Source organism: Streptomyces echinoruber, assembly GCF_014651135.1.
Taxonomy (GTDB): domain Bacteria; phylum Actinomycetota; class Actinomycetes; order Streptomycetales; family Streptomycetaceae; genus Streptomyces; species Streptomyces echinoruber.
This window is the reverse complement of the sequence record NZ_BMWH01000015.1, coordinates 1-111311: the sequence shown is the minus strand read 5'-3', so window position 1 is coordinate 111311 and position 111311 is coordinate 1. Positions and strand designations below refer to the sequence as shown.

The 111311-nt window shown below is 72.8% G+C and carries 105 protein-coding genes and 6 pseudogenes (1 of these 111 running past the window's edge); 51 read left to right on the top strand and 60 right to left on the bottom strand.

Annotation, left to right across the window (positions count from 1 at the left end):
• A protein-coding gene (locus IE225_RS33785; protein WP_190058664.1) for a sigma factor-like helix-turn-helix DNA-binding protein crosses the window boundary here: on the top strand, positions 1 to 319 show its 3' portion. It extends 836 nt beyond the left edge of the window; the window shows 319 of its 1155 coding nt (coding positions 837–1155); the start codon falls outside the window, past its left edge; its stop codon occupies positions 317 to 319.
• On the top strand, positions 316 to 2103 hold the full coding sequence (locus tag IE225_RS18525; RefSeq protein ID WP_190058663.1) for a transglycosylase domain-containing protein: 1788 nt from the start codon (positions 316 to 318) through the stop codon (positions 2101 to 2103). Before IE225_RS33785 ends, IE225_RS18525 begins: the two co-directional genes overlap by 4 nt.
• Here IE225_RS18525 and IE225_RS18520 read toward each other — a convergent pair.
• Positions 2079 to 2288 (bottom strand): DUF397 domain-containing protein, encoded by a 210-nt coding sequence (locus IE225_RS18520; protein ID WP_190058662.1) that lies wholly within the window; start codon positions 2286 to 2288, stop codon positions 2079 to 2081. The two genes, IE225_RS18525 and IE225_RS18520, sit on opposite strands and share 25 nt — an antisense overlap.
• Positions 2272 to 3111, bottom strand: a complete 840-nt coding sequence (locus tag IE225_RS18515; RefSeq protein ID WP_190058661.1) for a helix-turn-helix domain-containing protein — start codon at positions 3109 to 3111, stop codon at positions 2272 to 2274. Before IE225_RS18515 ends, IE225_RS18520 begins: the two co-directional genes overlap by 17 nt.
• A 114-nt stretch (positions 3112 to 3225) precedes the next feature.
• On the opposite strand from IE225_RS18515, the gene IE225_RS18510 reads away from it, so the two are divergent.
• The gene (locus IE225_RS18510) at positions 3226 to 3645 is read left to right on the top strand and encodes a hypothetical protein (protein ID WP_190058660.1); all 420 of its coding nucleotides are present in this window, start codon (positions 3226 to 3228) and stop codon (positions 3643 to 3645) included.
• A 114-nt stretch (positions 3646 to 3759) separates the two neighbouring features.
• Positions 3760 to 4884: an NADH:flavin oxidoreductase gene (locus IE225_RS18505; protein ID WP_190058659.1), complete on the top strand. Its 1125-nt coding sequence runs from the start codon at positions 3760 to 3762 to the stop codon at positions 4882 to 4884.
• Between the two features lie 56 nt (positions 4885 to 4940).
• Here the strand turns inward: IE225_RS18505 and IE225_RS18500 are convergent, their stop codons facing one another.
• The 3 genes from IE225_RS18500 to IE225_RS18490 all read right to left on the bottom strand — a co-directional run bounded on the left by IE225_RS18500 (position 4941) and on the right by IE225_RS18490 (position 7762).
• The gene (locus IE225_RS18500; RefSeq protein WP_190058658.1) at positions 4941 to 5528 is read right to left on the bottom strand and encodes a hypothetical protein; all 588 of its coding nucleotides are present in this window, start codon (positions 5526 to 5528) and stop codon (positions 4941 to 4943) included.
• 142 nt (positions 5529 to 5670) lie between these two features.
• On the bottom strand, positions 5671 to 6696 hold the full coding sequence (murQ, locus tag IE225_RS18495) for an N-acetylmuramic acid 6-phosphate etherase (RefSeq protein ID WP_190058657.1): 1026 nt from the start codon (positions 6694 to 6696) through the stop codon (positions 5671 to 5673).
• A gap of 148 nt (positions 6697 to 6844) precedes the next feature.
• A complete protein-coding gene (locus IE225_RS18490) occupies positions 6845 to 7762 on the bottom strand; it encodes a MurR/RpiR family transcriptional regulator (RefSeq protein ID WP_190058656.1) in 918 nt (305 codons plus the stop codon).
• A gap of 56 nt (positions 7763 to 7818) precedes the next feature.
• Between IE225_RS18490 and IE225_RS18485 the strand changes: the two genes are divergently transcribed.
• On the top strand, positions 7819 to 8202 hold the full coding sequence (locus tag IE225_RS18485) for a DUF8819 family protein (RefSeq protein ID WP_190058655.1): 384 nt from the start codon (positions 7819 to 7821) through the stop codon (positions 8200 to 8202).
• A gap of 79 nt (positions 8203 to 8281) precedes the next feature.
• Positions 8282 to 8560: a DUF4031 domain-containing protein gene (locus IE225_RS18480; RefSeq protein WP_190058654.1), complete on the top strand. Its 279-nt coding sequence runs from the start codon at positions 8282 to 8284 to the stop codon at positions 8558 to 8560.
• On the opposite strand, the pseudogene IE225_RS18475 reads toward IE225_RS18480, so the two are convergent.
• From IE225_RS18475 to IE225_RS18455, 5 genes and pseudogenes are all read right to left on the bottom strand, one after another.
• Positions 8542 to 9021: pseudogene (locus IE225_RS18475) on the bottom strand (GNAT family N-acetyltransferase); the annotation flags it as partial. The gene IE225_RS18480 and the pseudogene IE225_RS18475 overlap by 19 nt on opposite strands.
• Positions 9022 to 9049: 28 nt before the next feature.
• Positions 9050 to 9328 (bottom strand): hypothetical protein, encoded by a 279-nt coding sequence (locus IE225_RS18470; RefSeq protein ID WP_190058652.1) that lies wholly within the window; start codon positions 9326 to 9328, stop codon positions 9050 to 9052.
• A gap of 17 nt (positions 9329 to 9345) precedes the next feature.
• On the bottom strand, positions 9346 to 9642 hold the full coding sequence (locus IE225_RS18465) for a hypothetical protein (protein ID WP_190058651.1): 297 nt from the start codon (positions 9640 to 9642) through the stop codon (positions 9346 to 9348).
• Between the two features lie 54 nt (positions 9643 to 9696).
• Positions 9697 to 10341, bottom strand: coding sequence for an HD domain-containing protein (locus tag IE225_RS18460; protein ID WP_190058650.1), 645 nt, complete (start codon positions 10339 to 10341; stop codon positions 9697 to 9699).
• A gap of 40 nt (positions 10342 to 10381) precedes the next feature.
• A complete protein-coding gene (locus IE225_RS18455) occupies positions 10382 to 10909 on the bottom strand; it encodes an ATP-binding protein (RefSeq protein WP_190058649.1) in 528 nt (175 codons plus the stop codon).
• A gap of 110 nt (positions 10910 to 11019) precedes the next feature.
• Between IE225_RS18455 and IE225_RS18450 the strand changes: the two genes are divergently transcribed.
• From IE225_RS18450 to IE225_RS18430, 5 genes are all read left to right on the top strand, one after another.
• On the top strand, positions 11020 to 11862 hold the full coding sequence (locus tag IE225_RS18450; RefSeq protein ID WP_190058648.1) for a helix-turn-helix domain-containing protein: 843 nt from the start codon (positions 11020 to 11022) through the stop codon (positions 11860 to 11862).
• Positions 11859 to 12062, top strand: a complete 204-nt coding sequence (locus IE225_RS18445; RefSeq protein WP_190058647.1) for a DUF397 domain-containing protein — start codon at positions 11859 to 11861, stop codon at positions 12060 to 12062. Before IE225_RS18450 ends, IE225_RS18445 begins: the two co-directional genes overlap by 4 nt.
• Before the next feature lie 159 nt (positions 12063 to 12221).
• Positions 12222 to 13124: a DUF3800 domain-containing protein gene (locus IE225_RS18440; RefSeq protein ID WP_190058646.1), complete on the top strand. Its 903-nt coding sequence runs from the start codon at positions 12222 to 12224 to the stop codon at positions 13122 to 13124.
• A 148-nt stretch (positions 13125 to 13272) separates the two neighbouring features.
• Positions 13273 to 13950 (top strand): maleylpyruvate isomerase family mycothiol-dependent enzyme, encoded by a 678-nt coding sequence (locus IE225_RS18435; protein WP_190058645.1) that lies wholly within the window; start codon positions 13273 to 13275, stop codon positions 13948 to 13950.
• A gap of 96 nt (positions 13951 to 14046) precedes the next feature.
• Complete coding sequence (locus IE225_RS18430; RefSeq protein ID WP_190058644.1) at positions 14047 to 14763, top strand: copper homeostasis protein CutC; 717 nt, start codon at positions 14047 to 14049, stop codon at positions 14761 to 14763.
• A gap of 91 nt (positions 14764 to 14854) precedes the next feature.
• Here the strand turns inward: IE225_RS18430 and IE225_RS18425 are convergent, their stop codons facing one another.
• Positions 14855 to 16924 carry a HelD family protein gene (locus IE225_RS18425; RefSeq protein ID WP_506004982.1) on the bottom strand — a complete coding sequence of 690 codons (2070 nt, stop codon included), beginning with the start codon at positions 16922 to 16924 and terminating at the stop codon, positions 14855 to 14857.
• A 492-nt stretch (positions 16925 to 17416) separates the two neighbouring features.
• Here IE225_RS18425 and IE225_RS18420 point away from each other — a divergent pair, with 492 nt between their 5' ends.
• Positions 17417 to 17626 (top strand): hypothetical protein, encoded by a 210-nt coding sequence (locus tag IE225_RS18420; protein ID WP_190058643.1) that lies wholly within the window; start codon positions 17417 to 17419, stop codon positions 17624 to 17626.
• A gap of 252 nt (positions 17627 to 17878) precedes the next feature.
• The gene (locus IE225_RS18415; RefSeq protein ID WP_229879675.1) at positions 17879 to 18277 is read left to right on the top strand and encodes a hypothetical protein; all 399 of its coding nucleotides are present in this window, start codon (positions 17879 to 17881) and stop codon (positions 18275 to 18277) included.
• A gap of 107 nt (positions 18278 to 18384) precedes the next feature.
• On the opposite strand, the gene IE225_RS18410 is transcribed toward IE225_RS18415, so the two are convergent.
• The gene (locus tag IE225_RS18410) at positions 18385 to 20028 is read right to left on the bottom strand and encodes a DNA repair helicase XPB (RefSeq protein WP_190058642.1); all 1644 of its coding nucleotides are present in this window, start codon (positions 20026 to 20028) and stop codon (positions 18385 to 18387) included.
• Between the two features lie 100 nt (positions 20029 to 20128).
• Positions 20129 to 22777, bottom strand: coding sequence for a helicase C-terminal domain-containing protein (locus tag IE225_RS18405; RefSeq protein ID WP_190058641.1), 2649 nt, complete (start codon positions 22775 to 22777; stop codon positions 20129 to 20131).
• A gap of 289 nt (positions 22778 to 23066) precedes the next feature.
• On the opposite strand from IE225_RS18405, the gene IE225_RS18400 reads away from it, so the two are divergent.
• Together IE225_RS18400 and IE225_RS18395 are read left to right on the top strand one after the other, a co-directional pair.
• Positions 23067 to 24107 carry an HAAS signaling domain-containing protein gene (locus tag IE225_RS18400; RefSeq protein WP_190058640.1) on the top strand — a complete coding sequence of 347 codons (1041 nt, stop codon included), beginning with the start codon at positions 23067 to 23069 and terminating at the stop codon, positions 24105 to 24107.
• Between the two features lie 295 nt (positions 24108 to 24402).
• A complete protein-coding gene (locus IE225_RS18395) occupies positions 24403 to 25038 on the top strand; it encodes an HAD family hydrolase (RefSeq protein ID WP_268250004.1) in 636 nt (211 codons plus the stop codon).
• 112 nt (positions 25039 to 25150) lie between these two features.
• On the opposite strand, the gene IE225_RS18390 is transcribed toward IE225_RS18395, so the two are convergent.
• On the bottom strand, positions 25151 to 25414 hold the full coding sequence (locus IE225_RS18390; RefSeq protein WP_190058639.1) for a hypothetical protein: 264 nt from the start codon (positions 25412 to 25414) through the stop codon (positions 25151 to 25153).
• 182 nt (positions 25415 to 25596) lie between these two features.
• Between IE225_RS18390 and IE225_RS33915 the strand changes: the two genes are divergently transcribed.
• Positions 25597 to 25977: a cold-shock protein gene (locus tag IE225_RS33915; RefSeq protein WP_190058638.1), complete on the top strand. Its 381-nt coding sequence runs from the start codon at positions 25597 to 25599 to the stop codon at positions 25975 to 25977.
• 223 nt (positions 25978 to 26200) lie between these two features.
• Here the strand turns inward: IE225_RS33915 and IE225_RS18380 are convergent, their stop codons facing one another.
• From IE225_RS18380 to IE225_RS18365, 4 genes and pseudogenes are all read right to left on the bottom strand, one after another.
• Positions 26201 to 27058 carry a 1,4-dihydroxy-6-naphtoate synthase gene (locus IE225_RS18380; RefSeq protein WP_190058637.1) on the bottom strand — a complete coding sequence of 286 codons (858 nt, stop codon included), beginning with the start codon at positions 27056 to 27058 and terminating at the stop codon, positions 26201 to 26203.
• Positions 27059 to 27225: 167 nt separating this feature from the next.
• Positions 27226 to 27960: pseudogene (locus IE225_RS18375) on the bottom strand (futalosine hydrolase); the annotation flags it as partial.
• A complete protein-coding gene (locus IE225_RS18370; protein ID WP_190058635.1) occupies positions 27957 to 28424 on the bottom strand; it encodes a DUF2771 domain-containing protein in 468 nt (155 codons plus the stop codon). The pseudogene IE225_RS18375 and the gene IE225_RS18370, both read right to left, overlap by 4 nt.
• Positions 28425 to 28643: 219 nt before the next feature.
• On the bottom strand, positions 28644 to 30047 hold the full coding sequence (locus tag IE225_RS18365; protein WP_190058634.1) for an MFS transporter: 1404 nt from the start codon (positions 30045 to 30047) through the stop codon (positions 28644 to 28646).
• Positions 30048 to 30383: 336 nt separating this feature from the next.
• Between IE225_RS18365 and IE225_RS18360 the strand changes: the two genes are divergently transcribed.
• Positions 30384 to 31319, top strand: a complete 936-nt coding sequence (locus tag IE225_RS18360; protein ID WP_190058633.1) for a DUF3027 domain-containing protein — start codon at positions 30384 to 30386, stop codon at positions 31317 to 31319.
• A gap of 21 nt (positions 31320 to 31340) precedes the next feature.
• Here the strand turns inward: IE225_RS18360 and IE225_RS18355 are convergent, their stop codons facing one another.
• The 3 genes from IE225_RS18355 to IE225_RS18345 form a co-directional block, all read right to left on the bottom strand.
• The gene (locus tag IE225_RS18355; protein WP_308432522.1) at positions 31341 to 31661 is read right to left on the bottom strand and encodes an RpnC/YadD family protein; all 321 of its coding nucleotides are present in this window, start codon (positions 31659 to 31661) and stop codon (positions 31341 to 31343) included.
• A 137-nt stretch (positions 31662 to 31798) separates the two neighbouring features.
• A complete protein-coding gene (locus tag IE225_RS18350; protein ID WP_190058632.1) occupies positions 31799 to 32719 on the bottom strand; it encodes an RpnC/YadD family protein in 921 nt (306 codons plus the stop codon).
• Positions 32720 to 33124: 405 nt separating this feature from the next.
• Entirely contained in the window at positions 33125 to 33670 is a 546-nt protein-coding gene (locus IE225_RS18345) for an ATP-binding protein (RefSeq protein ID WP_190058631.1), read from the bottom strand.
• A 155-nt stretch (positions 33671 to 33825) separates the two neighbouring features.
• On the opposite strand from IE225_RS18345, the gene IE225_RS18340 reads away from it, so the two are divergent.
• The 5 genes from IE225_RS18340 to IE225_RS18320 all read left to right on the top strand — a co-directional run bounded on the left by IE225_RS18340 (position 33826) and on the right by IE225_RS18320 (position 39699).
• Positions 33826 to 34725, top strand: a complete 900-nt coding sequence (locus tag IE225_RS18340) for a helix-turn-helix domain-containing protein (RefSeq protein ID WP_190058630.1) — start codon at positions 33826 to 33828, stop codon at positions 34723 to 34725.
• Positions 34722 to 34931 (top strand): DUF397 domain-containing protein, encoded by a 210-nt coding sequence (locus tag IE225_RS18335; protein WP_190058629.1) that lies wholly within the window; start codon positions 34722 to 34724, stop codon positions 34929 to 34931. Before IE225_RS18340 ends, IE225_RS18335 begins: the two co-directional genes overlap by 4 nt.
• An 88-nt stretch (positions 34932 to 35019) precedes the next feature.
• Positions 35020 to 35229, top strand: a complete 210-nt coding sequence (locus IE225_RS18330; protein ID WP_190058628.1) for a DUF397 domain-containing protein — start codon at positions 35020 to 35022, stop codon at positions 35227 to 35229.
• A 30-nt stretch (positions 35230 to 35259) separates the two neighbouring features.
• On the top strand, positions 35260 to 38508 hold the full coding sequence (locus IE225_RS18325) for a sacsin N-terminal ATP-binding-like domain-containing protein (protein WP_229879674.1): 3249 nt from the start codon (positions 35260 to 35262) through the stop codon (positions 38506 to 38508).
• A gap of 264 nt (positions 38509 to 38772) precedes the next feature.
• Positions 38773 to 39699, top strand: coding sequence for a hypothetical protein (locus tag IE225_RS18320; RefSeq protein ID WP_190058626.1), 927 nt, complete (start codon positions 38773 to 38775; stop codon positions 39697 to 39699).
• Between the two features lie 215 nt (positions 39700 to 39914).
• On the opposite strand, the pseudogene IE225_RS18315 reads toward IE225_RS18320, so the two are convergent.
• Positions 39915 to 40124 (bottom strand): annotated as a pseudogene (locus IE225_RS18315) (transposase); the annotation flags it as partial.
• Between the two features lie 179 nt (positions 40125 to 40303).
• Between IE225_RS18315 and IE225_RS18310 the strand changes: the two are divergent.
• Positions 40304 to 40653 (top strand): annotated as a pseudogene (locus tag IE225_RS18310) (helix-turn-helix domain-containing protein); the annotation flags it as partial.
• 78 nt (positions 40654 to 40731) lie between these two features.
• The gene (locus IE225_RS18305; protein ID WP_190058625.1) at positions 40732 to 41466 is read left to right on the top strand and encodes a hypothetical protein; all 735 of its coding nucleotides are present in this window, start codon (positions 40732 to 40734) and stop codon (positions 41464 to 41466) included.
• Between the two features lie 216 nt (positions 41467 to 41682).
• Here the strand turns inward: IE225_RS18305 and IE225_RS18300 are convergent, their stop codons facing one another.
• A complete protein-coding gene (locus IE225_RS18300) occupies positions 41683 to 41943 on the bottom strand; it encodes an integrase core domain-containing protein (protein ID WP_190058624.1) in 261 nt (86 codons plus the stop codon).
• 125 nt (positions 41944 to 42068) lie between these two features.
• On the opposite strand from IE225_RS18300, the gene IE225_RS18295 reads away from it, so the two are divergent.
• Positions 42069 to 42416, top strand: a complete 348-nt coding sequence (locus IE225_RS18295) for a hypothetical protein (protein ID WP_190058623.1) — start codon at positions 42069 to 42071, stop codon at positions 42414 to 42416.
• On the opposite strand, the gene IE225_RS18290 is transcribed toward IE225_RS18295, so the two are convergent.
• Complete coding sequence (locus IE225_RS18290) at positions 42394 to 42906, bottom strand: hypothetical protein (protein ID WP_190058622.1); 513 nt, start codon at positions 42904 to 42906, stop codon at positions 42394 to 42396. The genes IE225_RS18295 and IE225_RS18290 overlap by 23 nt on opposite strands.
• Positions 42907 to 43377: 471 nt before the next feature.
• On the opposite strand from IE225_RS18290, the gene IE225_RS18285 reads away from it, so the two are divergent.
• Positions 43378 to 44199 carry a hypothetical protein gene (locus tag IE225_RS18285; protein ID WP_190058621.1) on the top strand — a complete coding sequence of 274 codons (822 nt, stop codon included), beginning with the start codon at positions 43378 to 43380 and terminating at the stop codon, positions 44197 to 44199.
• On the opposite strand, the gene IE225_RS18280 is transcribed toward IE225_RS18285, so the two are convergent.
• Positions 44165 to 46663: an HAD-IC family P-type ATPase gene (locus tag IE225_RS18280; protein WP_190058620.1), complete on the bottom strand. Its 2499-nt coding sequence runs from the start codon at positions 46661 to 46663 to the stop codon at positions 44165 to 44167. The two genes, IE225_RS18285 and IE225_RS18280, sit on opposite strands and share 35 nt — an antisense overlap.
• 256 nt (positions 46664 to 46919) lie before the next feature.
• A complete protein-coding gene (locus IE225_RS18275; RefSeq protein WP_229879671.1) occupies positions 46920 to 47249 on the bottom strand; it encodes a DUF2530 domain-containing protein in 330 nt (109 codons plus the stop codon).
• A 333-nt stretch (positions 47250 to 47582) separates the two neighbouring features.
• Between IE225_RS18275 and IE225_RS18270 the strand changes: the two genes are divergently transcribed.
• The gene (locus tag IE225_RS18270; protein WP_190058619.1) at positions 47583 to 49034 is read left to right on the top strand and encodes an NCS2 family permease; all 1452 of its coding nucleotides are present in this window, start codon (positions 47583 to 47585) and stop codon (positions 49032 to 49034) included.
• Between the two features lie 4 nt (positions 49035 to 49038).
• Here the strand turns inward: IE225_RS18270 and IE225_RS18265 are convergent, their stop codons facing one another.
• A complete protein-coding gene (locus IE225_RS18265; protein WP_190058618.1) occupies positions 49039 to 49248 on the bottom strand; it encodes a toxin-antitoxin system HicB family antitoxin in 210 nt (69 codons plus the stop codon).
• 227 nt (positions 49249 to 49475) lie between these two features.
• On the opposite strand from IE225_RS18265, the gene IE225_RS18260 reads away from it, so the two are divergent.
• Complete coding sequence (locus tag IE225_RS18260) at positions 49476 to 49913, top strand: MarR family winged helix-turn-helix transcriptional regulator (RefSeq protein WP_190058617.1); 438 nt, start codon at positions 49476 to 49478, stop codon at positions 49911 to 49913.
• Positions 49914 to 49941: 28 nt separating this feature from the next.
• Positions 49942 to 51324, top strand: coding sequence for an MFS transporter (locus IE225_RS18255; protein WP_190058616.1), 1383 nt, complete (start codon positions 49942 to 49944; stop codon positions 51322 to 51324).
• Positions 51325 to 51361: 37 nt separating this feature from the next.
• Here IE225_RS18255 and IE225_RS18250 read toward each other — a convergent pair whose 3' ends face one another.
• The gene (locus tag IE225_RS18250; protein WP_190058615.1) at positions 51362 to 51949 is read right to left on the bottom strand and encodes a Uma2 family endonuclease; all 588 of its coding nucleotides are present in this window, start codon (positions 51947 to 51949) and stop codon (positions 51362 to 51364) included.
• A gap of 102 nt (positions 51950 to 52051) precedes the next feature.
• On the opposite strand from IE225_RS18250, the gene thpR reads away from it, so the two are divergent.
• Positions 52052 to 52624 (top strand): RNA 2',3'-cyclic phosphodiesterase, encoded by a 573-nt coding sequence (thpR, locus tag IE225_RS18245; protein WP_190058614.1) that lies wholly within the window; start codon positions 52052 to 52054, stop codon positions 52622 to 52624.
• 257 nt (positions 52625 to 52881) lie between these two features.
• On the opposite strand, the gene IE225_RS18240 is transcribed toward thpR, so the two are convergent.
• Together IE225_RS18240 and IE225_RS18235 are read right to left on the bottom strand one after the other, a co-directional pair.
• Positions 52882 to 53877 (bottom strand): aldo/keto reductase, encoded by a 996-nt coding sequence (locus IE225_RS18240; protein WP_190058613.1) that lies wholly within the window; start codon positions 53875 to 53877, stop codon positions 52882 to 52884.
• 82 nt (positions 53878 to 53959) lie between these two features.
• Positions 53960 to 54574, bottom strand: a complete 615-nt coding sequence (locus IE225_RS18235) for a LysE/ArgO family amino acid transporter (RefSeq protein WP_190058612.1) — start codon at positions 54572 to 54574, stop codon at positions 53960 to 53962.
• Between the two features lie 102 nt (positions 54575 to 54676).
• Between IE225_RS18235 and IE225_RS18230 the strand changes: the two genes are divergently transcribed.
• Positions 54677 to 55666 (top strand): LysR family transcriptional regulator ArgP, encoded by a 990-nt coding sequence (locus IE225_RS18230; RefSeq protein ID WP_190058611.1) that lies wholly within the window; start codon positions 54677 to 54679, stop codon positions 55664 to 55666.
• Between the two features lie 359 nt (positions 55667 to 56025).
• Here IE225_RS18230 and IE225_RS18225 read toward each other — a convergent pair whose 3' ends face one another.
• A complete protein-coding gene (locus tag IE225_RS18225; RefSeq protein ID WP_190058610.1) occupies positions 56026 to 56700 on the bottom strand; it encodes a GDSL-type esterase/lipase family protein in 675 nt (224 codons plus the stop codon).
• A gap of 88 nt (positions 56701 to 56788) precedes the next feature.
• On the opposite strand from IE225_RS18225, the gene IE225_RS18220 reads away from it, so the two are divergent.
• Entirely contained in the window at positions 56789 to 57784 is a 996-nt protein-coding gene (locus tag IE225_RS18220; protein ID WP_190058609.1) for a WD40 repeat domain-containing protein, read from the top strand.
• A gap of 179 nt (positions 57785 to 57963) precedes the next feature.
• On the opposite strand, the gene IE225_RS18215 is transcribed toward IE225_RS18220, so the two are convergent.
• The gene (locus IE225_RS18215) at positions 57964 to 58368 is read right to left on the bottom strand and encodes a PPOX class F420-dependent oxidoreductase (protein WP_190058608.1); all 405 of its coding nucleotides are present in this window, start codon (positions 58366 to 58368) and stop codon (positions 57964 to 57966) included.
• A gap of 208 nt (positions 58369 to 58576) precedes the next feature.
• Positions 58577 to 59695, bottom strand: a complete 1119-nt coding sequence (gene serC, locus IE225_RS18210) for a phosphoserine transaminase (RefSeq protein WP_190058607.1) — start codon at positions 59693 to 59695, stop codon at positions 58577 to 58579.
• Between the two features lie 247 nt (positions 59696 to 59942).
• Between serC and IE225_RS18205 the strand changes: the two genes are divergently transcribed.
• A complete protein-coding gene (locus tag IE225_RS18205) occupies positions 59943 to 63101 on the top strand; it encodes an FAD-binding and (Fe-S)-binding domain-containing protein (RefSeq protein ID WP_190058606.1) in 3159 nt (1052 codons plus the stop codon).
• Here the strand turns inward: IE225_RS18205 and IE225_RS18200 are convergent.
• On the bottom strand, positions 63049 to 63567 hold the full coding sequence (locus IE225_RS18200) for a hypothetical protein (RefSeq protein ID WP_190058605.1): 519 nt from the start codon (positions 63565 to 63567) through the stop codon (positions 63049 to 63051). The two genes, IE225_RS18205 and IE225_RS18200, sit on opposite strands and share 53 nt — an antisense overlap.
• On the bottom strand, positions 63567 to 64007 hold the full coding sequence (locus IE225_RS18195) for a hypothetical protein (protein ID WP_190058604.1): 441 nt from the start codon (positions 64005 to 64007) through the stop codon (positions 63567 to 63569). Before IE225_RS18195 ends, IE225_RS18200 begins: the two co-directional genes overlap by 1 nt.
• 541 nt (positions 64008 to 64548) lie before the next feature.
• Here IE225_RS18195 and IE225_RS18190 point away from each other — a divergent pair.
• The 10 genes and pseudogenes from IE225_RS18190 to IE225_RS18145 all read left to right on the top strand — a co-directional run bounded on the left by IE225_RS18190 (position 64549) and on the right by IE225_RS18145 (position 76832).
• The gene (locus IE225_RS18190; protein ID WP_190058603.1) at positions 64549 to 64914 is read left to right on the top strand and encodes a hypothetical protein; all 366 of its coding nucleotides are present in this window, start codon (positions 64549 to 64551) and stop codon (positions 64912 to 64914) included.
• A gap of 243 nt (positions 64915 to 65157) precedes the next feature.
• Positions 65158 to 66237, top strand: a complete 1080-nt coding sequence (locus IE225_RS18185) for an EamA family transporter (RefSeq protein WP_190058602.1) — start codon at positions 65158 to 65160, stop codon at positions 66235 to 66237.
• 168 nt (positions 66238 to 66405) lie between these two features.
• Positions 66406 to 67191: pseudogene (locus IE225_RS18180) on the top strand (TIGR03084 family metal-binding protein); the annotation flags it as partial.
• A gap of 194 nt (positions 67192 to 67385) precedes the next feature.
• A complete protein-coding gene (locus IE225_RS18175; protein WP_190058601.1) occupies positions 67386 to 69071 on the top strand; it encodes an acyclic terpene utilization AtuA family protein in 1686 nt (561 codons plus the stop codon).
• A complete protein-coding gene (locus IE225_RS18170) occupies positions 69068 to 70666 on the top strand; it encodes an acyl-CoA carboxylase subunit beta (RefSeq protein ID WP_190058600.1) in 1599 nt (532 codons plus the stop codon). The genes IE225_RS18175 and IE225_RS18170 overlap by 4 nt, the downstream gene beginning before the upstream one ends.
• A gap of 9 nt (positions 70667 to 70675) precedes the next feature.
• Positions 70676 to 72604, top strand: a complete 1929-nt coding sequence (locus IE225_RS18165; RefSeq protein ID WP_190058599.1) for an acetyl/propionyl/methylcrotonyl-CoA carboxylase subunit alpha — start codon at positions 70676 to 70678, stop codon at positions 72602 to 72604.
• Positions 72601 to 73761: an acyl-CoA dehydrogenase family protein gene (locus IE225_RS18160; protein WP_190058598.1), complete on the top strand. Its 1161-nt coding sequence runs from the start codon at positions 72601 to 72603 to the stop codon at positions 73759 to 73761. The genes IE225_RS18165 and IE225_RS18160 overlap by 4 nt, the downstream gene beginning before the upstream one ends.
• 58 nt (positions 73762 to 73819) lie before the next feature.
• Positions 73820 to 75388 carry a 4-coumarate--CoA ligase family protein gene (locus tag IE225_RS18155; protein ID WP_190058597.1) on the top strand — a complete coding sequence of 523 codons (1569 nt, stop codon included), beginning with the start codon at positions 73820 to 73822 and terminating at the stop codon, positions 75386 to 75388.
• A complete protein-coding gene (locus tag IE225_RS18150) occupies positions 75385 to 76131 on the top strand; it encodes an enoyl-CoA hydratase family protein (RefSeq protein ID WP_190058596.1) in 747 nt (248 codons plus the stop codon). The genes IE225_RS18155 and IE225_RS18150 overlap by 4 nt, the downstream gene beginning before the upstream one ends.
• Positions 76119 to 76832: a TetR/AcrR family transcriptional regulator gene (locus IE225_RS18145; RefSeq protein ID WP_190058595.1), complete on the top strand. Its 714-nt coding sequence runs from the start codon at positions 76119 to 76121 to the stop codon at positions 76830 to 76832. The genes IE225_RS18150 and IE225_RS18145 overlap by 13 nt, the downstream gene beginning before the upstream one ends.
• Positions 76833 to 76971: 139 nt before the next feature.
• Here the strand turns inward: IE225_RS18145 and pdxH are convergent, their stop codons facing one another.
• From pdxH to IE225_RS18110, 8 genes and pseudogenes are all read right to left on the bottom strand, one after another.
• Positions 76972 to 77664, bottom strand: a complete 693-nt coding sequence (gene pdxH / locus IE225_RS18140; RefSeq protein WP_229879667.1) for a pyridoxamine 5'-phosphate oxidase — start codon at positions 77662 to 77664, stop codon at positions 76972 to 76974.
• 298 nt (positions 77665 to 77962) lie between these two features.
• A complete protein-coding gene (locus IE225_RS18135) occupies positions 77963 to 78268 on the bottom strand; it encodes a DUF6087 family protein (protein ID WP_190058593.1) in 306 nt (101 codons plus the stop codon).
• 74 nt (positions 78269 to 78342) lie between these two features.
• Positions 78343 to 79509 (bottom strand): ATP-grasp peptide maturase system methyltransferase, encoded by a 1167-nt coding sequence (tgmC, locus tag IE225_RS18130; RefSeq protein WP_190058592.1) that lies wholly within the window; start codon positions 79507 to 79509, stop codon positions 78343 to 78345.
• Between the two features lie 265 nt (positions 79510 to 79774).
• On the bottom strand, positions 79775 to 80944 hold the full coding sequence (locus IE225_RS18125; RefSeq protein WP_229879665.1) for a hypothetical protein: 1170 nt from the start codon (positions 80942 to 80944) through the stop codon (positions 79775 to 79777).
• A gap of 4 nt (positions 80945 to 80948) precedes the next feature.
• A complete protein-coding gene (locus IE225_RS18120; RefSeq protein WP_268250003.1) occupies positions 80949 to 81824 on the bottom strand; it encodes a class I SAM-dependent methyltransferase in 876 nt (291 codons plus the stop codon).
• A gap of 64 nt (positions 81825 to 81888) precedes the next feature.
• Positions 81889 to 82185: pseudogene (locus IE225_RS33775) on the bottom strand (methyltransferase, FxLD system); the annotation flags it as partial.
• A gap of 288 nt (positions 82186 to 82473) precedes the next feature.
• Positions 82474 to 83595: a phosphotransferase gene (locus IE225_RS18115; RefSeq protein ID WP_229879664.1), complete on the bottom strand. Its 1122-nt coding sequence runs from the start codon at positions 83593 to 83595 to the stop codon at positions 82474 to 82476.
• A gap of 46 nt (positions 83596 to 83641) precedes the next feature.
• A complete protein-coding gene (locus IE225_RS18110; protein ID WP_190058591.1) occupies positions 83642 to 84007 on the bottom strand; it encodes a hypothetical protein in 366 nt (121 codons plus the stop codon).
• A gap of 358 nt (positions 84008 to 84365) precedes the next feature.
• On the opposite strand from IE225_RS18110, the gene IE225_RS18105 reads away from it, so the two are divergent.
• Entirely contained in the window at positions 84366 to 84755 is a 390-nt protein-coding gene (locus tag IE225_RS18105) for a hypothetical protein (RefSeq protein ID WP_190058590.1), read from the top strand.
• Between the two features lie 77 nt (positions 84756 to 84832).
• On the opposite strand, the gene IE225_RS18100 is transcribed toward IE225_RS18105, so the two are convergent.
• The 8 genes from IE225_RS18100 to IE225_RS18065 all read right to left on the bottom strand — a co-directional run bounded on the left by IE225_RS18100 (position 84833) and on the right by IE225_RS18065 (position 93786).
• Positions 84833 to 85834 (bottom strand): alpha/beta fold hydrolase, encoded by a 1002-nt coding sequence (locus IE225_RS18100; RefSeq protein WP_190058589.1) that lies wholly within the window; start codon positions 85832 to 85834, stop codon positions 84833 to 84835.
• Positions 85831 to 86856: a beta-ketoacyl synthase N-terminal-like domain-containing protein gene (locus IE225_RS18095; protein ID WP_190058588.1), complete on the bottom strand. Its 1026-nt coding sequence runs from the start codon at positions 86854 to 86856 to the stop codon at positions 85831 to 85833. Before IE225_RS18095 ends, IE225_RS18100 begins: the two co-directional genes overlap by 4 nt.
• Entirely contained in the window at positions 86853 to 87986 is a 1134-nt protein-coding gene (locus IE225_RS18090) for a beta-ketoacyl synthase N-terminal-like domain-containing protein (RefSeq protein WP_190058587.1), read from the bottom strand. The genes IE225_RS18095 and IE225_RS18090 overlap by 4 nt, the downstream gene beginning before the upstream one ends.
• Positions 87983 to 89767: an AMP-binding protein gene (locus tag IE225_RS18085; RefSeq protein WP_268250002.1), complete on the bottom strand. Its 1785-nt coding sequence runs from the start codon at positions 89765 to 89767 to the stop codon at positions 87983 to 87985. Before IE225_RS18085 ends, IE225_RS18090 begins: the two co-directional genes overlap by 4 nt.
• 164 nt (positions 89768 to 89931) lie before the next feature.
• The gene (locus IE225_RS18080; protein WP_190058586.1) at positions 89932 to 90708 is read right to left on the bottom strand and encodes a nucleoside 2-deoxyribosyltransferase; all 777 of its coding nucleotides are present in this window, start codon (positions 90706 to 90708) and stop codon (positions 89932 to 89934) included.
• 93 nt (positions 90709 to 90801) lie between these two features.
• Positions 90802 to 91518, bottom strand: coding sequence for a uracil-DNA glycosylase family protein (locus IE225_RS18075; RefSeq protein ID WP_190058585.1), 717 nt, complete (start codon positions 91516 to 91518; stop codon positions 90802 to 90804).
• A gap of 126 nt (positions 91519 to 91644) precedes the next feature.
• Positions 91645 to 92892: a class I SAM-dependent methyltransferase gene (locus IE225_RS18070; protein WP_190058584.1), complete on the bottom strand. Its 1248-nt coding sequence runs from the start codon at positions 92890 to 92892 to the stop codon at positions 91645 to 91647.
• A gap of 432 nt (positions 92893 to 93324) precedes the next feature.
• Entirely contained in the window at positions 93325 to 93786 is a 462-nt protein-coding gene (locus tag IE225_RS18065; protein WP_190058583.1) for an ATP-binding protein, read from the bottom strand.
• Between the two features lie 129 nt (positions 93787 to 93915).
• Here IE225_RS18065 and IE225_RS18060 point away from each other — a divergent pair, with 129 nt between their 5' ends.
• Complete coding sequence (locus IE225_RS18060) at positions 93916 to 95157, top strand: helix-turn-helix domain-containing protein (protein WP_190058582.1); 1242 nt, start codon at positions 93916 to 93918, stop codon at positions 95155 to 95157.
• Positions 95158 to 95161: 4 nt separating this feature from the next.
• On the opposite strand, the gene cutA is transcribed toward IE225_RS18060, so the two are convergent.
• The 4 genes from cutA to IE225_RS18040 form a co-directional block, all read right to left on the bottom strand.
• Entirely contained in the window at positions 95162 to 95497 is a 336-nt protein-coding gene (cutA, locus tag IE225_RS18055; protein WP_190058581.1) for a divalent-cation tolerance protein CutA, read from the bottom strand.
• A gap of 230 nt (positions 95498 to 95727) precedes the next feature.
• Positions 95728 to 95991 carry a hypothetical protein gene (locus IE225_RS18050; protein WP_190058580.1) on the bottom strand — a complete coding sequence of 88 codons (264 nt, stop codon included), beginning with the start codon at positions 95989 to 95991 and terminating at the stop codon, positions 95728 to 95730.
• A 39-nt stretch (positions 95992 to 96030) separates the two neighbouring features.
• Entirely contained in the window at positions 96031 to 96501 is a 471-nt protein-coding gene (locus IE225_RS18045; protein ID WP_190058579.1) for a hypothetical protein, read from the bottom strand.
• A complete protein-coding gene (locus IE225_RS18040; RefSeq protein ID WP_190058578.1) occupies positions 96498 to 97085 on the bottom strand; it encodes a hypothetical protein in 588 nt (195 codons plus the stop codon). Before IE225_RS18040 ends, IE225_RS18045 begins: the two co-directional genes overlap by 4 nt.
• A 231-nt stretch (positions 97086 to 97316) precedes the next feature.
• Between IE225_RS18040 and IE225_RS18035 the strand changes: the two genes are divergently transcribed.
• Entirely contained in the window at positions 97317 to 98417 is a 1101-nt protein-coding gene (locus IE225_RS18035; RefSeq protein ID WP_190058577.1) for a citrate synthase 2, read from the top strand.
• A gap of 497 nt (positions 98418 to 98914) precedes the next feature.
• The gene (locus tag IE225_RS18030; RefSeq protein WP_190058725.1) at positions 98915 to 99073 is read left to right on the top strand and encodes a RidA family protein; all 159 of its coding nucleotides are present in this window, start codon (positions 98915 to 98917) and stop codon (positions 99071 to 99073) included.
• A 61-nt stretch (positions 99074 to 99134) separates the two neighbouring features.
• Here the strand turns inward: IE225_RS18030 and IE225_RS18025 are convergent, their stop codons facing one another.
• Together IE225_RS18025 and IE225_RS18020 are read right to left on the bottom strand one after the other, a co-directional pair.
• The gene (locus tag IE225_RS18025; protein WP_229879662.1) at positions 99135 to 100541 is read right to left on the bottom strand and encodes a PAS domain-containing protein; all 1407 of its coding nucleotides are present in this window, start codon (positions 100539 to 100541) and stop codon (positions 99135 to 99137) included.
• A 248-nt stretch (positions 100542 to 100789) separates the two neighbouring features.
• A complete protein-coding gene (locus tag IE225_RS18020) occupies positions 100790 to 101545 on the bottom strand; it encodes an SIS domain-containing protein (RefSeq protein WP_190058575.1) in 756 nt (251 codons plus the stop codon).
• 353 nt (positions 101546 to 101898) lie between these two features.
• Between IE225_RS18020 and IE225_RS18015 the strand changes: the two genes are divergently transcribed.
• Positions 101899 to 102591, top strand: a complete 693-nt coding sequence (locus IE225_RS18015) for an iron-dependent transcriptional repressor DtxR (RefSeq protein WP_190058574.1) — start codon at positions 101899 to 101901, stop codon at positions 102589 to 102591.
• A 618-nt stretch (positions 102592 to 103209) separates the two neighbouring features.
• Complete coding sequence (locus IE225_RS18010) at positions 103210 to 104112, top strand: alpha/beta fold hydrolase (protein WP_190058573.1); 903 nt, start codon at positions 103210 to 103212, stop codon at positions 104110 to 104112.
• Between the two features lie 227 nt (positions 104113 to 104339).
• On the opposite strand, the gene IE225_RS18005 is transcribed toward IE225_RS18010, so the two are convergent.
• The 3 genes from IE225_RS18005 to IE225_RS17995 form a co-directional block, all read right to left on the bottom strand.
• Positions 104340 to 105998, bottom strand: coding sequence for a transporter (locus IE225_RS18005; protein ID WP_373303221.1), 1659 nt, complete (start codon positions 105996 to 105998; stop codon positions 104340 to 104342).
• Positions 105995 to 106783 (bottom strand): ABC transporter ATP-binding protein, encoded by a 789-nt coding sequence (locus IE225_RS18000; protein WP_190058572.1) that lies wholly within the window; start codon positions 106781 to 106783, stop codon positions 105995 to 105997. The genes IE225_RS18005 and IE225_RS18000 overlap by 4 nt, the downstream gene beginning before the upstream one ends.
• Positions 106784 to 107063: 280 nt before the next feature.
• The gene (locus IE225_RS17995; protein ID WP_190058571.1) at positions 107064 to 107759 is read right to left on the bottom strand and encodes a bifunctional DNA primase/polymerase; all 696 of its coding nucleotides are present in this window, start codon (positions 107757 to 107759) and stop codon (positions 107064 to 107066) included.
• A 360-nt stretch (positions 107760 to 108119) separates the two neighbouring features.
• Between IE225_RS17995 and IE225_RS17990 the strand changes: the two genes are divergently transcribed.
• A complete protein-coding gene (locus tag IE225_RS17990) occupies positions 108120 to 109505 on the top strand; it encodes an NsdA family TPR-like regulatory protein (RefSeq protein ID WP_190058570.1) in 1386 nt (461 codons plus the stop codon).
• Positions 109506 to 109746: 241 nt separating this feature from the next.
• Positions 109747 to 111252: a hypothetical protein gene (locus IE225_RS17985; RefSeq protein WP_190058569.1), complete on the top strand. Its 1506-nt coding sequence runs from the start codon at positions 109747 to 109749 to the stop codon at positions 111250 to 111252.
• Positions 111253 to 111311: the final 59 nt, after the last annotated feature.

Genomic DNA, 111311 nt, shown 5'->3' with positions numbered 1-111311 from the left:
ACGTGTCGAGCTGAGCACCGCCCACGGCGAGGTCACGGCCAAGGTGCTCACCCTGGCGGGCAGCCCCGGCTGGGGCGTCTGGTACGCGCCCAGGGCACTGTCCGCCCAGGACGCCAAGACGCTCGTCGTCGCGGGCATGGAGCAGGCCCGGAGCACCGGGGGCGCCGGGGTCGCCGGAGTCGGTGACGGCGGTGGCGGCGGTGACGGCAGTGGTGGCGGTGACGGCGGTGGCGGCGGTGACGGCGGTGACGGCGTCAGGGTGTACGACGCCGCGGGCACCGTCGTGGCACGGCTGCGGAGCGGGGGGTGGTGGGCATGACCCCGGAGCTCAAGGAGGGGCCGAAGGAGGAACCCAGGGAGAAGCCCGGGGAGAAGCTCGGGGAGAAGCCCGGGGAGAAGGGCGGGAAGGAGCCCAGGGAAGAGGGCGGGAAGGAGCCCCGGGAGGCGGGCAGGAAGGCGGGGCCCGGGACGGCGTTCAAAACGGCGCCCGGATCCGCGCGTTCGCGACGCGTCCCGCTCCGCGTCCGGCTGCGCCGCAACCGGGGCCGTATCGCCCGCCGGCTGCTGGCCGCCTTCCTGCTCCTGCTCGCCCTGCTGGTCGGTGCGGTCGTCGTCGCGTACCAGCTCACCGTCATTCCCGAGCCGCACCCGGACACGGTCGTCCAGAGCACCGTCTTCCTCGACGAGAAGGGCGCCTATCTGGGCCGCCGCGGTCCGGTGGACCGTCAGGAAGTGCCGCTGTCGCAGGTTCCCCGGTATGTGCAGGACGCGGTGATCGCCGCGGAGAACCGTTCCTTCCGGACCGACTCCGGTGTCTCCCCGAAGGCCCTCGTCCGGGCCGTCGGGGCGGCGCTGACCGGCGGTGAGCGGCAGGGCGGCTCCACCATCACCCAGCAGTACGTCAAGAACGCGCTGCTCAGCCCCGAGCGGACCCTGTCGCGCAAGGCGCGCGAGGCGCTGATCGCGCTCAAGCTGGACCGTACGCGCTCCAAGAACGAGATCCTGGAGGGCTACCTCAACACCGTGTACTTCGGCCGGGGCGCCGCCGGCATCCAGTCGGCCGCGCGCAACTACTTCGACGTCGACACCAAGGACCTCACGGTCTCCCAGGGCGCCGCCCTGGCCGCCATCATCAACCTGCCCTCCTACTACGAGAAGGCCGGCTCGGACCCGAAGGTCACGGCGACGCTCCAACGCCGCTGGGAGTGGGTGCTGGACGCGATGGCGGCGAGCGGGGACATCACGGCGAAACAGCGGGCCGAGGCCCGCTTCCCGGCGTTCCGGTTCTATCCGCCCGGGGCGACCGACGGGCAGCGGCAGTACCTGATCGACGTCGCGGCGAAAGAGGCCGCCCAACGGCTCGGCATCAGCGAGGACGAGCTGGCGCGCGGCGGCTACACCGTGCGCACCACCTTCGACCTCCCCCTGCAGGACTCCACCGCGGAACAGGTCAAGAGCCTGAAGTCCGCCAAGGGCGGTGTGCGGCTGCACACCGCGGTCGTCGGCATCGAGCCCGGCGACGGTGCGGTGCGGGTGCTGTACGGCGGGTCGGACTACGCCCGGCAGCCCTTCAACGACGCGGTGAGCGGGGCGGTGGAGGCGGGTGAGGCGATGACGCCGCTGGCGGACCGGCCGTTCGGGGCGCCGCTCACCGGGTTCCCGAAGACGGCCGCGCCCACACCGCTGAAGCTCACATCGGCGTACGCGGCGGTCGCGGCCGACGGCGTGTACGCCGCGCCGTACACCGTCGACCGCATCACCCACGACGGCCGTACCGTCTACTCCGCGCACCCCGACCGCCACCGGGTCCTGCCCGAAGGGACGGCCCGCGCGACGGCCGCGCCGGTCCCGGGCGGCCTCCGGGCCGCCCCGTCCGCCGGCCCTCCGGCGCACCTGTTCACGGCGGGAGCGGGCGGCGGCATCACCCGCCGCACGGTGTGGACCGTCGCCTACGACGACCGGCTCACCCTGACCGTCGCCCTCTTCGCCGACAAGCCGGGCGAGAAGAAGGGCACAACGGTGCCCGCGCAGCTCCCGACGTCTCCGTCACCGACGCGGTTCGCGGAACAGACGGCGACTCAACTCTGGGGACGCTTGAGGTGATCGACGAACGCGGACCAGGCGGAGGGCCGGAACACGAGCTTCGGGCCGTGGGGGTTCTTGGAGTCGCGGACGGGGACGAGGGCGGGGAAGGCGGCGGTGACTTCCAGGCAGTCGTTGCCGCCTTGGCTGTAGCTCGACTTGTGCCAGGTGGCTGTGCTCAGGTCGTGGTCAGGGGTGTTTCTCATGGGCGTAATCCTGCGCCAGCGCCTCGATCAGGGCCAGAGACTTCTGCGGCGAGAGCGCGGTGGCCACCAAGAGATCGAACACGAACCTCAGTTGGGCGACAGTGGCCGGGTCGTCCTCCAGCCGACCGGTGCGCACTCCTTCGAAGTAGACCAGCGGTGGGGCGTCCGCGAAGTCCATCAGCTTCAGAGCACCCATCATCGCCGTGTGCGCTCCCGCGTTGAACGGAAGCACCTGCACGATGACCCGGCTCCGGCCGGCCAGGCCTGCGATGTGACGCAGCGCCTCCGCCATCACCGCCCGGCTGCCGGTCTCCCGGCGCAGCGCGGCCTCGTCAAGCACCGTCCACAACATCGGCTTTGTTGGGTGGTCGAGCAGACGGGTCCGCTCCATCCGGCCTTCCGTCCACTCGTCGATGGTCTCTTCTGGTGCCGTCGGGTCGTACGCGCGGTTCACGGCCCGTGCGTACGCGGGAGTCTGGAGCAGGCCGGGGATCAGGAGCGGCGCGTACTGTCTGATCGCCGTGGCCTGTGCCTCGGCGTCCGCTGCGTCTGCGAAGGCCTCCTCATACTTCGACTTGGCCGCCGCCTTGCAATTCCGCGTGAAGAAGCCCTCGGTCTCCAGGACTTCGTCCAGCATCCGCGCGAACTCCAGCCGCATCCGCCGCGTACCCGCCTCCAACTGCCCGATGAACGACCCGCTCACGAACAGCCGTTGGCCCAACTGCTCCTGGCTCAGCTCCTTCCGCTCACGGGCGTGCCGTAACTCCGCACCCAGCAAGGCGCGTGGTGATGACGACGGGTCGAGGTCCTTGGGGCCTGCCATGACTGCTCCTCGTCCGACAGCAGAGTCTGTTGGGACGCCGTGTCTGGCCAGGTTAGGCCGTCGGCGGCCACGCTGTGTGGTGAATGCGAAACCCAGCGTGGAGGAATGGGCGCAATGGAAGCGAAGGATGTGACCGCCGGCGAGAGGCCCGCCCGGACGGCCGAGGAAGCCGTCGAGCGGTTGCGCGCGGCCCTGTACCGGGTCGGCGTCGTCCTGCCGTCGCTCCGGGTCGACCCGCTGAGCGTCTCGGACGAGGATCCGTACGCCTTGGTCGACCTGGGGCGCTGCAATCTCGGCGTGGCCTCACGGTTGGCGGCCGCCCTGAACCGTGCGTCCGAGTACGTCGTCGACACGCGCAGCGGACGGCTCGGTGAGGTGATGGGGCGCGTGGGCGGCCGTGTGCGGCTGCGGCCCGTGGGCGGCGGGCGGGAGTGGGACTGTCCGCCGGAGTCGGTCGAGCCGGCGCCGCCGGAGGAGGTGCTGCGGGAGCGGGTGCGGCGGCTGAACCGGGATCGTGTGAGGGGTGTCACGTGAGGGGGCTCGGGGTGCCGGAATGTGGGCCGGCGCACAGACGGTTACTTCAGATGCTGCAACGATGCGTGCACACATACCGTCCGGTCAACAGCGTCACTCACGAGGAGCCCTCACGTGACCGTCACGTCCTCCGCCTCCCGCGCGGCCCAGACCCTCTCGCGTCCGATCGCCCTCAACGGCCTCACGGTCCCGAACCGGATCGCGATGGCCCCGATGACCCGCATGTTCTCCCCGGGCGGCGTCCCCGGCGACGACGTGGTGTCGTACTACGCCCGCCGCGCCGCCGCCGGCGTCGGGCTGATCATCACCGAGGGCACCACCGTCGGCCACCCCTCGGCCGGCTTCAGCGACCGGGTGCCCCGGTTCCACGGCGAGGAGCAGCTGGCGGGCTGGGCGAAGGTCGCCGAGGCCGTGCACGCGGCGGGCGGCACGATCGTGCCGCAGCTCTGGCACGTCGGCATGGTCCGCAAACCGGGGCAGCGGCCCTACCCGGAGGCCCCGGCGGTCGGCCCGTCCGGCATCCTCGTCGACGGCACCGAGAACGCCGGCCGGGCGATGACGCAGCAGGACATCGACGACGTGGTGCGCGCCTTCGCCGAGGCCGCCGCGGCCGCCGAGCGCATCGGCTTCGACGGCGTGGAACTGCACGGCGCCCACGGCTACCTCATCGACCAGTTCCTGTGGGAGCGCACCAACCGCCGCACCGACGCCTACGGCGGCGACCCGGTGGCCCGCACCCGGTTCGCGGCGGAGATCGTGGCCGCCGTGCGCGCGGCCGTCTCGCCCGGCTTCCCCGTCATCTTCCGCTTCTCGCAGTGGAAGCAGGAGGCCTACGACGCCAGGCTCGCGCAGAGCCCGCAGGAGCTGGAGGCCCTCCTCGCCCCGCTCGCCGCGGCCGGCGTCGACGCCTTCCACGCCTCCACCCGCCGCTACTGGCTGCCGGAGTTCGACGGCTCCGACCTGAACCTGGCCGGCTGGACGAAGAAGCTCACCGGCCGCCCGGTCATCACCGTCGGCTCGGTCGGCCTCGACGGCGACTTCATCCACGCCTTCCAGGGCGAGGGCGCCCCCGTCGGCAGCCTCGACAACCTCCTGGACCGCCTGGAGCGCGACGAGTTCGACCTGGTCGCCGTCGGCCGCGCCCTGCTGCAGGACCCCGAGTGGGCGGCCAAGGTGCTGCAGGGCCGCTTCGACGAGCTGAAGCCGTACGACGCGGCGTCGCTGAAGACGCTGACCTGACCCCGTCGTTGAAGACGCTGACCTGACCACCGGTCGTCGGCCGGCCCCTCCCGCCGTCAGGGGCCGGCGTTGCCCATGGGCTCGATGTCGACGCGCACCGGGGTGCCCCACACACGCAGCACCTCGTAGTCGGTGAACTCGTGCACGAGCCGGTACGCCATGGCGGGGCGCGGCCCCCGGCGCTGGGCGGCGAGGTACAGCTCGGCCTCGCGCCGGTCCCGGCGCGGGGTGCCGCAGAGCTGCCACTCCCGCCCGTTCCACAGCTCCGGCAGCCACCGCTGCTGCGGCTGCGGCCGGTCGCCGCGTACGCCGTACCGGGAGGGCGCGGAGGCGGCGGGCCGGTCGGCCTCGGGGGTGCGCGGATAGCCGCCGGTGAGCTGCGCCCGGCGGGCGGCGCGGCGCCGCGTCTCGCACAGCAGGCACAGGTCCGGGGCGCTCTCGTCGACCGGCCCGGTCGGGTGCTCGGCGCACCGCGTCGTCGGCGCCTCGGAGGTGACGCCCTCCTCCAGCAGGTCCAGGGCGCGCCGCAGGTCCGCCTTGATCTCGTGCAACTGCGCGTCCGGCGTGTCGGCGCTCAGCGCCTCCCCGTGTTCTCCCAGAACCCGGAGCGCACGGCCGAGCGCGGCGATGTGGGCGTGATTCATGGCAGTCGCGCACTCCTTCGTTTCCCAGGCGTCGGGCTGTGGCGGGGCCGGCCCCTCTCCAGGATGCCGCTCCCCGCTCCCGGCCACACACCCGGCCACACACCCGGCCGCACGCCCGGCCGCGGGCCTCGGGCCGCCGCGGTCAGCCCGTCGCCGCCGCCAGCGCGGCGCGCAGGTGGCCGCCGGACTCCTCCAGCAGGCGGGCGGCGGTCGGGCCGTCGACGCCGGCCAGCAGGGTCAGGATGGCGTTCTTGACCTCGCCGTCGGTGGCGGCCAGGGCACGTTCGATCTCCTCGTCGCCGGCGCCGGTGGCCAGGGCGACGATGCGATGGGAGCGGGCGCGCAGCTTGTCGTTGGAGGCGCGCACGTCGACCATCAGGTTCCCGTACGTCTTGCCCAGGCGGATCATCGTGATCGTCGAGATCATGTTGAGGACGAGCTTCTGCGCCGTGCCGGCCTTCAGGCGGGTGGAGCCGGTGAGCAGTTCGGGGCCGACGACGACCTCGATGCCGTGCTCGGCGGCGGCCGCGAGCGCGCTGCCGGGGTTGCAGGCCAGGCCGACGGTGAGCGCGCCGCGCTCGCGGGCGTACTCCACGGCGGCGACGGCGTACGGGGTGCGGCCGGAGGCGGAGACGCCGACCACCGCGTCCCGCGCGGTGAGGTCCAGCCCGGCCAGGTCGCGCCGGGCCAGCTCGCGGGAGTCCTCGGCGCCCTCCACGGAGGTGACCATGGCCTCGGGGCCGCCCGCGATCAGGCCGACGACCCGGCCGGGGTCGGTGTTGAAGGTGGGCGGGCACTCGGAGGCGTCCAGCACGCCGAGGCGGCCGGCGGTGCCCGCGCCGGCGTAGACCAGGCGGCCGCCGCCGGCCATCCGCTCGGCCACGGCGTCGATCGCGGCGGCGATCTCGGGCAGCCGCGCGGCGACCGCGGCGGGCACCGTGGCGTCCTCGGCGTTCATCAGCCGGGCGATCTCCAGCGTGGGCAGCCGGTCGATCTCGGCGAGCTCGGGGCGGAACGCCTCGGTGGTCAGCTTCTCCAGCTCGGCGCGGACGGTGCGGGAGCCGGGCGGGGACGGGGAGTCGGGTGTGGACGGGGTGCCGGGCGTGGACGGGGTGCCGGGCGTCGGCGACGCGGCGGGCGTGGCGGGCGTGGCGGGCCTGGAGGTCATGGGGGTGGCGGCTCTTTCCGGAGTCTTCGGTCTTCGGTCTTCGGTCTTCAGTCGTCTTCAGTCTTCGTCTTCGGGCGGGCGGGCGCGCGGGGAGGACATGAGGCCGTCAGGGGCGGACCCTCAGCGGCGGCCCGTCAGCGGCGGACCGTCAGCGGCGGGTCGTGCCGCCGCGCGGGCTGTGGCGGTGCGCGAGCGCCTCGTACGACGCGGCCAGCGCCGGTGCCGCCGTCTCGTACGTGCGTTGCGCCACGCCGACGAACAGGCAGTCCACGACGAGGAGTTGGCTGGTGCGGGAGGACATCGCCGCGGGACGCAGCTCGCTCTCGCGGGCGGTGGAGGTGGTCAGGACGTGGTCGGCGTACTGGGTGACGGGCGCGTCGGGGCGGCCGGTGATCGCCACCGTGGTCGCGCCGTGCTCGAAGGCCACGCGCAGCGGCTCGATGACGTCGCCGGTGGAACCGGAGTGGGTGATGGCGATGGCCACGTCCCCGGAGCGCAGTTGCACGGCGTTGGTGACGGCGAGGTGCGGGTCGCTGTGCGCGTGGGCTATGAGACCTATCCGCAGGAGCTTCTGGGTGAGGTCCTGGGCGACCAGGCCGGAGGCGCCGATGCCGTAGACGTCGGTGCGGCGGGCGCCGGCCAGCGCGGTGACCGCGGCGGCGAGCTGGGCGGTGTCGAGCCCGGCGGCGGTGTCGGCGAGGGTCTGCTGCTCGTCGCGGGCGAGTTTCGCCACGACGTCGGCGATCGGGTCGTCGACCGCGATGTCGGCGGTGACGGAGGGGGCGCGGCCCGACTGCTGCTGGGCGGCGAGGCCGGCCAGCGCCAGGCGCAGGTCGCGGTAGCCGGGGTAGCCGAGCAGGCGGGCGGTGCGCACCACGGTGGCCTCGCTGGTGCCGGTGAGCTCGGCGAGGCCGGTGACGGTCAGGGCGGCGCAGCCGACCGGGTCGCTCGCGACGGCCTCGGCCACCCGCTGCATGGAGCGGGTCATGGAGGGGGCCAGCGTGCGCACCTTGGCGGCGAGGGCGGCGGGCGCGGGCTGGAAAGTTTCCTTCACCTTCTCGACCACCACTGAAAGATATTTTCTGTTCCTGGCCGGGGTCAAGAGTGCGCACAATGGACTGCATGGACTCCGTCAGCCCCCTGGAACAGGCGTTGCACGCGGCCCGCGCCCGGGTGCTCGCCGACCTGGTCGCGGGTGAGGTCGCCGAGGCGAACGTGGTCTCGCTCGTGGAGGAATCCGTCGCCCAGCGGCGCTGGTGGGTGGAGCAGTGGCCGGACGGTGTCGCCTACGTCGCCGGCCTGATCGCGCAGGACGTCCAGGACGCGCTGCTGGAGAGCCACGGCCGCTGGCCGCTGTGCCCGGTGTGCCCCTCCGGCGACCCGCACGCCCTCGCCGTCGAACCCGAACTCGGCCCCGACCCGCACTGGGTGTGCTCCAAGGCCGGAGTGAAGGTCGCCGCGGTCGGCTCACTGGCGCAGGCGACGGGCGGCACGCCCTCGTCGTGACCGCCGCTCGTCGTGACCGCCCACTCGTCATGCCCGCCGCTCGCCGTGACCGCCCGCTCGTTATGACCGTCCCCTCGCCGTGACCGTCTACATCGACCCGCCCACCTGGCCGGGCCACGGACGGCTGTGGTCCCACCTCGTCAGCGACGAGTCGTACGAGGAACTCCACGCCTTCGCCGCCCGCCTGGGCGTGCCCCGGCGGGCCTTCGAACGCGACCACTACGACATCCCGGCCCACCGCCACGCCGACGCGGTCGCCGCCGGCGCGGTCGAGGTCAGCAGCCGCGAGGTGGTGCGCCTGCTGATCCACGCGGGCCTGCGCCGCCGCAAGAAGACGGCTCAGCCGCGCAGTTCGTAGACGAGCCTGCCGCCGTCCTCGCCGGCCAGGGTGAAGCCGGCGCGGGTGACGACGCCCTGCGAAGGGGTGTTCCAGCGCTCCACCACGGCCCGCAGCGCCCGCACCTCCTCCCGCGCCAGCGCCCGGGCCGCGAGCGCCCGCAGCGCCTCGGTGGCGTAACCGCGGCCGCGGGCCGGCCCGGCCAGGTCGTAGCCGACCTCGGCGCGGCCGTCCCCGTCCGGCGGGCCGTGGAAGCCCATCGCGCCGACCGCGCGCCCGTCCTCCCGCCGCACCAGCACGAACATCCCCCACTCGGGCCGGTGCACCCCCGCCTCGTGCGCCTGCACCACCATCCCCGCGGCCTCCCGCGTCCCCTCGCAGGGACCGCCCTCCACCCACGCGAAACCCCCGTCCCCGCCCAGGCGCAGGTCGCGGGCGGCGGCGGGGGTGACGCCTCCGAGGACGAGACGGGGGGTGGGGACGCGGATCACCCCATCGCCGCTCGGAGCTCTACACATCCTCGTTCCCGGCGTCGTCCGGTACGACGGAAACGATGGCGCCGGTCGGCGGCGGGGGGTGAGGCAGGAAGACGTAGGTCACGGACAGGGCGGGGCAGCCGGGGCGGGCCTCGGTGCGGGTCACCCAGACCTCGGCGCCCTGGTCGATGACCCGGACACGGCGCCCCAGGTGGTGTGCTCGCTCCAGTTCCGCGCGCAGGTCCTCGACGACGGCCTGAGCTGTGGAACCCAACAGTTCCAGTCGTTTGCGAGCCGTGTGCGTGATCTCCACAACGGCATCCGAGTGGGTCAACGGCCGTTCTCCCGTTTGAGGGACCGGGCCAGTTCGACGCCCTCGGCGAGGGACGCGTCGAAGTCGGGGTCGCAGCGGGTCAGCACGTGGCCTCGGTAGGCCGCGATCAGCTCGGACACCTCGTGCAGATCGGTGTAGTCGACGCGGTCGAGAGTGGCGGCGAGCTCGGCCTCCAGGCGGGCGAGGTCGCCGGGGAAGCCCAGCCCGGCGGCGAGAGCGGCGCGGACCTCGCCGAGGGTCCGCATGGGCGGCGGCTCCGCGGGCGCTTCCGGCTGGAGCGGCTGTTCACTCACCGGAGGTGATCCTTCCTGCGCGGGGTCGACGACACGACGCTACCTCGGGCGCGGTCACCGCGTCAGCAGGTCCAGTTCCGCGCGCAGGTTGTAGCGGGCCGTGGCCTCCCATGCGCGGGTGCCGTGCGGGGTGCGGAACAGGCGGGGGCGGTCGAGGAGCCGGCGCAGGATGTCGGCGCGGGCCTCGCGGAAGACGTCGCTGGGGACGAAGTGGTACTCCTCGCGGACGGCGGCGGTGTAGGCGGCGTACGCCGACGGGGGCGCGGCGAGGATCGCGAGGTCGGCGTCGCACAGGACCTGGCCGTTCGAGTCGTCGTCGGCGGGGTCGTGGGTGACGGTCAGGCGGACCAGGCGGGCTACCTCGGCGGTCTTCTCGGCGCTCACCCCGGCTTCCGGGAGGGCGCGTTCGGCGAGGCGCGCGGAGCGCTCCTCGTTCTCGGAGCGCTCGGGCAGGTAGACGGCGTCGTGGAACCAGGCGGCCAGGCGTACGACGTCCGGGTCGGCCGCGTACGCCTCCAGGACGTCGATGTGGTCGAGGACCGCCGCGAGGTGGGTGAGCGTGTGGTACCGGCGCTGCGGCTCCTGCCAGCGGGCGAGCAGGTTGTCGGCGTACGGCACCGGGTCGGAACCGTCGGCGGCGCCCCGGGCCGCCCGAAGGGTGCGGACGAAGCGGGCGCGCAGGGCGTCTGGGTCGGACATGGGGTCATTCTCCCTGGTTCTCGGCCCGGACCCGCCCCGCTCACGTCACCGCCGTACGGTCATCCGGTCGGACCGGGACTTCCTCGGCCCCGCGCACGTCACCGCGAAGATCCACCTCGGCCCGTACCGTCTTCCCGGGACCGCCCCCTTCCCGTGGCTCGACGGACAGCCGGCTCGCCAGGCAGGTCACCAACCACAGACCACGGCCTGCTTCCGCCTCGGGATTCTCCGGCGCGCACGGCCGGGCCGGCGGCAAGCGGTCGCCTCTGGTGTCGGTGACCTCGACGCGTACGCGATCGCGGGCGGTGGTCAGTGTCAGGCTCAGACGGAAGTCGCGGCCGGGGACACGGCCGTGGGTCACCGCGTTCGCGGCGAGTTCCGCCACGACCAGGGTCAACGTCTCGTTCACTTCCGAGCCGTACGGGAAGCCCCAGGCGTCCAGGCGATGGGAGGCGAGCCGCCGGGCCAGGCGGGCCCCGCGCGGTGTGGAGGTGAAGGCCATGGCGAACTGCAGCTCGGAGCCGGTGAGTTGCCCCGTCTTCCCGAACGGGGGAATTTCGGTCGTCATGCCGGTGAGCTTCGCGCCCCACACCTACGGTGACTAGTGACGTATCCCTTACACAGCGTTGCTGTGGGGGGTGTTGTACGTGACTGTCGGGGCAGGGAAGGGGACGGTCGATGGCGCAGACCACGGGGCAGACGGCGGCGCGAGAAGCGGACCCCGCCGACGAACTCCTGCGGTGCTTCGGCAGGCAGGTGAAGATCCTCCGCGAGCGGGCCGGACTCACCCAGGCCGCACTCGCCCAACAGCTCGGATACAGCGAGGCGCAGATCGCCGCGATCGAACAGGGGCGTCGCATCCCACGGCCGGAGACCATCGACCGGCTCGACAGCCTGCTGGACGGCGACGGGCTGTTGATCGCCATGAAGCGGGCCGTGGCGCTCACGCGGTATCCGGCCTTCTTCCGCGACGCAGCGCGGATCGAGGAGGAGGCCGTCGAGTTCCACGCGTACGCGGTGCTCGCCGTGCCCGGTCTGCTCCAGACCGAGGAGTACGCGCGGACCATGTTCACCGTGCGCAGGCCGCGGCGGCGCGAGGACGAGATCGAGGAGATGGTGGCGGCGCGGCTGGCCCGCCACAAGATCTACGAGAGGAAGCCCGCGCCGACGCTGAGCTTCGTCATCGAGGAGTCCGTGCTGGAGCGGCCGTTCGGCGGAGTCGATGTGTTGCGTGGTCAGTTGGAGCACATCCGGCTTGTCGCCGAGAATCCCCATGTCGAGATCCAGGTCATGCCGACTCGGGTCGTCGATCACGCGGGCGCGGACGGCCCGTTCACGCTGATGACCCCGGAAGGCGGGGAGCAAGTCGCGTATGTGGAGAGCCAGGGCAACGGGCGCGTGATCACCAAGAGGGAAAGCGTGCGTGGGTTCGCCGTGCGGTATGGAATCCTGCGGGCACAGGCTCTGTCCCCTGTCGAATCCGTGCGCCATATCGAGAAGTTGCTGCAAGGAGAGCTATGAACACCGAGCAGTCCCAGGCACAGTCGCTCCACTGGTTCAAGTCCAGCTACAGCGGTGGCGAGGGCGGCGAGTGCATCGAGGTCGCCGCTCTCCCTCACTCCGTCCACATCCGCGACTCCAAGGACACCGGCCGAGGCTTCCTCACGGTGTCCCCCGCCTCCTGGTCCGCCTTCGTCGGCCACACCAGCCGTCGTCACTGACCGAAAACCGACGTCAACATGGCGTAACGGTCGCCTTGACCGTCACCGGCGCGCCTTGGCAGCATCGGCCGTAGCAAACAGAAGCAAGGTGCATATGGCTGCACCAGGTCCTGGGGCCGCTCCTTCGGGGGCGGCCCGAGTGCTTTCCAGGAGGGATCGTTGTACCTGTGCTACATCGACGAAGCGGGTAACGGCCAGACTCTTGATCCTGCCAGACCGGACGCCCCGCCGGTCCTCGTCGTCGGTGGCTTCACCGTGCACGACTCCCACATCAAGCAGATGACCTGGGACTTTTTAAGCCTCAAGAAGAATTTCCGGCCGCAGTTGCGTCGCGCCGTCCACCTCTCCGAAGTGATCCACACGGAGATCAAGGGTTCCGACGTCCGCAAGGACATCCGTGCGGGGAACCGTGACGAGCGCCGGGCCGCGATGCTCCTCCTGGACTCGGCTCTCGCCATGCTGGAGCGGTACGGAGCGCGCCTTCTGGCCCGCGTCTGGGTGAAGGAAGAGGGGCGCGCCTTCAACGAGACCGGCGTGTACAGCACCTCGGTCGGGAGCCTGACCGAGACGTTCCAGGCCCAGTTGCTGGACTGCCACTCGCGGGGGGTCATGATCCTGGACAGCCGTACCAAGTCGAAGAACGCGCCGAACGTCCACTGCGTCACGACGCGCAAGTACCGTGCGGGCGGTGACAGTCTCAAGGGCGTCATCGAGTCGCCGGTCTTCGGGCACAGTGACACGCATACACTGCTCCAGCTCTCCGACCTCGTCGTCTCCTCCCTGCTGTTCCCGATCGCCTGTCACGCCTACCTGAGCGACGTGACCTGGAACGTGCACTGCGACGACGCGTATCGCCCGCTGAGGGAGCAGTTCGGGGAGCGGCTGAAGAAGCTCCAGTTCCGGTATCAGGATCCGGTGGGCAAGTGGCGCGGCGGCATCGTGGTGTCCGACCGGCGAACCGCGCAGTCGTCGAACCTGATGTTCGGATCTGGAAAGCCCGCCGCGGTGAGCGCCGTCATTCCCGCACAGCAGGTGGACAGGGGCGAGTTGTCGAGCACGTAGCGGGTGGTGCCGGGCCGGGTGGTCGTCGGGGCGGGTGGCCTGCACTGTTCCGGGGCGGCGGGCCTGCACTGTTCCGGTGTGTGGGCCGTCGCGGACGTGCACGGCTTGTGCACAGGTGGCGCGGTGGGTCGGCGTTAGCGTGGGGACCATGACTACTCCTGCGGATGTGCACGGCGTACGGGATCCCGAGCTGCCCGGGCGGCTCCTGGCGACCGAGCGGGACGCGCTGGTCCCGTTGCTGCGGGCGCGGCCCGAGGCGGACTTCGCGCGGCCGGTCGCCGCGTGCCCGGGATGGACGGTGCGGGACGTGCTGGCGCACTGCTCGGCCGCGCTGACCCGGGTGGTGGAGCACCGGTTCGAGGAGGGGGTGTTCTCCCCGGAGTCCAACGACCGGGACATCGCCGAGCGGGCCGATTGGACGCACGCGCAGGTCGTCGACGAGCTCGAGCGCGGCATGACCGAAGCCGGCCCGGTGATCGCCGCGTCGGACGGCGCGCTGGACGGGATCGCGCTGGGCGAGTGGGTGCACGCCGGTGACGTGCGCGAGGCGCTCGGCGAGCCCGGCGCGTACGCCGGCGCGGGTCTGCCGCACGCGCTCGCCCTGCTCGCCCAGGTCACCCGCGCACGCGGTGGCGTGCCGCTCCACGCCGACCTCGACGACCTGGACGAGCCGCTCCGCCTCGGCGATCCCACCGGCGAGCGTCCCCCCGCCCGTTTCATCGGCGACGCGCCCACCCTCGTCCGGCTGTACACGGGGCGCCCGCCGTCCGGGGCGACCTACGAACTGGCGGGCGCCGAGGAGCGCGAGCTGAATCTCTACGGCTGACGGCCGATACCCGACGTCCCGCGGGCGCCCTTCCCCCGTACCCTGAGATTGGACTAGACCTGTAGTCGCTCCGGGTGGCCGAACGGAAGGGGTTCCATGAGCACGCGTGCAGTCCTGGAGGTGATCGCCCTCGACGCCGGGGACGCGGTCGCCGCCCAGGCCGGAGGCGCGGACCGCCTCGAAGTGGTCGCCGACATGGCGGCCGACGGGCTCACCCCGTCACCGCGCACCGTCGGCGAGATCCGCGCCGCCGTCGACCTCCCGCTGCGCGTGATGCTGCGGCTGACGGACGGCTTCACCGCCGGGGACGCCGGGGACGTCGAACGGCTGGTCGGCGCGGCGCGGGAGATGCGGGCGGCGGGGGCCGAGGAGTTCGTGCTCGGGTTCCTCGACGCCGACGGCGGGGTCGACCTGGACGCCGTGGAACGGGTCGTCGGCGCCCTGGACGGCTGCCGGTGGACCTTCCACCGCGCCATCGACCGCGCCGCCGACCGCGCCGCGCTGCGCCGCCGCCTGGCCGGGCTGCCCGGCCTGGACACCTACCTCACCGCCGGTTCCGCCGACGGTGTGGACGCCGGTATGGACACCCTCCTGGAGGAGGCCCGCCTGCGCGGCCGGCCCGGCTACCGCCAGCAGCTCCTGGTCGGCGGCGGGCTGCGCCTCGACCACGTGCCCGCCCTGCTCGCCGCCGGTGTCGACGCCTTCCACATCGGCGGCGCGGCCCGCCCGGACGGCTGGGCCGGGCCGGTGTCGCGGGCGGCGGTGGCGCGGTGGCGCCGGGTGCTGGACGAGGAGCCCGCACCCGTGCCGTGACCGGCCCGGCTACCCGAGCTGCGGTGGTAGCGGGCTCGCGTGTGGGACGGCTGTCCGAGCTGCGGTGGCAGCGGGCCCGCGTGTGGGACGGCTATCCGAGCTGCGGTGGCAGCGGGCCCGCGTGCGTGACGACCAGGCCCGACACGGCCCGGGTCAGCGCCACGTACAGGCGGCGCAGGCCGGTGCGCTCGTCGGGTTCGCCGTCGACGACGGCCCGGGGCTCGTCGAGGACGACGTAGTCGTACTCCAGGCCCTTGGCGAGCGAGGCCGGCACCAGCGTGAGCCGGACGTCCGGGGTCGTCTCCCGGCCCGGGTCGAGGTAGGCCAGGCCCGCCCGCTCCAGCGCCTCGGCGAGGGCGGGGACGCGGGCGTCGGCGGCGATCAGGCCGAGGGAGCCCTCCCGCCGCAGCAGCTCCCGGCAGGCGGCGACCACGTCGGCGTCGCCGGTGACCGGGCGGACCTCGAACAGGCCCGGGTTCTCGCGGATGGAGCGCACCGGCGTCAGCTCCGGGGCGATGTGCGGCAGGAGGCGGGAGGCGTACGTGATGACGTCCGTGGGGACGCGGAAGCCCGCCGTCAGCTCCTCCACCACGCCGTCCGGTTTGCCGAGGTGGGCCAGGGCCTCCCGCCAACTGCGCGTCGCCCAGGGCGTGGTGCCCTGGGCCAGGTCGCCCAGGACGGTCGCCGACCCGGTGGAGCAGCGCCGGCCGACCGCCCGGTACTGCATGGGGGACAGGTCCTGCGCCTCGTCCAGGACGACGTGACCCAGGGACGGGGTGCGTTGGATCAGGTCGGCGGCCTCGTCGATCAGGACGGCGTCGGCCGGCGACCACTTGGCCGACTTCACCGACCGCGGCGGCTTCGCCCACAGGATCGCCTTCTGCTCGTCCTCGGTGAGCAGGCCGGCGGCGTGCTCGGCGAGGAAGGCGGGGTCGGACAGCAGGCGCAGGACGAGCTTGGCCGGGTCGACCTGCGGCCAGATCGCCTTCACGGCCGCCCGGACCGCCGTGTTGCGGGCGACGGCGTCCTGCACCCGGTCGTCCGGTGCCTCGCCGGCCTGCTCCATCCGTACCAGCACGGCGTGCGCGATGCGCTGCGGCAGGGCCTCGCGGGCGGCGCCGTAACGGATGCCGCGCTCCAGCAACTCCCTCACGATCTCCTCGACTTCGTACGCCGGGATACGCCAGTGGCGGGAGCCGCGCACCACCACGACCGGCTCGGTGGGCAGCGTCACGTGGGAGTACAGGGCCCGGCGCAGCACCTGGGCCATGCGGGCGTCGCCCTTGACGGCGGCGGCGGTGGCGTCGTCACTGCCGCGCACCTCGGCGTGCTGCGCGACCAGGTCCTCGACGGTCGCCTGACGAACCGTCAACTCACCCAGGGCGGGCAGGACCTGCTCGATGTAGCGCAGGAAACTGCGGTTGGGCCCGATGACGAGGGTGCCGGAGCGGGCCAGCCGCTCCCGGTGGGCGTACAGCAGGTACGCGACCCGGTGCAGGCCCACCGCCGTCTTACCGGTGCCGGGGCCGCCCTGCACGCACACCGTGCCGGTCAGACCGGCGCGCACGATCTCGTCCTGCTCGGGCTGGATCGTCGCCACGATGTCGCGCATCGGGCCGACGCGCGGCCGCTCGATCTCCCGCTGCAGCAGCCTGCTGGTCTTCGCCGCCTCCGCCGGGTCCGACAGGTGCTCGTCCTCGTACGCCGTCAACTCGCCGCCGGTGTAACCGAAGCGGCGGCGCAGCGCGACGTCCATCGGGTCCTGCTGGGACGCCCGGTAGAACGGCTGTGACACCGGCGCGCGCCAGTCGACGACCATGGGGTCGCCGTCGGCGTCGTGCACGTGCCGCCGCCCGATGTAGAACTTCTCGCCGTCCGCCCCCTCGGCCTGCTCGGCGCCGGGCGCGTGCAGGTAGTCGAGGCGGCCGAAGAACAGCGGGGTGTCGCTGAGGTCGGCCAGCGCCTCGATGCGCTCGTCGATCTGGCGCTTGAGGACCTGCGCGTTGACCCAGTTCGCCGCCACGTCGCGGATGTCGAGCGCCTCCACCTCCTCGCGCATCTCCCGCAGGGCGGCGCGGGACGCGGCCAGATGGGCGCGTTCGCGGGCGAGCGGATCGTCGGCGGGGGCGGGCGTGGGCGTGGACGTGGACACGGTGGACACGGGGGTGCCTCCAGGGCCTGCTGCGTGATGCTGCGTGAGGGGCTGCGCAATGCGTCGCCGCCGAGCGCGGCTGGGGATGCCGGCCGGTTTCCGTCCGGGCGGCGGCACTCCGTCGAGGGAGGCGGGCAAGAGCGGGGATTCTAGGCCGCCCGACCGGACGGACGCCAACGGTTTTCCGGTCGGCGGGTCCGGTCCACGCCGGAATTCGTGGTTCTGCTTTGCGGGTGCCCCGTCATGTTTGCGGGTGCCCCGTCATGCGCCCGGTGGGCGGCGTACGGAGTTCTGCGGCCGGGTGCCGGGCCCCTCGGACACCGGGCTTCGGGTCCCTCAGGCACCGGGTGCTGGGCTCCTCGGGCACCGGGCTCCGGGCCCCTTAGGGGCGGGCGTCCGCCCGGGGAGGGGCCCGAGTCCGTCCGCAGGGGGACGCGCGGGCCCGCGGGACGGCCCCGGAGGGTGATGTGCGCCTTGTGTCCCGAGACGCACGATGGAGACATGAGTGCAGCAGCCGTCAACCCAGCTCCCGTCCGGCCGGCCGGTGCCACCGCCGCCCGGGGCGGCCACCGCCACCGCCTCGGCGACGCGCTGCGGGCCCTGAAGGTGTTCGCGGGCACCGCGGTCGAGGTGGTCGTCCTGGGCGAGTACGCCGAGGAGGCCGGCGTGCGCCGCAGGTACACCGCGGAGCCGGCCGTACGAGGCCGGTGACCGGCCGGCGCCCCGGCCGCGCGCCGGTCCGCCCCGCGTCGCCCGCCGCGGATCGCGGACCGCGGCACGCCCGCCCGGTGCCCCGCGCCGCCGATCCAGCCTCCCGCGTCCGTCGGCGTCCCGCGTCCGCCGATCCGGCGTCCCGTGTGCGTCGTACCGGTGTTCCGCCTGAGTAGCGCAGACACCCGCGCACTTCCCGGATGAGTACCCGCGCCGATGCCGTGGCGCGAGCGTGGGCGGTTCACTGCCCGCATGACCGCGCAGCACATCACGCCCTTCCCCGCCGGCACCCACGGCCGCCCCGGCACCCGCGACGGCCTGGCCGCGCGTGACCGGTACGCCTGGGTGGCGCCGCTCGTCGCCACCGTCCTGCTCTGCCCCCTCGGCCCGGCGGCGGTCTTCCTCGGCGGCCTGTCGGTCATGGCCACCGACGGCTGCGGCCCCGACCACTGCCCGCAGGCGCTGACGACCTCCCTGGAGTGGATCTACGGGCTGCTCTTCTTCGGCGCCCCGGTCGCCTTCAAGGCCTGGGTCACCGCCTGGGCGCTGCCCTGGACGCGCCGCTGGGCGGCCGCGCGCGCCGTGGCGGCCGCCGTGTCGCTGCTGCCGCTGATCGTGCTGCTGTTGGTGTTCTCCCTGCCCGCCCCCTGACGACCGGAGCTTCCCCTGGCGACCGGAGCACTTCCGGCCGACCGGAGCGCCTCCGGCCGACCGGTCCACCGGCCGGCTCCGGGTGCGGGCCCGGGTGCGGGCGTGGGTCAGCTCTCCGCGAGGATCTCGTCCGCGTCCACGATCCGGTACGCGTACCCCTGCTCGGCCAGGAACCGCTGCCGGTGGGCGGCGAAGTCCTGGTCGATGGTGTCGCGGGCGACGAGGGAGTAGAAGTGGGCCTGGTGGCCGTCGGCCTTGGGGCGCAGGACGCGGCCGAGCCGCTGGGCCTCCTCCTGGCGGGAGCCGAAGGTACCGGAGACCTGGATGGCGACGGTGGCCTCGGGCAGGTCGATGGAGAAGTTGGCGACCTTCGACACCACCAGGACGTTGATCTCGCCGGCGCGGAAGGCGTCGAAGAGCTTCTCGCGCTGCGCGTTGGACGTCTCGCCCTTGATCACCGGCGCGTCCAGGTGCTCGCCGAGTTCGTCGAGCTGGTCGATGTACTGTCCGATGACGAGGATCTGCTGCCCGGCGAACCTGCGCACCAGCGCCTCGGCGACCTTCCGCTTGGTCGGCGTCGTGGCGCAGAACCGGTACTTCTCCTCCGTCTCGGCCGTGGCGTACGCCAGCCGCTCGGAGTCGGTGAGGTTGACCCGCACCTCGACGCAGTCGGCGGGCGCGATGTACCCCTGCGCCTCGATCTCCTTCCACGGCGCGTCGAACCGCTTGGGTCCGATGAGGGAGAACACGTCCGACTCGCGGCCGTCCTCGCGCACCAGGGTCGCGGTCAGGCCCAGGCGCCGCCGCGCCTGCAGGTCGGCGGTGAACTTGAACACCGGCGCGGGCAGCAGGTGCACCTCGTCGTAGACGATCAGCCCCCAGTCCCGCGAGTCGAACAGCTCCAGGTGCGGGTAGACGCCCTTCCGCTTCGTCGTCAGCACCTGGTACGTCGCGATGGTGACGGGCCGGATCTCCTTCTTCGTGCCGCTGTACTCGCCGATCTCGTCCTCGGTCAGCGAGGTCCGCTTCACCAGCTCGTGCTTCCACTGCCGCGCCGAGACGGTGTTGGTGACCAGGATCAGCGTCGTCGACTTCGCCCGCGCCATCGCGCCCGCGCCGACCAGCGTCTTGCCGGCGCCGCAGGGCAGGACGACGACGCCGGAGCCGCCGTGCCAGAAGTTCTCCACCGCCTGCTTCTGGTACGGCCGCAGCGCCCACCCGTCCTCGCGCAGCTCGATCGGGTGCGCCTCGCCGTCGACGTACCCGGCGAGATCCTCGGCCGGCCAGCCCAGCTTCAGCAGCACCTGCTTGATCTGCCCGCGCTCGGAGGGGTGCACGGCCACGGTGTCGTCGTCGACGCGCGCCCCGACCAGCGGCTTGATCCGCTTGGAGCGCAGCACCTCCTCCAGCACGGGCCGGTCGGTGGTGGTGAGCACCAGCCCGTGCGCCGGGTGCTTGACCAGGCTGAGCCGCCCGTAGCGGTCCATCGTCTCGGCGACGTCCACGAGCAGCGCGTGCGGCACCGGGTAGCGGCTGTACTGCACCAGCGCGTCCACGACCTGCTCGGCGTCGTGTCCGGCCGCCCGCGCGTTCCACAGGCCCAGCGGGGTCAGCCGGTAGGTGTGGATGTGCTCCGGCGCCCGTTCCAGCTCCGCGAACGGTGCGATGGCCCGGCGGCAGTCGTCGGCCTGCTCGTGGTCGACCTCCAGGAGCAGGGTCTTGTCCGACTGGACGATCAGCGGTCCGTTCACGTACGTCCATCCCTTCCGCGCGGCCGAACGTCCAGTGTGCCCTACCTGGGGATGATCAACGTCGGGCGTCCGCTCGGCCGTTCGCCCAGCCGCCGCCCGCTCAGCCGTTCGCTCGGTCGTCTGCTCGGCCGCCCGCTCGGTCGTCCGCGAGTTCCGCGACCCCGGTGATCCGGTGCAGCGGGTACGTGCGCACCCCGTCCGCCGTGTGGTCGTACGCCGTCACGAAGCCGCCCTCCACCCGGACCGGCGCGATCACGCGCCGGCCGGCGGCGCCCTCGGCGTTGACGTAGCCGATCCACACCGCCTCGCCGGTCAGGACGGCGGCCTGCAGGGCGGCGAGGGTCTCGGCGGCGGGGGTGCGGGGCAGGGCGCCGTCGGCGGACGGCGCGTCCGGTGCGGCCGACGGGACCGAGGGGGCCGAGGAGGCCGGCTCGCGGGGGGCGGTGGCGGCCCGGTCGCCCGCGCGGACGGCGCGGACCGCGGCGGCGAGGAGGGTGTCGTCGGGGACGGGCGGGCCGTCCGGCACCGGCTCGGGCGGGGTACGGGGCGGGGTGTGGTGGGACTGCGGGCGGCTGACCAGGACGTCGCCCTCGGCGGACTCGGCGGCGGGCGCGTACCCCATCGCGCGCAGGCCCTCCAGCAGGGCGGCCGGGTCGGCCTGGGCGGCCAGCACGGTCGGCGCCAGGCGGCGCAGCCCGAGCGCGGCGGAGCGCCGGTCGGCGAGGATCTCGTCGAGCAGCGTGTCGTCGTCGCAGCGCACGTACGCCGAGGCGGCGCCCACCCGCAGCCGGCCGTGGCGGCGGGCCACGTCGTCGATGAGGTACGTCAGCGGCTGCGGCACCGGGGTGCGCGCGTGGGCCGCGAGGAAGGCGTGCAGGTCGGCGGCGGTCCGCCCGGTGTCCAGGGCGCGGCGCACCGAGTCCGGGGTGAAGCGGTAGACCGTGGCGCCGCCCTTGGACTCGACGTCCGCGATCAGGCCCAGCGTCTCGGCCAGCGGCCGCTGCAGCGGGCCGGGCGCGACCGCCGTCAGGTCCGCCTGGAGCAGCACGTGGTCCAGCGGCTCGGGCAGCAGGGGCGCCAGGAGGCGGGCGGCCGCGGCGGAACACGCCGCCTGCTCGGCGGGGGTGGGGCTCTCCGTCGGGGCCGTCGGGGCGGGCGCGCGGTGGTGGTGCACCGGCAGCCTGTCGCCCGGGCCCGTCGGCTCCGGCGCGGGGGTGTCGTGCCGTGCGGGGGCGCCGATCAGTGCCCGGCCGTGCGCCGACAGCGCGCCGCGCCCGGTGACGCCGAGCAGCTCGGCCTCCCGCAGGGTCCACTCCGCGAGCCGGGCGCGCAGGTCGTCCCCGCCTTGCTGCCGCCCCGCGCGCAGGTCGTCCCCGCCTTGCTGCCGCCCCGCGCGCGAGGGCCGCTCCCAGCGCAGCCGGGCCAGCACCGACTCCACCGTCGGCGCCGCGCCCTGGGGCAGTCCCGCGAGCAGCGTCAGCACCCGGCGCCGCACCTCCGGCGCCGCCGAGCGGTCCAGGCCCGGGCCCAGCGCCGACAGCGTGCGGTCCTTCGCGTCCCGCCCGCCGACCAGGCCCGGCGTCCGGGTCGCCGCCAGCCACGCCTCGGCCAGCCGCGCCCAGCGCTGCGGCGCGGGCTGCTCGCGCCACTCGTCGTAGGCGGGCGTCGGCGCGTACCGCTCGTCGGCCTCCCCGTCGGAGGCCAGCAGCCCGGCGGCGTAGGCGAGTTCCACCCAGAACGCGGCCTGCGGCTCGGGCACGTCGAGGGCGACCGCGGTGCGCTTGAGGTCCCGCACGCTCAGCCCGCCGGCCCGCAGCACCGCCGGCCCGCCCGCGTCCCAGTCGTCCAGCAGCTCCTCGACCGTGGCCAGCGCCGTGTGCGCCTGCCCGGCCGCCGTGGCGTCCACCACCCGCGGCGCGTGGGTCGCCGCCGCCTCCACGGCGGGCGGCAGCGGCTCCGGCGCGCGGTGCGCCCGGCCGCCGCGCAGGTGCAGGGCCACCTCGCGCGGCAGGACGACCGTGCCGGGCGCCGTCGGCAGCAGCAGCCCCCGGTCCAGCAGCCACCGCAGCCGGGGCGCCGGATCGGCCGTGACCTGCCCGTACGGCGGGCCCCACATCAGCCGCTCCAGCACCTGCAGCGACTCGGCCGGGGCCTGCGCCAGCAGCGCCGCCATCCGCACGCGGTCGGTGAACAGCGCGGTGAGCGACGCCACCGCGGACACCGCGTCGGGGGTGGGGGGCAGCCCGGCCGCCGCGACGATCTCCTGCACCCGCCCCGGCGACATCCCGGCCGCCGCCTCCCGCACCGTCGGGCCCAGGCCCGTCGGCGACGGGTGCTGCGGCGAGGGCGCCAGCAGCTCGCGTGCCGTGCGGACGAGCCGCAGCCGGTCGTCCGGACCCCACACCAGGGCCTGTTCGCGCAGCGTGGCCAGGGCGCGGGGCAGCGCCGCCTCGACGGCCGGGTCCCCGGAGTCCCCGGCCAGCAGGCTGAGCAGGTCGCCGCGGGTCGCCGGGTCCGGCGCCACCGCCAGCGCCTCCGCCGCCTGCAGCGCGAACCGGTCCAGCCGCTCCAGCGCCCGGACGACGGAGGCCCGCGTCCCGGCGCGGGTCGCGAGCTGCGTGAGGTCCGCGGGCAGGGGCGTGACCAGGTCGGGACGGCTGCGCAGGAGCGCGGCCAGGGACGCGTCGTCCCGCGCGCGGAGGTCCTCCGCGAGGGAACGGGGTGCTGCCGCCGGCTTCTCCTTGCTCATCCGACCCACGGTAGCGGGTCGGGGCGACGGCGCCGGGCAGGGGAGAAGGGGAGAGCGGGGTGGGGGACGGGTGACGGTGCCCGGCAGGGGCGAGGGGCGGGGACGGGTGAGGGAGCGAGCGGATCGGGGAGGGACGGACGGGGGAGCGAGCGGGGTGGTGACGGTCGGGGACGGGTGAGGGAGCGAGCGGATGGTGACGGTCGGGGACGGGCGGGGATGGGTGGGGCCGTCCGTCTGCGCTACCTTCGTCCCCACCGGCGTATCCAACGCAGCCGCCCCGGAGGGCTCCTTGGGGATTGAGAGCGACCAGGTCGTCTACGAGTATCTGAGCCGCGTCGGTGACGTCGCCCAGCAGCGGCAGCTTCCCTCGGCCGCCCGCATGCGCCTGGTGGCCGAGCTGCGCGACGAGATCGACCGGCGCCGCGCCAGGACCCCCGTCGACAGTCCCGCCGCCGTGCGCCGCATCATCGCTCGGCTGGGCAGCCCCGACGAGGTGGTCGCGGCGGCGGGCGGCACCGGCGGTGCGGACGCCGGCCCGCAGTCGGCCGGCGCGGTCCCGGCCTCGGTGCCCGCGCAGCCCACGCCGGCCGCGCCGCACCCGGAGAGCGGCGGCGAACGGCCCAAGGGGCTGCGGCGGATGGTGCCCCGCGCCCGCTCCGCCGAACGACCGCAACCGCAACCGCCGTCGGCACCGCGGGCCGACGCGCCCACGCCGCCGCACCTGGCGGGCGAGCGGGAACTCGGCAGCGGCGGCGGGACCGACTGGTGGCGGGTGGCGCCGGGACCGCCCGGGGCGGTGGACGAGGTGCCCGGGTTCGTCGGCGGCGTGGAGGTTCCGGAGCTGCTGAAGCCCCCGCCGCCGCGCGAGCTGACGCCGGAGAAGGCGGACGGCAAGGACGAGGGGGAGAAGGAGGCGGGGGTGGCTCCGGTCGCGGAGGCCGTCGTCGACGCCCCTGCCTCGCGCCGCCGGCTGCCGCTGCCCCGCGCGGGCACCTGGAGCAACCCCCTGCTCCTGCTCGCCGCCGCGCTCCTCGTCGCCGGTGCCGTCCTCGGCAGCTGGGTGCCGCTGCTGCTGGGCTGGCTCATCGCCTGGGCCTCGCGCCGGCTGACGGAGACGGAGACCAAGTGGGCCGTCCTCGGCATGCCCGGCCTCGCCCTGGCCGCCGGCGTCGTCTGGCTGTGGGGCCGCACCGACGGCCGCTGGGGCACCCCCGTCGCCGAGGGCCACCTGAACGACGCCGTCGCCCAGACCTGGCCCTGGGTGGTGCGGGGCGCGGCGGTGCTGTCGGCGCTGTTCCTGGTGTGGCGGTCGCAGCGGGTGCGGGGGTGAGGAACGGAGGCGCAGGAGCGGGACGGGACGGTCGCGGCGGATCCCGGGGCGCCTCCTGGGGCGTCTCCCGGGACGGGGGCGGAGACCGGAGGCGCGGGAGGGGGCTGGAGGTGCGGAAGGGGGCCGGAGGTGCGGGAGGGGGCGCGGTTTCGGGTCCGTACCCGGGTTGCAGAATGACCTTGTGACCCTTCCGCCGCCCGAGTCCGAGTCCGCTTCCGCCTCCGAGTCCGCTCCCGCCTCCGAGTCCGAATCCGCTTCCGCCTCCGAGTCCGACCCCGCGTCCACCTCGGCCCTCATCGTCGGATTCGACCTGGACATGACGCTCATCGACTCCCGCCCGGGCATCCGCGCCTGCTACCTGGCGCTGGCGGAGCGGACGGGGACGTACATCGACGCCGACCTCGCGATCACGCGGCTGGGGCCGCCGCTGGAGCAGGAGCTGGTCAACTGGTTCCCGGCGGACCGGGTCCGGGACGTGGCGGACCTGTACCGGTCGATGTACCCGACGCACGCGGTGGCCGCCACCCCGGCCCTGCCCGGCGCCCGGGAGGCGGTGGCCGCGGTGCGGGAGGCCGGCGGGCGGGCGATCGTGGTCACCGCCAAGCACGAGCCGAACGCCAAGCTGCACCTGGAGCACCTCGGCATCGACGCCGACGCGGTGGTCGGCGACCTGTGGGCGGAGCAGAAGGCGCAGGCGCTGCGGGAGCACGGCGCGAGCGTGTACGTCGGCGACCACGTCGGGGACGTGCGCGGCGCCCGTACCGCCGGGGCCCTCTCGGTGGCCGTGGCCACCGGGCCGTGCAGCGAGCGGGAGCTGCGGGCGGCCGGAGCGGACGTGGTCCTGCCCGACCTGACCGCCTTCCCGCGGTGGCTGGCCGGCCACCTCGGCTCGGGCGGCCCGGGCCGCCCGGCCCGCCCGGGCGCCGACTGACCGACCCGGGCGCCGACTGACCGACCCGGGCGCCGACTGACCGACTCGGGTGCCGCCTGACCGACCTGGGCGTCGCTCGGTCGGCCCGGGTGCCGCCTAACCCACAGCCTTGCTAACCCACCGGCTTGCGCGACGACTTCCGCGCCTGGCGGCGGCTCTCCGCGATCGAGCGGAGCAGGCCCGCGCCGGCCAGCAGGAAACCGACGGCCATGAGCATGCTCAGTCCGAACATGTAGGTCGGAAACGGTTTCACACCGAGAAACAGCGGAGCCACCGTGACGAGGGTGGCCAGCGCGCCGACGAAGAAGACGATCGCACCGGCGCGGACGAGCCGATCGCCGGGCGCGGCGGAATTCGGTTGGGTTTTGTCACGCACCGGACCAGGGTAGTTCCCAGCGCAAGGGAACGGGCCGGCGACGTCTTGTCACCGGCCCCGGGACCATTAGCCTTGGTAGCGGCGGGTCGTGCGGCCCGCTCTTCTTATCGACAGCTTGTGAAGAGCTGTCCCAGAGCCGTTTCAGAAGCAGTTTTCCGACGAGTACGAGGACGAGGACAGACGTGCCTACCGGCAAGGTCAAGTGGTTCAACAGCGAGAAGGGCTTCGGCTTTCTCTCCCGCGACGACGGCGGTGACGTCTTCGTCCACTCCTCGGTCCTGCCCGCCGGAGTAGACACGCTCAAGCCCGGCCAGCGGGTGGAGTTCGGCGTCGTCGCCGGGCAGCGCGGCGACCAGGCGCTGTCCCTGACCCTGCTGGAGACGCCCTCGGTCGCCGCCGCGCAGCGCAAGAAGCCCGACGAACTGGCCTCCATCGTCCAGGACCTGACGACCCTGCTGGAGAACATCACACCGATGCTCGAAAAGGGCCGCTACCCGGACCGGGCCCAGGGCCGCAAGATCGCCGGGCTGCTGCGGGCGGTCGCCGACCAGCTCGACGTGTAGCCGACCGGCCACCACCACCACCGCCACCGGGCCGGCCGGCGACCGACCGGCCGGCCACCGGATCGACGCGCGGGACCGCCCGCGCCCGCCTACGCCCGCCCTCACCCGTCCAGGTGCTCTCGCCCGTTCAGGTGTTCTCACCCGTTCCGGGAGGCACTCCGGGAGGGCGCTTCGGAAGGGCGTTCCGGGAGGGCGTTCCGGGAGGGCGCTTGGGAGGGGCGTTTCAGGGAAAGGCCAGCGCGTCCGGGCCGAGGGGCGGCACCAGTCCCTCGGCCGCCGCGCGCGTGAGCAGTCCGCGCACGGCGGCGTAGCCCTCCTGGCCCAGGTCGGCGGTGAAGTCGTTCACGTACAGCGCGATGTGCTGGTCGGCGACGGCCGGGTCCATCTCCTGGGCGTGCTCCATGACGTACGCGCGCGACGCCCCGGGATCGTCCCAGGCGGCGCGCACGGAGGCGCGCGCGGCCTCGGCGAGCCGCCGCAGCGTGTCCGCGCCCAGGGAGCGCCGGGCGATGATCGCGCCGAGCGGGATGGGCAGCCCGGTGGTGCGCTCCCAGTGCTCGCCCATGTCGGCCAGGGCGTGCAGGCCGTAGTTCTGATACGTGAAGCGCGCCTCGTGGATGACCAGGCCCGCGTCGACCTTGCCGTCCCGCACGGCGGGCATGATCTCGTGGAACGGCATCACGACGATCTCCCCGACCCCACCGGGCACGGTGTCGGCGGCCCACAGCCGGAACAGCAGGTACGCCGTCGACCGCTCGCTCGGCACCGCGACGGTCCGGCCGGTGAGGTCCGCGCCGGGCTCCCGGGTCAGCACCAGCGGTCCGCAGCCGCGGCCCAGCGCGCCGCCGCAGGGCAGCAGGGCGTAGTCGTCCAGGACGTACGGCAGCACGGCGTACGACACCTTCAGCACGTCGTACTCGCCGCGCTCGGCCATGCCGTTGGTGACGTCGATGTCGGCGAAGGTGACGTCGAGCGCGGGCGCGCCGGGGACACGGCCGTGGGCCCAGGCGTGGAAGACGAAGGTGTCGTTCGGGCAGGGCGAGTAGGCGATCTTCAGCGGCTGCTCACCGGGTGCGGTCATGCGGGTTCCACCTCTCCGGGCTCTCCGGGCTTTCCGAGCTCTGCGGGCTCTCCGGGCTCTCCGGGACGGATCTCCGGGGGCTCCGGGTTCTCCGGGACCTCCAGGGCCCCCGGGTTCTCCGGGTTCTCCGGGTTCTCCGGGATCTCCGGGATTTTTGGAATCCCCGGGTTCTCCAGGACGGGCGCGAGCTTCGCGAACGCCTCCGTCAGGGCCGCCAGCGCGTCGGGGATGCGCCAGGCGGCGCGGTCGCGGGGGCCGACCGGGTTGGACACGGCACGCACCTCCAGCACGGGCACGCCGTGCGCGGCGGCCGCCTCGGCCACGCCGAAGCCCTCCATCGCCTCGGCCAGGGCGCGCGGATGGCGGGCGCGCAGGGCGGCGGCGCGGGCGGCGGTGCCGGTGACGGTGGAGACGGTCAGGACGGTGCCGGTGCGCGCGCCGGTCGCGGCGGCCGCCCGCCGCAGCAGCGGCCCGGGCGGGCGGTGGGTGACGGTGCCGAAGCCCAGCTCGGTGACCGGCAGGAACCCGTCGGCCGTCTCGGCGCCCAGGTCGGCCACGGTGATCTCGTCGGCGACGACGAGGGAGCCGACGGGGGCGTCGGGGAGGAAGCCGCCGGCGATGCCGGCGCAGACGACGAGTGCGTACGGAGTGCCGGCGAGGGCGGCGGCGGTGAGGGCCGCGGCGGTGGAGGCGGCGGCGAGGGCGGGGCCGACGCCGGCGGCCAGCAGGTCGACGCCGACGGAGGTGCGGTGCAGCAGTGCCCCGGGGTGCCGCACCTCGCGCACCGGTGCGGGGAACGCCCCGGCCACCGCGTCCCGCTCGGCGGGGACCGCGGTGGCCACGAGGACGCGCGGGGCGGATGCCGGGAACGGTTCCGGGAACGGTGCCGGGAACGTGGTCAGTCGCCCTTCTTCAGCTTGAACGACCAGACGCCGAGGGTGCTCTTGTCGCCCTCCTTGACGGAGACGATCGTCGAGTCGCCGGTGGCGCCGTACTGCGCGTTGAAGAAGACGCTGCCGGGGATGGTGCGGTAGGTCTTCTTGCTGGAGTCGGTGAGCGGCTGGCCGTTCATCAGGATCGTCCAGCCGTGGTCCGCGATCTCCGGGTCGACGCCGAAGCGCACGGTCTCGTCCGGGTCCACGGTGATGGTCTGGTCGGCCTTCAGGCACTTCTTCGTCTCGGACTGCTTCAGGGCATCGCCGTCGTGGTAGCAGGTGGCCTCCTCGCTGACCGAGGAGCGGCCGACCGTCAGCGTGGCCAGCGGCGTCGGCTTGTCGCAGGCCGACAGGACGAGCAGTCCGGCGGAAACGGCGCCGGCGGCGGCGACGGCGCGGCGGCGTCGCCCAACGGAGTGCAGCGTGGTCATGGCCGAAGGCTATCGGGCGCGCCGTCCACCCCACCCACGCGGGTCCGGCATGCATCGGGTCACACCGCCCGTCCCCGCCCCCGGGTCACACCACTCATGCCCCGAGCGCACCTCCCGTCCCTTCCGTCCCGGGTCACACCCCCGTGCCCCGGTCGCACCACCCGCCCTCCCCGGTGCGTACCGCCCACCCCTTCCCGGTGTGCACCGCCCGCCCCCGGGTCACACCACCCGCGCCGTCTGCGCCGCCCTGCCGCCCCGCCGGGCCGACGCGAGCAGCCCGCGCAGCGTGGTCAGCCAGCCCGCCGCCACGATCACGGCGCCCACCGACAGTCCCACCGTCCCGTTCAGCGGCAGCACGATGCCGACGGCGCCGCCCAGCACCCACGCCATCTGCAGCAGCGTCTCGGAGCGGGCGAAGGCGGAGGTGCGCACGAGTTCGGGAACGTCCCGCTGGATGAGGGCGTCCAGGGAGAGCTTGGCGAGGGCCTGGGAGAAACCGGCGACGGCGGCGAGGCAGGCGACGAGGAACGCGCCGAAGAAGACGGCGGCGATGACGGCGGCGCCCAGGACGGCCGCGCCGACGGTCACGACGATGATCTCGGGCGCCCGGGAGCGCAGCCACGCCCCGACGGCCGTGCCCAGCGCGTTGCCCGTGCCCGCCGCGACCCCGACCAGGCCGAGCGAGACGGCCGCGCTCTGGCCGGTGAGCGGGTGCTCGCGCAGCAGGAAGGCGAGGAAGAAGATGAGGAAGCCGGACAGGCAGCGCAGCGAGGCGTTGGCGCCGAGGGCGTGGGTGACGGCGGTGCCGACGGTGCGCAGGCCGGGGCGGCGCGGGGTGCTGCGGCGCGGGCCGTGCAGGTGCTGCTCGTCCGCGGCGAGCAGCGCGACGTCCTCGCCCTTCGCGGAGTCGACCTTCGGCGGCAGGGAGAACGACAGGAACGTTCCGGTGACGAAGAGGACGAAGGCGCCGTACAGCGGCCAGCGCGGGCCGAGGACCTGCAGCCCCGCGCCCGCCGGCGCCGCGACACCGGTGGCCAGCAGCCCGCCCAGGGTGACCCGGGAGTTCGCCTTGACCAGGGAGAAGCGGGGCGGCAGCAGGCGCGGCACCACGGCGCTTCTGACCACGCCGTACGCCTTGGACGCCACCAGCACGCCGAGCGCCGCCGGATACAGTTCCAGGCTGCCGGTGACCACCGCGCCGGACAGCACCAGCGCCAGCAGCGCCCGTGCCAGCATCGCGCCGGCCATCGCGGCGCGCCGGCCGTGCGGCAGGCGGTCCAGGAGCGGGCCGACGACCGGGGCGAGCACCGTGAACGGCGCCATGGTGATCGCCAGATAGAGGGCGACGCGGCCGCGGGCCTCGTCGGTGGGCACGGCGAAGAACACGGTGGAGGCGAGCGCCACGGTGATCATGACGTCGCCGGCGCCGTTCACCGCGTGCAGTTCGATCAGCTTGCCCAGGCCGGACTCGCCCGCGCCGTGGGCGTGGGTCACCCGGCGGATGCCGCGGGCGGTGCCGGTCACCGGCAGGCGCAGGGCGCGTCCGACGGTGCGGACGGACGAGGGCAGGCGGCTCCGGCGGCCCGGGTCGCGCCCCTTGAATTCCGTCTTTGCGGCTGCCATTCCGTCATAGTGCCCGTTCCGCGGACGTGTAGGGGGGTTACGGCCTCATAACGGCCGGCCGCGTCACGACACGCCGGGCGGGCGGGGCCCGTGGCGTCCGGAGCGGGAAACACCCGTCGGTGTAGGCCAGGCGCACGCGAGCAGGTAGCGTGCCTACAGCGCGCCGTGGCGAACGTTCTCGGCCGCGCGCCCGGTGTCATCCCGCAGAATGGGTGATGTGGGTGCGCCCGAGCGCGACACCGGCGCGGACGTCGACGCGGCCCCCAGGTCCGCTCCGTTCGCGCCCCCGCCGCCGGGCCGGCGCACCGTGAGAGGCGTAGGAGAGAAGCGATACCCGTGAGCGCAGCGACAACGCGAAGCCGCACCCCCGACCGCCTGTGCGCCGAGGCCGTCGACCTTGCCCGTGCGGCGGCCGAGGAGGCCGCCGCGCCCGGGGTGGTCGGTGAGCACGCGGGGGTGGTGTCGGAGGGCGACCGCGTCGTCACGCACTTCTTCGCCTGCCACGAGCTCGGCTACCGCGGCTGGCGCTGGGCGGTGACCGTGGCCCGCGCCTCGCGCGCGAAGGTCGTCACCGTCGACGAGGTGGTGCTGCTGCCCGGCCCCGACGCGCTGCTGGCGCCGGAATGGGTGCCGTGGAGCGAACGGCTGCGCCCGGGCGACCTGGGCCCCGGGGACCTGCTGCCGACCGAGGCCGACGACCTGCGCCTGGAACCGGGCTACACCGGCGCGGACGAGCCGCCGCCGAACTCCGCCGTCTCCGACGTCTCCGAAGAGATGGCCGACCTGGCGGAGGCGGAGGACGCGGAGGTCACCCCGAGCCCGCCGCGCACCCTGCCCACGGCGCCCTCCCGCGGCTCGATCGCCGCGGTCGCCGAGGAACTCGGCATGCGCCGGGCCCGGGTGCTGTCCCGCTACGGCCTGCACACCGCCGCCGACCGCTGGGAGGAGGCGTTCGGCCCGAAGACCCCGATGGCCCAGGCCGCCCCCGCCACCTGCGTGAGCTGCGGCTTCCTCATGCCGATCGGCGGCTCGCTCGGCCAGGCCTTCGGCGTGTGCGCCAACGAGTTCTCCCCGGCCGACGGCCGCGTGGTCTCCCTCGCCTACGGCTGCGGCGGCCACTCCGAGGCCGCGGTCATGCCCAAGCCCCCGCAGCCGGCCCCGCCGGTCCTGGACGAGACCCGCGTCGAACCCCTCCCCCTGCACCCGGCCCGCGACTCCGGCTCGGTCCCGGAAACCACGGACGAGTCGACGGCGGAACTGGGGCACTCGTAGCCGCGCCCGGCCGCCGGCCGGTCAGCCGTCGGCCGGCCGCCCGTCCTGATCGTCCTGCCTGCCCTGATCATCCTGATCGTCCGTGAAGATTTCCTCGGCCGAGGGGGTGATCACGGCGCGTCGGTGCCAGCGGCGCAGGGTGTCGGGGTCGTCGCAGCCGAGGATGCGTGCGCGGACGGCTTCGGGGATGTCGAGGCCGCGCACCTCCAGCACTTCCAGGACGTCCTCGGCGGCGCGCTGCGTCTGCCCTTCGACCCGGCCTTCCTGTCGGCCTTCCTCCCGGCCTTGCTCCCGGAGTTCCTGGGAGAGGGGTGACTTGTAGAAAGAGAGGTCCACGGCCACCAGCTTCCTCCAGATCTCTACTGCCGGGTGTTTGCCCAGGCCCTGTGCGATGAGTTCGGTGATCGGGTTGGCCTGGGCTGCGGATGCGGCGCGGAACCGGTCCGGTCTTTCTGCGGCTGAGTTCCGGTGGCCCTGGCTTACTCGTCCGTGAAGATCCCCTCGGCCGAGGGGGTGATCACGGCGCGTCGGTGCCAGCGGCGCAGGGTGTCGGGGTCGTCGCAGCCGAGGATGCGTGCGCGGACGGCTTCGGGGATGTCGAGGCCGCGCACCTCCAGCACTTCCAGGACGTCCTCGGCGGCGCGCTGCGTCTGCCCTTCGACCCGGCCTTCCTGTCGGCCTTCCTGTCGGCCTTGCTCCCGGCCCTGTTCCCGGAGTTCCTGGGAGAGGGGTGACTTGTAGAAAGAGAGGTCCACGGCCACCAGCTTCCTCCAGATCTCTGCGGCCGGGAGTTTGCCCAGCCCTTGTGCGACGAGTTCGATGATCGGGTTGGCCAGGGCTGCGGGTGTGTCCTGCAGCACCGTGGTCATCGTTTTGAGTATGGCCCCGATGTCCGGATCCGTGGCGTGGGTGATGGCGGACAGCGTGGCGAGCGCGAGGTCCTCGCGGACCTCGGCCGGGTCGGTGAGCACCGGCATGTTGTGCGGTCCCGCGACGAGCGGACGCAGGGTGAGCAGGGGCCACTGGCGGGGGCCGAAGCGGACCGGGCGCGCGGCCCACTCCGCGGTGGCGCGGTCCTGGCAGACGACCAGCAGCATCGGCTGCAACCGGTACTTCGTGAGCAGGTACGAGGCGTAGTAAGCCCAGCTCGCGGGCTTGTCCGGATCCTTCTTTCCCTGGGCCTCGACCGCCAGGAGCAGCGGATCGTCGTTCTCCGTCTCCAGCCGGAGCAGGGTGTCGACGCGGCGTTCCAGCGGACGGGCCTCGGTGAGGTCCGTGGGCAGGACGGCGAACGAGGTGGGCGGGGAGAAGTCGATGCCCAGCACCTCGGACACCCGGGAGAACAGTCCCGGGTAGTCCTGGAAGATGCGGTGCATCGCCTCGTGGGACGAACTGACCATGGGAGGGGTGCGCTTCTTTCGTTTCTTCTGTCGGTATGGCGGGCTGCCTGCCGCTCGGGGGGCCCGGAACGGGGCCCGGTCGCAGCCGTCGCACGTCTGGAGCGGGTGCCGGGCGGCCGGTGGGGAATCGGGAGCGGGGGCTCGGAGGAGGGCGGGGGACGATGCGGCCGCCGGAGCGGGGGCGTGGGGGCGCCGGTTCGGGTGGTTGTCGCCCGTAATCCGGGGCCGGGCGTGCGAGGGCGCGTTAAGGTGCTGCGTATCCATCAGGAAGGTCCTGTCTTCCTCGGTGGTCAGGCCCTCGCGCTGGGATGCCAGCCCAGTGCGGGGGCCGACGCACGTCTGCGGCTGGGTTGCGGCGAGCGTAGGGCAGGCAACCGCTCCCGAATCCAGCCGATTTGGGGATGTTCACCCATGCGAGTGAGGGCGGCCGCGGGCGGGGGAGGGGGGCTTGGCGGGGTTCTTTCGCCCCCGTGTTCCTTGGGAAAGAGCACCCGTCCCGCCGGAGCACGAACGGCCGGGTTCCGGTGCGGGCAGGGCGACTTCGGCCCAGACGGTCTTGCGCGGGGAGGGGCCCTCGGCGACTCCCCAACGGGTGGCGAGCGCCTCGACCAGCAGCAGCCCGCGCCCCGACTCCTCTCCCGGGCCGGGGTGGCGCAGGTGCGGGCGGCGGTCCCCGCGGGTGTCGGTCACCTCGATCCGCAGGGTCGCGCCGACGACGTAGAGCGTCAGCCGGAAGTTCCGGCCGGCGACCCGGCCGTGTGCGGCGGCGTTGGCCGCCAGTTCCGCCACGAGGTGCTCCGCCGGGTCCCGCGGGAATCCCCAGGCGCGCAGCCGCTCGGTCGCCAGCAGGCGGGCGAGGCGCGCCCCGCGGGGCGTGGGGGACAGCAGGACGCTGAAGTTGCGGACGGGGCTGCCGATTTCGGCTTCGGAGGTGGCGGTTTTCTGGTTCACGTCACCCAGCGTGGCGGAGCGTGCGTACCGTAAACAGTGACGACTCTGATACGTAGGGTGACTGTCGGGCGGTTGTCCGGCCGTGTCCGGACTGTCGGAACGACCCGTACGGGTAGGGGGCGTCGCTGCACGGTCGTACGACGGAGGGGTGCGGGATGTCGGTCGAGACGGACGTCAAGACGGGTGTCGAGACGGATACGGAACGGCTCATCGGCGAGACGGACGAGCCGGGGTGGGAGGTGGACCCGGACGACGAGTGGGGACTGGCGGTCATCGCCACCGTGGGGCGGCAGTTGAGACTGCGCCGGGAGGCGGCGGGTCTGCGCGCCGCCGAGTTCGGCAAGGTCCTCGGCTACGGCGAGGACCTCGTCTACAAGATCGAGGGCGGGAAACGGATCCCCCGGCCCGAGTACCTGGACAAGGCCGACGAGGTGCTGGGGGCGGGCGGGCTGCTCGCCGCGATGAAGGAGGACGTGAAGAAGGTCCGGTACCCGAAGAAGGTGCGGGACCTGGCGAAGCTGGAGGCCAAAGCGGTCGAGCTCCAGCTCTACGACCCTCTCAACATCCACGGGCTGTTGCAGACACCGGAGTACGCCCGTGCGCTGCTCAGGATGCGGCGCCCCGCGTACACCGAGGAGGAGGTGGAGCGGTTCGTCACCGCGCGCATGGCCCGTAAGGCCGTCTTCGAACGGGACCCGGCGCCCGAGATCAGCTTCGTGCTGGAGGAGTGGACGCTACGGCGCCCGCTCGGCGGGAAGGACGTGCTGCGCCACCAGCTCGAGCACCTGCTGGAGGCGGGGCGGCTGCGCAGTGTCGAACTCCAGGTGATGCCGATGGACCGCGAGGAGCATGCCGGTGTGGACGGCGGGATCGAGGTGCTGAAGTTCGAGGACGGTTCGGCTGTAGGGCGTTCACCAGCATTGGCCAACGGACGACCGGTCTCCGAGCCGAGGCAGCTCCGTATCCTGGAACTGCGGTATGGCATCATCCGCGCTCAGGCTCTCACCCCACGTGAGTCAACGGCCTTCATCGAGCAACTGCTGGGGGAAACATGACGCGCAACGCCTCGGCCGGGGAAACCTCCAAGCTGGCATGGTTCAAGAGCAGCTACAGCAGCGGCAGCGAAGGTGACTCCTGCGTGGAGATCGCCATAGCCCCCCGCACCGTCCACATCCGCGATTCCAAGAACGTCCAGGGCCCCCGCCTTGCCGTCACCCCCGCCGTGTGGGCGGATTTCGTGGCGTACGCCGCTGAGCGCTGATCCCGGTTTCCGTACCGGCGGTGCACGTGTTCATGCGCTTGCGCAACACAAGGTCGCTGCGTGTCATTGACCAACCACTGAGGGATACATGATCCGCAAGATCTCCGCCGGAGACGCTTCCGAGCCGGTGTGGTTCAAGAGCAGCTACAGTGACGGCCCCGACGGCAACTCCTGCGTCGAGGTCGCCGCCACCTCCGGCACCGTCCACATCCGCGATTCCAAGAACGTCCAGGGCCCCCGCCTTGCCGTCACCCCCGCCGCGTGGGCGGAGTTCGTGGCGTACGCCGTCGAGGGCTGACCGTCGCCGGGGCCGGTCCCCGTACCGTCGATGCGCGTCCGCCGCCCGAGGGGCGGTACCTTCGTGCTCACGTCGACGAGGAGAGGGAACGTGAGCAGCAAGTTCGTGCGGCCCGCCGCCGAGGGCGCGGACCCGTTCGGGACCGCGCGTCTGCGGCGCGGGGTGCTGGACGCGTGGGCGACCAGCCCGGCCCGGTTCCGGGAGGACGCCAACGCCGAGGAGGACCTGGTCCTGGGCGGCTACCGGGACCGGCTCGTCGTCGAACTGGCGCAGAACGCCGCCGACGCGGCGGCCCGCGCCGGCGTGCCCGGCCGGTTGCGGCTGACGCTGCGCGACGGCGTGCTGGTCGCCGCGAACACGGGCGCGCCGCTGGACGCGGCGGGGGTGGAGTCGCTGTCCACCCTGCGCGCGTCGGCGAAGCGGGACACGCCGTCCGTGGGCCGGTTCGGAGTGGGGTTCGCCGCCGTCCTGACCGTCACCGACGAGCCGGCCGTGGTGGGCCTGCACGGCGGGGTGCGCTGGTCGCTGGCCGAGGCGCGGCAGCTCGCGGAGGAGACCGCCCGGCACAGTCCCGGCCTGGGCGACGAGATCCGCCGCCGGGCGGGGCACGTGCCGCTGCTGCGGCTGCCGTTCGCCGCGGAGGGCGCCGCGCCCGAGCCGTACGACACGGTCGTGATCCTGCCGCTGCGCGACGCGGCCGCCGCCGACCTGGCCGAGCGGCTGCTGCGCGGCGTGGACGACGCGCTGCTGCTGACGCTGCCGGGCCTGGCCGAGGTCGTCGTGGAGATCGGCGACGAGGCCCCGCGCACCCTGGTCCGCCGCGACGAGGACGGCTGCACGGTCGTCGAGGACTCGCTCCCCCCCTCTCGGCTTCGCTCGAGCGGGGGGACCCCCATGGGCACCACCCGGTGGCGTACGGCGTCCGCGCACGGCCCGCTCCCCCCGGAGCTGCTGGCGGACCGGCCGGTGGAGGAGCGGCTGCGGCCGCACTGGTCGGTGACCTGGGCGGTGCCCGTCGCCGCCGACGGTTCCCCGCGGCGCCCCGGCACCGCGCCGGTGCTGCACGCGCCCACGCCCAGCGACGAGCCCCTCGGCGTGCCCGCGCTGCTCATCGCGTCCTTCCCGATGGACAGCACCCGCCGGCACACCGCGCCCGGCCCGCTGACCGACTTCCTCGTGGAGCGGGCCGCCGACGCCTACGCCGAGCTGCTGGCCGCCTGGCGGCCGGTGACCGAGGGGATCATCGACCTCGTGCCCGGACCGCTCGGCAAGGGGGAGCTGGACGGAAGGCTGCGGCAGGCGATCCTGGAGCGGCTGCCGCGCACCGCGTTCCTGCCGCCCGCGCTGCCGCCCGGCGGGCCGGACACCGACGACCTGCCGGAGGCGCTGCGGCCCCGGGACGCGGAGGTCGTGGAGGGCGCCGGCGCGGAGACCGTACGGGTCCTCGCCGACGTGCTGCCCACGCTGCTGCCGGCCGGCCTGGAGCGGCGCGCGGAACTGCGCGTGCTCGGTGTGGCGCGGGTGCCGCTGACCGAGGCGATCGACCGGCTGGCCGGGCTGGAGAAGAGCCCCGAGTGGTGGTGGCGGCTGTACGACAGCCTCGCCGGGGTCGACCCCGACCGGCTGACCGGGCTGCCGGTGCCGCTCGCTGGGGGTACCTCCCAGGCGTCCAGCACTGGGGGAGTGCGGACCACGATCGGGCCCCGGCAGGTGCTGCTGCCCACCCCGGACGCCGTCCGCATCGACCCGGAGGTGCTGGCCCGGCTCGGCCTGAAGGTCGCCCACCCGGACGCCGCGCACCCGCTGCTGGAGAAGCTCGGCGCGCTGCCCGCGACGGCGCGGGCGGTGCTCACCACCCCGCAGGTGCGGGCCGCGGTGGCCGCCAGCCTGGACGCGGACTCCGGCGCCTGGGACGAGGACACCCTCGACCCGGAGGAACTGGCCGACACGGTGCTCACGCTGGTGCGCGACGCGCACCTGGAACCCGGCGACGAGCCCTGGCTGGGCGCCCTGGCCCTGCCCGACGAGGACGGCGAACTCGCCCCGGCCGGTGAACTCGTCTTCCCCGGCGGCCCGTTCGCGCAGGTCATGCGTGAGGGCGAACTCGCCTGCGTGGACGCCGACCTGGCCGAGAAGTGGGGCGAGGAGACGCTGGCCGCCTGCGGTGTGCTGGTGACCTTCGCGCTGGTGCGCGCCACCGACGTGGTCCTCGACCCCGACGAACTCGAACCGCGCGACGGCGACTGGGCCGAGCCCGACGACGTGGGGCTGCTGGACGCCGTCGACGTGTGGTGCGAGGACGTCCTGGACCGCTTCCCCGACACCCCGGTGCCGCCGGTGGCGACCGAGATCGTCGCCGTGCGCGACCTCGACCTCGTCGACGACGACAAGTGGCCGCAGGCCCTGGCCCTGCTGTCGCGGCCGCCGCTGCGCGACGCGCTCGTGCAGCCGGTGCGGGTCCTGCTGCCCGACGGCACCCACGAGGTCGCACGGCCCTACACCGCCTGGTGGCTGCGCGGGCACCCCGTCCTGGACGGCCGCCGCCCGGCGGGCCTGCGCGTGGCCGGCGGCGATCCGCTGCTCGCGGGCCTGTACGACGAGGCCGACGCGACCGGGTTCGACGACGAGCAGGTGCTGCGGGCGCTCGGCGTGCGCACCTCGGTGGCGGCGCTGCTGGACGAGCCGGGCGGCGCGGCCGAGCTGCTGGACCGGCTCGCCGACCCGGACCGCCCGGTCGGCCCGGCCCAACTGCACGCGATCTACACGCTGCTGGCCGACCTGGACCCGGAGCAGGTGACCTTGCCGGACGAGCTGCGGGCCGTCGTCGACGGGCGGGTGGAGGTCGTGGACGCCGCCGACGCCGTGGTGTGCGACTCGCCCGACCTGCTGCCGTTCACCTCCGGCGTGCCGCTGCTGCCGGTGCGGCCCGCGCGGGCCGCGGAGCTGGCGGAACTGTTCCAGGTGCGGCGGCTGAGCGAATCCGTCACCGGCGAGGTGCACTCCGAGGGCACCGAGCACGACGTCCCCGACTCGGTGCGGGTGCTGCTCGGGCCGCGCACCCCGGCGACCTACGTCGAGCATGAGGAACTCGTCGTCGACGGCGTCGAACTGGACTGGCGGCTCACCTCCGACGGCGTCGTGCACGCCGCCACCCTGGAGGGCGTGGCCGCCGGGCTGGCCTGGGCGGCCGGCCAGTGGCCGCGGCGCTTCGAGGTGGCCGCGCTGCTGGAGGACCCGTCACGGACGGAGGAACTGGCACGGGACCGCTGGTTCGACTGACCGACGCCCCGCCGACCGGCTGGTTCCGTCGCCCGGCCGGTCCCGTCGCCCGGCTGGTTCCGCCGACCGGCTGGTTCCGCCAGGTGGCCGGCCTCACTGACCGGCCGGTCCCATCACCCGTCGAGGGCGCGCCGCGGGGAGCGCGGCGCGCCCTCGACACTTCCCTCACTTTTTCTTCATCTCCCGTACAACCATTCGTTCCCGCCGAAGATCTGATCACGCGAGTCAAGAGACTCCACGATCACTTCTCCCCTGGGGGAACGCATGCGCATTCGCGCCACTGTGGCAGCCGTCTCCGGCGCCCTGGCCCTGTCCGCCCTCGCCGTGCCTGCCGCGCAGGCGGACGGTTCCGCCTCCTCCTACCGCGCCGATGTCGCGAAGGTCCTGCACGCGGCGCACGCCGCCTCCGGCAAATCGACGTACACCGCCGCCTCCCCGGCCGACGGCGCCCCCTACGCGCTGAACGTCACCTTCTCGAACTTCAAGATCGCCTCGGCGGTCAAGGTCGGCACCACCAACCACGTCTCCACCACGGTCACCTACACGCTGACCCACGGCGCCGACGTGGACATCACCGCGGACGACTTCCTCACCGGCCCCTACATCTACAAGGGGTCCTTCGACACGCCGGACAACATGCTGTTCGGCGACGCCCCGGCGACCTGCACCGCCACCTCGTCGACCACGGCCACCTGCAAGGGCCTGATCGACGTCTACCCGGCCGAGGGCGAGCTGTTCAACTCCGACGCGGGCACCTGGCACGGCGCGGCCCTCGCCATCGCCTACAACGGGCAGGACCCGAACAGCGACAGCTTCGACATCACCAAGGTCGGCTACGCCGACCAGGGCCCCCTCGGCACCACGCTGGTGCAGCGCTACTCCAAGCTGACGGTCAACGCCTCGCCCGAGCCGGTCAGGAAGGGCAAGACCATCACGATCACCGGCAAGCTCTCCCGCGCCAACTGGGAGGACAACCAGTACCACGGCTACACCGGCCAGTCGGTCAAGCTGCAGTTCCGCAAGAAGGGCTCCAGCACCTACACCACGCTGAAGACCATCAAGACCGACTCGTACGGCAACCTGAAGACCACCGCCACCGCCTCCACCGACGGCTACTGGCGCTACAGCTTCGCGGGCACCTCGACCACCCCGGCGGTCAACGCCACGGGCGACTTCGTCGACGTGCAGTGACACGGAAGCACCTCTGATGCCCGGCGGCAGGACCTGCTGAGGTCCTGCCGCCGGGGCGTGCTGGACGACGCTCAGCGCCGAGTGAGCACCCACACCGCACCGGCCGCCGGAGCGCGGAGAACCACCAGGACGACGATCCCCGGGTCATGTCCCCTGTAGTGGTGGAGTCACTGGCCGAGCTGGTTCGTTTCGGGCGGGGGAAGCTGCGGGTCGTCCTCGGTGGTCAGCAGCCTGTCCCGATGGCCGTTGCGCCAGGTGGTGCGCTTCCCGGAGTGCTCGCCCGGGGCGGCGCCGATGACCTCAGTGGCCTCGGCCTCGATGAGCTCCTGCGGGATGCGCTCGCACACCACCCTGATCGTCTCAACTCCGTCGGCCGTACGGAGTGACTTCAGCAGCCGCATCAGGTCGGACCGGGACCAGGCCATCGTGTGCTCCTCCGGTCGAACTGCCCGTTCACCAGGGAGACTTGCGCGATGGCCCACCTCTGTTCAGGGAGTCAGGGAGCAGTCACGGACAGCGGGTGCACGCCCCGAGCAGATACCCCGCGCGTCTCCGTCGCTCGACCGGCTGCACCACTCGGCGGGACACCATCCCTGGGCCGGTCCAAAGGGAGCGGCTGGAGCGGGAGTTGGAGCGTGGTCGGCTCGCGCACGGGTGGCCGGACCAGCGGTGGACACTGGCGCGGATCAAGACGCTGATCGGTCGGCTGTTCCACGTCTCGTACACGGTCGAGGGCACCTGGCTGTTGTTGAAGCGGCACGGCTGGTCCTGGCAGCAGCCGGACCGTCGCGCGATCGAGCGGGACGACGGTGCGGTGGAGCGGTGGAAGAAGGAGGTCCGGCCGCAGGTGGAAGAGAAGCGGCCGAGCGGGGTGCGTGGATCTCCTTTGAGGACGAGGCCGGGCAGTCGATGACGCCGCCGCGGGCCAGGACCTGGGGCCGGGTCGGCCGCAGCGGAACGGGAAGCCTTCCAAGACCGTGTCGGCGTTCGCCGGGGAGGGCATGCTGGACCTGGGAGCGGGGAGGGGGCGTTGTGCCGGAGACGAAGGAACGGAGCCGGGATCTTCTCGGGCGCGTGTTGCTTGGGCTGTTTCGTTGCGTGATGGTGCTCATCGTCGCCTTCTTCGCCGTGCGGACCTACGAGGAGACAGCGATCGCCGTGGCGCGCGCCACCGGAGGACTGCGCACCGTGCGGGCGACCGTGGCAGGGGTACAGCACATCACCCACGAGCGCTGCACGGGGGCCGGTCAGGACACGGACTGCAGTCACAAAGACTTCTGGTCCAGTGACGACGTCATCGTGCGGGCCGACGGAGCGACCAGAACCGTGACGGTGGAAGATGCTCCCTCCTTCGCCGAGGGGCAGCAGGTGCGGCTCGGCATGTGGCACGACACGGTCGTGCAGATCGACGAGTACACCGTCCACAGCGCCTGGACCGGCGACGGCTTCCTCCTCGTCGTGTCCCCGCTGCTGTACCCGCTCGCCATGGCGTACACCATCGTCGTGGTCACCGCGCTGCTGGCCCGCCTGCTTGGCCGGCGGGGACGGGCCCGCCTCGACGTGGGTGAGCGCCTGCACGCCGACATCTTCGGCGTCGTGACCGGCCTGGCCGTGTGCCTGATTCTCGTCTTTGTCTCGGCAGCCCGGGACAACGGCAATCCGCCGTGGTGGCCTGTCGTCCCGGCCGGCGCTGGTATCGCCTGCGCCGCATTGGTACTCCTGCGCAACGCGCGGGCGGCGACCGAACCGGGCACCGCGGTCGCCTGAGGGAACAGCCCGGGTGTGCTGTGGCCGGACATCTGCCGGCCGCGTCACCCACCCTGTCCGGCGCCGGCGCAGGCGGCACGCGCCCACCGGTGCGGCTGGGAGGATCGGGAGGTGCATGGGGCCGGGCAGAAGGACGGAGGGCGGGCCTTCCTCGCCGGACATGCGCACGTGCTGCTTGCCCTGGGTGTCAATCCCCTGGTTGCGTAGCGACGTTGGTTATGCGGCCCGGTCTTCCTGATCGGTCTCGGTCCGCGCTTCTTGGATGATCCGTTCGAACGTGATGGGCGGCTTCCCGTCGGCTGCGCTGTGCCTCCGCCTGATGTGGGAGAAGTCCGCGATCCACGTGGCGATCTTCAGCCTCGCCTCGGCCCGCGTCGCGAAGGTGCGCCGGTGGACGTATTCGACCTCGAGTACCGAGTGGAACGACTCCACGGCGGCGTTGTCCAGCGCCGACCCGACTCGCTCCATCGACTGCACGACGCCCCACCGGGCGCAGCTGCTGGAACGCCTCGGCCGTGTATGCGCTGCCGCGGTCGGTGTGGAAGATGACCCCGCCGACCTGGCCGCCCCGCGTTGGGGAGTGTCTGATCAACGCGGATCTGATGATCAAGGAGACGCCGGAGATGACCGGCACCGTCGTTGAGCACGAGCCCGCTGAGCAGTCGGTCCAGGCGCCGTCGAGTACGGCGACGGACGAGCGGTTGATCGCAATGCTGGTGGATTGCGCCCGCACGGACGGGCTGCGGCTGACCGGCGAGGGCGGGCTGCCGCGGCAGCCGACCAAGCGGGTGCTGGAGTCCGGGCCCGTTTCCGTGGCCGTGACGCGAGCCTGGCCCGGGGTACCGTTCATGTCGCAACGTGTCCTTCCTGGCGGCGAGTTCGGCGCTTGCGAACTCGACGTCTCACCGCCTGCCAGGCACGAGCGCGTCAGTTCCCGGGCGGTTGGATGACGGCAATCCGCCAGATCACCGAATCGGCCGCCGAGAGCTTCCACGTCAGTTCGTGGATATGGGTGTGCGGTATTTCAGCGGTGAACACGCCGCTCCCGTCACCGCACTGAGACCCGGCGAGGGTCTTTCCTGCAGCGGTGATGTCGAACTTGGAGGGGCCGGCGCATGTCCACATCACGGTGACGGACGGGGATTTCCCCGCTGATGCGGGAAGCGTGACATCGGCCGCGCCGTGACCCGACCCCGTGTACAGCGCTTTCGATCCGGTGGGGATCGGAGACCGGACCGGATCGGGAAGGCGGTCCGAGCGTGTCGGAGTCTGCGCCGAAGAGCGGGGCGCACCGGTTCCCGTCGTCGCTCCGGCCGTGGCCGACGTCGTCCCGTGGGCAGGGGCCGCCCGGGGGTGAGCACCGCCGGAACAGGCCGGCACAAGCGCCAAGGCCGACAGGCCGACGACCGACAGGCCGACGGCCGACAGGGAAGGCTTCATCAGATCGTCCTCGACTCACGAGTGGCCGATACAGGGCGGGAGCGCCGGGAGCTCGGCGCTCCCGTGGCGGGAGACGATCCACTTGCAGGCACCGTTCTTCACGCCCGCTGTCGTCCCCCGGTGGCGGGCGTGATCACGACACTCGCGGGTAACGGACCGATCCGGCAAGCCCAGCCGGGAGATCTGAGCATCAATTGAGCATCCCGCCCGTTCGACGGGTGGGCGCGGCCGTGGTGGCGGTCGACGGTGGCTTCCCCGTCGGCGCCGGATGGCCCCGGAGCCACCTGGGTCGGCCGGGGCGGCCGGGGGCGGTCGTCGTCAATTTCCGGCCACCTGGGCAATCGCTGTGCCAAGGGCGGTGCAGGTGACGACAAAATCGCGATCACGCCCTACAACTGCGCGGACGTCTCGTGGGTCTGATCGCGTGAGTCAGTCAGACTCCCCGATCGACTTCTCCTCCTGGGGAACCACATGCGCATTCGAGCCACCGTGGCCGCCGTCTCCGGCGCCCTGGCCCTCTCCGCCCTCGCCGTCCCGGCCGCCCACGCCGCCGGCACGCCGTACACGCTGGGCGTGAGCTTCTCCAACGTCAAGATCGCCTCGACGGTCAAGGTGGGGACCACCAACGAGGTCAGCGCGACGTACACCTACACGCTGACCCACGACGCGAGTGTGGACATCACCGCGGACGACTTCTACACCGACGCCTACCTCTACCGCGGCACCCTGGACGACCCGGCCAAGACGCTGGAGGGCGACGACTTCGCCACCTGCACGGTCACCTCGTCCACCACCGCCACCTGCGAGGGCACGGTCGACATCTACCCGGCCGACGGCGACCTGCAGAACGCCGACGCCGGAAGCTGGAAGCTCGCCGCCGAGGCCACCGCCTTCAACGGGCAGGATCCGAACAACCCCGACATGGGCAAGGTCGGCTTCAAGGACCAGGGCGACCTGGCCACCACCCTGGTGCAGCGCTACTCCAAGCTGACCGCCAACGCCGGCCCCGAGCCCGTCGGCAAGGGCAAGACCCTCACCACCACCGGCAAGCTGTCGCGGGCCAACTGGGAGGACCACCAGTACCACGGCTACGCCAACCAGCCGGTCAAGCTGCAGTTCCGCAAGGCGGGCACCACCACGTACACCACCGTCAAGACGGTCTACTCGGACGCGTACGGCAACCTGAAGGCCACCGCCACCGCCCAGTACGACGGCTACTGGCGCTTCAGCTTCGCCGGCACCTCGACCACCCCGGCGGTCAACGCCACCGGCGACTACGTCGACGTGCAGTAACCCCCGAACGGGACACCTGGACCGGGAAGCGGCGGTCGACCCACCTCCACAGGAGTTCCAGGGCGGCCGCCGCCACCACCGCCACTCCCACCGCGGTCCAGGGCATCTCCATCCCCACCAGCCGCAGCGCGAAGAAGCGCTGCAGCCACGGCACGGCCAGTACCAGCAGGAAGGCGGCGCCCATCGCGGCGACCAGGGCGATCCGCCACCAGGTCCAGGGGCGGGCGACGATCGCCAGGACCCACATCGACACCAGGAACAGGGTCAGCGTCGCCGCGCTCGTCTCGGCGTTCAACTGGTACGGCCCGGTGTAGTGGTGACGGGCCATCAGGTATGTGGCGAAGGTGGCGAGGCCGGCGACCGCCCCGCCGGGCACCGAGTGGCGCATCACCCGCCGCACGAAGTGCGGCCGGGCGCGCTCGGCGTTGGGGGCGAGGGCGAGGAAGAAGGCGGGCACGCCGATGGTGAGGGTGGACAGCAGGGTCAGGTGCCGGGGCAGGAACGGGTACTCCACCTGCCAACACACCACCAGCAGCGCCAGCAGCACCGAGTACACCGTCTTCACCAGGAACAGCGTCGCCACGCGCGTGATGTTGCCGATCACCCGGCGGCCTTCGGCGACCACCGACGGCAGGGACGCGAAGCTGTTGTCGAGCAGCACGATCTGGGCCACGGCCCGGGTGGCCTCCGAGCCGGAGCCCATCGCCACGCCGATGTCCGCGTCCTTCAGGGCGAGCACGTCGTTGACGCCGTCGCCGGTCATCGCCACCGTGTGCCCGCGTGCCTGCAGCGCGTTCACCATCTCCCGCTTCTGCCGCGGGGTGACCCGCCCGAACACCGTGCCCGCCTCCAGCGCCCGCCCCATCGCCTCCCGCCCGGCCGGCAGCCGGCGCGCGTCCACCACGGCGCCGTCGAGGCCGACCTTGGCGGCGACCGCGCCCACCGACACCGCGTTGTCGCCGGAGACGACCTTGGCGCGCACGTGCTGCGCGGCGAAGTAGCGCAGGATGTCGGCGGCGTCCGGCCGCAGCCGCTGCTCCAGCACCACCAGCGCGGTCGGCTCGGCGTCCCGGGCGACCTCGGGGTCGTCGAGGCCGCGGCGGGCCCGGGCGAGCAGCAGCACGCGCAGCCCCTGCTCGTTGAGCCGGTCGGTCTCCGCCAGGGCCGGGTCCCCCTCGGGCAGCAGCACGTCGGGCGCGCCCAGCAGCCAGGTGACTTCCTCACCGTCGGCGTCAGCGTTGCCGGCGCCGTCGTCGTCGGAGCCGCCGCCGTCGTCGCCGTCGAGGAAGGAGGCGCCGCTGTACTTGCGGGCGGAGGAGAAGGGCAGCGCCCGGGTGCGGCGCCACCCCGCCGTGTCGGGGAAGGCGTCGGTGATCGCCGCGAGGGAGGCGTTGGGGCGCGGATCGGCTCCGCCGAGCGCGCCGAGCACCGTACGGACGTATGCCTCGTCGCCGTCGTTCAGGACGCGCAGCCCGGTGACGTCCAGGCCGCCCTCGGTGAGGGTGCCGGTCTTGTCCAGGCACACGGTGTCGACGCGGGCCAGGCCCTCGATGGCGGGCAGCTCCCGCACCAGGCACCGCCTGCGGCCCAGCCGGACCACCCCGATGGCGAAGGCGACGGAGGTCAGCAGCACCAGCCCCTCGGGGACCATGGGCACGATGCCGCCGACCGTGCGGGCGACGGAGTCCTTCACGCCGTGCCGCTGGACGAAGAGCTGGCTGACGACCAGGCCGAGCGCGGTCGGGACCATCATCCACGTGACGTACTTCAGGATGGTGGAGATGCCGGTGCGCAGCTCGGAGCGGACCAGGGTGAAGCGGGAGGCCTCCTCGGCGAGCTGGGCGGCGTAGGCCGCGCGGCCCACCCTGGTGGCCTGGAAGGCGCCGCCGCCCGCGACGACGAAGCTGCCCGACATCAGGGTGTCGCCGGGGTGTTTGACGACGGGGTCGGCCTCGCCGGTCAGCAGCGACTCGTCGATCTCCAGCCCGTCGGACTCGACGCACGTGCCGTCGACGACGACCTTGTCGCCGGGGCCGACCTCCAGCAGGTCGTCCAGGACGATCTCGTCGGTGCCGACCCGGACGGCGGTGCCGTCCCGGCGCACGGTCGGCCGGGCCTCGCCGATGACGGCGAGGGAGTCGAGGGTCTTCTTCGCCCGCCACTCCTGGACGATGCCGATGCCGGTGTTGGCGAGGACCACGAAGCCGAAGAGGCCGTCCTGGATCGGCGCGACCACCAGCATGACCAGCCACAGCACGCCGATGATCGCGTTGAAGCGGGTGAGGACGTTGGCGCGGACGATCTCGGTCAGGGAGCGGCTGCTGCGCACCGGGACGTCGTTGACCTCGCCCCGCGCGACGCGCCGCGCCACCTCGGCGGCGCTCAGCCCGGTCGCCCGGGTCCGGACCGGCCCGGGGCGCGCGGGGCCGGGCGCGGCGTCCGCGTCGGCGTCGGCGTGCGTCATGGATTCGACGGTACGTGCGGACGCGTGTCCTCACCGCCCGGCCGGGCGGAAGTTCCGACTCGGGGAGGAGCGGGTGTCGTGCGCTGGTTGTACCGCCGCCGACCGGGCGGGCGGCGGCGGGTGCGAGGCGTGGGACGCGGGGTTATTCGGCGGACGTGGGCTGCTCGGGGGCCTGCCGGGACTGCTGCTCCTGGCGGGGCTGACGGGGCTGACAGGGCTGGTGTGACTGGTGCGGCCGCTACGGCCGCTACGGCCGCTACGGCCTCTGCGGTCCCTGCTCCTGCTGCGGCTGCTGCTCCCGCTGCTCCCGCTTTTCCTGCTGTTCCCGCGTCGCGGCCTCGGCGGCCGCCGCGCGCTTCAGGGCCGCGTCGCGCCGCCGGACGTACCAGACGCCGATCAGGCCCAGGCCCCCGCCGGCCAGGCAGGTCCACAGCCACCAGGTGTGGCCGTGGTCGTGGAACCAGCCGTAGAAGGGGAGCTGCACGAGGAAGAGGACGAACCAGACGATCGTGCCGCCGGTGACGGTGGCGACGACCGGCCCTTCCAGGGGTTCGGGCGCCTCGTGCTTGGGGGTCCACTTGGCCATGGGGACAGCTTACGCAGGCCGGGGGTGCGGGCCCGCGGGCCCGGAAGTGCGCGGGCGCGCGGGCAGGGAGGGACGCGGACACGCAAGCCCGGGAGCCAGGGAGGCCGGGAACCAGGGAGCCCGGGAGTACGGGAGTGCGGGAGTGCGGGCGCGCGAGCCGAGAGGTGCGGGTCCGCGGGCCGTGAGTCCGGTCACGTGGACCGCGTCTCTACGCGCGGAGATTGGCATGGGCGTCGTTCATATGTTCATACTGAAACCGTTTGTGTCTGGCCGCTTCTGTTCGTAGGAAACGCCAACAGGGGTCGGGGGAACCCGTTGGTGATGAGGTTCCGCATGTCCACCTCGGCTCCCGCCAAGGTCCCCGCGCCCGAGCAGCCGGGGGCCGCACCCGCCTACGGTCCCCTCGACCGCTTCTTCCGGATCTCCGAACGGGGCAGCACGCTCTCCCGTGAAGTGCGCGGCGGTCTCGCCACCTTCTTCGCGATGGCGTACATCGTCGTGCTCAACCCGATCATCCTCGGCAGCGCCAAGGACATGTACGGGCACCAGCTCGACCACGGTCAGCTGGTCACCGCGACCGCCCTGACGGCCGCGTTCACCACGCTGCTGATGGGTGTCGTCGGCAACGTCCCGATCGCGCTGGCCGCCGGCCTCGGCGTGAACTCCGTCGTCGCGCTCCAGCTCGCGCCGCGCATGTCCTGGCCGGACGCCATGGGCATGGTGGTGCTGGCCGGTTTCGTGGTGATGCTGCTGGTGGCCAGCGGGCTGCGCGAGCGCGTGATGAACGCCGTGCCCTACGGGCTGCGCAAGGCCATCGGCATCGGCATCGGCCTGTTCATCATGCTGATCGGCCTGGTGGACTCCGGCTTCGTCTCCCGCATCCCGGACGCCGCGCAGACCACCGTCCCGCTCCAGCTCGGCAGCGGCGGCCACCTCAACGGCTGGCCGGTGCTGGTCTTTGTGCTGGGCACGCTGCTGACGCTGGCGCTCATCGTGCGCAAGGTGCCCGGCGCGATCCTCCTCTCGATCGTCGCCATGACCGCGCTCGCCGTGGTGATCAACGCGGTCGCCAAGGTGCCCTCCTGGGGCCTGACCACCCCGAAGTGGCCCGGCAACCCCGTCGCCACCCCCGACTTCGGCCTGATCGGCAAGGTCAGCCTGTTCGGCGGTTTCGACAAGGTCGGCGTGCTCACCGGCGTCCTGTTCGTCTTCACCGTGCTGCTGTCGTGCTTCTTCGACGCGATGGGCACGATCATGGGCGTCAGCGACGAGGCGAAGCTGACCGACGCCCAGGGGCAGATGCCCGGCATCAACAAGGTCCTCTTCGTCGACGGCATCGCCGTGGCCGCGGGCGGCGCCAGCTCCTCCTCCGCCACCACCTGCTTCGTGGAGTCCACCGCGGGCGTCGGCGAGGGCGCGCGCACCGGTTTCGCCAACGTCGTCACCGGCGGCCTGTTCGCGCTGGCGCTGTTCCTGGCGCCGGTCGCCACGATGGTGCCGTCCCAGGCGGCCACCCCGGCGCTGGTCGCGGTGGGCTTCCTGATCCTGGCGGGGTCGGTGAAGGAGATCGACTGGGCGGACCACACGATCGCGATCCCGGCGTTCGTGACGATGCTGATGATGCCGTTCACCTACTCGATCACCAACGGCATCGGCATGGGCTTCCTCACCTTCGTGGTGCTGCGCCTGGCGGCGGGCCGCGGCCGGGAGGTGCCGACGGCGATGTACGTGGTGGCCGCGGTCTTCGCCTTCTACTACCTGATGCCGGCCCTGGGTCTGACGTGAGCCCTCAGGTGACCCTGTCGACCCCGTTGATCCCGTTGACCCCGTAGAACTCCTCCGTCTCCTCGACGGCGGCCTGGAACCGCTCGTCGAAGTCGTCCCGAATGAGCGTCCGGACCACGTAGTCCTGGACGCTCATTCCTCTTTTCGCGGCGCGGGCGCGGAGCCGCTCGTGCAGGTCGCGGTCTATGCGCAGGCTGAGCACGCTGGTCGCCATGGGCACGAGGGTCGCGGCAGCACCGGGCGGGAGGTCGGCGTTCCGCGCCCGGATCACCCGTACGAGTGGAGCGTTCGCTCACTCGTACGGGTGGTGCGTTCGGTCGCTCGTACGGGCGCGGTGGGGTCCGCGGCGGGGCCGATGCGGGGCGTACGTGGCCAGAGTCACGGTGGCCGACGGGGCCTCCGAGTGGTCTTTAGTCAGAGTAATGAGTTACGCTAAACACCATGCCGGACCTTAGCCATGGCGACGACGCTGCCGCCGTGAACTCCCTGCGATCCGCCGTGATGCGGCTGTCCCGTCGGCTCAAGCACCAGCGGGTCGACGAGTCGCTCAGCCCCACCGAGATGTCGGTGCTGGGCACGCTGTCCACTTGCGGCAGCGCCACCCCGGGCGAGCTCGCCCGCAAGGAGCACGTCCAGCCGCCGTCGATGACCCGCATCGTGGCGCTGCTGGAGGCCAAGGGCCTGGTCCGGCTGGAGCCGCACCCCGAGGACCGGCGGCAGAAGGTCGTCACCAGGACCGAGCAGGCCGAGGCGATGCTCGAGGAGAGCCGCCGCAAGCGCAACGCCTTCCTGGCCGGTCTCATCGAGGGACTCGACGAGGACGAGTGGGCGAAACTCCGCGCCGCCGCCCCCGTACTGGAGAAGCTCGCGCACCTGTAAAGAGACAGTCACGAGGAGGCGAACCCTTTTGAGTACGGGACCCGGAGCAGCTTCCGTCCCCGCACCGACCACCCCCGACTCCACCCCCGACTCCACCCCCGACTCTCCCGCCACCCCCGGTTCGCGCAGGTCCTCGATGTTCAGCTCGCTGGGCATCAGGAACTACCGCCTGTTCTTCCTCGGCCAGGTCGTCTCCAACATCGGCACCTGGATGCAGCGCATCGCCCAGGACTGGCTGGTGCTCAGCCTCACCGGCTCCTCCACCGCCGTCGGTGTCACCACCGCCCTGCAGTTCCTGCCGATGCTGCTGTTCGGCCTGTACGGCGGGCTCCTCGTCGACCGCTTCCCCAAGCGCCCCACGCTGCTGGTCACGCAGTCCTCGATGGCCGTGACCGGCCTGGTGCTCGCCGCGCTCACCCTGACCGGCCACGTCCAGGTGTGGCACGTGTACGTCGCCGCCTTCGCCGTCGGCCTGGCCACCGTGGTGGACAACCCGGCCCGCCAGTCCTTCGTCTCCGAGATGGTCGGCCCGCGGCAACTGCAGAACGCGGTCAGCCTGAACTCGGCGAACTTCCAGTCCGCCCGCCTGGTCGGCCCCGCCGTCGCCGGCCTGCTGATCACCGGCGTCGGCACCGGCTGGGCGTTCCTGTGCAACGGCCTGTCCTTCCTCGCGCCCATCGCCGGCCTGCTGCTGATGCGCGCCCGCGAGCTGCACGCCGTGGAGCGCGCGCCGCGCGGCAAGGGCCAGCTCCGCGAGGGCCTGCGCTACGTCGCCGGGCGGCCGCGGCTGATCTGGACGATCGCGCTGGTCGGCTTCGTCGGCACGTTCGGCTTCAACTTCCCCGTCTACCTCTCCGCCTTCGCCGACGACGTCTTCCACGCGGGCGCCGGCTCCTACAGCCTCTTCAACACCCTGATGGCCGTCGGCTCCCTCGTCGGCGCGCTGCTCGCGGCCCGCCGCGGCACGGCCCGGATGCGGGTGCTGGTCGTCGCGGCGCTGGCCTTCGGCGCCGCGGAACTGGCGGCCGCCGTGACGCCCTCGCTGTGGCTGTTCGCCGCGCTCATGGTGCCGCTCGGCGTCTTCGGCATGACCATGAACGTCACCGCCAACACCGGCATCCAGATGTCCACCGAACCGGCCATGCGCGGCCGCGTCATGGCCCTGTACATGATGGTGTTCCTCGGCGGCTCCCCGGTGGGCGCGCCCATCGCCGGCTGGATCACCGACGTCTACGGCGTCCGCGCCGGCCTCGCCGTCGGCGGCGCCGTCTCCGCCCTGGCCGCGGCCCTCATCGGCCTCCTGCTGGCCCGCGCCGGCGGCCTGCGCCTGTCGGTCACCTGGAACCACGGCCACCCCGACGTCCGCCTCGTCCCGCGCGAGCGGCGGGAGGACCTGGCGCCGGCGGCGTGACCCGCACCGGCCCCCGCGACCGCCCGGCCGGGCCTGGTCAGTCGCGGGGGAACTCGTCCGTCTTCAGCACCAGGCCGACCGGGGTGCCGGTCAGGTCGACGTCGTCGCCGAAGTCGAGGCTGAGCTCGCTGCGGTACTCGCCGTCCTTGGGCAGGGTGTACAGGTGCCAGCGGCCGGTGTACGGGTCCACGATCAGGTACACCGGCACCTCGGCGGCGGTGTAGGCGGCCTTCTTCGGGCCGTAGTCGTTGGCGGCGGTGTCCTCGGAGATGACCTCGGCGATGAACTCGACGTCCTGGTAGTGCCAGCGGCGCCTGCCGTCCAGCTTCGCGCCCTCGGCGATCAGGGTGACATCGGTGGCGAAACCGTTGAGGTGCCCCGGGTAGTCGATGCGGACGTCCGACTTCAGGCGCTGCTTGGGAAAGCGGGCGCGCAACTGGTCGAGGATGTCGAAGACGATCTCCCAGTGGGTGGTGCGCTGCGGCGACATGAAGATGTTTCCCCCAACGATCTCGACCTTGTATCCGTCGGGGATGGGCATCTTCTCGAGACACTCGAACATCTTGTCGAGCGTAAGGTCGCCGTTGCTCTCGGCCATCTCGATCCTGTCTTCCAGGACGGTCATGGTGGCGCTCCTCCCCGGCTGCCTCACGGACGAGTGCAGTCGGGCAGTACAACGATACGAACGGTCGCCCGGAAACGCCCGGGTGGCGGGGACACTGGTGCCATGAGACTCTTCGCCGCCGTCCTGCCGCCCGAGGACGTCACCCGCGCCCTGGCCGCCGAGGTCGAGGCGCTGCGGCGGCTGCCCGGGGCGGACGGGCTGCGCTGGACCGGGCGGTCCGGGTGGCACTTCACGCTGGCCTTCTACGGCGAGGTCGACGAGGACGTCGTACCGGAGCTGTCGGACCGGCTGGAGCGGGCCGCGCGGCGGACCGAGCCGTTCCCGCTGGCGGTGCGCGGCGGCGGGCAGTTCGGGCGCGGGCGGGCGCTGTGGGCCGGGGCCGACGGGGACGTGCGGACGCTGCGGCTGCTGGCCGAGCGGGCCGCGGCCGCCGCCCGGAAGGCGGGCGTGGAGACGGGCGAGCAGCGGCGCTACCGGGCCCACCTGACGGTGGCGCGCGGCCGGGAGGCGGTGGACGTGCGGCCGTACGTCGAGGCGCTGCGGGGGTTCGGGAGCCGGACCTGGACGGTGGAGGAGCTGGTGCTGGTGCGCAGCACCCTGCCCCGCTCCGGGGGGCCGGGCGAGCAGCCCCGCTACGACCCGGTCGGCCGCTGGCGGCTGGGCGCGGCCGGTTAGGCTCGGTGCCGTGGACCCGAAGACCCGTAACCGGATCATGGCCGGTGTGCTGGTGCTGATGTTCGTCGTGGTGATCGTGGCGGCGGCGGTCCGGAAGTAGGCCCCGGCCTGCGGCCCCCGGCCCCTGGTCCCCGGCCCGCGGGCTGCGGGCCGGGCACCGCCGTCGCCCCGATCACCGGTCACCGGTCATCGACCACCGGTCATCGGCCACCGGTCATCGGCCACCGGTCATCGGCCACCGGTCGGCGGCCGCCGTCCTACCAGGCGAAGGCCTCCGGGGACGGCCCCGGGCCCGGGAAGATCTCCTCCAGGCCGGTCAGCAGCTCCTCCGGCAGCGTGAGTTCCGCCGCGCGCAGCGCGGAGTCGAGCTGCTCGGCGGTGCGCGGGCCGACGATCGGGCCGGTCACGCCGGGCCGGGTCAGCAGCCAGGCCAGCGCAACCTCGCCGGGCTGCAGGCCGTGCTTGTCGACCAGGTCCTCGTAGGCCTGGATCTTCGCGCGGAAGCCGGGGTCGGCCAGCGCGTCGGCTGCCCGCCCGGAGGTGCGGCGGCTGCCCTCCACCTCCTTCTTCAGCACCCCGCCGAGCAGCCCGCCGTGCAGCGGCGACCAGGGGATGACGCCCAGGCCGTAGTCCTGCGCGGCCGGGATGACCTCCATCTCGGCGCGCCGCTCGACCAGGTTGTACAGGCACTGCTCGCTGACCAGCCCGATGGTGCCGCCGCGGCGCGCGGCCAGCTCGTTGGCCTGGGCGATCTTGTAGCCGGGGAAGTTGGAGGAGCCGACGTAGAGGATCTTGCCCTGCTGGACCAGGACGTCGATCGCCTGCCAGATCTCCTCGAACGGGGTGCTGCGGTCGATGTGGTGGAACTGGTAGAGGTCGATGTGGTCGGTCTGCAGCCGCTTCAGGCTCGCGTCCACCGCCCGGCGGATGTTGAGAGCCGACAGTTTGTCCTGGTTCGGCCACGCGGGCACGCCGTCCGGGCCCATGTTGCCGTAGACCTTGGTGGCGATGACGGTCTTGTCGCGCCGCCCGCCGCCCTGGGCGAACCAGTTGCCGATGATCGTCTCCGTGCGGCCCTTGTTCTCGCCCCAGCCGTAGACGTTCGCGGTGTCGAAGAAGTTGATGCCCGCGTCCAGTGCCGCGTCCATGATCGCGTGACTGTCCGCCTCGTCGGTCTGCGGACCGAAGTTCATGGTGCCGAGCACCAGTCGGCTGACCTTGAGTCCCGTGCGTCCGAGCTGCGTGTACTCCATGACGACCTAGCCAACGAGGTGGAGTGCGCTCTAGGCAAGGGCCGCCCGGGTGTCCGCGTCCGGGATCCGGTGACGGCCCGCGTCACGACCGGGTCAGCAGGGTGACACCCAGGGTGATCATGGTGGCGGCCACCAGGGCGTCCAGGACGCGCCAGGCCGCCGGCGCGGCCAGGAAGCGGCCGAGCAGGCGGGCGCCGAAGCCGAGGGCGGTGAACCAGCACAGGCTGGCCAGCGCCGCGCCCCCACCGAAGGTCCAGCGCTGCGGGCCGTGGCCGGCGGCGACCGAGCCGAGCAGGAAGACGGTGTCGAGGTAGACGTGCGGGTTGAGCCACGTCAGCGCCAGGCAGGTCAGCACCGCCCGGCGCCGGGAACCGGCCGCCTCCCCCTCCGCGCGCAGCGACCCCGGCCGCAGCACCCTGCGGGCGGCCAGCACGCCGTAGCAGATCAGGAACGCGCCGCCGATCCAGCCCACCGCCGTCAGGGCGCCCGGCCACGCCACGACCAGGGCGCCGACCCCGCCGACGCCGAGGGCGATGAGCACGGTGTCGGACAGGGCGCAGATGCCGACCACGGCGAGGACCGCGTCGCGGCGGATGCCCTGGCGCAGGACGAAGGCGTTCTGGGCGCCGATGGCGACGATGAGGGACAGACCGGTGCCGAAGCCGGCGGCCGCGGCGGCGAGTGCGGGGGAGGACATGGCTCCGACGCTAGGTGGGCCGCAGTCCGGCGTACAGCTAATGATTCTTAGGGAGCTTCAGTTCCGCTTAAGGCGACGGGTGGGGGTGGGCATGATGGGGGGATGGTGACGGACCTTCCCCTCGACCAGGTGCGCACGCTGCTCGCGGTGGTGGACGAGGGCACGTTCGACGCGGCGGCCGCCGCGCTGCACGTGACGCCCTCGGCGGTCAGCCAGCGGGTCAAGGCGCTGGAGCAGCGCACGGGCCGGGTACTGCTGCTGCGCACCAAGCCGGTACGGCTCACCGAGTCCGGCGAGGTCGTCGTGCGGTTCGCCCGGCAACTGGCCCGGCTGGAGCGCGACGCCCGCGCCGAACTGGGCATGAGCGGCACCGGAGAGGCGACCCGGGTGTCCGTCGCGGTGAACTCCGACTCGCTGGCCACCTGGTTCCTGGACGCCCTGACGGCGGTGCCGCGGGACCTCGGACTCTGCTTCGAACTGCACCGGGAGGACCAGGACCACACCGCGGCGCTGCTGCGCGAAGGCCGGGTGATGGCCGCGGTGACCTCCTCCTCCGACCCGGTGACGGGCTGCTCGGTGCGCGCCCTGGGCCGGATGCGCTACGTGCCCGTCGCCCACCCCGGCTTCGCCGCCGCCCACCTGCGCGGCCCGCTGCGGGAGACCCTGGCCACGGCCCCCGTGGTGGTCTTCGACCGGCGCGACGACCTGCAGGACGGCTACGTCCGCCGGCTGTGCCCGGGCCGCGGCGGCGCGAGCGCCGTACGCCACTACGTGCCCACCTCGGAGGGCTTCGTCGAGTGCGTCGCCGCCGGCCTCGGCTGGGGCCTGGTCCCCGAGGTCCACGCCGAGCCGCTCCTCGCCTCCGGCCGCCTGGTCCGCCTCGTTCCCGACGGTGCCGATCGCATGGGCGGTACTGGTGGTGCCGACGGTATCGACCGCGCCGACTGCGCCGATTGTGCCGATTGCGCCGACTGTGCTGACTGTGCTGTTGACGTTCCCCTCTACTGGCAGCAGTGGAAGCTCGACTCGCCCGCCCTGGCCGCGGTGGCCGACGCGGTGGCGGCGACGGCGGCCGGGGCGCTGCGGCAGTGAGGCGGGTGGGGCCACTCCGGGTCCACTCCGGGCCCACCCCGGACCGACTTCGGGCCCGGAGTTGGCCCGAACGCACCCCGTTCGGCGCCGGCATGACAGCGGCGTCCGCCTGGGCTACACTGATCTTGTGCACGCCGCCGAACTCCCGGCGGAATGTCGCGCGTTGGTGGTCCAAGGAAAGACGCCCCGCTTCCTGCGGGGAGATGCAGGTGCAAGGCCTGCCCGGCGCTCCACCGAAGACCCCGCCTCCGTGACACCGGAGGCGGGGTCTTCCCGTGTCGCCGTGTTCCCGTGTTGCCGTGTCTGCGGGGCGCCGTGTCGGTCCACGGACCCACAGAAACACGGCAACTGACGGTCCGTCAGCCGACGTACGGCCCGCCCAGCCCCCACGTCTCGTGCAGCGCCGCGGCGAACGCGCCCGCGATGCGGTGCTCGCCGCTCGCGTTCGGGTGGGTGCCGTCGTAGGTGTCGGTGTGGATGTCGTACTCCGGCGGGACGGCGGCCAGGACCAGCGGGGAGCGCGGGGTGTCCAGTTCCGCGAGGGTCTTGGCGAACAGCTCGTTGAAGCGCGCCACCTGTGCCGCGAACGACTCGTCCGCCTCGGCCCGTATGTTGGGGATCACCGGCAGCAGCACCATCCGCACGTCCGGGTTGGCGGACCGGGCGGCGGCCACGAACGCCCGCACGTTCTCCTGCGTCTGGTCCGCGTCCGTGTAGAAGCCCAGGTCGATCAGGCCGAGGGAGACCAGCAGCAGGCCGGCGCGGTGCGCGCGGACCGCGTCGCCGACCAGCGGGGCCAGGTGCAGCCAGCCCTCGCCCCAGCCGGCCAGGTGGGCGCGCGGGAAGTCGGGGTCGGCGTAGGCGTACGACGTCGCCGCGTCCGCCGTCGGGTCGTACAGCGTCTCGCGCGGGCCGACGAGCGTGAACGGACCGTCGTGGGTGGCGCGCAGGTGCTGCCACAACCGGTACCGCCACGTGTGCCGGCCGGTGCTGCCGATCGTCATGGAATCGCCCACGGGCATGATCCTGAGCATCCGCTCATCATCGGCGATCACGGGGCCGCGCGGGGTGTGAGGCCCGCCACGGCCGGTGAACGGCGGTCCGGGATGGCAGGCTTGGGGCATGCGCCGTCCCTCCGTGCGACCCGTCGTCCGTTCGTTCGCCCTCCTCGCCGCGGTCCTGCTCGCGGGCGTCCCCACCGCCCCCGCCTCGGCCGCCGCCGGCGACGACGGCTTCACGATCAAGGACCCGCGCATCACCGAGTCCAGCGGCCTGGCCGCCTCCCGCCTGCACCCCGGGATCTACTGGACCCACAACGACAGCGACGACGGCCCCTACCTCTACGCCGTCGACGGCCGCACCGGGAACACCGTCGCCCGGATCACCCTCACCGGCATCGGCCGGCCGCGCGACGTGGAGGCGATCTCCATCGGCCCCGGCAACCAGATCTACGTCGGCGACATCGGCGACAACCTCGGCGGCAAGTGGCCGTACGTGTGGATCTACCGGCTGCCCGAGCCGAAGGTGCTGAAGGACCAGACGGTGCGGGCCACGCAGTACGTCGTGAAGTACGCCGACGGGCCGCGCGACGCCGAGTCCCTGCTCGTCCACCCCAGGACCGGGCGGGTGTACCTCATCGACAAGAAGGAGGACGGCGGCCACCTCTACGAGGGCCCGGCCACCCTGTCCCCCTCCGGCACCAACGTCTTCCGCCCCGTGGCCCCGGTCGACCTGTGGGCCACGGACGCGGCGTTCTCCCCGGACGGCAGGCGCCTCGCCGTCCGCGGCTACTTCGGCGGCATCCTCTACGCCTTCGACGACGGCACCCTCAAGCGCGTGGGCCGGCTGGACGTGCCGCTGCAGGGGCAGGGCGAGTCGGTGACCTACAGCGCCGACGGCGCGAAACTCCTCTACGGCAGCGAGGGCGCCCAGAGCCGGGTGATCGCCGAGGACGCGCCGGGCGGCGGAGACGGCGGCCCGGGTGCCTCCGCCGCCAAGGACCCGGCGTCCCCGAGCGGCGGCGACGGCACCGGGGACGGCGTCAAGGTCGGCGCCGTCGTCCTGGCGGTGGCGGCGGTGGCCCTCCTCGGGCTGCGGCGGCTGCGACGCCGAAGCTGAGACGGACGCGGCGCCGGGGCGGAGACGAGCGCACCGCTCTGCCGTGCGGGCATGCCGCTCTGCCGTGCGGGCATGCGGCCCTGTCGTGCGGGCATGCGGCCCTGTCGTGCGGGCACACCGTCGCGTCGTACGGGCGGGCCGCGCCGCCCCGTCCGCCGTGCGGTCCGGCTCGCCACCGCCTACCGCGCGATCCGCAGCTCGTAGTGCAGCGTCCGCGTCCGCATCAGCTTGTGCGCGAGCGGCACCAACACGCCCTGCACGAACGGGTACTTGCGCCGCAGCAGCCGCGCCGCGTGCCGGTCCTCGGCGCCGCCCGGCTCCAGCAGCCGCGCCCGGGCGCGGACCGCCGGGCCGGTGGGCCGGCCGCGGAAGGTGGACGGGGCCAGCTCCACCTCCGGGTTGTTGCGGATCCGCTTGACCTTCCAAGTCCCGCCCGGCGTGCGGAAGTACGCGCGGTCGCCGTCGACCGCGATGTTCACCGGTGTGCCCACACCCGTGCCGTCCCTCTTGTACGTCGTGAGCAAGACGGTGTACTGCCTGACGAAGCGAGCCAACTCCGGGCTCGCGGCGGTCTGAGAACTCATGGGTCCATGGAGGCACCGCCGGGCCGGTTTGTCACCCGTTGCCGCACCACCGGTGTGGTCCGCGCACCCGAAGGGCGCCCGGCCGCCTGCCGGGCGCCCTTCGCGGACTCGCGGACTCGCGGACTCGCGGACTCGCCGACTCACGGACTCGCGGACGCGCGTCCGCGCCGACTTCGACTCCGTCGGCCTCGTCGGCGTACCGCCGCGGTCAGAGTCGTTCGATGACGTAGTCGACGCACTTCGTCAGCGCCTCGACGTCCGCCGGGTCCACCGCCGGGAACATCGCGATGCGCAGCTGGTTGCGGCCGAGCTTGCGGTACGGCTCGGTGTCGACGATGCCGTTGGCGCGCAGCACCTTGGCGACGGCGGCGGCGTCGACCTCGTCGGTGAAGTCGATGGTGCCCACGACCTGGGAGCGCTTGGCGGGGTCGGCGACGAACGGGGTGGCGTACTTGGCCTCCTCCGCCCAGGCGTACAGACGGCTGGAGGAGTCCTTGGTGCGGGCCGTGGCCCAGTCCAGGCCACCCTGGCCGTTGAGCCACTCGAGCTGCTCGTTGAGCAGGAACAGGGTGGCCAGGGCCGGGGTGTTGTACGTCTGGTTCTTGCGCGAGTTGTCGATCGCCGTCGGCAGGGAGAAGAACTCCGGGACGTGGCGGCCGGAGGCGTGCACGCGCTCGGCGCGCTCGATCGCGGCCGGGGAGAAGATGCCGATCCACAGGCCGCCGTCGGCGGCGAAGGACTTCTGCGGCGCGAAGTAGTAGACGTCCGTCTCGGCGATGTCGACCGGCAGGCCGCCCGCGCCGGAGGTGGCGTCGACCAGGACGAGCGCGCCCTCGTCGGCACCGGTCACCCGCCTGATGGGCATGGCCACGCCGGTGGAGGTCTCGTTGTGGGTGAAGGCGTAGACGTCGACGCCCTCCTCCGCCCGCGGCTCCGGGTGGCTGCCCGGGTCGGCGGAGATCACGGTGGGCTCGGCCAGCCAGGGGGCGAGTGTGGCGGCCTTGGCGAACTTGGAGGAGAACTCGCCGAAGCTGAGGTGCTGCGACTTGTTCTCGATCAGGCCGTGGGTGGCGATGTCCCAGAAGGCGGTGGAGCCGCCGTTGCCGAGGATCACCTCGTACCCGTCGGGCAGGGAGAAGAGCTGGGCGATGCCCTCGCGGACCTTGCCGACGAGGTTCTTGACCGGGGCCTGGCGGTGCGAGGTGCCCATGAGGGAGGTACCGGTGGCGGCCAGCGCCTGCAGCGCCTCCGTCCGCACCTTGGAGGGACCCGAGCCGAAGCGTCCGTCGGCGGGCTTGATGTCAGCGGGAATCTGGATGTCGGCCACGCACGGGAGCGTAGCCGGTACGGGAAATCCGGGCGAAACGCAGTCCGTCGGGTGAGACACCCGCCGTCGGGTGAGACACCCGGGTGGACGGCGGTCGCCGCGGGGGACGCCACCGCCGGTGACCGTCGGCAGGCGTCGCCGGCCGCCGGCAGACGTCACTGACCGACGGCAGGCGTCGCTGCCCTCCGGAGGCCGTCGCCGGCCTCCGGCGGTCGTCACTGTCAGTGGTCGGGTGCATCCTGGACGTATGACGGATCTCCGGGCCCTCGAAGCCGATCTGCGCGCGACCGTCCGCGGTGACGTGGACTTCGGTGTCACCGCGCGGGCGCTGGTCACCATGGACGCCTCCAACTACCGGCGGGTGCCGCTGGGGGTGGTGGCGCCGCGGGACGCGGACGACGTGGCGGCGGTGCTGGAGGTGTGCCGGGGGCACGGGGTGCCGGTGGTGGCGCGGGGCGGGGGCACGTCGATCGCGGGGAACGCGACGGGCGACGGCGTGGTGCTGGACTTCACGCGGCACATGAACCGGCTGCTCGCCCTCGACCCCGCGGCGCGCACCGCGGTGGTGCAGCCGGGACTGGTGCTGGACCGGCTGCAGGAGGCGGCCGCGCCGCACGGGCTGCGGTTCGGGCCGGACCCCTCCACGCACGGCCGGTGCACACTCGGCGGGATGATCGGCAACAACTCCTGCGGGTCCCACTCGGTGGCGTGGGGCACCACGGCGGACAGTGTGCGGGAGCTGTCCGTCGTCACCGCGCGCGGGCGGCGGCTGACACTCGGGCGGGAGTGGGCGGGCGCGCCCGAGGGACTGCGGGCGCTGGTCGAGGGCGAGCTGGCGCGGCTGCGCACCGGGTTCCCGCACCTGCCCCGCCGCATCTCCGGGTACGCGCTGGACGCGCTGCTGCCGGAGCGCGGCGCCGACGTGGCCCGCTCCTTCTGCGGCTCCGAGGGCACCCTCGGCGTGCTCACCGAGGCGGTGGTCCGGCTCGTCGAGACGCCCCCCGCGCGCGTGCTGGCGGTGCTGGGGTACGCCGACGAGAGCGCCGCCGCCGAGGCCGCGGCCGGCCTGCCGGCGCACCGGCCGCTGACGGTGGAGGGCATGGCCGCCGACCTGGTGCCGCCGGGCACGGCCGGGCTGCCGCGGGGCGGGGCCTGGCTGTTCGTGGAGATGGGCGGGGAAACGCGGGCGCAGGCACGCGCGCGGGCGGACGCCGTCGTACGCGCGGCCGACGTCGTGGACGCCGTGGTCGTCACCGACCCGGCCGGGCAGCGGGCGCTGTGGCGGATCCGCGAGGACGCCAGCGGCACGGCGACCCGGATGCCGGACGGCTCGGAGGCCTGGCCCGGCTGGGAGGACTGCGCGGTGCCGCCCGCCCGGCTCGGCGCCTACCTGCGCGAGTTCCGCGCCCTGCTGGCCGCGCACGGGCTGCGCGGCACGCCGTACGGGCACTTCGGCGACGGCTGCGTCCACGTCCGCATCGACTTCGACCTGCTGAGCACGCGGGGCGTGGCGCGCTTCCGGCGCTTCTCCGAGGAACTGGCCGACCTGGTCGTGGCGCACGGCGGGTCGCTGTCCGGGGAGCACGGCGACGGCCAGGCGCGCGCCGAGCTGCTGCCGAAAATGTACGGCGCGGAGACGGTCACCCTCTTCGAGCGCGCCAAGGCCGTCTGGGACCCCGACGACCTGCTCAACCCGGGCAGGCTGGTGCGGCCCGCGCCCCTCGACGCCGACCTGCGCTTCGCCGTCCTCCCGCACCGCCCGGCCGGCGTCGCCTTCGGCTACCGCGCCGACGGCGGCGACTTCTCCGCCGCCGTCCGCCGCTGCGTGGGCGTCGCCAAATGCCGTACGACGGCGGTGTCCGGGCCGGAGGTGATGTGCCCGTCGTTCCGCGTCACCGGCGAGGAACGGCACTCCACGCGCGGACGGGCCCGGCTGCTGCACGAGATGCTCGCCGGCGAGGTCGTCACCGACGGCTGGCGGTCGGCGGAGGTGCGCGAGGCGCTGGATCTGTGCCTGGCCTGCAAGGGGTGCCGCTCCGACTGCCCCGTCGGGGTCGACATGGCCACGTACAAGGCGGAGTTCCTGCACCAGCACTACCGGGGGCGGCGCCGTCCGGCCGCCCACCACAGCATGGGCCGGCTGCCCGAGTGGCTGCGCGCGGTCGCCGCCACCCGCACCGCACCCGTCGTCAACGCGCTCGCCTCCGTCCGCCCGGTGGCGTCGGCGGCCAAGTGGCTGGGCGGGATCGCCCCGGAGCGGGACCTGCCGCGCCTGGCGGCCGAGCCGTTCAGCCGCTGGTGGCGCCGCAGCGGGGGAGCGGGGCGTGGGAACGGGGAAGCGGGGCGCGGAAGCGGGGGAGCGGGGCGTGGGAACGGGGAAGCGGGGCGCGGAAGCGGGGGAGCGGGGCGCGGGGACGAGGGAGCGGTGCGCGGAAGCGGGGAAGCGGCGCACGGGAACGGGGAAGCGGGGCGCGGGAGTGGCCCGCTGGTGGTGCTGTGGCCGGACACCTTCACCGAGCACTTCTCGCCCTCCGTGGGCCGCGCGGCCGTGCGCGTCCTGCGGGCCGCCGGGCTGCGCGTGGCCCTCCCGCCGACCCTGCGCCTGCGCCCCGCGCCCATCGGGGACGGACGGTCGCGGACGCTCGGCCCGCCGGCGGTGCTGCGCGGCCGGGGCCGAGTGTGCTGCGGACTGACGTACGTCTCCACCGGCCAGCTCGACCGCGCCCGCACGGTGCTGCGCCGCACCCTCGACCTGATGGAACCGGTCCTCGCCGCCGCCGTCCCGGTCGTCGTCCTGGAGCCGAGCTGCGCCGCCGCGCTCCGCACCGACCTGCCCGAACTGCTGCCCGGCGACCCGCGCGCCCGCCGCCTCGCCGACCGCGTCCTCACCTTCGCCGAGGCCCTGGAACGCCACGCCCCCGGCTGGCGCCCGCCGCGCCTGGACCGCCCCGTCGCCGGGCAGACCCACTGCCATCAGCACGCCGTCCTCGGCGACGCCCCCGACCGCCGCCTGCGCACCGCCGCCGGCCTCACCGGCGACCTGAGCGGCGGCTGCTGCGGCCTGGCCGGGAACTTCGGCTTCGAACCGGGCCACTTCGCTGTCTCCCGCGCCTGCGCCGAGGAGCAGCTCCTGCCCGCCGTGCGGTCCGCACCCGACGGCACGGTGATCCTCGCCGACGGCTTCTCCTGCCGCACACAGCTCGAACAACTGGCCGGGGTGCGGGGGCGGCACCTGGCGGAGGTGCTGGCGGAGGGGCTGGAGGAAGAACTGGAGGAGGAACTGGAGGACGGTCCGCGGGACGGGCCACGGGACGGTCCGCAGGACGGGTTTCCCTCCCCGAGACGGGGCTTTCTTACCGCCGTTCAGGGGGGTGAGGATCCCAGCCCGCCGCGAACGACCACGTGACGCCCGCGCCCGCGGTGAATTGCAGAGAACTGTCGGGGTGGCTCTCGCTCAACTGGATCTCGTTCATGGCGGGCAGCACCTTCCCCTTCTCGCACTGCAAGAGGAAGGAGGTGCCGGTCGGCCGCACGCGCACGGTGATCTTTCCCGCGCCCGCGCAGTTGACCGCGATCGCCAGTGTCCTGCCCGCCTTCACCCCGCCCGGAAGGGGATGGACCGCGCTGCCCGTGACCTCGGTGGCCGACACCAGTTTCGTGATGCCGTCCGAGGCGATGTCGGGGACCTTGGCCACCGACGGCGCGTACGGATCCACGCTCGCGCCGGAGGACGCCGTGGCCGGTGGCGCACTCGACGCCGGACCCGGGCGGCTGCGGGCGGGGCCGTCCTGGCGGGAGCTGCAGCCGGCCATCACCGCGGCGGCCACGAGCACGCAACCGGCCACGCGGGCGGGGCTGTTGGTGAGCGTCATCAGTTGCTCGTCTCCCAGATGTACCAGCCCACGTGGTGCGGGGTGCAGCCGGTGACGGTGCTCTTCGCGGAAGTCCGGAAGTTGCTGTAGAGGAGGTAGCTCGTGCCCTGGTTGCGCAGCCGGTACACGCCGTAGGGGGCGTGCGTGGTCTTGTGCGCCGGGGTGGAGACGGCGGTGCGGTCGCACAGGTCGCCGCCGGGGTGGTTGCCGGGCCCGGTGTCGTCGCCGCCCGGGATGTCGGGCTCCGCGTCGAACCGGTCCGCGGGTACGTCCACCAGGCCGGTGTCGGCCGGGTCGGTCTCCTGCGGCGGATCCGTGTTGATCACCACACCGGTGTCTGCCGGAACATCGTCGGCCACCGCGACACCGCTGCCCAGACTCAGCACGATGAGCGCCACCGCGGTGGTCGTGGCCGCGGCACGCCTCACTCCCAGACGCATGGTCGTCCTTTCACCGCCCCTCCCCCCGTGGGAGCTGACGCGTCCAGGACACTCACGCACGGTCGATCAACCGGTCAAGCAGAAAATCTTGAATTGAGGAAGCCCAGAGCTTGCCGCCCACCGAAGGGCAATAACAACATCCGCAATCAGCAAAGTCGGTACCTCCAGCCGCCTTTCATGCCACTCTCCGCCGCTCGGGACTGACGGCTGAAGCCGCTGAACCGGTGCGCGGCGGCCGCTGCCTTCCCACGGGTGGTTGGTGGGCGGGTCGGCAGGTCACCACCTCCCTGCACACCGGCCTGGCCCTGGACGCCCTGAAAAAGGCGCTCTGGAGGCGCCGTCACGCTGACGGCGACCTGCCCTGAAAACTAACCCATCCGTCGCCCACGAAGCCCGGGGCTTGATAGTCAGGGTCTGAATAAGCTGTCCGGAGACTCCAGATGTTGCGCGCAGAACTCGGCTCTTTGGGGCAGGATCGCCGCGTGGCCGAGTTGGACGCCGAGATCGGCGTACTGTGCACAACCTGACGGAAGGGATGGGCATGTCGGAAGCCGCGGGCGCTCGACTGTTCCGTGAAGCGTGGATCGCTGGAGTGCGCAAGTACTTCCCCGGCGAGCCGAAGCCGAGCTATGTGACTCCGTGGGAGGAGACGCCCGAGTGGGAGCGCGAGGCTGCCGGCGCCGTGTACGAGCAGGTGCGCCAGTTCCTCGAACTGAGCGGTGGGCACGCGTCCCGCCTGTCGCGCGAGCAGAAGGGGCGTTTCGTCGCGACGTGCTGGACCGCGCAGATGTACAAGCATTTCGAGGACCCCAAGCCGGCGTACGTGGCCGACTGGCCCGCTCTGCCGACGTGGCAGCAGGAGACTGACGCCGACATCTTCGAGGCCATCGCGACGTCCCTGGCCTGACCGGTCATGCGCGGCGCCCCGCTCCCTGGTCCTGGGAAGCGGGGCGCTGTGTGTCGGTAGCCGTCGGCCGACGGGCTGAGGGTGGAGGACCTGGACTCCGGAACTCCGGGCCCACGCTCTTGTCGGCGTTCATCGCCTTCCGCTTTCACGGACAAGAGACAGGGCCAAAACGGCTTCACACACCTGACTTGGGTCCATTACCCTGGACTCCGAAGTGCACCGTGCTGGACGAATTCCGAGTTGATGCCCGTGGACAGCCACCCCACCCCCGCGACCCCCGCCCCGCCGACGGCTCCCGCCCCGGCATCCCCGGCCGCGCCGAGCGGCGGCGCGCGCCGAGGGGGCGGTTCCCTCGGGCCGGTCGGTCTCGTCCTCGCCGGAGGCGTCTCCGTCCAGTTCGGCGGCGCCCTCGCCGTGACGCTGATGCCGCGGGCCGGTGCCCTCGGCGTGGTGGCCCTGCGGCTGTTCGTGGCCGCCGTCGTGCTGCTCGTGGCCTGCCGCCCCCGTCTGCGCGGCCACGCCCGCGCCGACTGGGGCACGGTCGTCGCCTTCGGCTTCGTCATGGGCGCCATGAACGGGCTCTTCTACCAGGCCATCGCCCGCATCCCGCTCGGCCCCGCCGTCACCCTGGAGGTGCTCGGCCCGCTCGCCCTGTCCGTCGTCACCTCCCGCCGCGCGATCAACGTGCTGTGGGCCGCGCTCGCCCTCGCCGGCGTCTTCCTGCTCAGCGGCGGCGGCTTCGGCGGCCTCGACCCGGTCGGCGTCGTCTTGGCGCTGGGCGCCGGCTGCATGTGGGCCGCGTACATCGTCTTCAGCGCCCGCACCGGCCGCCGCTTCCCTCAGGCCGACGGGCTCGCGCTCGCCATGACGGTCGCCGCCGTCGCCTTCCTGCCGCTGGGCGTCGCCGAGGCGGGCACCCGGCTCCTCGACCCGGTCACCCTCGGTCTGGGCGCCGGCGTGGCCTGCCTGTCCTCCGTCCTGCCCTACACCCTCGAGCTCCTCGCCCTGCGCCGCCTGCCCGCCGCCACCTTCGCCGTCCTGATGAGCCTGGAACCCGCCCTCGCCGCGACGGCCGGCTTCCTGGTCCTGGGCCAGTCCCTGTCCCCGGCCGAGGCCGTCGCCATCGCCCTGGTCATCGCGGCGAGCATGGGCGCGGTGCGGACGCAGGCGGGACGGGCGGGACAGGCGGGACGGGCCAAGGCGGTCGAGAAGGGTGCCGCGGACGCCACGGACGCCACGGAGGCCACGGAGGCCACGGAGGCCACGGAGGCCACGGAGGCCACGGAGGCCACGGACGCCCCGGGCGCCGCGGGCGCGGGCTGACGGTCCCGTCGGCAGCGACACCGGCTCCGGTACCGGCATACCGGCACCGGAGCCCGCGCGGGCATCCTTGCGGCCGGAAATCATGCAAGCACGCTTGCTTGTTTCCTGCCCCGCTGTCATGCTCCTCGGGCACCGCCCAGCACACCGCCGTGCCCGAGGGGAGCGCCCGTGTCCGATCCGACACGCGTGATCGACGATCTGCGCGGGGAGAGCGAGGAACTCGACCGGCTGGTGGGGGAGCTGGGGGAGGACGACTGGCGGCGGCCGACCCCCGCGCCCGGCTGGAGCGTCGCCCACCAGATCGCGCACCTGGCCTGGACCGACCGCGGCGCCCTGCTCGCGGTGACCGACCCGGGGGCCTTCCAGGAGCTGGCCGCGAAGGCGGCGGCCGCGCCCGGCACGTTCGTCGACGAGGGCGCCGAGGAAGGCACCGGACTGCCGCCCGGCCGGCTGCTCGCCCGCTGGCGTGCGGGGCGCGCCGCCCTGGAGGCCGCGCTGCGGGCGGCTCCGCCCGGCGTCCGTTTCCCCTGGTACGGCCCGCCCATGTCCGCCGCCTCCATGGCCTCCGCCCGCCTGATGGAGACCTGGGCCCACGGCCAGGACGTCGCCGACGCGCTCGGCGTCGTACGCGCCCCCACCGCCCGGCTCCGGCACGTCGTCCGCATCGGCGTGCGCGCCCGCGACTACGCCTTCCGCGCGCACGGGCTCACCCCGCCCGCCGAGGAGTTCCGCGTCGAGGTCACCGCGCCGGACGGCGAGCGGTGGGCGTACGGCCCCGAGGACGCCGCCCAGCGTGTCACCGGGCCCGCCCTCGACTTCTGCCTGCTGGTCACGCAGCGCGCCCACCGCGCCGACCTCGCCGTCCGCGCCGAGGGACCGGACGCCGAGCGGTGGCTGGACGTAGCGCAGGCCTTCGCGGGCCCGCCCGGCGCCGGCCGCCCGCCGAAAGGCTCCGCCGGCCCGCCCCAAGACGTCACCCGCCCACCGAAGGAGGCCACTCGCCCACCGGAGAAAGCCACCCGCCCACCGGAGAAAGCCACCCACCCGCCCAAGAGCACCACCCGCCCGCCCGAGAACGCGGCCGGCCCGCCCCAAGACGCCACCCGCCCACCCCAAGACGCCCCCCGCCCCCCAAAGGAGACCCCCCGGTGAGGCCCCTGCGCATAGGCAACGCCTCCGGCTTCTACGGCGACCGTTTCGACGCGATGCGCGAGATGCTCACCGGCGGTGACCTGGACGTCCTGACCGGCGACTACCTCGCCGAGCTGACCATGCTGATCCTGGGCCGCGACCGCCTGAAGGACCCCTCCGGCCCCTCCGCCGGGTACGCCCGCACCTTTCTGCGGCAACTGGAGGAGTGCCTGGGCCTGGCCCACGAGCGGGGCGTGCGGATCGTCACCAACGCCGGCGGCCTCAACCCGGCCGGGCTCGCCGGCGCCGTACGGGAGCTGGCCGGCCGGCTCGGGCTGCCGGTGCGGGTCGCGCACGTCGAGGGCGACGACCTCACCGCGCGCCACCCGGGCAGCCTCACCGCGCACGCCTACCTCGGCGGGTTCGGCATCGCCGCCTGCCTGCGGGCCGGCGCCGACGTGGTGGTCACCGGGCGGGTCACCGACGCGGCCCTGGTCACCGGTCCCGCCGCCGCGCACTTCGGCTGGGGGCCGGACGCGTACGACCGGCTCGCGGGCGCGGTCGTCGCCGGGCATGTGCTGGAGTGCGGCGCCCAGGCCACCGGCGGCAACTACGCCTTCTTCGGCGACGGCGACGTGCACCGCCCCGGCTTCCCGCTCGCCGAGGTCCACGCCGACGGCAGCAGCGTGATCGGCAAGCACCCCGGCACCGGCGGCTTCGTCGACACCGGCACGGTCACCGCGCAACTGCTGTACGAGACGGCGGGCGCCCGGTACGCGGGACCGGACGTCACCGCGCGTCTGGACACCGTACGGCTGCGCCAGGACGGGCCGGACCGGGTGCGGGTCGAGGGCGTGCGCGGCGAGCCGCCGCCTCCGACGCTCAAGGTCGGCCGCACCCGTCTGGGCGGCCACCGCAACGAGGTCGTCTTCGTCCTCACCGGTCTCGACATCGACGCCAAGGCCGCCCTGGTGAAACGGCAGATGGCGGACGCGCTCGCCAAGTCCCCGCCGGCCGAGGCGCGTTGGGAACTCGTGCGCACCGACCGGGCCGACGCCGGCACCGAGGAGACCGCCAGTGCGCTGCTGCGGCTCGTCGTACGGGACCGGGACGAGACGGTCGTGGGGCGGGCGCTGGGCGCGGCCGCGGTCGAGCTGGCGCTGGCCAGCTACCCCGGCTTCCACGTGCTCGCGCCGCCCGGGAAGGCCGCGCCCTACGGGGTGTTCGAGGCGGCGACCGTCCCCCAAGGAGCGGTCGACCACGTGGCCGTCCTGCCCGACGGCCGCCGTGTCCGCGTGGAGCCGCCCCCGGACACGCGGCCCCTGGCGGACGTACCGCCGCCGCTCCCGCCCGGTCCGCCGCCCCCCGGACCCACCCGCCGCGCCCCGCTCGGCCTGGTCGCCGGCGCCCGCAGCGGCGACAAGGGCGGCGACGCCAACGTCGGCGTGTGGGCCCGCACGGACGACGCCTGGCGCTGGCTCGCCCACACACTGACGGTGGACCGCTTCCGGGAGTTGATCCCGGAGAGCCGTGATCTCCCCGTCCACCGGCACCTGTTGCCGAACCTGCGCGCCCTGAACTTCGTCGTCGAGGGGCTCCTCGGCGACGGTGCCGCCGCCCGCCACCGTTTCGACCCGCAGGCCAAGGCCCTCGGCGAGTGGCTGCGCGCCCGCCACCTGGACATCCCGGAGGCCCTGCTGTGACGGTCCTGCCCTCCGCCCTCGACACCCGCTCCCCGGACTACCGCGCGCACCGCGAGGCCATGCTGGCCAAGCTCGAGGAGCTGGCCGCCGAGCACGCCAAGGCCCTCGCGGGCGGCGGCGAGACGTACGTGCGACGGCACCGCGCGCGCGGCAAGCTCCTGGCCCGCGAACGCGTCGAGCTGCTCCTCGACCCCGACACCCCGTTCCTGGAGCTGTCCCCGCTGGCCGCCTGGGGCAGCGACCACACGGTGGGCGCCTCCCTCGTCACCGGCATCGGCGTGGTGGCGGGCGTCGAGTGCGTCATCACCGCCAACGACCCCACCGTGCGTGGCGGCGCCAGCAACCCGTGGACGCTGAAGAAGGCCCTGCGCGCCAACGACATCGCCCTCGCCAACCGCCTGCCCTGCATCAACCTCGTGGAGTCCGGCGGCGCCGACCTGCCCTCCCAGAAGGAGATCTTCATCCCCGGCGGCGCCCTCTTCCGCGACCTGACCCGCCTGTCGGCCGCCGGCATCCCCACGATCGCCGTCGTCTTCGGCAACTCCACCGCCGGCGGCGCCTACGTCCCCGGCATGTCCGACCACGTGATCATGGTCAAGGAGCGGGCCAAGGTGTTCCTCGGCGGGCCGCCGCTGGTGAGGATGGCCACCGGCGAGGAGAGCGACGACGAGTCCCTCGGCGGCGCCGAGATGCACGCGCGCGTCTCCGGCCTCGCCGACCACTTCGCCGTCGACGAACACGACGCGCTCCGCCAGGCGCGGCGCGTCGTCGCCCGCCTCAACCACCGCAAGGCCCACCCCGATCCCCCCGCCGCCCAGCCGCCCCAGTACGACGCCGAAGAACTCCTGGGGATCGTCCCCGGCGACCTGAAGACCCCCTTCGACCCCCGCGAGGTCATCGCCCGCGTCGTCGACGCCTCCGACTTCGACGAGTTCAAGCCGCTGTACGGCACCAGCCTGGTCACCGGCTGGGCGGCCCTGCACGGCTACCCCGTCGGCATCCTCGCCAACGCCCAAGGTGTCCTGTTCAGCGCGGAGTCGCAGAAGGCCGCCCAGTTCATCCAGCTCGCCAACCAGCGCGACATCCCGCTGCTCTTCCTGCACAACACCACCGGCTACATGGTCGGCAGGGACTACGAACAGGGCGGCATCATCAAGCACGGCGCCATGATGATCAACGCGGTCGCCAACTCCCGCGTCCCGCACCTGTCCGTCCTCCTGGGCGCCTCCTACGGCGCCGGCCACTACGGCATGTGCGGCCGCGCCTACGACCCGCGCTTCCTGTTCTCCTGGCCCAGCGCCAAGTCCGCCGTCATGGGCCCGCAACAGCTCGCCGGCGTGCTGTCCCTCGTCGCCCGCCAGTCGGCCGCCGCGAAGGGGCAGCCGTACGACGAGGACGCGGACGCCACGCTGCGGGCCATGGTGGAGCGGCAGATCGAGGCCGAGTCCCTGCCGATGTTCCTGTCCGGGCGGCTGTACGACGACGGCGTCATCGACCCGCGCGACACCCGCACCGTCCTCGGCATCTGCCTCTCCGCGATCCACACCGCGCCCTACGAAGGCGCGCGCGGCGGCTTCGGCGTCTTCCGGATGTGAGGAACCCACGTGATCACGACACTCCTCGTCGCCAACCGGGGCGAGATCGCCTGCCGCATCTTCCGCACCTGCCGCGAGCTGGGCATCCGCACGGTCGCCGTGTTCTCCGACGCCGACGCCGGCGCCCTGCACACGCGCCTGGCCGACACGGCCGTACGACTGCCGGGCGCGGCGCCCGCCGAGACGTACCTGCGCGGCGACCTGGTCGTCGCCGCGGCGCTCACGGCCGGCGCCGACGCCGTGCACCCCGGCTACGGCTTCCTCGCCGAGCACGCCGGCTTCGCCCGCGCCGTGCGCCAGGCGGGCCTGACCTGGGTCGGGCCGCCCCCGCACGCCATCGAGGTCATGGCGTCCAAGACCCGCGCCAAGGAGCTGCTCGGCATCAAGCCCCTGCGCGAGGTCACCGAGGCCGACCTGCCGGTGCTGGTCAAGGCGGCCGCGGGCGGCGGCGGGCGCGGCATGCGCGTCGTGCGGCGACTGGCCGACCTGGACGCCGAACTGGCCGCCGCCCGCGCGGAGGCGGAGAGCGCCTTCGGCGACGGCGAGGTCTTCGTCGAGCCCTACCTGGAGGGCGGCCGGCACGTCGAGGTGCAGATCCTCGCCGACACCCACGGCACCGTGTGGGCCCTGGGCACCCGCGACTGCTCCCTGCAGCGCCGCCACCAGAAGGTGATCGAGGAGGCCCCGGCCCCCGGCCTCACCGAGGAGCTGCGCGCCGAGCTGTACGACACGGCCGTGCGCGCCGCCCGCGCCGTCGACTACACCGGCGCCGGCACCGTCGAGTTCCTCGTCGCCGGCGGCCGCGCCCACTTTTTGGAGATGAACACCCGCCTGCAGGTCGAACACCCCGTCACCGAGGCCGTGCACGGCCTGGACCTGGTCGCCTGGCAGGTGCGCGTCGCCGAGGGCCACGCCCTGGAGCCCGAGCCGCCGCGCGCGCGGGGCCACGCGGTCGAGGCCCGCCTGTACGCCGAGGACCCCGCCCGCGACTGGGCCCCGCAGACCGGCACCCTGCACCGCCTCGCCGTGCCCGGCGCCGTCCGCCTCGACACCGGCTACGCCGACGGCGACGAGATCGGCGTCCACTACGACCCGCTCGTCGCCAAGGTCGTCGCCCACGCCCCCACCCGCGCGGAGGCGGTCCGCGCGCTCGCCGACGCGCTGGAGCGGGCCGCGATCCACGGCCCGGTCACCAACCGGGACCTCCTCGTACGCTCCCTGCGGCACGAGGAGTTCACCTCCGGCCGCATGGACACCGGCTTCTACGACCGTCACCTCGCCGCCCTCACCGCCCCGCGGCCCGACCCGTACGCGCCCCTGGCCGCCGCCCTCGCCGACGCCTGCGGCCGCTCCCGCTTCGGCGGCTGGCGCAACCTGCCCTCCCAGCCGCAGGTCAAGCGGTACCTGATGGCCGGCGAGGAGCACGAGGTGCGCTACCGGCACACGCGCACCGGCCTCGCACCCGACGGCATGGACGGCATGCATGGCGTGGACGGCGTGGACGGCGTGCGGGTGGTGTCGGCCGACGCGCATCGGGTCGTCCTGGACGTGGCCGGCGTCCGGCGCGCCTACGACGTCTTCCGCCACGGCGACCGGGTGTGGGCCGGCACCACCGCCCTCACCGCCCTGCCTCGCTTCCCCGACCCGGCCGACCAGCAGGCCCCGGGCTCGCTGCTGGCCCCGATGCCCGGCACGGTCGTCCGGATCGCCGACGGCCTCGCCGCCGGAGCGCGGGTCCGGGCCGGCGAACCGCTGGTGTGGCTCGAGGCGATGAAGATGCAGCACCGCGTCGCGGCACCGGTCACGGGGACCCTCACGGCCCTCCCGGTGACCCCGGGACAGCAGGTCGAGGTCGGCGCGCTGCTGGCCGTCGTGGAGGAAGCCGTGGAGGAAGCCATGGAGGAAGTCGTGCAGGAAGTGGAGGAAGGAGCCCCATGACCACGCTCGTCGAGCCCGAGGAGCACAAGGCCCTGCGCGGCGCGGTGGCCGCGCTCGGCAGGCGCTACGGCCGCGACTACGCCACCCGCGTCGCCGCCGAGGGAACCTGGCCCAGTGAACTGTGGCTGGAGGCGGCCAAGTTGGGCTACCTCGGCGTCAACCTGCCGCAGGAGTACGGAGGCGGGGGCGGCGGCATCACGGAGCTGTCCCTCGTCCTGGAGGAACTCGGCGCCGCCGGCTGCCCGTTGCTGATGATGATCGTCTCCCCGGCGATCTGCGGCACGGTCATCGCCCGCTTCGGCACCGAGGAGCAGAAACGGCGGTGGCTGCCCGGCCTGGCCGACGGCACCCGCCTCATGGCCTTCGGCATCACCGAACCCGACGCCGGCTCCAACTCCCACCGCATCACCACCACCGCCCGCCGCGACGGCACCGACTGGCTGCTGACCGGGCGCAAGGTGTTCGTCTCCGGCGTCGACATCGCCGACGCCACCCTGATCGTGGGCCGCACCGCCGACGCCCGCACCGGACGGCTCAAGCCCTGCCTGTTCATCGTCCCGCGGGACGCGCGGGGCTTCACACGCCGCCGGATCGACATGGAACTGCACGCCGCGGAGAAGCAGTTCGAGCTGACCCTGGACGACGTACGGCTGCCCGCCGAGGCGCTCGTCGGCGACGAGGACGCCGGACTGCTGCAGCTCTTCGCCGGACTCAACCCCGAGCGGATCATGACGGCCGCCTTCGCGATCGGCATGGGCCGCCACGCGCTGTCCCGGGCCGTGCGGTACGCGCGCGAACGCACCGTCTGGAACACCCCCATCGGCGCCCACCAGGCCATCGCCCACCCGCTCGCGCAGGCGCACATCGACCTGGAACTGGCCCGCCTGATGATGCAGAAGGCGGCGCACCTGTACGACGCGGGGGACGACGCGGGCGCCGGCGAGGCCGCCAACATGGCCAAGTACGCGGCGGGGGAGGCCTGCGTGCGGGCCGTCGACCAGGCCGTGCACACCCTCGGCGGCAACGGCCTCACCCGCGAGTTCGGCCTCGCCTCACTGGTCACGGCGGCCCGCGTGGCCCGTATCGCCCCGGTGAGCCGGGAGATGATCCTCAACTACGTCTCCCACCAGACCCTCGGCCTGCCCAAGTCGTACTGACCCAAGTCGTACTGATCACCGCCCTGCCGGCCGCGCCCGAGGCGCGCGAGGAGGAACCGTGTTCCGCAGCGAGTACGCAGACGTTCCGCCCGTAGACCTGCCCATCCACGACGCCGTCCTCGGCCACGCCGCCCGGTTCGCGGACACCCCCGCACTCGTCGACGGCACCGACGGCACCACCCTGAGCTACGAGCAGGTGGACCGCTTCCACCGGCGCGTCGCCGCCGCGCTCGCCGAGGCCGGGGTGGCGAAGGGCGACGTGCTCGCCCTGCACAGCCCCAACACGGTGTTCTTCCCGATCGCGTTCTACGCCGCCACCCGCGCCGGCGCCTCGGTCACCACCGTGCACCCGCTGGCCACCGCCGAGGAGTTCGCCCGGCAGCTCGCCGACTCCGCCGCCCGCTGGATCATCACCGTCTCCCCGCTGCTGGAGACCGCGCGCCGGGCCGCGCGGAGCGCGGGCGGCGTCCGGGAGATCCTCGTGTGCGACACCGCGCCCGGACACCGGTCGCTGATCGACCTGCTCGCCTGCACCGCGCCCGAACCGGCCGTCGCCGTCGACCCGGCGCGGGACGTGGCCGCGCTGCCGTACTCCTCGGGCACCACCGGCACACCCAAGGGCGTGATGCTCACCCACCGGCAGATCGCCACCAACCTCGCCCAGCTCGAATCCGCGATCACCGCCGGCCCCGGCGACCGCATCCTCGCGGTGCTGCCGTTCTTCCACATCTACGGGCTGACCGCGCTGATGAACGCGCCCCTGCGCACGGGCGCCACCGTCGTCGTCCTGCCCCGCTTCGAGGTGGAGACGTTCCTCGCCGCCATCGAGCGCCACCGCATCACCGGCCTGTACGTGGCCCCGCCGATCGTCCTCACCCTCGCCAAGCACCCGCTGGTCACCACGTACGACCTGTCGTCGCTGCGGTACGTCGTCAGCGCCGCCGCACCCCTCGACGCCCGCCTGGCCGCCGCCTGCTCCGAGCGCCTGGGCGTCCCGCCCATCGGCCAGGCCTACGGCATGACCGAACTGTCCCCCGGCACCCACGTCGTCCCCCTCGACGCCCTGCACACCGCGCCCCCCGGCACCGTCGGCAAACTCATCGCCGGCACCGAGATGCGCATCGTCGCCCTCGACGACCCCGACCACGACCTCGGCCCCGGCGAGGCCGGCGAGATCCTCATCCGCGGCCCCCAGGTCATGAAGGGCTACCTGGGCCGCCCCGACGCCACCGCCGCCATGATCGACCCCGACGGCTGGCTGCACACCGGCGACGTCGGGTACGTCGACGCCGAGGGCTGGCTGTTCGTCGTCGACCGCGTCAAGGAACTCATCAAGTACAAGGGCTTCCAGGTCGCCCCCGCCGAACTCGAGGCCCTCCTGCTCGCCCACCCCGGCATCGCCGACGCCGCCGTCGTCGGCACCCGCGACGACGACGGCAACGAGATCCCGCACGCCTACGTCGTCCGCCGGCCCACCGCCGCGGACCTGACCGCCGGAGAGATCATGATGCACGTCGCCGAACGCGTCGCCCCCTACAAACGCGTCCGGCGGGTCACCTTCATCGACGCGGTGCCGCGGGCCGCCTCCGGCAAGATCCTCCGGCGACGGCTCCGGGAGCACGCGTGACCGGCCGCGACCCGCTCGTCCGCCGCACCCGCGCCCGCGGCGTGCAGACCCTCACCCTCGACGCGCCCGCCCGCCGCAACGCCCTCTCCGCGGCCCTCGTCGCCGACCTGGCCGACGCCCTCGCCGACTGCGCGCGGGACCCCGGCGTCCGCGCGGTCCTCCTCACCCACACCGGCACCACCTTCAGCGCCGGCGCCGACCTGACCGACCCGCCCGACCCCGACGCCCTGGTCGCGCTGCTGCGGCAGATCGTCGAACTGCCCCGGCCCGTCGTCGCCCGCGTCACCGGCCACGTCCGCGCCGGCGGCCTCGGCCTGCTCGCCGCCTGCGACCTCGCCGCCGCCTCCCACCGGGCCACCTTCGCCTTCACCGAGACCCGCATCGGCGTCGCCCCCGCCGTCGTCTCCCTCACCGTCCTGCCCCGCGCCGACCCCCGCGCCCTGGCCCGCTACTACCTCACCGGCGAACGCTTCGACGCCGCCGAGGCCGTCCGCACCGGCCTGCTGACCGCCGCGGGCGACGACGTGGACGCCGTACTCGACCCCGTCCTGGACGGCCTGCGGCGCAGCGCACCCGAGGCCCTGGCCGCGACGAAACGACTGCTCACGGCTAAGGTGCTGGAGACATTCGACCGGGACGCGGCCGACCTCACCGCGCTCTCGGCCCGGCTGTTCTCCTCCCCGCACGCCCGCGAGGGGATGACGGCCTTCCTCGAACGACGGGATCCGGCATGGGTGGTGTGAGCACGGCGGAACGCGACCGCGTCCCCAAGCAGGACCGCAGCCGCGTCACCCGGCAACGGCTGCTCCAGGCCGCCGTCGACTGCCTCGCCGAGCACGGCTGGGCCGGCTCCACCGTCGCCGTCGTCGCCGAACGCGCCGGCGTCTCCCGCGGCGCCGCCCAGCACCACTTCCCCACCCGCGAGGACCTCTTCACCGCCGCCGTCGAGTACGTCGCCGAACAGCGCTCCCACGCCCTGCGCGCCCTCTTCCCGCAGGGCACTCCCCGCCCGCAGGGCACCCCCCGCGGCGACCGCCGCGCCGTCGTCGCCGCCCTCGTCGGCCTCTACACCGGCCCCCTCTTCCGCGCCGCCCTCCACCTGTGGGTCGCCGCCTCCAACGAGGACCAGCTCCGCCCCCGCGTCACCGAACTGGAGACCCGCGTCGGCCGCGAGGCCCACCGCATCGCGGTCGAACTGCTGGGCGCCGACGAGAGCCGCCCCGGCGTCCGCGAGACCGTCCAGGGCCTGCTCGACATGGCCCGCGGCCTCGGCCTGGCCACCCTCCTCACCGACGACCGCGCCCGCCGCGAGCGGGTGGTGGACCAGTGGACGCGCATTGTCGAGGGCGTGCTGGACGCGCGGGGGGAGCAGCGGGATCAAGGGGATCAGGGGGACTGGAGAGGCCAGGGAAGCCGGAGAGACCGAAGAGACGAGGGGGACTGAGGACCGGCGAACCGGTGGACCGGTGGGTTGGCGGACCGACGGACCGACGGACCGACGGTCCGGTGCACCGAGCGCCGGGGCCTGCTGCCCTCAGCCCTCAGCCCTCAGCCTGCGGCCCGCAGCCCACGGCCCGGCTCCCTCAAGGGCTGAGCCGCTCCACCCGCCAGCCTCCGCCCGGCTCCGCCACGTACCGCAGCCGGTCGTGCAGCCGGTTCTCCCGCCCCTGCCAGAACTCCACCGTCGACGGCACCACCCGGAACCCGCCCCAGTGCGGCGGCACCGGCACCTGCTCGCCCTCCGGGTAGCGCGCCTCGAGGTCCGCGTACGCCGCGTCCAGCGCGTCCCGGCTCGCGATCACCGACGACTGGGTGCTCGCCCACGCCCCGAGCTGCGACCCGTGCGGCCGGGTGCGGAAGTACGCCGCCGTCTCGTCCCGCCCGGTGCGGTGCGCCACCCCCTGCACGATCACCTGCCGTGCCATCGCGTGCCACGGGAACAGCAGCGACACGTACGGGTTCACCGCCAGCTCACGGCCCTTGCGGGACTCGTAGTTCGTGTAGAACACGAACCCCCGCTCGTCGAACCCCTTCAGCAGCACCGTCCGGGAACTGGGCCGGCCCTCGGCGTCCGCCGTGGACACGATCATCGCGTTCGGCTCGAACAGCCCGCCCTCCGTCGCGGCCTGTTTGAACCAGCGCGCGAACTGCTCCACCGGCGTCGCGGCGAGATCGGACTCGGACAGCCCCTCCGCCCGGTAGTGCTTGCGCATCGCGGCCGGATCGGGGACGGCGGGCACGGAGTGTCGGTCGTTCACGCCGTCATCTTGCCCCACGCGCGCGACGCGCTCGCCCGGAGCCCGGCACCCGCCGCCCGCCGCCGCTCCACAGCGGGCGGCGGTGGCGTCGCGTGGTCGGCGGGCGGGGCGGGAGACTCCGGAGACGGTAGGCATCGATGCCGCGACGCTGGAGGGTCCTGCCGGGGACGACCCGGGCGTTCTTCGGCGGGACGGGAATCTTCCGCTTCGCGCGTTGGCCCGCGGGCCGGTGGTGACCGGCACCGGACACGGAAAGACCCCGCCCCTCCGCCACGGGGCAGGGCGTGGACGAGCGGGGCGACAGGGAGCGTGGTCGTCAGCCCGACTTCGTCGGCGGCTTCCTGTGCTTTCCCGTGCCCGCGCCGAGTGGCCTGTGCCCTGGTGCCGGCACCGCCTGGGGCTGGTCGACTTCGGGGTACATGATCCTCTTGGCTTCGGCCAAGTTGGACGCGAGGCCGTACGGTTCCCACGCATGACCGTTCCATCGCTGGATGGCACGGGCGGCTTCCGGGTGCAGATGTGCGCCGCTGGGGCCGTCACCGGAGACAAGGGGCACCGCACGGAGCCGCCCGATCTTCGCGTCACGGCGCTCCGCCCACTCCGCCAGCGATTCGTCGTCCATGCCTCTTCCTCACGGTCCGGGGCTGCCCTCCCAGGAGGGTACTGGGGCAGAGGGCCTGATCGAGCCGGTGCCGCTCAGGCCAGGCGGTGCTCCCAGCGCAGCGAAGGACGTCCTTCGATCCAGTACGTGTGGGACCTGTCGGTGATCTGGAGCCGTACCTCGGTGATGTCGGGACTCCCCGCGTCCCGCCACGCGGCGAGTGACTTCTCGATGGTGTCCCACAGGGCCGCCGGCCCTCCCTGCCGCACGGTCCAGCCGTCGCCGTCCGGGGTGAACTCGGCGAACGACTCGCGCTCGGGAGCGAAGAGATACCGGAGGCCGAGCCCCTCACTCGTGGTGGCGCGGACGAGATGCGCATCGGGGGCGGTGAGTTGGGCGAGGAAGGCGGGCATCCACTCGTCCAGCAGGGTCGGCGGCAGCAGGGTCGTGCGCTCGCTGTCGGCGAAGGCGGTCCGAGCGGACAGATCGCCGGCGAGTGGCACTACGGCTTGGGAACGAGCCTGCATGAACGAGGATCGGCTGATGATCTGGCCTTCCGCGGTGCCGTCCTCGCCCACGGTGACCTTCGCCAGTCCCGTGCCGTAGGGCCACGAGCCGATGGTGGCCAGGACGATCCCGCCGGGCTTCGTCTGCCGGATCCAGGTGTAGGGGATGCGGCGAACAGCGCACGTCGCCACCACTCGGTCGTAGGGAGCCCGGTGGGGGTGTCCGAGCAGTCCGTCGCCGGTCACGGTCCATGTCGAGAATCCGGCGGCTTCCAGTGCCGCATCCGCACGCGCGGCCACGTCAGGGTCCACCTCGACCGTGGTCACGTTGTCCTCGCCGAGACGATGGCACATCAGGGCGGAGGAGTAGCCGGTTCCCGTGCCGATCTCCAGTACGTGGTGCCCGTCCTCCACGTCCAAGCTCTCGATCATGTCTACGACCGTGATCGGCGTGGTGGACGAGGACGTGGGTACGCCCGTCACGAGGTCGCTCACCTGGTCAGCGGTGAGGTGTCCGTCGAGCTGGGTGGTGAGGGACTGATCGCTGTAGGCGATCCGCACCCACTCCGCCGGGTCGGTTCCGACTGCTGTGACCGGGCGCCAGCGGCCACCGCTCACGGGCAGGAAGACACCGGGGTGAAGGAACATCTCACGCGGCACGGCCTCCACTGCGGCTCGCCAGCCGGGCGTCTTGAGAACGCCGGCTTTCTCCAGCCGATCAGCGAGGGCGCGCCGCTCGGGCGCGGTATCGATCACGGGGTGCCTCCTCGTGACGGGCCGACGGGTCTTGCCTCCTCTCCGGCGGGCGAGCCATCAGCCGCGGGGAGCCGTCACTTCGGGCTGGAGCCACGAGAGCAGGTTTTCCTGCAGGTGTGACCGGCCGTTGGCGAGCGAAAGGGGAGCTGTCGCGGTAGCCACCGTTCCTTCGGAGCGCGCTGCGGGGTTGACGTAAGGCGCAACCCCCTTTACTCCCCGAACGTCAACGGCCTTGATCTGTTACAGGTCACGCTCACCACGGAGATCAGCGAGCTTGGTGACGCGCTCCTATGGATGGTGTGACCGCGGAAGGCGTTACACCGGCTGTCTCTTGCCCGTTCAGAAGTTCGCGGAGCGCAGCTTCGGCTTTGTCCACGGCTTCGGAGAGGGCATGCATGTGAGCTTGGGGTAGGTTTCCTGCGCCGAGTCCCGATGCGGTGAGTAGAACATCGAGGCGGTGTCTCTGATCGTCGGTCAGGTGGGGGCGGGTCGCGTGGTGGTCCAGGACTTCGCGGGCAGCGTAGGCGTCGTGGCTGGCCACATCGGCGAGGGCGTCGCGGAGGCGTGCGGCGTGGGGACTGGTGTGGTCGGGAGCCAGTTCAAGCGCGGTCAGTCCCACTCGGGCCTGGAACGCCGTGACCTCGGGGTCGGGCGACGTGATCAACGCGAGCGCCCCCTGCAGGGCGAGGTCCAGCTCCGCCTCTGGCACGGGGTCGGCCGCAGGCCGGCAGTAGATACACAGGAAGGCCGCGACGGTGTTCTCCCATGGTTCCTTGGGAGTGGTTGCCTCGATGGTGTCGCGGGCCTGCTGGTCGAGGCCGCGTTCCATCAGCGACATGATCTGGATTTGGCGTCCGTCGAGGAGTCGGTTGCCGACGCCGCGGTGCGCGGTCAGGGCTTCCGCGGCTTCTGTCCAGCGGCCGATCCGTGCCAGGGCCCTGGCGCCGTCCACGAGCACGGTGACCCACAGCTCCTGGCAAATCCTCCGGTGGTCTGCCTCGGTGTCGATCAACTTCGACAGATCGACGGTGTGGCCGCGGACCTCGGCCGTGCTGCGCTTCTGTGCGGCTCGGTACAGCCGCGTGAGTACGTCGTAGGCGGCTTCGCCGTCGCCCTCGCGGGTCAGTAGCCGGGAGATGTTGATCAAGGGCATGAGCGACATCACGGTGATGTCCCCCGAGAGGTTCCCGGCTTCGGCGAATACCCCGTGCTGTCTCCAGGACAGGTCGGCCGCGAGGTCGGGCATCCCGACGTCGGAGGCGATCAGCGCGGCGTAGTTGAGGACCCCGCAGGCGCGGGCCACCAGATCGCGGTGGCTCGCACCAGCGGGCTCGACAGCCAGCCGGTCAAGAAGGGTGATGCGGTCGTCCAGCGGCAGCGCCGGCTTCTTGGCTCGGCGGACCAGCGGGATGCGGCTGGCTATCGAGGGGATCATCGGCTCAGCCCTTACGCGGCCAGTCAACGACGAGACGGCTGTACTTCTTGTCGATGACGAAGCGCGGGTCGGCAGCGGTCAGTTGGGTGCGCGCATCGCCGACGGCCATGCGGAATACCGGCTCCGGCGCGTCGTTGCCCCAGCCGTGGTGCCACTCGCCGATCTCAGTCGCGACCTGATCGGTGAGTTCTGCGGCTCGCGAGCCGTGGCCGATGACGCCGATCTGCCAGTACTTGCCCTGCTCGTCCTCGCCCTCGCGGACGGTCAGGTAGGCCAGGGTGTCGCCGTCGAGCGCGGCCATGGAGCCCCAGCCGAAGTGTGGGTTGAAGCCGGGGCGTGCACCGGGCATGCGGGACAGGCCGTTGGGCAGCACCGAGGCCAAGTACAGGTACAGCCACTCCCAAGGGTCGCCCTTGCGGAACTTCACGTCGGTGTAGACCGTGGCCTGAGGCTGATCCAGGACGGTGCGCATCGCCTCGCGGTCCACCTCCTGCTCGCTGAAGGTCTCCAGGTGGACGTTGCCCTCCCCCTCATGGCGGACGAGGGTGTAGATGTCGTCGCAGACGCCCTTGCGCAGAGGTACGAAGGTCGCCATCTCACAGGAGACCGTCTTCCAGGTGTCACCGTCCCGCTCGAAGGCGAAAGACCGCGAGATGCTGCCCCGGATACGCATCGGGAGGACGAGTCGTCCGCCGGGGGCGAGCTGGTCGAGAATCCTCACCGGAACATCGCCGGCACCAACCGTGAACTGAATGCGGTCGAATGGAGCGTGCTCGGGAAGGCCGGCCGCACCGTCGCCCAGCACCGCGGTCACGTTCGTGGCCCCGGCCTGCGCGAGGTTCTTCTGGGCGCCGTCGATGAGGTCCTGGTCGACGTCCATTCCACACGTGCCCGCCGGGGGCCACGAGGTGTCCGAGCAGCGCCGCGTTGTAGCCGGTAGCTGCCCCGGCTTCCAGGACCCTGTGGCCGGGCTGGGCCCCCATCTGCTCCAACTGGATGGCGACGATATTGGGTGCCGAGATGCAGGAGATCATCTCGCCGGTCTCGTCGTGCTTGATGGGCACGGCGTCGTTGAGGTACGCGGTCTGAAGGTTGACGCCGGGGAGGAACTGGTGGCGCTCGGTGGCCCGGAAGGCGGCGATGACCTCGGGAGTGCGCAGGTGGCCGCTTTCGATGAGGCGGTTCACGAGCGCTTCGCGCAGTTCGGCGGGGTCAGTGACGGAATTCAGGGTCGTCTCCATTGGTGTCAGGTTAGGTTCCTGGGAAGTGGACTTGTGGGTAGGCACGTCGGCCGCACCCCTTTCGGGGAAGGCAACTTGACAGCCAAGCCACGCGGTAGCGGCCTGCTCGACGGCAGGCACTCCAGCACGGTTGAAGGCGAAGATCGCGTGATGAGCGAGCACCGCGCGCAGGCCTCCGCGCCCTCGGCCGGCCCTGAGCGTCCTGCTGCTACAGCAGGCCCGGACAGTCGAGTTCGCTGTCCGGGCCTGCGGCTTGCGTGAGTTATGCCGGCCGTGAGGGTCATGAACTCAGCGAAGAGTGTCACGCAGGGCCTCCTCCAAGACAGGTAGCCGGTCCAGCAGCATCAGAGCTGCCTCATGCCGTGCCCGCGCGTAGGACTCAAGTGCGGCGTCGACGAGGTGCGGTCGTTCCACTGGTGCCGACAACGGAAAGGCCGCGCAGAGCATGGCTGCACAGCCGACACGAAGCGAGGACAAAAGGTCGTCCACGGGCGCCTTGGGGTTGGCGTCTCGATAGGCGAGGGCAAGATCGGTGTATCCCTTGAGCCACCTCTCACCACCGTTGGCCACACAGCTCTTGGGGTCACAGCCAAGACGCACGATCTCCCAGGCGAGGTACCCAGGTGTGGGTGGTCCGAAGTCCACGAACGCGGCGACATCGTCCTTCTTCAGCAGGACGTTGGGACCGGCCATGTCGCCGTGCATGACCTGGACCGTCAGCTGTGGAAGCGAAGCGAGGATGCGCTCGACGTCCCCCAAGACGGCTTGCCGCTCACGCGCCGCCTGCAGCGCCCATGTCTCGAACTCCCCGAGCCTGGGCATGTTCTGGAACGCGAGAATCAGTCTCTCGAAGCGGTCACGTGCGGCGGCCACGTCGCACACCGCGGCACCAGGTTCCAGGGTGGGCGTGGCGGCGGGGTGAGTGGCGAGTCGGCTGTGGAGACGGCCCATCGCAGCGCCGGCCGCTGCCCAACGCGCACCGGTCAGGGTGCCCTCGGCAGTCTCGGTGTGTGGCACGTACGACCACAGTGACATCGGCAGGCGGCCATGGGTCGCGATGAGTTCGTGCTCGCGCGTGCGGGTTGCCCGTGCGGTCGCGACACCTCCGTCGGCGGCGTACTCGGACAGTTCAACCGACGTCCGCTCCAGAGCCAAGTTATCTCGAGTGCGATAGACCTTGACGAAGTGCCGACGGCCCGTCTGGTCCACTACCGCGAAGTTGTCCGTCGAGGTGCCCTCCGGGATTCGCGCTATTTCTGCCGGGTGCAGTCCGTACGCGAGCACCAGCGTGTCGGCGATCGCCATGAGCTGCTCCCCCTCCGCAGTGCGGCCGGGTGTGGACGGCGCGGCGACGGGCTTGGTGGCGGGCTGGTGAGATGCGGTGGACATGGTCTCCTCGTCGAAGCGCACAGCGGTAATGGTCAGATGATGAGCGGGCGGTAGGTGGTCGGGTCGATCAGGACTCGGCCACGGGGGTGCCGGTGAGGTACTCGGCCCGGCGGGCGATGGCGGGGTGAACGTGGGGTGGACACCTCTGCAGCAGCTGGCCGAGCGCGACCCGCTGGGCCTCACGTCCGGGCCACCGGATCACCAGGCGGCCATGTTCCTTGTCCAGGAGGTCGCCTGGAGGCACCTGCTCGTCGGGCCTGCCGGCCGGATGGACCGTCAGGATCGGATCGACGTACTGGCGGTTGTCCTCGGCGCGCACATGACGGTCCCAGGCCCGGACCGTGGCCACCAGGTGCTCAGCGAACTGCGGCGGGCCACGCCGGGTGCAGCGGGGCTGCAAGATCGCCGACGGACGCTCCGTCAAGGCGGTCATCTGGTTGCGCCTCCCTCGTTCGAGTTGTCGCAGTACCCGAGCCCGATCCGGCACCTCCACCAGCTGCCGGAAGGGGACCGGCCGACCAAGTCGACACCGCGCCCCCTGGGCGCGTGACTCGGCTGATCGAGGGGGTGAACGCGGTAAGCGACGCCGGCTTTTCATGGAGGGTGATCAGTTCGATCTCGCTCAGGCGGGGCGTAAGGCCGACCGGCGGGCGCCACGGCACCAGGTCGGGGTGCTCGTCGCATAGAGTGCTGGCGCGAGGGTGGCCATGATGTTCGTCGTGAGGCGATCTTGGACGCCTTCGTTCTTGTCTCCGCAAGCACCCCTCGGGCCAGACCGCCAGGAGGAAGCAGTGTCGTCCCCGCAGCTGATCACCCCCGAGGAGAAGCTCGCTGATGCAAAGAAGCTGCTGAGCTTCCCGCATATCGTCGCGATCTGCGGCTCTACTCGTTTCATGGCCGAGATGGCCGAGGCCGATCTGCGGGAGACCATGGCTGGACGGATTGTCGTCAAGCCGGGTTGCGACCTGAAGTCGCCGCACGAGCTTTGGTCCGATCATGTCGAGGCTGAGGCGCTGAAGGTTCGGCTCGACGAGCTGCACCGGTCGAAGATCCTGCTCGCTGATGAGGTGCTCGTGGTCGGCGACTACATCGGAGACAGCACCCGAGCCGAGATCGCCTACGCCCGGTCGCTGGGCAAGCCCGTGCGGTTCACGCATCCCGAAGTCGACCCCGACGCCTGAGGGACCACCCCCGCACCCTCCGCGGGCACCCCCTTGGGATTGATCACCTGGCGGGTGGCGTGGTGGTGAGAGCGAGCTCACGGGGCGGCGGAGCGCATCGCGGCCGTGATGGCGGCAGCGAGAGGCTGCTGGTGGTTCATCAGGTAAAAGTGGTCGCCCTCGTACCTCTCGAGTCCGCGGAAGTTCGTCGTGAGCGCTTGCCAGGCAAGGAGCCGGTCCTCGCCGATCAGCTTGTCGTGCACGCCCGCGAATACCGACAGCGGAACGGGCAGCGGCTCGGGGCTGCGGGGTGGAGTCCAGGTGTCCACGAGTTTGAAGTCGCTGCGGAACATCGGGGCGAACTTGCGCCAGACGTCGTCGTTGTCGAGGAGCTGCGGGGGGCTGCCGCCGCCGCTCCGCAGCCAGGTGCGTAGTTCGTCATCGGCCATCAGGTGAGGGCTGCTGGCGGCGTCGGCTTCGCCTTGCGGGGCGCCGTAGGCGGACACGCCCAGCCAGGTGGGGAGCGGTTCCCCCTGGCGCAGGAGTCGGCGGGTGAGCTGGTAGGCGATCAGTGCGCCCATGCTGTGGCCGAAGAACCCGAAGGGCCGGTCGAGCAGTGGTGCGATGGCGGTGTGGAAGTAGTCGACCAGCCGGTCGCAGTCGTCGATCAGCGGCAGGGCCTGGAGGTTGCCTCGGCCGGGGGCCTCCAGGAGGCAGAGTTCCCAGTCCTCGGGGAAGTGCTCCGTCCAGCCCCGGTAGAGCAGGTGTGAGCCACCGGCGTGGTGGAGCAGGAACAGGCGCGCCGCTGGTTCGCTCAGCGGCCTGGGCCGGATGAGCGGGGAAGGCGACGTCTCGCGGGTGAGCTTCGAGGCGAGGAAGGCGTGCAGCTCCGTGAGCGTGGTGGCGCCGCTGGCGGCCACGGCGTTCTCCGGAACGCCGTACGCGGTCTCCACGCGAGTCGAGACCTCCAGCATCAGCAGCGAGTCGATGTCGAGCTCGTGGACGAAGTGCGCATCGTCGGTGACCTCCTCGGGCTCGGTCTCCAGTACGCCGGCTATCAGGGCGCGGAGCTCCTCGATCGTCACGCTCGTCGTGGTCATGGGTGTTGTCCTCGTTCCTGCGTGGATGGGCGAGTGGCCGACGACGGGGTCAACAGCAGGGCGGCCGTCGCGTCGTGGCGTGGGCCGCCGGCCGTGGCGAGGGCGTTGCCGGTGGCGCCGCTCTCCAGGTGGGCAGCCGCAGCAGCGCACTGCAGAACGCCGAGCGCCCCGGACAGCGGGCCGAGCTGGGATTCCAGGTCGATCCGGCGCGGGGCTGCGAGCAGATGTCCCGCCCCGGCCTCCGCGGCACCCGCCTCGTCCGCGAGCCACAGTCCGACGGGCCCCTCCTCGGTCACGCCGGTGGAGGCCAGCGCCGCGGTGAGGTTCCGGGCCCGTGCGTAGCCGGTGATCGTGGCGCGTGGCCGTGCGCCCCGTGAGGCGGCTGCATCCGCGGGTTCCAGTACGACCGCAATCGCTGCGTCGGTGGACTGCTCGCCGAAGACCTTCGTCACCACGTCGTTGGCGGGTTCGACGCCGACGACGACGGCTGCGTCGGCGCGCCCGGCCACGATGAGGTTCCGGGCCCAGGCCAGGGCATCCAGACCGCTCGTGGCGCCGTTGCAGACGGTGAGGTTGGGGCCGCGCAGACGGTAGCGGATGGCCACCCAGCCGGCGATGACGTTGCTTGAGGTCTGGGGCAGGCCCAAGGGGCTGAGGCCCATGACTCCTGCTCGGGCGATGGTGTCGGTGGCTTCGCAGACGCTGTCCGCGTTGCCCAGGTTGGTGCTGACCACGACGGCGGTCGCCTCGGCCGCGCCCGTGAACATGCTGGCGGCGTCGGTCAGACCGGCGTCGTGGAGGGCGAACTCAGCGGCGCGCAGGGCGAGCCGCGAGGCACGGTCCTTGTGGCGCAGCTCGCGTCCGGTGAGTCCGGTGACCGGGTCGAAGCCGCCCTCCCCCGGTAGCGGTCCGAGGAGGTCGCCGTACGTCGCGACTCCGGGCAGCGCCAAGCCGATGCCCGTGACGACGACCTCCCGGGCGTTCGGCCCCCTCCTCGTGTGCGTGGTGCTCGTCGCGTTCATCGGGCTGCCTCCACGATCGCGACGGCGTTGATCCCTCCGAAACCGAACGCGTCGATCTGAGCGATGGTCACGGCGCCAGCGGCGGGGGAGCCCTGCACCAGGCCCAGTCCTGCGGCCTCGGGGATCGGATCGGCGAGGCCCAGGACCGGGGGTACCGTCCCTTCCTTCATGGCGAGCAGCGCCATCACGAGGCTGAGCAGTCCCGAACCGCCCAGGGTGTGGCCGGTCATCGCCTTGATGGCGGTCATGATCGGACCGGCTCCGGCGCCGTGGAAGATGTGGCGCAGGACGCTCGACTCCGTCAGGTCGTTGCGAGGGGTGCCGCTGCCGTGCAGCATCACCAAGTCGATGTCCTGCGCCCGCACCCCTGCTCTGCTGTAGGCGTCCCGCACCGCATGGGTGATGCCGTCGGGGTCGGGCGCGGTGGCGTGGTGAGCGTCGCAGTTCATGGACACACCGCGCACCCGGGCGTGCACGGGCCTGTTCCCGGTGCCGGGGCGCTGGACGACGACGGCCGCCGCGCCCTCACCCATCAGCATGCCCTTGTGCGTGGTGTCGAAGGGGCGCAGCGCGTCGGGGATGTCGTTCTGTACCCGGTCGAGCGTGCCGAAGCCGCTCTCGGTGGCGGCGTCGGTGCCCGCGACGACGACCGTGTCGGCCATGCCGAGCTCGATCATGTCGGTGGCCATGCCGAGCGCGTACAGCGAAGCGGAGCAGGCGTTGGCGAAGGTGTACGTGGTGGACGCCCCGAAGGCCGCCTTCAGGGCGGTGCCGAAGTGCAGGTCTTCGAGAGCGACTTCCGCGTCGTCGCGCCACCACAGTTCGAGGCTGCGCTGCTCACGCATGGTCGTACCGACCAGCACGGGTACCTGGGCCAGGTCCTCGCCCAGGCCCGCGTCGGCGGCCGCCTGGCGGACGACGGTGGTCAGCCAGCGGGTGGCGCGCCGCGGTATGTCGCCGCCCTCGGGCCGGTCGTCGATCTCGTAGGCGTAGGCCGCCCGGTACTTGCCCGAGTCGAACGTCTTCAGGGGCTTGCGGCTCTCATGGCCCGCGCACAGCGCGGCGAAGATCTCCCCGGGGGTGGCGCCGATGTTGGCGAGGGCCGCCATGCCCGTGATGTCCCAGGTCACGTTTGGGCAGCCGCCTTCCTCAGCTCGAAGGCGGCGACCTTGCCGGTCGACGTGGTCGGCAGCTCGTCCAGGAATTCCAGACGGGCGGGCCGCTTGTAGGCGGCGAGACCGCCACGGATCGCGGCGGTCACCGCGCGCCGCACCACGGCCTCGTCGGATCCCGGCCGGGCCACCAGATACGCCACGGCCTGCTCCAGGCCATCGGCATCGCGGCTGCCGACCACCACGCAGTCCTGGACCCCGTCGACACCGCGGACGACGCTCTCGATCTCACTGGGAACGACCTTGTAGCCGCCCAGGTTGAGCATGTCATCGGCGCGGCACAGATGGGTGAACGTGCCGTCCGGCGCACGGCGCACCACATCGCCGGTGTAGGCGCCGCCGTCGGCGAAGGTGACCGCTGCGGCCTCCGGCCGACCGATGTAGCCGAGGGCGACGGTCGGGCCGGCGATGTGCAGCCGGCCCTCCTCACCGTCGGCGACGGGCGTGCCGTCCGCGGCGCGAACGGTCGCGGTGATCCCCGGCACCGGGACCCCGAAGGTCCCCGGACGGTTTTCCCCTGGCGGGGTGCCGACGACGATGTAGAGCACTTCGGTAGCGCCGAGGCCGTTGAGCAGCTCGGCCTGGAAGGCGGCGCGGATCCGCTCGCTGAGCGGGCCCGGCAGATTCTCGCCCGCCGCCACGCACAGCCGCACGGAGTCGACGCAGTCGGAGACGAGCGCCGTCCCGGGGGCGTTCAGCAGCGCCGCGTACAGCCGGGGGACGGAGAACAGCACGGTGGGTCGGTGGCGCTGCATCGCGGCGGCGAGCGAGTGAGCGTCGACCGTGCCGCGGATGAGCGCGATGCGGGCGCCGGCTGCCAGGGGGCACAGGACGGAGCTGCCGAAGCCGTAGCCGAAGGACATCCGGGCGCTGGACAGCACGGTGTCCTCAGGCGTCAGCGACAGTACCGTGCCGATGCCGTCGGCCATGGCCGCGATCGCACCCGCCGAGTGCCGCACCCCCTTGGGCATGCCGGTGCTTCCGGAGGTGTACTGCACGAGCGCCTCACGCCCCGCACTCCACGCGGCCGGGGACCCAGCTTTCTCCGGGCGGTGTGCGGGGCCGGGCTCGGCCGTCGCCAGTGCAGCGCGGACGTCGGCGCCGGCGAACCGGGGGGTCGTGGTGAACAGCTCCTCCAGGGCGCGTTGCCGCGCGGAGGCCGCGTCTAGGTGCACCATCGCGGCGGCGCAGTCGGCGGCGACGTAGCGGACTTCGTCGTCCGTGAGCACCGGACTGATCACCACGGGGACGCAGCCGTGCCACCACAAGCCGAGGACGGCGACCACGGTCGCCACGGAGTCGTCGGCGACCAGGAGCCCGCGGGCGCCCTCGGGTACTCCTGCGGCCTGCAGGGCGCCCGCATACCCGCGTGCTGCCTCCAGGAGGCCCGCGTAGGTGATCTCCCCGACCTGGGGGTCGAGGTAGCTGGCCCGGTCACCCCGGCCGGCGGAGACATGGCCCGCCACCAGGCGGTCGATCAGGTCGACACCCTGGAGGCTCCTCGCCCGCTCGCCGAGCACGGCCACCGCGGCGTCCAGACTGGTGAAGGCTGCCGCTTCCTGCGCGGACAGGGCTCCGAACTCGCGCTCGACCGCGACCACGACCTGGGCCTTCTCCAAGGAGCTCATGCCGAGTTCCTCATAGAACTGGGCACCAGGCTCGATGGCTTCCTTTTCCACCTCAAGGACAGACGCCACGATCTCTCGCAGCCTGTCGCGCGTTATATCGATGGGTTCCACCGGCGGGAGTCCTTTCCGTATCTTCGTAGCCGAGAAGCGGGATCGGAGTGGATAGAGAGGACGAGCAGGCGACCTGCTTCCGGGGACTGTGCCGTTCACCGAGACGCGTTCTGGGTGAAGATGCGGGAACCGGGTGGGGTGCGGCAGTCCTCAGCGGGTTGGGCTCAGGCGCCCAGGCCCACCTCGCAGGGGAAGGAGACAGACACGCCCAGGGGCTCCTCCGTGAAGATGACCCTCTTGGACAGCGCGGACATGAAGCCGAGCTCGAAGACGGTGCCGCTTCCGACGCGACCGCCCGGGTTGCACACGATGACAGCGTCGGCTTGCCGGAACGCGTCCATGTGCACGTACTTGTGTCGCCACGTGTCGCGTTCGTTCTTCAGCAAGTCCTGGTAGTCGAAGAGGATGAAGCCGGTGCCCTCGGTTTCCGGCTTGATCCTGGTGCTGCGGGGGCTGAGAACCTCGGTGCCGGTTTCGCGCAGCTGGGTGATGGTGCCCTCGATGTCCCCCAGGGACTGCTGGAAGCTGCCGCAGACGACTGCCGTCCGGAACTCCCTCCGGATCAGGCCTTCCACCATGTCGTACGAACCGCATGCGGACATGCCCGTGTCCAGGTAGAACTGCTCCAGCTCGGGCCCCACGATGTTGAAGTAGAGGCCCGTGTCGACGTAGACGCTGTTGACCAGCGCGTTCGCTTCCGGCTGTGGGAGCTGCTGGAAGACCCCGGTGGCGTGCACTCGCGTGTTCTTGTTGTCGACGACCTCGGTGAACTCCTTGAGCCCGGCGCAGAACTCGCTGACGCTGTCCGCCAGCGCCTCGCCGGCGAGGCCGGCTCCGAACGGAAGCCGCTCCCTCGTGAGCAGGCTCAGCTCGCCGCTCTGGTGGCGGTAGACGCTGACGCGTTCCGAGCCGAAGTGGACCAGGACCCTGCCTTTTGTCACCACTGTGCTGTTCTCCTTCTTCTCGATCCTCGCGTTGGGAGCCCTCAGCCTGCGGGGAGTCAGCCGAGGGATGCGCTGCGCAGGGCGGCACAGCTAGTCGCCGTCTCTGCGCAGAGCACTGAGGTACTTCTCGGCGAATTCTTCTTTTCTCGCCCCGTTGTATTGCGTGATGAAGCGCGGGTGTTCCAAGGGCACGATCTTTTTGAAGAAGCGCTGGCTCTCGTTCACTTTCGAGAGGAACGAGAAGTTCTCGCCGCTGCCGATGCAGTAGCACACCGAGGCGTCGATTCCGAATGTCAGCTGGCGCTCCAGGGATTTCATGAGGAAAGAGTTCAGAAGTTCCAGCAGCTTCTTGTTCTCGTAGTAGTTGCAGTTGACCTCTCTTCCCTGGGGGTTTGTTCTCACCAGGCCGAGAGGGCAGACAAAGCTCATGACGAAGTCGGCGTAGAACCTTTCGCGGCCCCCGTAGCGCCTGATGACATCGTGCAGGAATCCGGCGGAGGGCCGGCTCACCGCATAGCCGTCGACATCGACTCCCGTTTCGCTTTCGAGGAGCTTGGCGTCTTCGAACGGGACCCCGGTCACGGCCGTGCCCCGTCGGGCGGGCGAGCTCCCCAGCACCAGACGGCGCGGCCTGTCGTCGTCGTAGTACTTGCGGTAGAACGCAGTCGTCACCTCGCGGACGCGCTCCTTCTGGGGGCCGCTGAACGGGTTGATGACCGCGAATCCGGGCGGCAGTTCAAGCGTCGTCTCCGCGAGTTCCTCGTTGAACTGCAGGATCCGATCGGCGACGGTCGTTCGCCCGTTCATTGCAGAAGTCCTTTCTTCATGCTGGTCGCTCCAGACCGACCGGTCGCCCCGACTGTCTGCGATCCAGCCTTCCCGCGGAACTGGCGGAACGTCGCGACCGCGGCCGGCCGGAGGGCGGTGGCACCGTTAGGCGGCGACCGCCGAAAGGTAAATCTCGGTACTTGTTGGGAACATTCGAACATCTTTGAATCCAGCGCCGTCGAGCTCCGCACCAATTAGATCGGCGGTGTCCATCCCGCGATAGAGGTCGACGAATTCAGTGCCGGGGATGACCAGTCCCGGCACGACGCAGCCCCGCTGAGTGTACAGAAATCCGTTGGCCACTGAGACGATAATCGCCGCACCGGGCTTCAGTACTCTGTGCGCCTCCGAGGCCGCTGCTGACGTGTCGAAGAATGACGAGTTGTACGTCCTCAATGAGACATACAGATCGAAACTGTCGTCCGGCAGGGCGGACAGGTCTTCGGCGCTGGAGACGACGGTTCTCGATAAGGGAATGCGTCCGCTTATGTTCGCGAGGCCGCTTTCCGCGATATCGGCGAAGGTGATCCGCGGGCAGTCGGAGAACAGGGCCGCCGCTTCGTGGCCGGCACCAACGCCGACGTTGAGGATGCTGACGGCAGTCAGGGACCTTGTGGATGACCTCCTGTAAACCGCCATGAAGTCGTCGGCCCATCCCTCGTTGGCGGCGCGAGCGTCGTACGCGTAGTCGTAGGTGCCGTATTTCGCGTCGAACGCTGCGGCCAGTGCATCGCCTACGGCGCTGTCCGCCTCTTTGTACTCGGTCCCGTACCTCTTGCAGATGAGAGAGGCGAGCGCAACCCTCCCCCGGTGCGCGTTGACGTCGCTCCTGGTCAGTGGGAAGCCCATCGACATCAGCCTGGTGCAGACGGCTTCGCTAATGCGATGGGTGGAGTAGTGGGGGTTGCACTCGATGCTCTGCTCGCTCGCCGCATACAGGTTTCGGTTCTGGTCAAGGATCTGGCGCTGAAGATCGTCGGGGAAGCGGAGTACATGGCCTCGCTCGGTGACGGGATCGCCACTGAGGTAGTTCGTCAGCGCGGGGTCCGGCAGACCGACGTACACCGTGTCGATCCGCACGTCGCTCAAGAGCTCGGCCAGTTCGAACGACCCAGCCGCCGACAGGGTGTTGATCGTCAGATAGACGCTGTGCGCGCTGGATGTTCCGAGTGCTTGCATCTTGCGCTGCAGAGTGCGAGACCAGGATGCGCCGCGTACTTCGCCCTCGAAGGCGGAGCAGATCAACTCGTCGTGTTCAGAAACGAGCGCAACGCCGACCCGCCGACCTGATTGTGGCGCCCTTTGTGCGATGCCAATGGCGTAGCTCATCCAATAGGTGCTGTTCGGGCTCATCTGGGCCTCCATTTCTCACCTTGCGCGGCACGCACGGGGGGTCTCGGGGGTCGACACAAATGCTGGAGAACCGCCCGACGGTCCGACCGTCACATCAGGACCGCCGGGCGGCCGTCTAAGCGGCGGGGTCAAGATCGTCCAGGTTGACGACCCTGTACTCCCGCAGTTCGCGGACTAGCTGGGAAGCCAGGAACATGCCTATCTGGGGGTGGCTGTAGGGGATGGGGGAATCCATGTCCGAGAGGGCCTGGATGCCGTTTTCGCCGTACTGGTACGCGTGGCCGATCACCCCGTACAGGGGGAATCGAGTCGCCAGGAGCGCGACGTGGCCCTTGCTCTTGAGCCGCGGGCAGCGGCCGGCCGCCACCCGGGCGTGCTTCAGGCAGACTGGCGGCTCTGCTCTACCTGTATCGCCCTGCTGGTCATTGTGCGCTACCTCCGCCCGGCGTGGACTGTCATGTGGTTGGGGTGCGGGATGGCGCCGGGGCCGCTGGCGCGAGGAACACGGAAGGTGCACCACGTCTTCCTGCCGTCGTCGCTGACGCCCCAGTTCTGGGAGAGGGCGGCGACGAGGAACAGACCACGGCCTGACTCCTCGTCGGCGCCAGGGGTTTGTATTTCGGCGGGGGCCGGGTTGCCGTCGGTGACCTCGATCCGGAGTTCGGGGTCGTCGTACCGAACGCTCAGCGCGACGTCTCCCTTGCCGTGCTGGATGGCGTTGGTAACCAGTTCGGACACAGCGAGCACGATGTCTTCGGCCAGTCGGCCCCGTACACCCCACAGCGGCATATGCGCGCGGGTGACCTTGCGCATCTGGCTGACGCGGGTCTCCTTCGGCGTGAAGACCGCCGTGAAGCCGCGAGTCAGGCACGGCCCCTTACGGATCGTGGTCATGGACTCACCGTTTCGCGAGTCCGAGCGCTCTGCCAGGGGAAAACAGAGGGGGAAAAACCTGTCAAGGGGGAAAACTAAGGGGGAAGTTGGGGTCATGATTGGTTTCCACCCAAAGACGAGGTCACACTCATGGAAACGGACGAGTTCGCTGAGCTGCTTCTTCGACTCCGCAAACGCACAGGGCGGACGCAGGAGCAGCAGGCAGACGCCATCAACGCTGTCTCAGGTCGGGAAACCATGACCCGGCGAGAGATCAACCGCTACGAGCACGGCGAGAACATCCCGACGAACCACACGCTTGCGCACATCGCGGTGGCCTGCGGCTTACCCCCTGAACACTTGCAGCGGGAGGCCGCAGCCGCCCGCGCCAGGCGGAGGAAGGCCCGCCGTGAGGAGGAGGACCAAGACGACGTGAAACGCCGCACGCTGCTTGGAGGTGCCGTCGTTGGCGCAGCCGCCGCTGCCGAGCCGTGGGAACGTCTCGCGCATGCCATCGGCAAGGGGAGGAAGATCGACTCGGATGCTGCCGACACTCTCGTCGATCGTGCGTGCTTCCTGCACATGAGTGAGGGGCACCGGACAGCACAGGATCTACAGAGCGAGGTTGAGGCACACCTTGACGCGATCACGGCCGCGCTACCGCGAGCCGGTGAGAACGAACGGAAGCTGACGATCGCGGCCGGGGAGACGGCAGCCCTGGCGGGATGGGCCGCATGGGACTTGGGAGACCATCCTCGGGCACACGCCTACTACAAGGTCACCATGGAGTGCGCGGAGGCTGCTGGACACCCACCCTTGCGGGCCCTGGCCCTGGCCTATGCAAGCTATGGAGCGGCCACCCCTGAGAAGGCCGCCGAGCTGTTGGCCCAAGCCGCCAAGGGAGTGCGAGGCCCGGGCAACGCGGCTGCCGCTGCCTGGATATACGGCAGGCTCGCGGAAGAAGCTGCGAGTGCCGGCGACGGCACAAACGCTCTCCGTGCCATGGACCGCGCCCGCTTCGCGTACGACTTCGCCGATCACACCGCCGAGCAGGCCTGGGTGCGTTTCGTAACCCCCTACCGGATCGACTCCCTGGCGCTATCGGTGTATGGGCAACTTGGAAGGCCGGAGCTGAACGAAACCGCGGACCATGCGGTGGATCGTCTGGGCAGGGAGCTACCGGAAGCGGGCGTTGTCGTGCTGGGCGACTTGGCATCCGCACTCTTGCGCGGGGGAGACGTAGAGCAGGGCGTCTATGTGTCACGCCAGTTCGCCGCAGCGAGCGATGCCCGACCGACCACCATGGGGCGAGCCCGCGCACGGGCCGTTGCAGCACAGCTTCCGGCCAGTGAACACGAACTCGCCCGACGTCTTCAGCAGTTCGCGGCGTGAGAAGTCACTTAGTGGACCGCGGTGAGGACTCTTCGACCACCCACTTCAGGTAGGCCTCGGATCCGCCGGTCACGGGGAGAGTGATCCACTCCGGGACCTCATAACTGTGCTGTTCGGCGATCCAGGCCTCCAGCTGCGGAAGCCGATCTGTGGTCGTCTTGTACGACACCCGCCACTCCTGAGCGGTCTCGATGGCACCCTTCCAGCGATACACCGCGGTGAACGGCTGGTCGATGTGGGCGCAGGCGGCCAACCGGTTCTCGACCGCCCCGCGAGCGAGGGCCTTCGCCTGCTCCTCGTCGTCAATGGTCGTCTGCGCAATCACGATCTCGCTGGCCATGCAACTGCCCTTCCAGGTCGGTGTATGACGACACTACCCAGCTGTCGTCGTTCGAGCTGCTTCAGCCGCTCACGGTTGCCACGGTCGCGGCCAGGACCAGCGTGCTGGCCGCCTTCCCCCAGGTGCATCTCCCCACGACGGAGGATCATCGCACGCCCCTCCGGCATGGACACGACAAGGGACCCAGCCGCCTGGCGGCCAGGGCCCTCCCCACAGTTCCCCGAGGGCGCCTACTTCTTGGGCTCCTTGCCGCTGAACAGGCCGCAAAGCGCCTTCACCGCGACGGCGACGCACAGGGCGCAAGCACCGGCGGCGATCAGGGCCGCCACGACGCCCGCGAGCACCAGCAGGCCGATGGTGGCCGCGGCGAATCCGATGCTGATGTACCGCAGCCACGGGTCGGACTGCTTGATGATGATTTGCTGCACGGGCGCCTGGCCGTGGGAGTGCCCGCAGGTGCAGCCGTGTGCCGCCTGGTACTGCTCGATGGGCATGTGAGGGGGCGAGGTCGCCCGGGTAGACGTTGGTCGGTATCACAGGCTTGCGGGACATGCGGGGCTCTCCTCGCCGGTGGCGGGGGCTGCGGTGGCGGGGGTGTGCTGGGCGGCGGTGAGGACGTAGACCACGGCCTGGTCGCGCTTGTCGGCTTCCTCGACCCATCCCGCGGCAACCCACTGAGCCAGCCACGGACCGATGGACGTGTGGTAGTTGCAGATGCCTCGCTTGACCGCCTCGGGCTTTGTCAGGCCCTCCGGACCCGCCTTCTCAAGGGCCTGCCACAGCGGCAGCCGGTTGTCGGAGATGCGTGAGCCGTCGGGGAAGGTGGGCACTGGGCGAAGGTGCGGCCGGCCGCCGCGCGGGCCGCCTCCGCCGGGCGGCCGGGTGGGCGGCTCGGGGTCGGGATCAGGGTCCGGCTGGGGGTGCGGCCGCGCGGGCTCGGCCGGGGTGTCGTCCTCGTACCGGGCGTGCTCGGTGGACACGGTGACGATGTCACTGTCCGTCACGTAGTAGCAGCGGCCCCCACGGGGCTTCTCGTACCGACGGGAGGAGACCATGACCTTGCCGGGCAGGTCGAGCCAGTCCAGGCGCCGGCCCGCCCGTACGCGCCCCTGCCGAAGATCATGTCGATGGGCTCGGCCTCGAAGACGGGCAGGCCGATGCGGGTGCTGTACTGCTGCCGGGCGTCCGTGCCCTTCCCGCCGAACGCCTGCTCGCCGGGAGACCGCGTCGCCGCGATCACGCGGATGCTCAGGATGCGGGCCTCCTGGTTGCGGGTCACCTGGTTGATGGTGACCGGCTCGGAGGCGACGTCCGGGGCCTGGCGCGGCAGCTCGGCGAGCTCGTCGGCGACGAGAATCCAGTGCGGGCCGTGCTCGCTGGTCCACTTGCGGGCGGGCTCGCCGTTGGGGCCGCGCAGGGAGCCGAAGTACTTGCCGCGGCGGATCATCTCCGACTTGGCCATGGTGAGGACCCGGCGGGCGCCGCCGGAGTCGTCGGTGTTGTCGGTGTCGTCGGCCGGGGAGAGCATGTGCGCGGCGCCACGGGCCCAGCTCCGGCGCACCGGACTTCGTGGCGTGGTGTTCGTCACGCCCTGGCACTGAGTGCCGCATACTCTCCCCAAAGGTGGCACCCGGGGATATCGTGCTGCCACCGCTTCGGTGGGAACCCGTGGGAGTGACCACCGGCCGCGCAGGGCATCACCTCGGGGCGTCCAGGCGGGCCGCCCCGAGCCGCGCACCGCGGCGCCGCACCCGGCGCCCCCGCGCGGCACCCGCCCACTCGTCGACCCACACCCGCCCAGATCACGAGGAGCCGCCCGATGTCCGACTTCGTACCCGGACTCGAAGGAGTCGTCGCGTTCGAGACGGAGATCGCCGAACCCGACAAGGAAGGCGGCGCCCTGCGCTACCGAGGGGTCGACATCGAGGACCTCGTCGGCCACGTCTCCTTCGGCAACGTCTGGGGGCTGCTGGTGGACGGCGCCTTCAAGCCCGGCCTGCCGCCCGCCGAGCCCTTCCCCATCCCCGTCCACTCCGGCGACATACGCGTCGACGTGCAGTCCGCCCTCGCCATGCTCGCCCCCGTGTGGGGCCTGAAACCCCTCCTCGACATCGACGTCGCCCAGGCCCGCGAGGACCTCGCCCGCGCCGCCGTGATGGCCCTGTCCTACGTCGCCCAGTCCGCCCGCGGCCAGGGCCTGCCCATGGTGCCGCAGCGCGAGATCGACAAGGCGCGCTCCATCACCGAGCGCTTCATGATCCGCTGGCGTGGCGAGCCGGACCCCAAGCACGTGGCGGCGGTCGACGCCTACTGGACCAGCGCGGCCGAGCACGGCATGAACGCCTCCACCTTCACGGCCCGGGTCATCGCTTCCACCGGCGCCGACGTGGCCGCCGCCCTCTCCGGCGCCGTGGGAGCCATGTCCGGCCCCCTGCACGGCGGCGCCCCCTCCCGTGTCCTGCACATGATCGAGGAGATCGAACGCACCGGCGACGCCGAGGGCTACGTCAAGAAGGTCCTCGACCGCGGTGAGCGCCTCATGGGCTTCGGCCACCGCGTCTACCGTGCCGAGGACCCCCGCGCCCGCGTCCTGCGCCGCACCGCCCGCGAGCTGGGCGCCCCCCGCTACGAGGTCGCCGAGGCCCTGGAGAAGGCGGCCCTGGAGGAGCTGCACAACCGCCGCCCCGACCGGGTCCTGGCCACCAACGTCGAGTTCTGGGCGGCCATCGTGCTGGACTTCGCCGAGGTCCCGGCGCACATGTTCACGTCCATGTTCACCTGCGCCCGCACGGCCGGCTGGTCGGCGCACATCCTGGAGCAGAAGCGCACCGGCCGCCTGGTGCGTCCCTCCGCCCGCTACGTCGGCCCGGGCCCGCGCAGCCCGCGCGACGTCGAGGGCTACGACGAGATCGCCCACTGAGGCCCCCGGGCCGCCTGCCGGGACCCTTGGCGCCCGCTGAAGCTCCCGGGCCGCCCGCCGGGACTCTCGGCGCCCGCTGAGGCTCCCGGGCCGCCACCCGCCGGGACTCTCGGCGCCCGCTGAGGCTTCCGGACCGGGCGCCGGGGCCCGCGGCGCCCGTCGAGCCCCTCGGGCCGGGCGGCCCGAGTCCCTCGGCCGGGCGGGGCCCCGCACGCAGAAGACCCGCGGGCTGAGTCCTCCAAGGAGGAGCCGGTCGGACGTACCGGCAGCCCGCGGGTCCGGTGACTGCTGGGGATTGGGCCGGCTGCGTGCCTGTCTCGCACGCTGGCTCGGCACCACACTGAGTGGGGTGGCGGGCCGCTAGCCCGCAGCCACCTCGCTCGTCCGGGATTCACTCATTCTCCGGATCACCTCCTTTCGGCGTGGGCCACACACTAGGCACCGGCCGGGCAGGGGGCAACGCATTTTTCCGGGACATTGCCCGAGCCTCCGATCCGGTGCTGCGCCGGGTGTTCGGCGAGGTGCGGCCGGCGGTGACCATGCTGGAGTGCGGGCCGGCGGATCCGAGGATGAGGATCGAGATCGAGGTGGACGCGGTGCGGGGCAGCGGGGCCCGCCGGGACGCGGCCCACGGCGCCCGCACGACACCGGCGTGAGCCCGGCGGGCGGCGCTCAAGGCGCTCACAGCACCCACGGCGCTCACAGCGCTCACAGCACTCACGGACGCCGCTCGGCCACCAGCCCCGCCAGGTCCAGCGCCGAGGCGACCCGTACGGCCACGTCCTCGGCGTAGGCGACGTCGGCCCGTTCGAACGGGCCGCGCCCGGCACCGCGCAGGAACGTCACCACGCCCAGCGTCCGCCCCCGGCTGCGCAGCACCGCGCACAGCGCGTGCACCGCGTCCGCGGGCCACTGCCGCTCCAGCGCCCAGGCACGGGCCCGCTCGGACGGTGCGCCGTCGGCGCTCACCCGCACCGTGCCGGCCCGCTCCACGCACTGCAGGGCCGGGTGGTCCGGGCCGTACGGCACCGGCAGCCCGGCCTGCCCGGTCAGCGCGCTCGGACCGGGCGACCCGGTGGGGCTGGCGGCGATCCGGACCAGCCGCACCGGGGCGGACGGCTCGCCGTCCGCCGGGACGGGGCCGAGGACCCGGTCGACCAGGGCGTGGTCGGCGAACCCGGCCAGCGCGAAGTCGAGGTGGACGGTGGCGGCCTCGCCGGGGTCCTCGCACTCGGCGGCGGCCCGCGCGGCCCGGTGCAGCTGGTTGGTGCGGAAGCGCAGCGTCGCCGCGTCCTGCTCGCCCTGCCGGCTCTCCGTGACGTCCACGAAGAACCAGCCGACCCCCAGCGGCACCGGCTCCTCGGCCAGCGGCGAGGCGAGCCGCACGAAGCCGGAGCGCCAGCAGCGCCGCCGGCCGCCCTGCGGGGTGCGCACGGTGACCCAGATCTCGGCGGGCGCGGGCGGGGCCCCCTCGGCGAGTACGTGCGTCAGCGCGTTCTCCAGCTCCTCCACGCCCTGGGAGAGCAGGTCGCCCAGCGGCCGGCCGAGCACGTCCGTGCGCCCGGTGCCCAGGGCGCGGGCGGCGTGGGCGTTGACGACGGCGGGCCGCAGGTCGGCGTCGACGAGGACGACGCCCCAGGAGGCGTCCTCGAACAGCGCCTCGCTCAGCGCGATGGACCGCTCCAGGTCGATCTGCGCGTGCACCTCGCTGAACGCGCAGTACACACCGGCCGGCGTGCCGTCCGGCCCGCGCACGGCCGCGGACTGGGTGCGCACCAGCACCCGCCCGCCGTCCTTGGTCACCAGCGCGAACTCGTCGACCTGGCGGCCCGGCGACCGCATCGCCGCCATCAGCCGCCCCTCGACCTCCTCGGCGTCCGCGCTGCGCAACGCCCAGCCGGCGAGCCCCTTGCGGCCCACCGCCTCGGCCGCGGTCCACCCCAGGATCCGCTCCGCCTCGCGGTTCCAGTGCGTCACCACGCCGTCGGCGTCGAAGGCGCACAGGGCCGCGTCCATCCCGTCCAGCAGCGCGGCGAGCAGATCGGCACCCTCCCGCTCGCCGTCCCGCCCGGGCTCGTCCGGCCCCAGCGCGTCGGTGGTCCCCCTACGCCGTGAAGCACTCACCTGGACCCCCTGCAGGCTGCGTCCGCACGTACGGCACGTCGGTTCGCTCACTCATTCAACTGGAACGTGACCCAGCACACACCGAGTTCCCACAAGATTGAGAAAAACGTTGCACCCCACACCCTCACCTGCGCCCGGGAGCCCTCCTCCCGTTTCACCCGCCTTTTCCGATACCCGCCCGCTCCGGTGACCGGAGCCCGGCGACCGCCCTTGCGAAGGGGATGGGGGCAGGGGGCCGGGGCGGTCGTTCAGAAGCGGTAGAAGATCCGGTCCCGGTACTTCTCCAGCACCCGTGCGTTCCACTCGTGGCCGCCGTCGACGTTGCCGGAGCGCAGGAGGGGAGGCTCGATGCCGCGGGCGGCGAGGGTGGCGGCGGCGGTGGCCATGACGGCCTGCAGGAGCGCGGTGGTGACGACGGTGGAGGCGGGCGCGAAGGGGGCGGGGACGGTGTCGAGGGTGAGCTCGGCGTCGCCGACGGCGATCTTGGAGTCGAGGACGATGTCGCAGTGGTCCTTGAGGAAGGTGCCGGTGACGTGCCGGGACCTGGTTCCGGTGGCGTAGGCGAGCGAGGTGACGCCGATGACCTTCACGCCGAGGGCGCGGGCGTTGAGGGCCATCTCGACGGGGAGCGGGTTGCGGCCGGAGAGGGAGATGATCACCAGGGCGTCGCCGGCGCGGAGGGGGGAGCTGTCCAGGACGGCGGCGGCGAGGCCGTCGACCCGTTCCAGGGCGGACCCCAGTGTCGCGGGCATCACGTCGACGCCGACGACGCCGGGCACGGTGAGCAGGTTCATCAGGGCGAGGCCGCCGGCGCGGTAGACGACGTCCTGCGCGGCCAGGGAGGAGTGCCCGGCGCCGAAGGCGAACAGGCGGCCCCCGGCGGCGACGGTGTCGGCGAGCAGCGTGCCGGCGGCGGCCACGGCCTCCGCCTCCTCGTCGCGGACCCGCCGCAGCAGGTCGGCGGCGGCGTCGAGGAACTGGTCGGCCGGCGTGCGCTCGCTCATCCGCAAGAAGCCCCTTCGCTTCACTGTGGCTGGGAGATGGATGGACAAGAGGGATAAGAAGGATAAGAGGGGCAGGGGGAGGGGGAGGGCAGGGGGACAGAAGGTGCCGCGAGGGTGCCGGGGCACGGCGGCACGGGGCGCGGAGTGGTGCGGAGTGGTGCGGGCCCGTGCCGCGGATCACGGTGAGGTCTGGACCAGGGGGATGTCAATACGGTCTCCGGTCTCCGGTCTCCTTTCCTCTCCTTTCCGTGGCGGGACCCCGTTGTCGGTGGGATGCGTCAGAATTGACTCCTGGGCCAGCGCACGCACCGGTGAGCCGTCCGGCCTCCGGCAGAGGTAACCAAGGGGCACGTATGTCCGGACTCATCGACACCACGGAGATGTATCTCCGCACGATCCTCGAACTCGAGGAGGAAGGCGTCGTCCCCATGCGCGCCCGGATCGCCGAGCGGCTGGACCAGAGCGGCCCGACGGTGAGCCAGACCGTGGCCCGCATGGAGCGGGACGGTCTGGTCTCGGTGGCGCCGGACCGGCACCTGGAGCTGACGGAGGAGGGCCGCCGGCTGGCGACGCGCGTCATGCGCAAGCACCGGCTCGCGGAGTGCCTGCTGGTCGACGTGATCGGCCTGGAGTGGGAGCAGGTGCACGCGGAGGCCTGCCGCTGGGAGCACGTGATGAGCGAGGCCGTGGAGCGGCGCGTGCTGGAGCTGCTGCGCCACCCGACCGAGTCGCCGTACGGCAACCCGATCCCGGGCCTGGAGGAGCTGGGCGAGAAGACGGGCGTCGATCCGTTCCTGGACGAGGGCATGGTGTCGCTGGCCGATCTCGACCCGGGCGCCGACGGCAAGACGGTCGTCGTCCGGCGCATCGGCGAGCCGATCCAGACGGACGCGCAGCTGATGTACACGCTGCGGCGGGCCGGGGTGCAGCCGGGGGCCGTGGTGAGCGTCACCGAGTCGCCGGGCGGGGTGCTGGTCGGCAGCGGCGGGGAGGCCGCGGAGCTGGAGAGCGAGGTCGCCTCCCACGTGTTCGTCGCCAAGGCGTGAGGGACGCGTTCGCGGCCGGGCGCGGGTGAGAGGTGCCGGCCGTCGGCGGGGCGCGAGGGAAGGGCGCAGGCCGTCGGCGGGGCGCGGGCGAGGGGTGCGGGGCGTCGGCGGGGCGCGTGAGGGGCGTCGGCCGCCGGTCCGCGTCACCGGTTCCGCTTCCGGCTGCGCCGAATCGCAGCGCGCGGCGGCTTCGCGTGCAAGGCTGTTCCGGAAGGCCGTGACCCTGGAGGGCCCTGGAGGGGACGCCGATGTGCCGCACGCGCGAGGAGGGCCCCGGCGCCGCGCGGCGCCGGGGCCTGTCCTCCCCCGTGTCGACCCGGAGCCCCGAGCTCTCAGGGTCGTCCCCCCGCGGACCGGTTTCCCCGAGCGGTCCGCCTCCTGTGGAAGATCTCCCCCTGCCGGCGGCGATCATGCCTGGGGGATGTCACTCGTACGAGGGGTGTTGGCCGAGAAGACGGCGCAGTTCGAATATTCATTCGATAGTCTGCGGGTGACGGGGCCGCGCGCACGGCGCACGAAGCGAAGGTACGCACGAAGCGAAGGCACGCGGAAAGTGAAGACAACGGCGGCAGGGCACACGACGGCAGACGCCATCCAGCTAGGGGGGTACCGGGACCAATGGCGCGGCGCATCGACGTGATCGGGGCGGACGGCGTCCGTCTCGCGGCGTGGGAGTTCGCCGATCCGCCGAAGAGCGGGGCGGCGACGGACGGGGCGGAGCGGGCCGGGCGGGCGAGCGGGGAGCGCGGCCCCGGCGTGCTGCTGCTGCACGGCCTGATGGGGCGTGCCTCGCACTGGGCGGAGACGGCCCGCTGGCTGTCCGAGCGGCACCGCGCGGTCGCCCTCGACCAGCGCGGCCACGGGCAAAGCGACAAGCCGCCCGAGGCCGCCTACACCCGCGAGGCCTACGTCGACGACGCCGAGGCCGCGCTGGAGCAGCTCGGCCTCGCCCCCGCCGTCGTCATCGGGCACGCCATGGGCGCGCTGACCGCCTGGCAGCTCGCCGCCCGCCGCCCGGACCTGGTGTGCGGGGTGGTCCTGTGCGACATGCGGGCCTCCGCGCTGGGCGCCGCCTCGCAGCGGGAGTGGGAGGCGTGGTTCGCGTCCTGGCCGGTGCCGTTCGCCACGCTCGCGGACGTGCGCAAGTGGTTCGGCGAGGACGACCCGTGGGTGGAGCGCCCCAACCCGGCGCGCGGCGAGTTCTACGCCGAGGTCATGCACGAGGGCCCCGACGGCTGGCGGCCGGTGTTCGACCCGCGCCAGATGCTCCGCACCCGCGAGACGTGGGTGTACGACGCCCACTGGGAGGAGCTCGCCCAGGTGCGGTGCCCCGCGCTGGTCGTACGGGGCCTGGACGGCGAACTCGGCCGCGCCGAGGCCCAGGAGATGGTCCGCGTCCTGCCCCACGGCCAGTACGCCGAGGTCGCCGACGCCGGCCACCTCGTCCACTACGACCAGCCGGAGGCGTGGCGGGCCGCGGTCGAGCCGTTCCTGGAGACGGTGCTCGACCGGGCCGGGTGAGGCGAGCGCGGGCGGATGCTCCCGTGGAGGTCAGTCCTCGCCGACCTCCACGGGTGTCAGCTCTCGCCGACCTCCACGGGTGTCAGCTCTCGCCGACCTCCACGGGTGTCAGCTCTCGCCGACCTCCACGGGTGTCAGCTCTCGCCGACCTCCACGGGTGTCAGCCCTTGCCGACCTCCACGGGTGTCAGCCCTTGCCGACCTCCCGTGGGAAACCTCCCGGGGATGTCAGCCCTTGCCGACCGCCGTGAGGATCTCCGGCAGCCGCGCCGCAGCGCGCGGCGCCGCCAGCCGCAGCCCCAGCAGGGTCAGGCCGGCGCCGTAGACGGCGCCGGCCGGCAGCAGCAGCGGGCTCCAGGCGGCGCCGTCCGGGCCGAGGCCGGCCCAGATCGCGGCGGCGATGACGGGCGTGCACAGCAGTCCGGCGGCGACCATGCCGCCGAAGATGGAGATCCAGGCGAGGCCCGCCTGGCCGGGGGCGACGTTCTTGTAGCCGTCCTGCGGGATGGAGTAGGGGAAGCGGGCGGAGGTCCACGCGCCGGTGGCGAGCATCGCGCCGAGCAGGGCGAAGGACAGGCCGAGGACCTCCGGCAGCCGGGGCCAGTCGTCGAGGACCGCCGTCGTCACCACCGTCACCAGCGTCGCGTAGGGCAGGGTGATCAGCAGCAGGGCCAGTGCCCGCCCGCGCAGCTCGACGTAGGCGTCCCGCGGGGAGGAGATGGTCAGGGCGACCATCCAGAACGCCGAGGTGTCCTGCCCGAACTGGTTGTACATCTGGATGCCGAGCATGCCGGAGGCGAAGCACGCGAAGTAGGGCGAGCCGGTGCCCTGCACGGCGTTGAACACGGGCACGATCAGGCCGATCGCCAGCGATGTCACCCAGGCCGCCTTGGTCTTGGGGTCGCGCCAGACGTACAGCAGGCTGCGGTGCATCACGGTGCCGGTGCGGCCGCCCGGCAGCAGGCGCGCCAGGCCGCCCGCCCGGCCGCCGCGCTCCCGCTCGCCGGGCTCGGCGGCCTGCAGCGTGGAGGCGTCCGGCGCGGTCATCAGCCGGGTCAGCGTCCGCGCCCACACGCCCAGCAGCAGCGCCAACGCACCCGCGGTGAGGCCCAGTTGGGCGACCGCGGCGCCGTACGACCCGCGGCCCGCGGAGTCCACCGCGCCCAGCGCCGACGCGGGCGGGATCCAGCGCAGCACGTCGGCGACCGGATCGAGCCGGCCCAGGCCCTGCGCGCCGAGCCGCTGCCAGCCGAAGTTCACCGCCTGCGCGCCCAGCGCGATCACCAGGCCGCTCAGCACCGCCAGGTCCCGGCCCTTGCGGCTGCTCAGCAGCCGTACGTTGGCCGTGGCCACGGCCCGGGCGAGCGCCACGCACGTCAGCAGCCCCAGCAGCACCGCGGCGGCCCCGACGGCCCAGGCCGCGCCCCCGTGCGCCACCGCCACCACGGAACCGGCCAGCAGCACCAGCGTGAACAGCGGCCCGATCCCCACCAGCGAGGCCGCCAGCAGCGCCCGCACCAGCGGCCCGGGCCGCAGCGGCAGCATCACCAGCCGGCTCGCGTCCAGCGTCTCGTCCCCGCCGGGGAAGAACAGCGGCATCACGGCCCAGCCCAGCGCCAGCACGGCCGCCAGCAGCAGCACCACCGGCAGGGCGTGCGCGTTGCCGCGCAGCGCGACCAGGCCGAGCAGTTGCAGCAGCGCGAACAGCAGCACCACCACGGCGGTGGTGATGTAGGCGGCCCGCCGCCCGCCGGAGCGGCGCAGCCCGTTGCGCAGCAGCGCCAGCTTCAGCCGTACGACGACGGGTGTGACCGGCGCCGTGCCCGCGCCTTCGGCGGCCGTGCCCGCGCCTTCGGCGCCCGTGCGCGTCGGTGCCCCCGCGCTCACCGCGCGCCCCCGCCCAGCCAGTCCAGCCCGGCACCGGCGTCCCGGTCGCGCGCGCCGACCAGTTCGAGGAACGCCTGCTGCAGGGTGGGCGCCTGCCCGCGCACCTCGGCCAGCGGCCCGTGCGCCCGGATGCGGCCCGCGGCCATCACCGCGACCCAGTCGCACAGCGACTCCACCAGCTCCATCACGTGCGAGGAGAACACGACGGTGCCGCCGGTGGCCGTGTACCGCTCCAGCACCCCGCGGATCGTCTGCGCCGACACCGGGTCCACGCCCTCGAACGGCTCGTCCAGGAACAGCACTTCGGGGTTGTGCAGCAGGGCGGCGGCCAGCCCGATTTTCTTGCGCATGCCGGTGGAGTAGTCGACGACGAGCTTGTGCTGCGACCCGGCCAGGTCCAGCACGTCCAGCAGCTGCGTGGCGCGCCGGTCGACCTCCGCGCCGGGCAGCCCGCGCAACCGGCCGGTGTAGGTGAGCAGTTCCCGCCCCGACAACCGCTCGAACAGCCGCAGTCCCTCCGGCAGCACTCCGATCCGCGCCTTCACCGCCGCCGGGTCCCGCCACACGTCGTGCCCGACCACCTCGACCGATCCCCGGTCGGGCCGCAGCAGTCCGGTCACCATCGACAGCGTGGTCGTCTTCCCGGCCCCGTTGGGACCGACCAGCCCGATGAACCGGCCGGCCGGCAGCTCCAGATCGATTCCGGCGACGGCGACCTGCTGCCCGAACCTCTTCCACAGGTCGCGTACGCGTACGGCGGCGCTCGTCCCTGGTTCCTGCGTCATGGGGAAACCCTACGGCGGGACAACGGACTTGACGGAGGGAGGAGGGCGGCGCGGGGAGAGCGGCACGGAGGGGGCGGCACAGGGAGCGGTACGGAGGGCGGCGCGGGGAGCGGCGTCCACGGCCGCGCCCGCCCCGCCCCGGCCGGCCGACGGGTGCGAGGCGGGCGCGCGGGCGGTCCGTCACCGGTCCCGGCAGTCCGTCACAGGTCCCGGCAGTCCGTCACAGGTCCCGGCAGTCCGTCACCGGTCCCGGCAGCCCGTCACCGGTCCCGGCGGTCCGTCACCGGTCCCGCCCGCACGCGTAGGCCAGTGGCGGGATCAGCTCCTCCACGTCCGGCAGCCACCGGTTGGCCGGGGTGGGCCGGCACGCCCACTGCACGGCGCCCCGCGTCCCCACCCGGGTCGGCGGCGCCGCCACGTACGCGCCCTCGCCCAGCGCCACCAGGTCGAGGGAGGCCGGCGACCACCCCAGCCCGCGCAGCAGCCCGGGCACCTTCGCCGCGCCTTGGGGCAGTACGAAGAACTGCATCCGCCGGTCCGGGGTCGACGTCACCGGGCCGGGCGTCAGGCCCATCCGCTCCATGCGCGCCAGCGCGAGGAACCCCGCCGTCTCCGGGACGGACAGCACGTCGAAGGTCCGCCCCGTGGGCAGCAGGATCGACGCGGCCGGCTGCTTCTGCCACATCCGGCGCGCGACGGTCGCGCTGCCCGTCGCCTGGGCCGCCCAGTCGGCGTGCGCCGCGTGCGCCCCGGGTGCGGCGCACGCGGCGTCACCGCAGGAGCAGCGCTGCACGCCGTCGACGGCTTCCAGCCAGGTGCCCGGGAACACGTCCCAGTGGCGCTCCTCGGCATAGCGGACGGCTGCTTCCAGCAGCGACGCACCGCGCTGGTGCGGAACCTGCCGGTGCGGAACCTGCTGGTGCGGAATCTGACCGGCTGTCTGTGCGGCTCGGATGCCCGGGATCGTCTTCTCCACGTTCCCCTCAACTCCCACGCCCCTCCGGGGTTACGGGCCGCGTCGTGCGCGGGGAGGAGCACCGGTCCGGCACCCGGGGCGCATGGGTGCACGTCAGGGGGCGCGTGGGAGCCGTGGCGGTCCGGGTCGGGTAACCAGGAAGAGGGGCAGCCTCGCCTTTACCCCGGCAATCCTCGCATGCCTCGCATTTTCCTTTTGCGGGCGGGGCATTGATCTCCACGGCCGGATCCTTCCGGGATCACGCCGGCGGACGACGCCGGTGTGGCGCGAGGGGTCCGGCGGCGGAAGATTCGTCAACCCGGTGCGCGGGCAGGAACCGCAGCCTCACAGGGAGCCGCGCCAGACAGCAGGGGGTACGTTATGGCCGCCAGGCCTCTCGTCGCGCGGCAGCCGAACGAACGGCTGCAGGCGCTCATCCAGGAAGCGGGCTGCTCCAACGCGGGGCTGGCCCGCCGCGTCAACATGGTCGGTGCCGAGCACGGCCTCGACCTGCGCTACGACAAGACGTCCGTGGCCCGCTGGCTGCGCGGGCAGCAGCCGCGCGGCCGCGCCCCGGCCATCATCGCCGAGGCGCTGGGCCGCAAGCTGGGCCGCACGGTGACGATCGACGAGATCGGCATGGCCAACGGCAAGAACCTCGCCTCGGGCGTCGGCCTGCAGTTCTCGCCGACCGTGCCGGGCGCGATCGAGCAGGTCTGCGAGCTGTGGCGCAGCGACGTGGGCCGGCGCGACTTCCTCTCCGGTTCCTCCGTGGCGGCCTCGGCGCTGGTCGAGCCGAGCCGGGACTGGCTGATCACCGCGCCGGACGCGCAGGTGGCGCGCTCGGCCGGGCCGCGCGTGGGCGCCTCCGACGTGGCCGCGGTGCGCGCGATGACGAAGGCGCTGGTGGAGCTGGACCACCAGTACGGCAGCGGGCACGTGCGGCCGGTCGTCGTGCACTACCTCAACAGCGTCGTCTCCGGGCTGCTGTCGGGCTCCTACCGCGAGTCGGTGGGCCGCGACCTGTTCGCCGCCGTGGCCCGGTTGACGGAGCTGGCCGGGTACATGGCCGTGGACACCGGCCAGCCGGGCCTGGCCCAGCGGTACTACATCCAGGCGCTGCGCCTGGCCCAGGCCGCCGGCGACCGCGGCTACGGCGGCTATGTGCTCGCCGCGTCCATGAGCCACCTCGCCGCGCAGCTCGGCAACCCGCGGGAGATCGCCCAGTTGGCGCGGGCGGCGCAGGAGGGGGCGCGGGGGCGCGTGACCCCGCGCGCGGAGGCCATGTTCCACGCCGCGGAGGCGCGCGGGCATGCCCTCCTGGGAGACGTGCGCGCCGCCCAGACCGCGTCCGGGCGGGCGGTGAGCGCCATGGAGGCCGCCGGCACCGGCTCCGGGGACGACCCGGAGTGGATCGCGCACTTCGACGAGGCCTACCTGGCCGACGAGTTGGCGCACTGCCACCGCGACCTCGGGCAGGCCGAGGCGGCGGCCCGGTGCGCGCGGGAGTCGCTGGCCGGGCACCCGGAGTCGCGGGCCCGCCGCCGCGCCATCGGCTACGTGCTGCTGGCCACCGCCCAGGTGCAGCAGCGGGAGATCGAGGAGGCGTGCAGCACCGGCCTGAAGGCGGTGGAGCTGCTGGAGACGGTGCGCTCCAACCGCGGCGCCGAGTACCTGGAGGACCTCCAGCAGCGCCTGGAGCCGTTCCGGAACGAGCCGGCGGTGCGCGAGTTCGGGGCGCGGCTGGATCTCCAGGTGGCGGCGTGAACGCCTGACCGCGCCCGGACGGCGGCTGGTGGGCGGCCAGTGGACGGGCGGTGGACGGCCGGGGAAACGGCCGGTGGACGGGCGGGGAAGGGGCCACAGGGGCCGTGGGGCGGGCTTGTTACCACGGTCACAGGCGGGCCGCGGAGAAGGAGGTGAGGTCCGGAGCTGCGTGGCACGGGGCTGAGGGGACCCGGTAGCGTGACCCGACGATTCACAGGTTCCCCCATAAGTAGGAGTCCCGGTGACGCAGAGTGGACAGGGCGAGGAGCCCTCGGCGCGGTCCGCGCGCGAAGGCATCGTGCTGCCCTCCGACGGAGGCGAGCCGCTGCTACCGGGCAGCGCGGGCGGCCCCGGCCCGCAGCAGCCCCGGCACGCGGCCGCGCCCCCGGCCGACGGCGGCCCGTCCTGGGGCGGCGCGCCGGCGCCGGACCGGAGCCGGCCCGCCCCGCCCGAGCAGCCCTGGGCCCAGCAGCAGCCGGCCGTCCCCGGCCCGCTCCCGCCCGAGGGCGCCCCCGCCGCGCCGTCGTACCACGCCCCCGAGGGGGCCTACGGGACGAACGGCACGTACGGCGGAGCCGGCGGGTACGGCGGGCACGGTCCCCAGCCCGCCGCCGGCGCCCCGCTGCCGCCCGCCGCGGACGAGGCCGCGACCCAGTACCTCCCGCCGGTCGCCGCCCCGCAGCCGGACGAAGCGGCGACGCAGTACCTGCCGCCCGTGCCGGGCGGCCCCGGCGCGCTGCCGCCCGAGGCGCCCGACGAGACGACCCGGGTCCTCGGCCGGGCCCGGCACGGCGGTGCCGGACAGGGCGGTCCCGGACAGGGCGGTGCCGGGCAGGGCGGTCCCGGACAGGGCGGTGCCGGGCAGGGCGGTCCCGACGCGGAGGCCACCCAGTACCTGCCGCCGGTCGCCGCGCAGGCCGCCGGCCCGGCACCGTACGGCGCCGGGGACGGGCGGGCGACGCCCGCCGAGTTCGACAACCTCTTCCGCAACGAGGGCGCCGCGTCCACCCAGCCGCTGCCGCGCGTCCAGCCGGGACCGCCGTCCGCCGCGCCGGCCGCAGGCCCGGCGCCGTACGCCCCGCAGCAGCCGGCGGGCGGCCGCGGGCGCGGCCGGGGCGGGCGCACCGGTTCGCGGGTGCCGCTGATCGCGGCGATCGGCGTGGGCATCGTGGTGCTCGGTGTCGGCGCCGGCGCGCTGCTCGGCGGCGGGAACGGCGGGGAGGACGACCACAAGACCCCCGTGTCCGCCACCGCCCCGGCGAGCAGCGCCTCGTCCTCGCCGTCCGCCGACCCGGCCCGGCAGCAGGCCGTCGCGCTGGACGAGCTGCTCGCCGACAGCGGCAGCAGCCGCGCCTCGGTGATCAGCGCGGTCGCCGACATCAAGCGGTGCGCCAACCTCGGCCAGGCCGCCTCCGACCTGCGTGCCGCGGCCCGGCAGCGGGCCGGCCTGGTCACCCGCCTGTCGAAGCTGTCCGTGGACCGGCTGCCGCAGCACGACGAGCTGACCGCCGCGCTGACCCGGGCCTGGCAGGCCTCGGCCTCCGCCGACAACCACTACGCGGCCTGGGCGGACGAGACCGGCGGCAAGAAGGGCTGCAAGAAGGGCCAGGCCCGCATCACCCGCCAGGCCCAGGCCGGCAACCGGGCCAGCGGCGTCGCCAGCGCCGAGAAGGCGAAGGCCGCGCGCCTGTGGAACACGATCGCGCAGCAGTACGGCCTCACGCAGCGGCAGCCCACCCAGTTGTGACCGCGGTCCGTGCGGCCCGGTTGTGACCGCGACCCGGTTGTGACCGCGGTCCGTGCGGC

What these genes read in the sequence shown, in the direction of transcription:
- IE225_RS18525 (WP_190058663.1), top strand. Translation starts at nt 316, where the DNA reads ATGACCCCGGAGCTCAAGGAGGGGCCGAAGGAGGAACCCAGGGAGAAG.
- IE225_RS18520 (WP_190058662.1), bottom strand. Translation starts at nt 2,288, where the DNA reads ATGAGAAACACCCCTGACCACGACCTGAGCACAGCCACCTGGCACAAG.
- IE225_RS18515 (WP_190058661.1), bottom strand. Translation starts at nt 3,111, where the DNA reads ATGGCAGGCCCCAAGGACCTCGACCCGTCGTCATCACCACGCGCCTTG.
- IE225_RS18510 (WP_190058660.1), top strand. Translation starts at nt 3,226, where the DNA reads ATGGAAGCGAAGGATGTGACCGCCGGCGAGAGGCCCGCCCGGACGGCC.
- IE225_RS18500 (WP_190058658.1), bottom strand. Translation starts at nt 5,528, where the DNA reads ATGAATCACGCCCACATCGCCGCGCTCGGCCGTGCGCTCCGGGTTCTG.
- murQ (WP_190058657.1), bottom strand. Translation starts at nt 6,696, where the DNA reads ATGACCTCCAGGCCCGCCACGCCCGCCACGCCCGCCGCGTCGCCGACG.
- IE225_RS18485 (WP_190058655.1), top strand. Translation starts at nt 7,819, where the DNA reads ATGGACTCCGTCAGCCCCCTGGAACAGGCGTTGCACGCGGCCCGCGCC.
- IE225_RS18460 (WP_190058650.1), bottom strand. Translation starts at nt 10,341, where the DNA reads ATGTCCGACCCAGACGCCCTGCGCGCCCGCTTCGTCCGCACCCTTCGG.
- IE225_RS18455 (WP_190058649.1), bottom strand. Translation starts at nt 10,909, where the DNA reads ATGACGACCGAAATTCCCCCGTTCGGGAAGACGGGGCAACTCACCGGC.
- IE225_RS18450 (WP_190058648.1), top strand. Translation starts at nt 11,020, where the DNA reads ATGGCGCAGACCACGGGGCAGACGGCGGCGCGAGAAGCGGACCCCGCC.
- IE225_RS18445 (WP_190058647.1), top strand. Translation starts at nt 11,859, where the DNA reads ATGAACACCGAGCAGTCCCAGGCACAGTCGCTCCACTGGTTCAAGTCC.
- IE225_RS18435 (WP_190058645.1), top strand. Translation starts at nt 13,273, where the DNA reads ATGACTACTCCTGCGGATGTGCACGGCGTACGGGATCCCGAGCTGCCC.
- IE225_RS18430 (WP_190058644.1), top strand. Translation starts at nt 14,047, where the DNA reads ATGAGCACGCGTGCAGTCCTGGAGGTGATCGCCCTCGACGCCGGGGAC.
- IE225_RS18420 (WP_190058643.1), top strand. Translation starts at nt 17,417, where the DNA reads ATGAGTGCAGCAGCCGTCAACCCAGCTCCCGTCCGGCCGGCCGGTGCC.
- IE225_RS18415 (WP_229879675.1), top strand. Translation starts at nt 17,879, where the DNA reads ATGACCGCGCAGCACATCACGCCCTTCCCCGCCGGCACCCACGGCCGC.
- IE225_RS18405 (WP_190058641.1), bottom strand. Translation starts at nt 22,777, where the DNA reads ATGAGCAAGGAGAAGCCGGCGGCAGCACCCCGTTCCCTCGCGGAGGAC.
- IE225_RS18380 (WP_190058637.1), bottom strand. Translation starts at nt 27,058, where the DNA reads ATGACCGCACCCGGTGAGCAGCCGCTGAAGATCGCCTACTCGCCCTGC.
- IE225_RS18370 (WP_190058635.1), bottom strand. Translation starts at nt 28,424, where the DNA reads ATGACCACGCTGCACTCCGTTGGGCGACGCCGCCGCGCCGTCGCCGCC.
- IE225_RS18365 (WP_190058634.1), bottom strand. Translation starts at nt 30,047, where the DNA reads ATGGCAGCCGCAAAGACGGAATTCAAGGGGCGCGACCCGGGCCGCCGG.
- IE225_RS18350 (WP_190058632.1), bottom strand. Translation starts at nt 32,719, where the DNA reads ATGGTCAGTTCGTCCCACGAGGCGATGCACCGCATCTTCCAGGACTAC.
- IE225_RS18340 (WP_190058630.1), top strand. Translation starts at nt 33,826, where the DNA reads ATGTCGGTCGAGACGGACGTCAAGACGGGTGTCGAGACGGATACGGAA.
- IE225_RS18335 (WP_190058629.1), top strand. Translation starts at nt 34,722, where the DNA reads ATGACGCGCAACGCCTCGGCCGGGGAAACCTCCAAGCTGGCATGGTTC.
- IE225_RS18330 (WP_190058628.1), top strand. Translation starts at nt 35,020, where the DNA reads ATGATCCGCAAGATCTCCGCCGGAGACGCTTCCGAGCCGGTGTGGTTC.
- IE225_RS18325 (WP_229879674.1), top strand. Translation starts at nt 35,260, where the DNA reads ATGCGCGTCCGCCGCCCGAGGGGCGGTACCTTCGTGCTCACGTCGACG.
- IE225_RS18320 (WP_190058626.1), top strand. Translation starts at nt 38,773, where the DNA reads ATGCGCATTCGCGCCACTGTGGCAGCCGTCTCCGGCGCCCTGGCCCTG.
- IE225_RS18295 (WP_190058623.1), top strand. Translation starts at nt 42,069, where the DNA reads ATGATCAAGGAGACGCCGGAGATGACCGGCACCGTCGTTGAGCACGAG.
- IE225_RS18290 (WP_190058622.1), bottom strand. Translation starts at nt 42,906, where the DNA reads ATGAAGCCTTCCCTGTCGGCCGTCGGCCTGTCGGTCGTCGGCCTGTCG.
- IE225_RS18285 (WP_190058621.1), top strand. Translation starts at nt 43,378, where the DNA reads ATGCGCATTCGAGCCACCGTGGCCGCCGTCTCCGGCGCCCTGGCCCTC.
- IE225_RS18280 (WP_190058620.1), bottom strand. Translation starts at nt 46,663, where the DNA reads ATGACGCACGCCGACGCCGACGCGGACGCCGCGCCCGGCCCCGCGCGC.
- IE225_RS18275 (WP_229879671.1), bottom strand. Translation starts at nt 47,249, where the DNA reads ATGGCCAAGTGGACCCCCAAGCACGAGGCGCCCGAACCCCTGGAAGGG.
- IE225_RS18270 (WP_190058619.1), top strand. Translation starts at nt 47,583, where the DNA reads ATGTCCACCTCGGCTCCCGCCAAGGTCCCCGCGCCCGAGCAGCCGGGG.
- IE225_RS18265 (WP_190058618.1), bottom strand. Translation starts at nt 49,248, where the DNA reads ATGGCGACCAGCGTGCTCAGCCTGCGCATAGACCGCGACCTGCACGAG.
- IE225_RS18260 (WP_190058617.1), top strand. Translation starts at nt 49,476, where the DNA reads ATGCCGGACCTTAGCCATGGCGACGACGCTGCCGCCGTGAACTCCCTG.
- IE225_RS18250 (WP_190058615.1), bottom strand. Translation starts at nt 51,949, where the DNA reads ATGACCGTCCTGGAAGACAGGATCGAGATGGCCGAGAGCAACGGCGAC.
- thpR (WP_190058614.1), top strand. Translation starts at nt 52,052, where the DNA reads ATGAGACTCTTCGCCGCCGTCCTGCCGCCCGAGGACGTCACCCGCGCC.
- IE225_RS18240 (WP_190058613.1), bottom strand. Translation starts at nt 53,877, where the DNA reads ATGGAGTACACGCAGCTCGGACGCACGGGACTCAAGGTCAGCCGACTG.
- IE225_RS18235 (WP_190058612.1), bottom strand. Translation starts at nt 54,574, where the DNA reads ATGTCCTCCCCCGCACTCGCCGCCGCGGCCGCCGGCTTCGGCACCGGT.
- IE225_RS18230 (WP_190058611.1), top strand. Translation starts at nt 54,677, where the DNA reads ATGGTGACGGACCTTCCCCTCGACCAGGTGCGCACGCTGCTCGCGGTG.
- IE225_RS18225 (WP_190058610.1), bottom strand. Translation starts at nt 56,700, where the DNA reads ATGCTCAGGATCATGCCCGTGGGCGATTCCATGACGATCGGCAGCACC.
- IE225_RS18220 (WP_190058609.1), top strand. Translation starts at nt 56,789, where the DNA reads ATGCGCCGTCCCTCCGTGCGACCCGTCGTCCGTTCGTTCGCCCTCCTC.
- IE225_RS18215 (WP_190058608.1), bottom strand. Translation starts at nt 58,368, where the DNA reads ATGAGTTCTCAGACCGCCGCGAGCCCGGAGTTGGCTCGCTTCGTCAGG.
- IE225_RS18205 (WP_190058606.1), top strand. Translation starts at nt 59,943, where the DNA reads ATGACGGATCTCCGGGCCCTCGAAGCCGATCTGCGCGCGACCGTCCGC.
- IE225_RS18200 (WP_190058605.1), bottom strand. Translation starts at nt 63,567, where the DNA reads ATGACGCTCACCAACAGCCCCGCCCGCGTGGCCGGTTGCGTGCTCGTG.
- IE225_RS18195 (WP_190058604.1), bottom strand. Translation starts at nt 64,007, where the DNA reads ATGCGTCTGGGAGTGAGGCGTGCCGCGGCCACGACCACCGCGGTGGCG.
- IE225_RS18190 (WP_190058603.1), top strand. Translation starts at nt 64,549, where the DNA reads ATGTCGGAAGCCGCGGGCGCTCGACTGTTCCGTGAAGCGTGGATCGCT.
- IE225_RS18185 (WP_190058602.1), top strand. Translation starts at nt 65,158, where the DNA reads ATGCCCGTGGACAGCCACCCCACCCCCGCGACCCCCGCCCCGCCGACG.
- IE225_RS18160 (WP_190058598.1), top strand. Translation starts at nt 72,601, where the DNA reads ATGACCACGCTCGTCGAGCCCGAGGAGCACAAGGCCCTGCGCGGCGCG.
- IE225_RS18145 (WP_190058595.1), top strand. Translation starts at nt 76,119, where the DNA reads ATGGGTGGTGTGAGCACGGCGGAACGCGACCGCGTCCCCAAGCAGGAC.
- IE225_RS18135 (WP_190058593.1), bottom strand. Translation starts at nt 78,268, where the DNA reads ATGGACGACGAATCGCTGGCGGAGTGGGCGGAGCGCCGTGACGCGAAG.
- IE225_RS18125 (WP_229879665.1), bottom strand. Translation starts at nt 80,944, where the DNA reads ATGATCCCCTCGATAGCCAGCCGCATCCCGCTGGTCCGCCGAGCCAAG.
- IE225_RS18120 (WP_268250003.1), bottom strand. Translation starts at nt 81,824, where the DNA reads ATGGACGTCGACCAGGACCTCATCGACGGCGCCCAGAAGAACCTCGCG.
- IE225_RS18110 (WP_190058591.1), bottom strand. Translation starts at nt 84,007, where the DNA reads ATGACCGCCTTGACGGAGCGTCCGTCGGCGATCTTGCAGCCCCGCTGC.
- IE225_RS18100 (WP_190058589.1), bottom strand. Translation starts at nt 85,834, where the DNA reads ATGACCACGACGAGCGTGACGATCGAGGAGCTCCGCGCCCTGATAGCC.
- IE225_RS18095 (WP_190058588.1), bottom strand. Translation starts at nt 86,856, where the DNA reads ATGAACGCGACGAGCACCACGCACACGAGGAGGGGGCCGAACGCCCGG.
- IE225_RS18075 (WP_190058585.1), bottom strand. Translation starts at nt 91,518, where the DNA reads ATGAACGGGCGAACGACCGTCGCCGATCGGATCCTGCAGTTCAACGAG.
- IE225_RS18070 (WP_190058584.1), bottom strand. Translation starts at nt 92,892, where the DNA reads ATGAGCCCGAACAGCACCTATTGGATGAGCTACGCCATTGGCATCGCA.
- IE225_RS18065 (WP_190058583.1), bottom strand. Translation starts at nt 93,786, where the DNA reads ATGACCACGATCCGTAAGGGGCCGTGCCTGACTCGCGGCTTCACGGCG.
- IE225_RS18060 (WP_190058582.1), top strand. Translation starts at nt 93,916, where the DNA reads ATGGAAACGGACGAGTTCGCTGAGCTGCTTCTTCGACTCCGCAAACGC.
- cutA (WP_190058581.1), bottom strand. Translation starts at nt 95,497, where the DNA reads ATGGCCAGCGAGATCGTGATTGCGCAGACGACCATTGACGACGAGGAG.
- IE225_RS18050 (WP_190058580.1), bottom strand. Translation starts at nt 95,991, where the DNA reads ATGCCCATCGAGCAGTACCAGGCGGCACACGGCTGCACCTGCGGGCAC.
- IE225_RS18035 (WP_190058577.1), top strand. Translation starts at nt 97,317, where the DNA reads ATGTCCGACTTCGTACCCGGACTCGAAGGAGTCGTCGCGTTCGAGACG.
- IE225_RS18020 (WP_190058575.1), bottom strand. Translation starts at nt 101,545, where the DNA reads ATGAGCGAGCGCACGCCGGCCGACCAGTTCCTCGACGCCGCCGCCGAC.
- IE225_RS18015 (WP_190058574.1), top strand. Translation starts at nt 101,899, where the DNA reads ATGTCCGGACTCATCGACACCACGGAGATGTATCTCCGCACGATCCTC.
- IE225_RS18010 (WP_190058573.1), top strand. Translation starts at nt 103,210, where the DNA reads ATGGCGCGGCGCATCGACGTGATCGGGGCGGACGGCGTCCGTCTCGCG.
- IE225_RS18000 (WP_190058572.1), bottom strand. Translation starts at nt 106,783, where the DNA reads ATGACGCAGGAACCAGGGACGAGCGCCGCCGTACGCGTACGCGACCTG.
- IE225_RS17990 (WP_190058570.1), top strand. Translation starts at nt 108,120, where the DNA reads ATGGCCGCCAGGCCTCTCGTCGCGCGGCAGCCGAACGAACGGCTGCAG.